This is a genomic window from Thermomicrobium sp. CFH 73360 (assembly GCF_023806465.1).
Classification (GTDB): domain Bacteria; phylum Chloroflexota; class Chloroflexia; order Thermomicrobiales; family Thermomicrobiaceae; genus Thermomicrobium.
Genome location: NZ_JAMSLS010000002.1, coordinates 1 through 115,343 on the forward strand (window position 1 = coordinate 1; position 115,343 = coordinate 115,343).

The window sequence follows — 115,343 nt, forward strand, 5'->3', positions numbered from 1 at the left end:
GCTTCAGCTCCAACGAGGAGCGGGTGCTTTCCCTCGGCACGGTCGCCCCGGAATACGCCAAGGAAGGGACACGGCTGCGGATTGTGTGGGGCGAGCCGAATGGCGGATCGCGCAAGCCGTCGGTGGAGCGGCATGTGCAGACCGAGGTCTGGGTGACAGTTGGACCGGCGCCGTACGCAGAACCCGCCCGCCGCTACCGCGAACAGTTGGCACGCTCGCGGCAGTAAACAGCCCTTCCGCGGACTCGTCCGAGCTCCCCAGGGTAACCTGGGGAGCTCGTTCGCTTCTGGGACAGCAGACCAAGACGATGTTCACCCTGGCAGAAGCACCGCGGTGTCCGTACACTTCCATGAGAGAGGAACGGACACAGCCGACCATGCCAACGATCCGCGAACAACTTGAAGAACATGAAGATGCTTGGCTCCACCCGGCTGCAACGCGTAGTCGTCAAGCCACACGGCAGCGATACGAGCCGGAGTGTCCGCTTCGCACTGCATTCCAGCGTGATCGCGATCGGATCATCCACTCGAAAGCATTCCGGCGGCTTAAGCACAAGACGCAGGTTTTTATCGCGCCGAGCGGTGACCACTTTCGGACACGTCTGACGCATACTCTGGAAGTGACGCAGATTGCCCGAACGATTGGTCGGGCGTTGCGGCTCAATGAAGATCTCATTGAGGCGATTGGCCTTGCCCACGACCTTGGTCATACGCCCTTCGGACACACGGGGGAACGAGCTCTCGCTGCCGTCTTCCCAGGTTTTCGCCACAATGAACAAAGCCTCCGCGTTGTTGATCGGCTGGAACGAGACGGTCACGGGCTGAATCTCACGAACCCAGTCCGTGACGGGATCCTGCGACACTCTAAAACGATGGAGAGTCTCTCCAGTTCCGTAGCCGGCTGGCCCACAACCCTTGAGGGTCAAGTCGTGAAGATCAGTGATGGCATTGCCTATATCAACCACGATCTCGATGACGCGCTCCGAGCGGGCCTTATCAACCTGGACGACGTTCCTCGCGAAATCCTGGACATCCTTGGTTGGACGCACAGCGAGCGTATCCACCGGCTCGTTGCAGATGTTATCGCGACGTCAGCACCACTCTTGGAGACGTTCACTCCTGGACAACCAGTGGTCCTTCTCTCTCCCGAGCTCGAGAATGTGGCAAACCGGCTCCGCTACTTCTTGTTCGAGCGTGTCTACGAGCCGCTCAACCAGCTTGAGTCAACGCGCAAGGCAGAACGACTCATCCAGTTCCTGTATGAACACTACGTTCGGCATCCAGAGGATATGCCTGAAGACTTCCGTCGGAACCTCACCGACGAGCCAGTGGAACGGATTGCTGCTGACTACGTCGCGAGCATGACTGACCGGTATGCCCTCGCCTGTTTTGAGGCGATCTCCATGCCTCGATTCTGGTCGTTCCTTGGGTGATGTCATGGGACGCGAAGACATCGAGCGCGTACGCGAAGCGATCGACATCGTGGACCTCATTGGGAACTACCTGCCGCTCCAAAAAGCGGGTAAGAATTTCAAGGCTCTCTGTCCATTCCATCAGGAGAAGACACCGTCCTTCTACGTGTTTCCGGAAACGCAATCCTTCTACTGCTTCGGCTGCGGCGCTAGTGGTGACGCTCTTACTTTTCTCATGCGCACCGAACACCTCAACTTCCGCGAGGCACTCGAACGCCTGGCCGAACGTGCTGGTATCACCCTCACTCCACTCCGGCCCGCCGACCGGGTGGAAGACGAGCGGCGCCAACGGTTACTCGAGCTGAACCGACTGGCAGCTGCATGGTTCTCACACGTGCTGTGGTCGACCGCCTTTGGTGAGCCGGCACGCGACTATCTCTCTCGACGTGGTGTCGACCACTCGACAGCGGAGCGCTTCGGGCTCGGTTTTGCTCCTGAGGCCTCAACGGCTCTGCTACGCTATCTCACGCGACACGGCGCGTCCCCAGAGGAACTCGTGGAAGCCGGCCTTGTCGTCCGGCGCGAGGATGGTTCGGTCAGCGATCGGTTCCGCAACCGGCTCATCTTCCCCATTCGCGACCAGCAGGGACACGTGCTCGGTTTTGGCGGCCGGACTCTGGGTGACGCCCACCCAAAGTACCTCAACTCGCCCCAAACCCTGCTTTTTGACAAAGGACGTGTCCTCTACGCGATCGACCTTGCAGAAGAGTCCATCCGTCAGCAGCGGACCGTCATCGTTGTCGAGGGGTATCTCGACGCCGTTACCGCTCACCAGTTTGGTTACACCAATACTGTTGCCTCGCTTGGCACCGCATTGACTGAACGACAAGCGCGACAACTTCGCAAGCTCGCCGATCGGATCTTGCTCGCACTTGATGCCGATACGGCTGGGCGACAAGCGACACTGCGCAGTCTCGAGCTGCTCCGCACCACGCTCGCCGACCAAGAACGGCCGGTCGCTGATCCGCGCCAGCTGATCCGCTTTGAGCGGACGCTCGGCATCGAACTCTCGGTCATCGTGTTGCCCGAGGGCTATGACCCCGACGACCTCATTCGTACTGACCGCGCGCGATGGGACCAAGCGCTCGGCCAACCTGTTCCCCTCATTGATTACTATCTTGATGTTCTAATCGGTGAGCAACGACCGGCTGACTCCCGAGCTGCGACCGAGTTCCTTCAGCGCGTTGCTCCCGTACTCACCGAACTCGGCGATCCCGTCCAGATTGACCTGTACACACGCTTGATTGCCCGCCGCCTTCACCTGCCGGAGGAAACCGTACGGCGTGCGCTCGCCACCTACCGGCGCCGCCCGCTGAGCGCGGTCAAAGCTCCGGTCAATCCGTCCGCAGGCACTCGTCCACTTACCCCAGAACAGCAATTAGTGGCGCTCCTGCTCCGCTATCCCGAAGTAGCCCGCGGACTCGCCGCTGAACTTGACGATGAGACACTCCTCGATGCACAACATCGAGAGCTTCTCGGGCTTGTGCGCGTTGGACGCACTCTCGAAGACGCAGATATTCCGGAAGAGCTGCGTCACTATGGGCAGAAACTGCGTGAGCGAATTGCAGCACAACCGGAACTTCCGCTCCCACTCGCCAGGCAGGCCATTCGCGACGCTTTTCGGCGGCTTCGCCGGGAACGCCATGACGAACGGTTGCGTTCACTCCTCAGCGAGGTGCGTGCGGCAGAAGAATCAGGCGATCGTGCTGCACTCCGAACAGCGCTCGAGCTCGTTGAGGCGCTGAAGCAACGCTTCCCGGAGTTCTACCCCGAGCCGAGCCCGTACTTCCGCGATACCCGGGATCCTGTCACATAGGACGCAGAACCCGTCGCAGTGCCTGAACAAGCGCATCGTCTTGCTCAGGAAGAACAGTGCGAACATCCAGTAGGAGGCGATCGTCGTCAACCCTCCCGACGACTGGCGGCTGACCAATCCGCAAGCGACGTGCCAACTCGTCAACCGAAAGACCGGGCACACTTCGCGCGATCGTTGCCGCCGGTATGGCGAGTGCCACGCTGGGCAACGTCTCTCCCGGCAGCGACCCGCCACCGACCGTCGCCTCAGTGCGGATGATTTCCCCTTCAATGATATCTGCTAACTGTTCGGCCCAGGCTCGGCAACGCTGAGCGAGCACCTCAATCGGAGCGGCGATCATGCGCCAGACCGGGACTTTCTCCACCGCCTCGCCACGCAGGTAGTGGCGCAGGGTCACAGCGGTCCCTGCAAGTGCCGTCTTATCGGCACGGACTGCACGGGCCAGCGGGTGCCGTTCGACGCGCTCGATTAACTCCTTTCGCCCTACGATGATGCCAGCCTGCGGGCCACCGAGTAACTTGTCCCCGGAAAAACAGACGAGGTCGGCACCGGCGGCGATTGCCTCCTGGACAGTCGGCTCGTGCGCCAGTCCAAAGGCAGCGGTATCGAGCATGGCGCCACTACCGAGATCTTCGATCAACAACAGCCCACGCGTCTGCGCGAGTTCCGCAAGTTCCCGGAGCTCGGGCTGCGCCGTGAAGCCAATAATACGGAAATTACTCCAGTGCACCGAGAGAATGGCTACTGTCTCGTCGGTGATCGCCTCGGCATAGTCGCGGACATACGTTCGGTTCGTTGTCCCGACCTCGACCAGACGGGCACCGCTCTGCCGGAGCACATCGGGGATGCGGAATCCTCCGCCGATCTCCACCGCCTGACTGCGCGAGACCAAAACCGAGCGTCCCGCACAGAACGTGCTGAGCACGAGGAGCACGGCAGCAGCATTGTTATTGACGACCAGCCCCGCCTCGGCTCCAGTGAGCAACGATAAGAGACGACTGAGTTCGGCCATGCGTCCGCCGCGGCGGCCAGATTCCAGCTCGATTTCCAGCGCAGTGTAGCGGCGGGCAGCTTCCAGCATTGCGAACGCTGCCTCCTCGCTCACCGGAGCTCGCCCGAGATTGGTGTGGATGATGACTCCGGTCGCATTGATGACCGGTTCGAGACGTGGCCGTATCAGGCGCTGGAGCTCATGCCGTAGCCACCCGACAACATCCGGCGGAGACTCACCCGCAAGGATGCGATGACGCGCTGCAGCGAGCACCTCTTGGGCTACTTGAACAACTGCACGCTCACCGAGCGCCTCGGCAAACGGGTGGATCTCCGGAAGCTGCAGGAGCGTTGAGACAGCGGGAAGCGAACGAAGGTGCCGCTGCGGTTGAAGGTCGCGCGTCGAGCGCTCGTTCATTCCTGGGCTCCGTGGTGATACGAAAAAGGCCGGCAAAGCCGGCCACCCGTCGGGGAGAGAGGATTCGAACCTCCGACCTCCGCGTCCCGAACGCGGCGCGCTAACCGGGCTGCGCCACTCCCCGCTTCTCCGGCGGCAGTATAGCATAGTGCACAGGAACTTGCCAAGGAAACCTAGCCTGACGTCCCGGCAGTCGGCTAGAATTGACTCTGTGCTGGGTGACGCGCCCGCGTAGCTCAGGGGAAAGAGCCGGGGCGTCCTAAGCCCTGTGGTCGGGGGTTCGAGTCCCTCCGCGGGCGCCGAGTGCGTGGAGCCCGCCGCCACCGGCCACTGGTGTCGGTGGTTTTGTTTCGGGCGCCTACCCTCGAGAGGAGGGATTTCAGGCGAGTGGAGACAGCGCTCGAGCACCGTGATTTCTTCCCTCCAGTCGGCATCCGGCGGGTGGCGATGATTAGCCTGCATACGTCCCCGCTCGCCCAACCAGGCATCGGGAGCGCCGGCGGAATGAACGTCTATATCCGCGAACTCAGCCGTCACCTAGCACAGCGTGGTGTTGAGGTCGATATTTTCACCCGACGCGACCATCCTGATCTCCCTCCCGTCGTCGAGCCAGTCCCAGGCGTCCGCGTCCTGACGCTTGACGCTGGCCCTGCAATGTCCCTTGCCAAGGAGCAGCTGTTCTGCTACGTACCGGAATTTGTCAGCGAGTTAGCGTACCGCGTTTACAGTCAGCAGCGTCCTTACGATGTGATCCATGCACATTACTGGCTATCCGGATGGGCCGCACACCTCCTCCAGCGATACTGGCCCATTCCGTTCGTTCAGATGTTTCATACGCTTGCGGTGCTGAAGAACGCGGTCCGGGCCAGTCCGCCAGAATCCGTGCTCCGCCTCCAAGTCGAGCAAGGACTCGCGCGCATCGCCGACGCAGTCATCGCCGCGAATCCAGATGAGCGTGAGACGATTGTCAGCGAACTTGGTGCCCCTCCAGGGCGCCTCTGCACTGTTCCGCCAGGAGTGGACGCAGAACATTTCCGCCCGTTGGACCGCGCTGCAGCCCGAGCACAAATGGGAATCGAACTGAATCGGCCGACCGCCCTTTTTGTCGGCCGAATTGACCCTGTCAAGGGCATCGACACGCTCCTGCGTGCGTGGCAACGCGTCCACGCAACACTTGCGAAAGAGCGGCCACTGCTCCTATTCCTTGGTGGAACCTTTCAGAATGGTCTGTCTGGGCCCGAGCCCGATCGGGTCTTAAACCGTGTCATTGCCGAAGCCGAGGCGCTCGGCCTTTCCGAGTCCATCCGTTTTCTTGGCTCGCGACCGCAAAGCGAACTCCCTCTCTTCTACAACGCTGCTGACGTCTGTCTTATTCCGTCACGGTACGAATCGTTTGGTCTCGTTGCCGTTGAAGCGATGGCCTGCGGCACGCCGGTTATCGCGAGTCGTGTGGGGGGACTCCGTTTCAGCGTGGAACATGAGGTCTCGGGGCTGCATGTACCCCCTGACGATCCAGATGCCCTAGCCGCGGCAACGATCCGCACGCTCACCGATCACAGACTCCGCTCCCACCTCCAAGTTGGTGCACGGCAAGCCGCACTCCGCTACTCTTGGCACCGGGTCACGACCGCCGTCATCAGGGTCTACGAACAGGTTGCACGCCGGGAAGCCGTACAGCCCTGTCCTGCGTGAGGGTGGAAAGGGTTGGCAATGGTCCAATTCTCGGTCGCCGAGGAAATCTTCACCACATTTCCGGACTATCTCGTGGTTGTGGTTGTGGCGCTTCATGTCGATAATCATTGCCATGTTGAAACTGCTCGTACTCTCTTGGCCGAGACAGTCCGCACAACGCAGGAACGGCTTGGAGGCACCGATCCGAAGGAATTGCGAGCGATTGCAGTCTGGCGACAGGCATTCCGGGTACTCGGCTGGTCAGCGAGCACCTATCAGAGCTCAGTAGAATCTCTCCTTCGGCGGACTCTCAAGGGAAATCCACCACCCAGCATCAATCCCGCCGTTGATCTTGCCAATGCGGCCTCGCTGCGCTTTCTGGTCCCGATCGGCGCTCATGATCTGGAGAGTGCCCCACACGGCCTCACTGTTCGACCAAGCCGGGCTGTGGATCGGTTTCTGCCGCTCAATGAGGGTGAGGCAGAGATCCCCGAGCCAGGTGAGTTCATCTATGCACACGCCGACGAAGTCCGCACCCGCCGCTGGGTGTGGCGACAGAGTCGACTTGGCCTTGTGACACCAGACTCGCGCAGGATTTTCTTCCCCATCGACGCCTTCCGTCACGTGACCGAGCAGGCGGCACAAGAGGCGGCCGACTGGCTTGCCGAGCAACTCCGGACACTGCTCGGTGCGTCGATTTTGCGCGGAGTCGTCGATCGGGAGCACCCGGAGATCCACCTCAACAACATCGAGCAACCTTCGTGATGAGGGAGACTGATGACACGGCACCTTCCAGATCACACGGTAGATTCCGACGGTGTCAGCGCTGCTGATGTGCCGCTCGATGCCGCACCAAACTCGGCTTAGATACGGGTTTCTCCTCGACCAAATGGGGAGTTGAGACGTTGGGCTGACCACCGGAGGAGCGTCCGGGCGATTTGCCGGGCCGTGCTCCGTTGTCAACACCCCGCAACCCATCACCGCGTTCCTCTTGACAGTCAGACAGAAGACTGTTACGATGCAAGCTGGGCAGGCTCAGTCAGTGAGCTGGAGACCGTGACGACGCCAAGGCAAGCCGACGAACTTCGAGAAGATTCCCCGACCAGGCGCTTCTTGCCTGTTGCTCCCCGCCGTGTCTATCCCCTGAAACGCCGTTCCCGCGTTCACTAGCTCTGCTGGACAAGACGCTTGTCCACGTCCAGTTTGCCGAAAGAAGTGAGGCGTGCCTTTCCGGTGCGACATCGGATGGTCACGCGGTCATCATGCAACGTGTTCGGAAAGACGGAGGGAACGGCATGCTCGAGGGAACGTTTGTTGCAGTCATAACCCCGTTTGTAGGTGAGAGGCTCGATGAGCAAGCGCTCGGTCACCTCGTTGATTGGCTTATTACCGAGGGAGTTGACGGTCTTGTCCCATGCGGGACGACTGGTGAGACCCCGAGTTTGAGCGATAATGAATGGCGACGCGTGGCCGAATTGGTGATCGAGCGCACAGCAGGCCGGGTTCCGGTCATCGTCGGCACTGGAACGAATTCGACTGCCGTGAGCATTGCCCGCACGCGAATCGCACGCGAGCTTGGTGCCACCGCAGCAATGGTTGTCACACCCTATTACAACAAGCCGCAGCAGGAAGGTCTCCTGCGGCACGTCGTCGCGATCGCTGACGCCGTCGATCTGCCATTGGTGGTCTACAACGTCCCCGGGCGGACCGGAGTCAACCTTACCCCCGAGACGGCGCGCCGGATGGTGGAGCAGGCACCGATCGTCGCCATCAAGGAGTCAAGCGGTTCGCTCGATCAAGTCAGTGAACTCGTCCTTGCCGTGGGGGATCGCTGCGCGATTCTCAGTGGCGACGACTCGCTCACACTTCCAATTCTCGCCGTGGGTGGTCGCGGTGTCGTCTCCGTCCTCGCCAACGTCGCCCCAGCAGCCACCGCCGCAATGGTCCGTGCTGCACTGCGTGGAGAACTCGAACGCGCGCGACGCCTCCATCACGAGCTTTTCTTCCTGGCTCGCGCGTTGTTCATCGAGACGAACCCCGTTCCCGTCAAGGCCGCTGCGGAGCTGCTTGGCCTGTGCCGTGCCGACGTTCGTCTTCCACTTGCACCACTGACCCCTGCGAATCGAGAGCGCCTCCGTGCGGTCCTCGCCTCCTGCCCGCACACAGCTGAGCGCCTTCCTCACGCCGTAGGGGAGGTTGCCTGATGCTGCGCCTTGCGCTTATCGGGATCACTGGACGTATGGGGCGGGTCGTTGCTGAATGCGCTGCCGCCGCACCAGACATCGAGCTTGTCGCTGGCCTGGTGAGTCCCAGTCGCGACCTGGCGGAGACCTCCCGCGTGCTTCCGCGCACCGTCCGACTCACGCATGACCTCTCCGAGCTCGTCTCAGGTGTGGACGTCGTCATCGATTTCAGCCGTCCAGAGGTGACGGCTGATGCGGCACTCGCTGCAGCTGACTCGGGCGTGGCCTTTGTGAGTGGCACGACCGGACTTCGGGAATCGGAGTTCGCTGCCATACGTCAGGCTGCAACATCGATTCCAGTTGTCCACGCAACGAATTTCAGCATCGGGATAGCGGTGCTCTTGCGGATCGTCCCGGAGCTCGCACGGGTACTCGCGAGCTGGGACTGTGAACTCATGGAGAGACACCACCGGCAGAAGCGTGATGCACCATCCGGCACGGCGCTGACGCTGGCACGGGTCGTGGCCGCAGCACGAGCGGCCAACACCTCATTCGTGTACGGGCGCGGGCCCGGGATCGCCACGCGCCAGCCGGGAGAACTCGGGATCCACGCAATTCGTGCCGGGGGCGAAATCGGCCGACATGCGCTGCTTTTCGCCTCCGACGAGGAAGGAATCGAGATCACCCATTGGGCACAGAGTCGGCGCGCTTATGCAGCTGGGGCGCTCGAGGCAGCCCGCCGCCTCGTCGGCCGCTCCCCTGGCCTGTACCAGTTCACTGACCTCCTTTATGAGATGTAATGTGCAACGTGATCCCGCCGACCCAAGGGTCGGCGGGGTATTCTCGTCCCAGACCACATGCTGTAGGATCGGGTGACAGCTTGGCAGTTAACCTCATCACACGAGGGGGCGAAATGACCACGATGCGATTCGGTATCCACGTTGGGCCACAGAACACAACGGTGGATGAACTGCGCCGACTCTGGCGCTTTGCTGATGCACATGACTTCCACTGGTTCTCGGTCTGGGATCACTTCTACGCCCGCACCTCCGACCAGATTCCACACTTCGAAAGCGTCGCTCTCCTTTCGGCGATCGCCTGTGAGACGCAGCGCATCCGCTTCGGGTGTATGGTCTTCGCGGTCCAATTCCGAAATATTGGGCTGCTTGCCAAGTCCATTGTCACCATCGACCACCTCAGCGGTGGACGACTCGAAGTTGGACTCGGCGCGGGATGGCACGAGCCGGAGTATCGGGCCTTCGGTTACCCGTTCCTCTCGGATCGTGAACGACTTGACCAGCTTGAGGAAGGTATACAGTCCCTGCGTGCCTTGCTCGAACAGGATGCTGTGACTGTTGAGGGACGGTGGATCCAGCTTCGCGAGGCCCGCGTGCTCCCCAAGCCACTCCAGACTCGACTCCCACTGTGGGTTGGTGGCGCCGGGGAACGTCGCACGGCCCACATAGCGGCACGGTACGCCGACGGCTGGAACATTCCGTACGTGAGTCCTGAGGGTTTTCGTCAGAAGCGGACTGCACTCGAGCACTGGTGCGAGGTGGAGGGACGCGACCCGGCTACAGTTCGCCTCGCAGTGCAGGTCGGGTTGTACATGGCCCCTGAAGACGACGACCAGGCGGTGGCACGTCTCCGTGCCCGTCTCGCAGAGCAAGTAGGGCCACAGGCCCTTGAACAGCCCGGATGGCTTGTTGGCGGCCCAAGCAAGATCATCGAAGAGCTCCAGGCCTATCGGGACTCGGGGGCGGACTGGATCAACGTCACTGTACGCCCCCCGGTCGATTTTGAAGCTCTCCAAGCCTTTGTCGACCGGGTTATGCCCCACTTCACAGGCCGCAGCTAACTCACTCGCGCGCCCAGCCAAAAGAGTGCCGCTGTCGCCTTTGGCGACGGCCCAGTTTGTGATGGTGGCTTCGGATCGTGGACTGTTTCCGGGGGAAGACGATCTCGCAAAGCGCTCGGCTTCCCGACCATTCTCATCAGGTGGCCGAGGTCACCTCATCCGGCTTTGTGGCAAGCGTCGTCCAGTGCGCGTGAACGGTCTTCACACACCACAATCGGGCCCGACGAGCGGCGCCGGGCCCCCGAAAGCTCCGTCAAAGACAGGCTGCATGGCTCGCCGACGAGCGGGAGGCGGGACTCCGACCAGACGAGCGACGCAGTGGAGCACTGCCTAGCCGGCTCCACGCCCGCCCCATCAGCCGTCTCATGATGGAACACGCGTTTGCGCCGCGCACTCACCAAGCCGTAGCATTGTAGAGGGAGAGACGTGGTGGAGCGAGGAGCAAGGGCTGATGTGGCAGAGACTGAGTTCATTCGTATCGCTCCTCGTCCTCCTAAGTGCGGGTTGGCTCACATTCGCGCAGCCCACGTCATGCTTATGCGGCGCTGACCTGCCCCACCCACACCTCTGGTTCGAACTTCCCGGACACCACCATGGCCATTCGTCTTCCGCGACCGCGGGCGCATCAGCAAGTCGAGATCTCCCCACGGGACCAAGCGTCAACGCACCACCCCCGCTCGTACCGTTCGGCAGTACTATGCCAATCATCCTCTTTGGCGTGTTCCTCCTCAACCTCGCGCTCCTGCGCCAGTCATGTCGCGAGATTCGCCACGCGCGGCCTACAGGCAGAACAGTGAAACCGCCGGTGCCCCCACCGCGGCTGGCTACCAGGGAAAGTCGGGTCGCTCGCCACGTATCCGGTGTCTGACTTGACGTCATTGCTGAGGTGTCCGTGTGATGGTTCGCCGCTTCGCGTTGGTCACGGTTCTCTTGGCGGCCACGCTCTCAATCGTGTGGAGTGCGATAGCCGCCCCACAAGTCCTCCCTCGACTGCGACTCGCTCCGGGCTTCGGTCTACAAGACCCTACCGGGGAGACCGTCTCGAGCGATTCCTTGCGAGGGAGCACGCTTGTTGTCACTTTTGGACCAGCGCAGTGTGATGAGCGCTGTCGCGCATGGGGTCGAACAGTCGCGACCGCACTCCCGCGAGATCTGTCTCCGGAGCAGTTCCAGCTGGTCTGGATTGTCACCTCACCTGCCACACCTGCGGACCTTGCAGCGCTCGAGGGGCAGCTGCCCGCTGCGCCACTTCCGTGGCGTGTCCTTGGCACCGATGACGCGCGACAGCTGGAACTGGTTCTCGCCGGTTTCCGTGTGCCGCGTGTCGTCAGCGCTGCCGGTTCGCTGCCCGACCCGATTCTCATCATCGTGGACCCTGCCGGGATCGTGCGGGCTGAATATCGGGTTTCCCCGCAGCCGCAGGTAATTGCACAAGATCTGGCAGCGCTGAAGAAGGAAATCCGAGAGAGTCGTGGACTCCGGCGTTATCTCTACGAAGCGGCGCACCTCTTCACCTGCAACGTTGGAGGACTCTGATGCGACCAACACGTCCCTGGATCCGCCGAATCGTCATCGCCGAGCTCGCCCTGATCGCGCTCGTCCTCATCGTCACCGGCTGGTTCTACTGGCAGTCACGCGCAGCCACTACCGCGTTCAATGGGATGCTGCTTGATCCCCCGCAAGACGTTCCTGTAGTCCGCCTTCAGGGAAGCGACGGGCAAGCGCACGCCTTGACCGACTTCCGCGGCAAGGTGACCGTTGTCTTCTTCGGCTACACGCACTGCCCGGACGTCTGCCCGATGACCGCATCCACTGTCACGCGGGCACGCGAGCTACTCGGGAATCAGGCAGATCGCATCCAGTTCGTCTTCGTCTCCGTCGACCCGGAACGCGATACTCCGGAGCGACTTGCCAGCTACTTGGCAAAGTACGACTCCTCCTATATCGGATTGACTGGTGATGAGCAGGCGATCCAGGAACTCGCCACGGCCTTTGGAGTCCACTACGCGAAGGTCCAATCGACCTCCGCTCTCGGGTATCTCGTCGAACATACAGCCTCGACCTTCGTGCTCGACCGAGAGGGTCGATTACGCGCTGTCCTCCCGTTCGGGTTGACACCGGAGCAAATGGCGAGCGACCTCCGCACGCTGTTGCGGTCTTGAAGGTTCTGGTAGTACCGAACAGTCGTGGGAGGAGCACCATGGTACGACGAGTGATTCGCTCGTATCGCACGATTGCGCTGTGGATCGTAGCGACGAGTCTACTTTTTAGTGTGGCCTGTGCCGGAGGAACTACCCCAACGCCAACAGCCGCATCGTCACCCACCCCGGCAGCCGCGGTTCAGCCCTCACCGACCACTGTACCGAGCCCTACACCGACCACCCCTCCGACACCCACCCCGGTCCCAACTCCGACACCAAGCGCCATGCACGGGACGCCAACGATGGGTCACGGCATGGGGATGGGCATGGCGACACCACCGGTGCAGAACGAGTTCCGTGAAGGCCCGTTCATTCTTCGCAACGTCTGGGCTCGTGCTGCAACACAGGCTGACGGCCTCAGCGCAGTGTACATGGTGATTGAGAACACCGGTGACCAACCCGACCGTCTCCTCCACGCCCACTGTGACGCTGCCCAGACGGTTGAACTCCATGAGACCAGAATGGAAGGCGGTGTCATGAAGATGCAACCGGTCGACGGCATTGATGTGCCAGCGAAGGGAACCGTCGAACTCAAACCGGGTGGTCTGCACGTCATGCTCATCGGTTTGACACGCGACCTCAATCCGGGTGACACCATCGAAGTGGAACTCCACTTTGAACAAGCTGGGCACGTCCACGTGGAAGCGACGGTCGTCAAACCTTGACGCAGGAGTTCCAACCGGCGGCGCCAGGGGACAACCCCTGGCGCCTTTTGTCTTCCAATCTTCTCTCCACCCCTGAGGATGACGTCTCACCAACACGTGTCGGTCCCTGCTCGCCACTCTTCACAGGGACCTCATTCAGGTGATCTTCCACGCTCAGCGTCATACCCAGCGTCTCGGTCTCGCGCAGTCGACGCCGGTAGGCCATGTGATCTTCGGCGCTCAGCGTCATACCCAGAAACAACTCCTGCTTCTTCTGCCTCGAATGTTGACCTGTGGTAGTTCTCATGACGACTCGAGGACCGCGGTGTACCTCCAGGGCTCTCCTGTTCCCTGGAAGTGCGCAGTACTACAATTGCTTCAACACTTCCTCGGTCTTTGCACCGTTCTTTGTGCCATGGGATACCTTTTGCGATACCTGCCCTTGTGAGGCGCGTTTGAAGCGGTTCTCTGAGTAGTACGGCTCACGAGCCAATCTATTGTGGAATAGCTTGCGTTTCCGTCATCGCTGGGCAAAATAAACCCATACTTCGGTCTGTGAGGCAGCGAGGACAACCGTGATGAAGCCCCAAGGGACCACCGACGCAGCGATCCACCACCCCCACCGTGCCCTCACCTTCTTCGCTCTTTACGCCACGCTCTTTCTGGTCGCTTGTCTCCGGACAGCACCAGAGCCGACACCCCTGCCTACCACCGATCGATGGTCACTCACCATTCAGACGCTCCGCCTTGAGCCAGGCACCACCCCCACGCTCCGTATTCGGCTCGCACCCCCGAGCACTGCCAGTTCGACCATTGTTCAGCTCGAATTGGCTCCCCCAAACGGCGCGTTTACCGTCGTTCTCCTCAAGGAAGTGCGTCAGGCAACTTTCGAACTCGCTGTGGACCTCGGAGAGCATTTCGGTCCCAACATCCCAAGTGGTACCTGGCGTGCCCGTCTCGTTGACCAGCATGATCAGAGCCGTGTCTTAGCCGAAGCGAGCTTTGTGATTCTTCCCAACCCGTAGAGCGTCACCCTCTGGGAACTTGTCTTGCCAACGATGCCGACCCTCGCTGATCATTGTGCCAGCAGCAGTGTGCCTGTGGAGATCGGGATCCGCCACCGCACAGGAGCGGGCCAGGAGACAGTCGTCCTTTATGCCGTCGTGGTCTCACCGTCCGGCCAGCAGTTCGTGACTCCTAGTCTTACTCTCCGTGGTTCAGAGGCCACGACGCTCCAGCTCTCCCTCTGCACGGTGACAGGAGGAAACGTGGTTCCCCCGGGTGCCTGGACCGTCCGTTGGCACCGGAAGGACGCTCCAGAACAACCGATCGCCGTGGGTCAGTTCACTGTCACTCAGCCCCCCACCCCACTCCAGCCCCCAACGTGACTCTGGTGTGGCAACTACCACAGCAACCCGTTCAGCTTGGGTCCTGCGATGACGTCGTCACGGTCCGGCTGAGGAACGCAACAGATTCGGTTGGTCAAGCACTCTCGGTCATCGTCCAGGTTGCCGCTCCCGGCCGCGAGCCAGTCAACCTGACTCTCCTCACTTTGGTCCAGGCTGATTGGCAAGTGCTTGAACTTCGTCCATGTCAAGTCGTAGGCAACCAAGACATTGCCGGAACGTGGCAACTCCGTGCGTTACACGCAGGAACCAGAGAGCCAATTACTCCATGGGTCTCGCTCGATATCGGTCCGCTCCCTTCCCCGTCACCGACTCCCTCCATGCCGCCACCGCAGCAGCCCCAGCCCCCGCCTGCTACTCGACCGCCGGAGTCAGCACCGCCTCCTCCACCCGCCGCCGTCGTCGATACTGACCGCGACGGGCTCAGTGACGACGAGGAACGCCGCCTTGGTACCGACCCGGTGAACTCCGATACCGACGGAGATGGCCTCAGCGATGGCGAGGAGGTCCGCCGATACGGGACAGATCCACGATCGCACGCTACCGATGTGGACGGAACGTGGGACGGCCAAGAAATCCTGCAAGGGAGTGATCCATTCGACCCGTGCAGTCCATGGCAGTTCGCCTACAACTGCCAACAGCACTAGCTTTCACGCGAGGATGCCAGGCTAATTTTTCTGTTTCCTATGAGTCTGCTCCCAAGTACTGCTCCAGCCGCGCCTGGAAATCGATCCAGATGCGCTGCTCCATAGCACTTTCCCGCGTCGCGGTCCAACTGGGCACAACGGATGCCCTCGTCGGCCATCACCCACCCTACGGCCACGCTCGCACATGCGACAATCGCTCGCTCGAATCACACTACCCTGCCAAAGAGTAAGATGAACGTCCTGAACAAATCGAACTCCAGGGTGACTCCGCAGCCGACCACCCGTTTCAATCCATCCGTTGTATCCCCACAGGCGAGCTCTTACTGACACCGGCCTGCCTGTGGGCCAGGAGACGCTGTTGGTGATCCGTCCTCACCAAGTGTTCGACAGAGCCAAAAGAGATTCAGACGGCGGCCAATGAGCTCTGCGCGCCAAGTATGCTGTGGAGGTCGGACCAGAAGCAGCGCACCGACTGTCGATCCCTCCTTGGTGCAACGTGCGTCTGCCCCCGAGCTCCCACGTACTGGGCAGGCCGTTCGTCTTGGTGCTCTCTTCCCACTTTGAATGGCGGCGCAACAGGATGACGATATGGAGACAGACAACTCCCACTATAATTGGGCGGAGCGACCCGGTAGTGGCTCATCACGTAACAGAAGCCGGCTGCTGCCACACCTTCGCATTGATCGCGCAGCCATAAGGACGGTAACGGCGATGCCAGAGGCAGTGGTCGTGGAAGCGAGCCAGCTCGCAAACCTCCTGGCCGCGCTCCAAGCACGCAAGTATCGAGTGATCGGACCGACTGTCCGTGACGGGGCCATAATCTATGACGACCTGACTACGGTCTCTGATCTCCCCGTTGGCTGGACAGATGAGCAAGAGGCGGGAGAATACCGACTGCGGCGCCGAGACGACGGAGCGTACTTCGGTTACGCCGTTGGGCCGTACGCTTGGAAGCGCTTCCTTCACCCTTCACCGTTCACCCTGTGGCGCGCGCGACGAACGCCCGACGGTGTCATTGTGGAGCTGACCGATGCCGAACCGTCGCGCTTTGCCTTCCTCGGCGTCCGTCCCTGTGATCTCGCGGCCATAGGCATTCTCGACCGCGTCTTGCGTGACGGACCGTATGTCGACCCCTCGTATCGCGATCGGCGCGACCATGTCTTCATTGTCACTGTGCAGTGTGCCAACTTTAGTCCCAGCACCTGTTTCTGCGTTTCGATGGGCACTGGACCACGTGCTGAAAATGGCTTTGACCTGGCCCTCACTGAGCTTCTGGATCCTGGATCACACCGCTTCTTAGTTGAGATCGGCAGTGAGCGCGGGGCCGAGATCTTGCGCGAGCTTGCGCACCGTCCTGCTTCGGCAAGCGATTGGGAAACGGCTACTCGACTCGTTCATAAGACTGCGGCACGGATGGGACGCCAGCTCGAAGTCCGTGGACTCCCAGAAGCGCTCCTTGCCAATCTCGAGCACCATCGCTGGGACCACGTTGCAGCCCGCTGCCTCACCTGCGGGAACTGCACGATGGTTTGTCCGACCTGCTTCTGTTTCTCTGTCGAAGACCGCAGCGATCTGACTGGATCAGTGATCGAGCGGGTCCGCACTGCGGATGTCTGCTTCACCACCGCTTTCACTTACACAGCAGGGAAGTCGTTACGGCAGAGCGCACGCTCGCGTTACCGACAGTGGCTTACCCACAAATTGGCAACGTGGGTCACACAATTTGGCACCTTTGGATGTGTCGGCTGCGGGCGCTGCATCACCTGGTGCCCTGTCGGGATCGATATTACGGAAGAGGCTGCTGCGATCAGCGGGCTGACGCGCAAGGATGAGAGGCCATGAGCGACCGGGAGTTGGAAGAGTTTCTCGCCGTGCACCCGTTCACGGCCGACCTCGACGAGAGTCAGCGAGCCCGTCTTGCGAAACAGGCGCGTCTGGCCCACTACCAGCCGGACGAGTATCTCATCCAAGAGGGTCGTCCAGCCGATGCCTTCTACCTTATCGTCCAGGGTCTGGTCTCAATCGAGCTCTTCGTCCCCGGCCACGGGCCACGCCCGCTCCAGACTGTTGAAGGCGGAAGTGCCGTTGGTTGGTCGTGGATGCTTGCTCCCAGCCGTTGGGAGTTTGACGCTCGAGCCCTCGAACGAACGACCGCAGTGGTCTTCGATGCCGAGCGTCTTCGGGCGCTGTTGCTCGAGGACTGCTGTTTGGGCCTGCGCCTTGTTCAGCGTCTCTTGTTTCTTGTCACCGAACGTCTGAGAGCCGCTCGTCTGCAGTTGCTGGATCTCTACGGACCACCAAGGGAGCGCTGATGGTCAAAGCAGCAATCACAACTCCAGCAGCGACGAATCCCTTCATCCCGTTCCCTTTCGTTGTCATGAGCAGACGCCGCGAAACACGGGACACAGTGACGCTGCGTCTACGCCCTCTGAGGAATGTACGCCTCCTCGCGCAGCCCGGACAATTCATGATGCTCTCAGTCATCGGTGTCGGTGAAGTGCCCATCTCGGTGAGCGGTTTGCCACGCCGCCCTGGGGAACTCGAGCACACGATCCGCGCAGTCGGCTCGGTGACCCGTCACCTTGTCGCCCTGCGACCCGGAGACTACATCGGGGTACGAGGGCCATTTGGCACGTCCTGGCCGCTCCAACTGGCCCACGGACAAGACGTTCTCTTGATTGCCGGCGGACTTGGCTTTGCTCCTCTCCGTTCCGCATTACTTTCCATTCTCCGCGAACGCTGGCGCTACCGTCAGGTGATCGCTTTGTACGGTGCGCGAAGCCCTACCGATCTGCTGTACCGCCGTGACCTAAGCCGCTGGCAGCAACGGCCAGATCTCGTCCTCCGTATGACCGTTGATCACCCCGACCAATACTGGCGCGGACAGGTTGGGGTCGTTCCGAATCTGATTCGGCAGGTAGCAGCCTTCTTTGAGCCCGCCAACACCATTGCGATGATCTGTGGACCAGAGATTATGATGCGCTTTACGATACGTGAACTCCAAAAGCACGGCGTTCCGGATGAACACATCTTCCTCTCATTGGAACGGAACATGCAATGCGCGATTGGGCTGTGTGGGCACTGCCAGTTGGGCCCGTTCTTCCTCTGCAAAGACGGCCCAGTGCTGCCGTATAGTCGTCTCGCACCCTTCAGCGATATTCGCGAGTTCTGATTGGTGGGGAGGAAGCCGTGCCTCGGCAACGCCATAGACCGAAATTGGCGGTCTGGAAATTCGCCAGCTGCGACGGTTGCCAACTGACCCTGCTTGACTGTGAGGACGAGCTTCTCCTCATGAGTGAACTCTTTGAGATCGCGTACTTTCTTGAGGCGTCAAGTGCCGTCGTTCGCGGGCCGTACGATCTTTCCCTCGTTGAGGGAAGCATCACGACCCCGGAAGAGGTCGAGCGGATCCATGCGATCCGGCGACAAAGCCGCATTCTGGTTGCCATGGGTGCTTGCGCGACTGCAGGGGGCATCCAAGCAGTGCGCAACTTCGCGGATGTTGAGGACATGAAGCGAGTGGTGTACGCGTCTCCGGAGTATGTGCGGACCCTCGAACACTCCCTCCCAGCCTCAGCGTACGTCCCCGTCGATTTTGAACTCCCCGGTTGTCCACCGAGCAAAGCGCAGGTCCTGGAGTTCCTCACTGCCTTCCTCCAAGGACGCCGACCCTCGATCCCAACACACAGTGTCTGCATTGACTGCAAGCGACAAGGCGTCGTCTGTGTGATGGTCGCCGAGGGCATTCCCTGCCTCGGTCCGGTCACGCGGACCGGTTGCGATGCACTCTGCCCTCGTTACCGGCGTGGCTGCTACGGTTGCTTTGGTCCCATGGAGTCACCGAATACAGAAAGCCTGAGCGCCTGGTTCCTGGTCCGATCAGGACTCGCACCGCAACAGCTCGTTCCGCTCTATCGCTCCTTCAACGCAGCAGCACCAGCGTTCGTGGAGGCAAGCCAACGTTCCGCGGATCCTATCGGAGTTCAACAGGCCACCGAGTCACCGTGGACCCAGGCAGTCAACGAGCGGGAGTCTGCTAATGGTGAGCCATGAACGGCAGCGCACGATCCGCATCAGCGCACTCGCGCGCGTCGAAGGGGAAGGCGCACTGTTCATTCGGGTGCGCGACGGGAAGCCGATGGACGTTCGTCTCCAGATCTACGAGCCACCTCGCTTCTTCGAAGCCTTGCTCCGCGGCCGCCCCCACACTGACGCACCCGATATCACAGCCCGCATATGCGGTATCTGTCCGGTGGCTTATCAGATGAGTGCTTGTAATGCTCTGGAGAGCCTGTTTGGGATCACCATTCCTCCGGAAATACGTCAGCTCCGGCTCCTCCTGTACTACGCCGAGTGGATCCAGAGCCATACGTTACACGTGGTCATGTTGCATGCCCCTGACTTCTTGGGTGTTGACAGCGTCGTTCAAATGGCCCAGACCAATCGTGATCTTGTCCAGCGGGCATTGCAGCTCAAGAATGTGGGCAACCAGCTCCTCGCCCTGATCGGCGGCCGAAACATTCACCCGGTGAATGTCCGCGTCGGCGGATTCTACACTGTGCCCCGGCCTGATCACCTGCGTGCGCTCCGCGACCCACTCCAGCGGGGGTTGGAGACCGCTCTCACACTGGCACGGTGGGTCGCCCGCTTTCCCTTCCCTGATTTTGAGCCAAAGTACGAGTTTGTTGCTCTACGTCATCCGACGGAATACGCCATTCTGGATGGTCACGTCGTCTCAAGCTATGGAGTTGATCTCCCGGTGAGTCGTTTCGAGGAACTTGTTGTGGAGCACCAGGTACCGCACTCGACGGCCCTTCGCTACGAAATTGCTGGACGTGGCAGTTACCTCACTGGGCCGCTCGCTCGCTTCAATCTGAATTTCTCCCAACTCTCCCCTCTTGCCCAGGAAGTAGCTCATGAGACGGGGCATGTTCCACCGTTACAGAATCCCTTTCGGAGCATCGTTGTTCGCTGCCTAGAGATTATTCATGCGCTTGAACAGTCCCTGGCACTGATCGAGCGCTATGAGCCACCTGCTCGCTCCTGGGTCGAATACGAGGTACGACCCGGCATAGGCTTTGGAGCGAGTGAAGCGCCGCGTGGCCTCCTGTATCATCGCTATGAGGTTGGAGCAGACGGAAACATTAGGGAGGCACGGATTGTGCCACCTACCGCGCAGAACCAGAAACGCATCGAGGACGATCTTCGAGTCCTTGCGCCACGCGTGATCCAACTCCCCAAAGATCGTGCAACAAAATTCTGCGAACACGCGATTCGAAACTACGACCCTTGTATTTCTTGCGCTACACACTTTCTCCACCTTAACATTGTCGAGGAAGACGAGTGAGTAACCAGAAGATGCTCGTTATCGGTCTGGGAAACCCTCTGCGCGGTGATGACGGTGTGGGCATCTGGGTGGCCGAACACATCGCCGCAGCCAACTGGCCAGGAGTCATGGCTGTCGCACTCGAATCGAGCGACCCGACGCTCTTCTTCTCTCTCTGGCACGGTTTCACTTTGGTCTATCTTGTTGACGCAGTTATCGCACCATATCCAGTCGGTACCATTCTCCGGCTAAACCTTGCCCGGCGACGCCGAACCACTCGCGTGCCAACGGCAACGACGCATATCATCGATCTCTGGGAAATCCTCGAGCTCGCAAGGACATTCGGAGAGCTTCCCCCACGCCTCATGCTGTACGGGATCGTTAGTGACTCGTTTCAGTTCGGCAAGGGCCTGTCGCCGGAGGTTGAGCTAGCCGCACAAAAACTGTTGACTCGCCTCTGGCGGCTTGCGCAGCACATTGGTCGGCCACTGCCGCCCGGTACTGGCAGCGAACAGACATGGTGCGACACAGGGTAACAACCACAGCAAAGGCAATTCGTTTGCTTATCCCACGCGACAAGTCGTGGTGACCGGCTACCAGTGTCCTGACATTGCTCGCGGATGCCAGCCGAGTAATCCGTCCTCCTCACAGGATCTGCTCTTTGCCCGACCAGCTCTTCCTGTCAAAACCGGCCTTCGAGCATCAAGAGGGCTCACCGACGCAACAGATCGTTCCACGCCCAGGATGGTTGACATTGGACGGCGAGCATGCCGACGGACACGAGTACCCATCTCTCTATTCCGCACAGTAGCCATCTCAGCAGGGCAGATTTCTTCTGTGAACTTCAGGAATAAGGATATGGGAAATACTTACACGAATGCTCCTATCTTTTCTCAGAATCTGCTATCCCCGGACAGAACTACTCGGTGTGATCACCCCTGTTTCTTTCAGCAAACAGCAGTGCTTATATTTCTTCCCCGAACCGCAGGGGCACGGATCGTTTCGGCCGACCTTCTGCTTCTTCCGCGCTGGTCCCGCACCATCGCCACCCCGATTTGGCGTGCCAACCTGCATGACCGGCCGTGTCAAGGCCGGAGCCAGCTGCACACGGTAGATCAGGCGTGCCACGTCGTACTCGATGTTCTCCAGCAACTGCTGGAACATCCGGTAGCCTTCACGCTTATAGACCACCAGCGGATCGAGCTGGCCGTACGCTTGCAGACCAACTTCATGTCGCATGTGCTCCATTTCAGTCAAATGCTCGATCCACAGCCGATCCATCACTTGGAGTAGAACGAGACGCTCAATGGTCCGCATCGTAGCAGCGCCAAACTCGGCCTCGCGGCGCTCATACCGAGCAAGCGCCCGCTGCCAAAGCATCTCAACAAGCTCGTCCTCGTCGCGCTTCTCCAACTCGCGCGGCGTGAGACCGTCCGCATCGCCAACGATGCCCACAAACGTGCGCAGGATATCCTCCGGGTCCGGTTCATCAGTGGCCTCAAACGCCTGCTTCACCGCCTTTTCGATCTGCCGCCGCACCATACCAAGGACATGCTCGCGCATGTCCTCGCCCATGACAATCTTCCGACGATCGGCGTAAATCACCTCACGATGCTTATTGATGACACTGTCATACTCGACGAGGTGCTTGCGCAAATCAAAGTTGTAGCCTTCAATCTTCTTCTGTGCCTCCTCAATCATCCGGCTAACCAAGGGATGTTCAATGGGATGGTCATCGTCCATCCCCAGTTTCTCGAGCAATCCCTCAATCCGATCGGTCCCAACACGGCGTAGCAACTCATCTTCCAGTGAGACGTAGAACCGGCTTGAACCGGGATCGCCCTGCCGCCCGGCACGCCCTCGCAGCTGGTTGTCGATTCGTCGTGCTTCATGGCGCTCGGTACCAATAACATGCAGCCCCCCCAGGTCAGCCACACCGGGGCCAAGGACGATGTCAGTTCCTCGACCGGCCATGTTGGTCGCAATCGTCACCGCACCACGTTGACCGGCTTTCGCCACAATCAGGGCCTCACGCTCATGGTGCTTCGCGTTCAGTACCTCGTGCGGAATCCCCTCACGCTTCAGCAACTGGCTCAGGTACTCGCTCTTCTCAATCGACGTTGTACCGACGAGCACCGGACGCCCAATTGCGTGCAGCTCCTTAATCTCACGAACAACCGCCCGAAACTTCCCTTCCTCCGTGCGATAAACGATGTCCGGGTGATCCACACGAATCATCGGCTTATGAGTTGGAATAACGACCACCTCGAGGTTGTAAATTGTCTGGAACTCCTCGGCTTCTGTTGCCGCAGTTCCAGTCATTCCGGCCAACTTCTCATACATGCGGAAGTAGTTCTGATAGGTGATCGTCGCCTGGGTCACCGTCTCCTGACGGACACGCAGTCCCTCTTTCGCCTCAATCGCCTGGTGGAGCCCCTCGCTGTACCGTCGACCCGGCATCATGCGCCCCGTGAATTCGTCGACGATGATCACCTCACCATCGCGCACGATGTAGTCGCGGTCACGCAGGTAGAGCTCCTTGGCCTTGAGCGCTGTTTCCAAGAAGTGGACAGCGTCAGAATAGCGATCGTCATAGAGGCTATGTCCCTCGGGGATGCCGAGCAGACGCTCGACCCGATCAATCCCTGCCTCCGTTAACGTCACCGTCCGGTGCTTCAAATCCACCGCGTAATGCACGTCACGCCGCAGCTGCCGCGCAATTTGCGCGAACTGGTAGTAGCGGTCGACCGTGTCGCGCGCCGGTCCAGAGATGATCAGCGGCGTACGAGCCTCGTCAATCAAGATATTGTCAACCTCGTCGACAATGGCAAAGTACAGCTCGTGCTGCACGATATCCTCGGGACGATAGACCAGGTTGTCCCGCAGATAGTCGAAACCAAACTCGTGGTTTGTCCCGTAGGTGATATCGGCAAGATACGCTTCCCGGCGGCTGACCGGTCGCCAGTGATTGAGACGATCGTCCGGGCTCGGATCGGGCGCCATATAGGTCGGATCGTAGATGCCGGCAAATTCGTGCGTGATCACACCGACCGAAAGGCCGAGGGAATGATAGATCGGCCCCATCCAGCCACCACCGACCCGAGACAAATAGTCGTTCGGCGTGACCAGATGGCAGCCTCGACCAAGCAAGGCGTTTAAGTAGAGCGGCAAGGTTGCAACGAGGGTTTTCCCTTCGCCTGTCTTCATCTCGGCGATCTTGCCTTCGTGGAGGACAATGCCGGCCATAAGCTGCACGTCAAAGTGCCGCATGTTCAATGTGCGTCGTGCAGCCTCCCGCACAACTGCAAATGCCTCCACCAGGATGTCATCAAGCGTCTCACCATCTTCCAAACGTGCCTTAAACTCCTCCGTCTTCGCCCGGAGTTCGGCGTCACTCAGTTGCTGGATTTCAGGCTCGAGCGCGTTGATTTCGTCAACGATCCGACGCAAACGCTTCAGTTCGCGCTCGTTCGGGTCGCCCAAGATCTTCTTTAGTACGTTCCGCATGGACTCGTCTCCCAAAGTCAGTCTGGCGCGGATGCATTCCTGGCACCCGTACCGGTCAAGTCTACCGCTCGCCCCGGCAGCCTGACGACCAGAATGGGTAGGATGAGGACGAGCGGAAAGGGGGAGAGGAAGATGCCGGGAAACGGTTCAGTCCTTGATCGGTGGCTGCCCTTCGCATATCGGAGTGAACTCATCGTGATAGGCATCGCTACGCATCTCGGATTCAACATCGTCGCGGCTGCCGCATTTCGGCTCGCTGCGCTGAGCAGCAGCTGGATTACCTTTCTTGTGTGGCAGGTCGTCGGCAATCTCGCCGGTTTCGTCACCGTCCTTGCGCTCACCGTCCTCTTGCGCTATCTCCCGCTTTCGATCGCCTACCCGATCACGACCGGACTCTCTGTCATCGGAGTGCAGGTCATCGCGGCAAGCGTGCTTTTGCACGAATCACTCCCCCTTCGGGTGTGGTTGGGGACAGCGCTCATTGTGAGTGGCATCCTTCTCGTCGGAGGCCGCATCTGAAACGATGGCCAGACGTCACCATCGGACGACCGAACGTGACTCTTCTTTCGCGGAACGGGTTTACGCGATCGTCCGCCGCATTCCTCCAGGCCGAGTAACGACCTACGGTCGTATCGCACGTGCGGCTGGCACAACTCGATCCGCACGGATGGTCGGCTGGCTCCTGCACCACGCGCCACCAGATGTCGCCGCGGTCGCCCACCGGGTCGTCAACCGCAATGGGGAGCTGACGGGCGGGTGGGCTTGGGGCCATCCAGCCGTCATGCGCGCGCTGCTTGAAGAGGAGGGGGTCACTTTTATTGAGGAATTTCGCGTTGATCTCGAACGCCACCTGTGGGAGCCAGATGATGACCCCATCGACACCGAGGAAATGGCGTCGTAAATTCCACGACTGCGCGGCGAAACCGTCGCCTTTGCCGCAATGGCTGTCGAACGTGACACGCCGTTTCCCTCAGCCGCCACCGACGAAATGCACCACTTCCAGTGTGTCCCCGTCACGGAGCTCCCGCTGCTCGTACTCGTCACGCGTGACAATTTCACCGTTGTGCTCGACTGCGACCAGCCGAGGGTCAACCCCACGCGCCCGCAGGAACTCAGCGATGGTCCGCACTCCGTCCAGCTCGACCGGTTTCCCGTTTAAGATCACACGAATTGCCATCGCCACGCACCTCGTCCATCGCCCGTCGGTACGCACGCACCGCTGCGACCGGATCGTCTGCTGCGAGGATTCCACGGATGACAGCAACGCCGTGCGCGCCCATCCTAACAACGGCCGGGACACGGTCAGGTGTGATGCCACCGATGGCGACGATCGGGACGTGGGTGGCATGCACCACCGCACGCAAGGCATCAAGCCCACGGGCAGCTGCGCCGGGCTTGCTCGCCGTCTCGTACACATTTCCGTAGAGAAGGTAATCACACCCCTCCGCGGCTGCTGCCCGCGCAGCCTCAACACTGTGCACCGAACGGCCAACGACTCGTCCCCGACCAAGCAACTCCCGCGCTGCCCACACCGGTAATCCCTGCTCCGGTAGATGCACCCCGTCAGCTTGACACAGAAGAGCGAGATCAAGACGGTCGTTCACGAGCAAGACGGCCGGCGGCACAATGAGACGACGGAGCTCTGCAGCCACCTTCAGAAGCTCACCAGCCGCAACGCCCGGCGCCCGGAGGTGGACAGCATCCACACCAGCCTGGAGCAGTCGGGGTAACCACTCACAGAGCTGCTCGAAGGGGCAAACCACCGGATCGGTGATGAGATGAAGGCGGGGTACTGTCCAGGGATTCATGGTCGCTCCGCCAGCGCTTCGTCGACCACCCTGCGCAACTGCGCGGCAGCGAGACGGACATCATCAGCACTCACGACTGCAGAAATCACTGCCACACCGACCGCACCGGCTCGAATCACCGTACCCGCGTTCTCGGCCGTGATGCCTCCGATTCCAACGACCGGTATACGGACCGCCGCGACGATCTGCTGGACATGCGCAAGGCCAACTGCTGGACCTGCGTCCGGTTTCGTCACCGTCGGATAGACCGGCCCTACACCCAGGTAGTCAGCACCAGCCGCCTCAGCCTCTAGCGCCTGCTCCAAGGTCTCGGGTGAGAAGCCGACGACGAGTTGATCACCGACTAAGCGACGCGTCTCGGCGACTGGTAGATCAGTGACACCGACGTGCACGCCATCTGCCTCAAGGGCGAGCGCGAGGTCGACTCGGTCGTTGACTACGAAGAGCGCTCCCTCACGGCTACAGAGTTCGCGCAGTTCCCGCCCCACGCGCAAGGCCTCGCTCAGCGGGCCGGATTTCCAGCGGAGCTGAATCGCTGTTGCACCGCCAGCAATCGCTTGGCGCGCAATCTCGCTTTCCGGTCGCCCACGCGCAAGTGCTCGGTCGGTAATCACGTAGAGTCGTAAAGCATCACGCAGTCGTGTGCCACGCCATGACACCATGACCTACTCCTTGCGCACCACACCCTCGAGCGGCGAACTCGCCGAGGCGTATGGCTTCTTGGGGATCCGGCCGGCGAGATAGCAGAGTCGTCCCGCCTCGATTGCCAAACGCATTGCCCGCGCCATCTTGACGGGATCACCGGCCTGGGCAATTGCCGTGTTGATGAGACAGGCATCAGCCCCGAGCTCCATTGCCAATGCCGCATCAGACGGTGCCCCAATCCCCGCATCAACGATTACCGGAACGTTCGCTTGCTCCACGATGATCTGCAACCAACGAAAGTCTGGTAATCCCTGCCCCGAGCCGATGGGGGAAGCCAACGGCATCACGGTCGCACAGCCGACTTCCTCCAGCTGCTTGGCGAGGACCGGATCCTGGTTGATATAGGGCAAAACGACAAACCCTTCCTGTACAAGGACCTTCGCTGCCTCCAGCGTGCCAATCGGGTCGGGCAAAAGATACTTTGGGTCCGGGATCACCTCGAGTTTGACCCAATTGGATAGTCCCATGGCGCGAGCCAGCCGCGCCACACGAATCGCCTCCTCCGGCGTCCGGCAGCCTGCGGTATTGGGGAGAATCTGGTATTTGGTCCAATCGATGACCTCCAAAATACTCCGGCTCTTTGGATCGTCGAAGTCGATGCGCCGCAGCGCAACAGTGACCATCTCACAGCCAGAGGCCTCGAGCGCGGCCAGCATCTCCTCGTTCGAGCGCCATTTCCCCGTTCCGAGGATGAGTCGCGAGCGAAACTCACGATCGGCGATCTTGAGGGGCTTGTCCTCAACCGTCATCCGCGCCGGTCCCATCATCTCCGCCATCATGGCACCTCCTGCTCCTGCACCACGGGAGACCACCAGGCATGGAAGTGGTGTACCGGTGACCGCCCCTGCCCAATGGCAAAGGCTGTCTCCAGTGCACGGTGCAGGTAGCGTTTGGCCTCCCACACGGCTGTCGCCACATCGAATCCCCGTGCCAGAAAGGCTGCGATAGCCGCTGAGAAGGTACACCCAGTACCATGCGTATGCGGCGTCAACACCCGTGGCAGCGCAAATCGTTCAAAGGTCCGCCCATCGAAGAGGAGATCGACTACCTCGTCGCCATCGACGTGGCCACCCTTGAGTACCACGTAACGGGGGCCAAAGGCATGAATGATCCTGGCTGCCTCATGCATCTCGGCTTCGCTCCGCACCGATCGCCCGCTCAGGACTTCGGCTTCCGGCGCGTTCGGCGTCACAATGTAGGCCAGTGGCAGGAGTGTTTGGCGCAGCGCAGCCACTGCATCTTCCCGGAGCAGGCGATCACCACTCTTGGCCACCATCACCGGGTCGACGACGAGCCGCTCGATGCGATGCCGCTGAACGCCTGCTGCAACTGTCTCGATGATCGCCGCCGAACTCAGCATCCCTGTCTTGGCGGCGTCCGCACCGATGTCTTCCATGACGGCATCGAGCTGCGCTGCAATGATCTCGGTTGGGATCTCATGGACGGCCGTGACTCCGACCGTATTCTGTGCGGTGATCGCCGTGATGACGGTAGACCCATAGACCCCAAGTGCGCTAAACGTCTTGAGGTCGGCTTGGATCCCTGCACCGGCCCCAGAGTCAGAACCGGCGATCGTGAGCGCCTTGGGAACATGAACACCCTTCGGCATCGCCACCTCCCGCCAACTGGAGAAACATCATGACGAGGGGGCGGAAACAGAATCCGCCGTCCCAACGGGGCGGCGGGTGGAGGAAGAGCTGAGGATTGGTGCCGTCCCTGCGCTGGCATTACCCAGATCAGGTTCGGAGGGTTGGCCGACTGTCTGTCGACCTCTCAGCGCTTCCGCGCACCCCTGGCACCCGTCAGGCCAAGCCTAGCATGAGGCACCCGCACCTGCAACTGCCCGAGCCTCAACCCGAGAGCACCTTCCATCGTTCTTGCATCACGCTTGACTTGGACCAGCAAACACGAGAGCATCTCACCGACGCTCTCAGCCGATGGTGACCGAGTGACTCCAGAGGCAACTAGACTGGTTCTGAACGCGCTTGACCTTGGCCCTTGAGCTGACGGAGCAGGAGCAAAAGGCACGAGCCCCAAGGTGACTCAACCACCTGGTCTTTGCACCGTTCGAGACTGATCCGGCCAAGTCAGCCGGGAGGCACCCCTGCCACCCTGGCCGACTCAATTCAGGACAGGCTCTCTTAGCGCTCCGCCTGCCGCGGATCGAACGCGTCCCGAAGGCCATCACCAACAAACGTGAAGGCTAGGGTGATCGATGCAACAGCCAAAGTGGGAGCGATCAGCATCCAAGGCTGCGACTCCCAGGCCTTCGATCCTTCCAAGATCATGCTTCCCCAGCTCGTTGGAAACGGTGCATCGAGCTGAACGGTCGGTCGGATGCCAATACCGAGATAACTCAGGATTGCCTCAGAGATGATGGCCCCGGGCACGATATAGGCAGCGACAACGATGATCGGCCCCAGGGTATTCGGAACGATGTGCCGGGCGACAATACTCGCTCCACTGGCCCCGATTGCCCGCGCTGCCTCCACGAACTCCTTTTGCTTTAACGCGAGGACCTCGCCACGGACCAGCCGGGCGACGGTTACCCAACTGACGAGCGAAAGCGTGATGAAGAGGAGAACAAGACCATTCAGGAGTTTCCCGATCCAGGCATCTTGAAACGCCACCTGCATGATGATGAAGAGCAGAAGATCAGGGAATGCATAGACGACATCGGTAAAGCGCATGAGCAGGTTATCCACACGCCCACCCGCGTAGCCAGCCAGTAAGCCGACGAGCATACCGATCGAGACGGTAAAGACCATTGGTACGAAACCAACAACGAGGGACACGCGCGTCCCGTACACTAGGCGGCTAAAAACATCGCGTCCTACCGAGTCCGTGCCCAGCGGATACTCCCAGGTGCCGGTCCGCATCGGATTTGGGTCATGGATCCAAGCGGCTTGGCGAAAGACCCCAGCGTGCTGGACATCGCTCTGAACAGGATTATGCGGGGCAATAACTGGTGCTGCGATAGCGACGATGGCCAGGAACAGAATATAGGCCAGCCCAGCGATGGCGAGACGATTCTTGCGGAAGCGTCGCCAGGCGTCGCTCCACAGGCTCCGGGGCGGTCGCCGAAGTTCTAGGTCACGATCCAGCGCTCGCATGGTCGTTGTCGGCGCTGCCATACCTCGTCGCCCCTTAGACACGGATCCGCGGATCAAGGACGCCATACATGACGTCCACCCAGAGATTTGCCAGCGCGACGAACAGTGCATACATCAGGGTCGTCCCCATGATCATCGAATAGTCACGGGCGGCAATCGCCACCACGTACTCCCGACCCATTCCCGGCACATTAAAGATCGTCTCGATGATGAACGAGCCCGTCACCAGTCCCGCCACCGCCGGACCGAGGACAGTCACCACAGCGATGAGCGCATTCCGCACCATGTGCCGGGTGACGACGCGGAACTCGCTCAGTCCCTTCGCCCGCGCCGTACGCACATAATCCTGCCGGATGACTTCGAGCATTGATGAGCGAGTCAAGCGCGTCAGATACGACATCGTCCCAAGCCCGAGGACAATGCCAGGTGCAAGGTAGGCGGTCGAAAATCCTTGCCACTCCTCCGGTTGGCGGATTGGCTTGATACCGAACGCTTGACTCAAGAAGATGATCACCAGCACGCCAATGATGAAACTTGGCACCGAGACGCCAAGGGTTGCGACGGTGAGGCTGATGTAGTCGATCCAGCTGTTCTGCTTGAGTGCGCCGAAAATCCCCAGCGGAATGCCCACGACCACGGCAAACGCCGTCGCTACAAGGCCCACTTTTGCGGTCGTGGGAAACTTGCGCCAGAGGATACTCTGCACCGACTCCGTTCCCTTCGAGCGGTAGGAGGGTCCCAGATCGAGCCGAGCCAGTCCCCAGAGATAGCGGAAGTACTGGCTATCGAGGAACGCCCCAAGGAGCCGTACCGGATTCCGTTCCCCGGCCTGCCAGCGGGCGCGAACCTGCTCGATATTCACCCACACCGGTTTGTCCAGGCCGAATTTCTGATTGAGCGCCTTCAGGGTGGCCGAAGCGACTGGCTTCTCACGATCCCACGGTCCACCCGGTGCCTGGTGCATGAGAAAGAAGGTAATCGTCGTGACCGCAAGGATCACCGGGATCAGCCACAACAGGCGGCGGAGAATGAAGGCAAGGAGCATTGGCAAATCCCCCATGACAGTATGCGCCGGGCCGGGGTGTGGGCCCCGGCCCGGCTCGAGCATGCTACCGCGTCACGTCAAGCGTCATGAGCGAAGCGAATTCGCCGGGGAAGGCATCGTCGCTCGGCGTCGGGTTATACCCTGTAACGTATGGCTTGACAAGCCAAATATTCAACGGGTTGTACAAGAAGGGTCCTGGCACGTCGTTGACCAGCATCTGCTCAGCCTGCTTGTAGAGCTCGATCCGCTTTTGCTGGTCAAGCTCCTGGTCCGCCTGTGTCACGATCTTATCGAATTCCTGGTTGCAGTACCCGAAACGCTGGGCGAACGTCGCGTCGCACTTCCAGTAGACGCTCAACCAGTTCTGCGGATCCGGGTAGTCCTGGATCCATCCCGCGAGGGTCATCTGTGGATAGGTAGCGGGATCCTTGCGCATCGCAACGAGCGTCTTCCCGTCCACCGGCTCGAGGGTGATGTTCACCCCAAGAATGTCACGGTACTGCCCCGCGATCCACTCGACGCGCGGTCGCGCCGCCGGATCATCGCTGTTGTATGTCAGCTTGATCTCTGGCAACTTCTCCGGACCGCCGTAACTCGACTCAGCCAGTGCCTGCTTCGCCTTCTGTGGATCGAAAGCGTACGCGTCGGTGCCGATGTACCCGGGAATCCCAGGCGGGATCCACTCGAGCGTCGGTGTGCAATCACCGTTCCGAATCTGCTCACAGTAGGTCTTGCGGTCAAATGCGTAGGCGAAAGCCTCACGCACCTTCTTGTCGGTAAATGGCTCCTTGGTCAGGTTAAAAGAAAGCATAATCGTCGTGGCAGCCGGATAGGTTACCAACTGCTTGGAGAGCTCCGGGTCGCTCTTAATCGCCGGTAGTTGTGACGGATCCGGCGAGAACATGTCGATCTGTCCTGCCTTATACGCCTCCAGTGCGACCGAACTCGCCTTTTGGTAGATAATCTCCACCGCATCGAGCTTCGGATTGCCCTCCCAGTAGTTGGGATTCGCCACAAAACGGATCCGTTGATCCTCTACTACCTCAACCATCTGGAAGGGACCGTTCCCGATCTGCAGCTTGGGATCCTTCCACCAGTTTTCCCCACCTTGTTCAATGAGCTCCTTCCGGGCCGGATAGAAAACTCAGAGTGAAGCGATGGTCGGGAAATACGGTGCCGGATGCGTCAACCGAACAATCAGTGTCCGGTCATCCGGCGCCTCGACGCCGAGCTTCTTCCGAGCCTCCTCATACTTTGCCTGATCATTTGGATCGGTCTCGGCGAATTCCTGACAACCGACAATGTCAAAGAGGATCGACTGGTACTCCCCAGCCGTCTTTGTGTCACAGGTTCGCTCCACCGCGTAGCGGAATCATTCGGCTGTCAGAGGGGTACCATCGGTGTATTTCAGACCCGGGCGCAGGTGGAACGTCACTACAGTTCCGTCCTGATTGAACTCCCAGGATTCTGCTGCCGCTGGGACGGTGTTCAAGTTCTGGTCCAGCCGCGTGAGCCCCTCGTAGTTCATATGGAGGACGGCAATCTCCTTGGAGAAGGAACTCTTCTGCGGATCAAAGACATCCGGATAGGTATACTCGTGAATACGTAGCACCTTCTGCCCGGTCGGGGGTCTTCACCATAGCAGCGGTCAGCGTCGCGGCGGCCGCTGGCGTCTCCGCCGCCGTGGGAGTCGCACCACTCGGTGCTGGGGTTGGCGTTGCTTGCGTCCGTGCGCAGGCAGTAAGAATTGGGACCGCCAACGCCAACACCGAGGCCAGGTGCCACAGCCGTTTGAGTTGTTTGGACCTCACCTCACACCTCACGTTTCCGCAAACAGTCTCCGCAAGACAACACGGCCAATTCGTTCTGCGGCTCCGTGATGGTGTGCGGTGGACCTCGCTCGCGTTGATCGGGCACCCTGCACCTCAGCCGTCAACCGGCTGCGGGTACTCTACACCACGTCACCTGACAAGTCAACAACCTCAGCCGAATCGGCATCCCATGAGAACGCGTTCAACCTCGAGGACTGCAACGGAACATCGACCGAAGATCAAACGGGACAACCCGGATACCGGCACGACACTTCTCCTCCCGATGACGGCAATGCACGCCTTTCGCGTACTTTCCCTCTATACTTCGCGCCAGGCGGCCCACAGTGGCCAGGGGTGAGGAGGAAGCGATGATACCCGAGGACCTCCGGCGCCTACACTTGCGGTTTGCTTCCCGTGCGGTGCATGCCGGGGAGCGACCAGCCCCCCGCGAAGTGATCCCCACCGCCACTCCCATCTACTCGACTTCGACCTTTCTCTATCGGGATATCGACCGGATGGACGCAGCCCTCGGTGGCGCTGAAGGCGTCTTCGTCTACGGTCGCTATGGCAACCCCACAACCGAGGCTCTCGAAATTGCGATCGCTGCGCTCGAAGAACAGGAGGCTGCCGCTGCCTTCAGCTCGGGGATGGCAGCTTTGCACGCGACCGTCCTCTCCTGTGTCGAGACAGGCGATCGCATTGTCGCCTCGCGTGACCTCTACGGTCAAACAATCACCTTGCTCCGAGCCGTGTTCGGTCCACTCGGTGTGGAAACGGCGTTTGTCGATATCCGAGATCTTGATCAGGTTGAGAAGGAGCTCCAGCGCGGCCGCGTCCGTCTCGTCCTCTGCGAGACCATTTCGAACCCCCTGCTCCGCGTCACCGATCTCCCCGCCCTCGCTGAGCTCGCTCATCGCTATGGGGCACGGCTGGCCGTCGACAACACCTTCGCGACTCCCTATCTCGTCCGCCCCGGCACTTTCGGCGCGGACTATGTCATCCATAGCGCCACCAAGTATCTCAGCGGCCATGGGGACGTTACCGCCGGTGTTGTCGCCACCACGGCGGACCGTCGGTGGGAGTTGAACGAGATCAACAAGACTGTCGGGGGCATAGTTGGTCCTTTTGAGGCCTATCTCGTTCTCCGTGGACTCAAGACACTCCCCCTGCGAATGCGTCGGCAGTGTGAGAACGCTATTCGCGTCGCCAATTGGCTCGCCGAACACCCCGCAATCGAACGGGTTTACTTCCCGGGATTGCCAACCCATCCGAGCCATGAAACGGCAGTACGTCTCTTCCCGCCGGGTGAGTTCGGCGCGATGGTCGCCTTCGATATTCGTAGCGGCACACGAGACCGTATCTTCCGTTTCCTCCAGAGTCTCCAGCTCGTCATTCCAGCGACGACACTTGGCGATGTGTATTCCGAAGTCCTGTACCCTGTCATGGCCTCTCACCGTGGTCTCTCTCCTGAAGAACGCCAGGTCATGGGTATCGGCGAAGGACTGGTTCGTCTTTCCGTCGGGATCGAAGACCCCGAGGACATCATCGCTGACCTTGCGCACGCACTGGCGCAGATCAGGTAACCAGCAAGCTCAGCCACTCATCGCAGCGTCGCTCGCGCCGCAGGACAGTCGACCTGCCTGCCTCCCGTTCAGGAACTTGTAAAGCCCCCTGGGGCACTGTCGAAGTGTCTGCCTCAACGTCCCTCTTGGGCAACAGCAGCCCACACGCTGCGAACGGCAGGCGACCACGAAGACCACACACCCATTTTCAAGATCGAGGCACCGAATGAGAAAAGGTGAAGCCGCACCATTTTAGAACCCACGGGCACGTCCGAATTCGTGGACATCGCGCCGGACAGCTGAACCACCGTATCCCTCGACCTCCCACCGTGGCCGGCCTTGACCGGATGAACTCGAGACACAGAGGGCAAAAGTCCCCACTCGTTCCTCTTGTCTCCTAAGGGATCTGACTTGACGGGTTGAAGCTCCCGCGGTACACAGCCCCCGACGGCATGGGACGAGGAGGCGATCGGAGCAGTGCGATGCACCTGGAACGCAAAGTCGAAGCTATCCGTGCAGCGATGCCGGCTGTGCACGAGCATGTCTACCTGAATACAGGCACCTATGGACCACTACCCCAAGTCGTGGTTGAGGCGATGCGGTCGGTTTCGGAACGCGAGTTCATCGACGGAAGGATCACCCGCGAGAACTATGAACGCACCACTGAGCTGAAGGCCGCTGCGAGGCAGGAGGTTGCACACCTCCTCGGTTGTCATCCTGACCAGATCGCGCTGACGAGGCATACCACCGACGGCATCAATTTGGCAGTGATGGGCATCAATTGGCAGCCAGGGGACGAGATCGTCACCACTGATATGGAACATCCGGGGGCCCAAGGGCCGATCTTTAACGTCATCCGGCGGTATGGCGTCAGTGTTCGGACGGTACGCCTCGGGACCGGCGCCGGTGATGTCGTTAGCGCCATCGCACGCCTGATCGGTCCGCGGACCCGGATGGTGGTTCTCTCGCACCTCACGTGGAACACTGGTGCCGTGCTCCCCGTCAAGGAGATCGCCGAGCTCGCACACCGCGTCGGAGCACTCGTCGTCATTGACGGTGCCCAGTCCGCGGGATCTCTCCCCGTGAACGTCAAGGAGCTCAGCGTCGACGTGTACGCCATTCCTGGGCAGAAGTGGTTGTGCGGCCCGGAAGGCACCGGGGCGGTGTATTTTTCCGACGATGCACTCGATCAACTGCAGCTGACCATCGTCGGCTACGCCTCCCTGGTCCAAGGAGCACTAGAACCGATTGGCGGCTACTTCGTACCCAAACCCACCGCTGAACGCTTCGAGGTGGGCGGTGTGCACATGCCCGCGATCGCCGGGCAGGTCGCTGCGCTCCGCTGGTTACGGGAAGACGTCGGTTACGACTGGATCTTTGGGCGCATCGCCGCACTGGGTCACTATGCCTGGCAACGCCTCGCCGGACTGGAGGGCGTGGAGGTGCTGACGCCCCCCGATCGGATGGCCGGGCTCGTGACTTTTACCGTGCGCGACTGCGACCCACAGCAACTTGTGGAGAAGCTGCTCGAACGGAACGTCATCGTCCGCTGGATCACTCATCCCTACAGCGTGCGTCTTTCGGCTGGGTTTTACAATACCGAAGACGATATTGAGCGCCTGATCGAGGCGCTCCTCGCAGTGCGTTCTGAACTTCTGGGAGCCAGGAGAACGACCGGATGAATCAGGATCAGCGCACAATATCAGTGTGGCCTGCTGGCCATCGCGCCGCACTCGTCGTCTCAATTGATGTCGACGGCGAATATGGCGTTATCACTCAGCACGGGGAGTCGGACTGGTACTGGCGTGCCCAAGCAAAGTACGATCTCGATGCCGGTCTCGCACGTCTCTTAGAGCTCCTCGCCGACTACGAGGTCAAAGCGACTTTTTGTTGGGTCGGTCTCGCCGCGGAAGAGCGCCCCGATGCCGTCCGTGCTGTGGCTGGGGCAGGACACGAGATCGCCACGCATGGGTGGGATCACCGTCTGTACAGCCAGATGACGCGCGAGCAGCAACGAGAAGACTTGATCCGGACGCGCGACGTCCTGACCGAACTCTCGGGGGCGACACCGGTGGGCCACAAATCCCCCTTCTGGCAGTCCACACCAGAAACAATTGCGCTGCTTCAAGAACTCGGCTTCCAGTGGAACATGGATCTGGCTCTCGGCGACCTTCCTGTACCAATGCGCCCCAATCCTGCACGCCTTCCGGTCATCCAGTTGCCTCCGTCTCGCTGGTGGGACGACTATACCTTCTTCATCGAGCAGTCCCTTCCGCCCAGACTCGTCGCCGAATTCTGGCGTGAGGACTTCGAAGTTTTGCGCGCCGAGGGCAAGCTCATGTGTCTGACACTCCATCCCTGGATCTGTGGACGCCCAGGCCCCTCGCGCACACTCGGGCAGTTCCTCGACTATGTGATCGCGCTTGGTGACGTGTGGATCGCCCGTGCCGACCATGTGGCTCTTTGGTGGCGAGAGCGGGAGCGTGATCTCGAGATGGGTTCTCCTGAGCTCTCGTGACACCCATCTCTGTCCCCCGTGATCGATTTCGATCCAGGACTCACCGAGCCAGCACAGTCCAGGGAGACCACGCGGCAACGATGCACGCAGGCTGACGCTGCAGGCATGGAAGATGGGTCCCGGCAGTTTCCGCGACGTGCTCGTTGCAACGCTCCTCCGCAGGGGTGAGACAGCGCGACCGAAGACCAATGGCGCTGCACACCCGTGCACCCCACTTTCGGTACACTCGGATCCGTCGCAGCTCGACGGAAGTAATGAGGGGATACGATGACGCAGTCGACCGTGACAGGACGAGGTCATTCGCCACTGGTCATACTACTTCTGCTCGCGCTCTCGCTCGTCTTAACCGCGTGTTCTGCTGTCGGCGCAGGGCGTCCGACTCCGACGGCTACACTGACACTTCTCAATGATCCAGCACCGAGGGACCTTGTACTCGTGACTCCTGCTCCTGAACCGTCCCCGACACCGGTACCTCCGGCCACTCCCACAGCAACACCTGAACCGACTCTCACACCGATACCCACTCCAACACCGCAGCCGACGCCCGTTCCAGACAACGTCTTTCTCGAGCCGATGTCGCACGAGTTCCAGACCTGGAACAACTGCGCAGCCGTGTCGGCGGCAATGGTTCTCTCCTACTTCGGCATCCAGCGCACCCAGGCACAGCTCGGCCCAGTGCTCCGGCCAAACTCGGGTGACAAGCATGTCGAACCGTATCAACTCGTCGGGTTGCTCGAGCAGTTCGGTCTCCGGGCGCGTGTCCTGGAGGGAGGCTCTCTTGAACGCATTGAGGAACTTGTGGCAGCAGGCTTTCCCGTCATTACTCCCCAGTGGCTTGACCACAAACCAGACGCGATCGGGCACTACCGAGTGGTCCGCGGCTTTGACCGCCGCCAAGGGGTTGTTTTCGTGAACGATTCCATGATTGGTGCTGGTGTTGCCATGCCGTATACGGAGTTTGAGGAACTCTGGCGCGCCTTCGCTTTCCGGTACATTCCCGTCTACCGGCCAGAAGACGAGCCGCGGGTGCTTGCAATCCTCGGTGAGGACGCTGACCCACGCCGCAATGTTGAGCGCGCCAACCAGTGGATGCGTGAACTTGTTGCCCAGCATCCTGACGACGCCTACCTGTGGTTCTCGCTGGGGACGACCGAGTATCTTCTCGGCAACATCGACGCCGCGCTTGCCGCCTACGAGCGTGCGGCTGCCATTGGTCTCCCACCCAAGATGCTCTGGTACCAGTTCTGGCCGGTTTCGGCTTACGTCGATGCCGGGCAGTATCAACGTGCCCTGGAGCTCGCTGCTGCGCAGATCGCGAGCGCTGGTGTTTTCGGTGAGATGCATTACGAGCGAGGACGCGCCTTCGAGGCACTTGGCCAAACAAACGCAGCGATCGCCGAGTATCGCAGGGCACTCGACGACGACGCGAATCTTCAGGCCGCGCGTGATGCACTCGCTCGCCTCGGCGTGCAACCCTAGCGCTCGCTTGGCTCTCGTGTTACGCTGCCGCGCGGAAGAGAATGGAGCACTCGGATGTCGGCCGATCTGATCCTTTATGGTGGACAAGTCCTAACCGCGGTTCCTGGAGCGCCACCAGCGAGTGCCGTCGCCATCCTGCAGAACCGGATCCTCGCCGTCGGTACCGACGATGCGGTGCAAACTCTTGCTGGCCCTGCCACGGACCTTATCCCGCTTCGCGGACGTACGGTCGTCCCCGGTTTCAACGATGCTCATTGTCACCCGATCGCGCTCGGCCTCAGCTTGCGCGAGGTCGACGCACGCACACCACCGAACCACAGCATTGTTGACATCGTGCGGCGAATTGCCGAACGCGCAGCCACCCAGCCGGCAGGAACGTGGATTATCGCGCGGGGATACGACCAGGCACACCTCACTGAACAACGCCACCCGACGCGCGACGACCTCGACCAAGCAACGCGGGAGCATCCTGTCCTCCTTCTTCGCGCCTGTGGTCATATTGGTGTCGCGAACAGCCAGGCACTCGAGCTCGCCGGTATCGGGTCGGGAACCGCCGACCCGCCTGGAGGCACGATCGACCGTGCGGCCGACGGTACACCAACTGGCGTGCTCCGTGAGGCAGCACTCCAACTGGTGCGAGCGAAGCTCCCACCGCCGACGGTCGAAGAACTCGCGGCGGCAATTCGCCAAGCCGGTCGCACCTTTCTCGAGTACGGCGTGACCAGTGTCCAGGAGGCTGGGATTAGACGGGCAGAGGAGTTCCTGGCGTACCAGACGCTGGCAGCACGTGGTGAACTTCCTGTGCGTACCACGCTCATGATCCTCATTGATGCGCTTCTCGAGCCATGCCGCGAACTTGGCATCCGTACCGGCTTGGGCGATGCCTGGTTGCGCATCGGCCCCGCCAAACTGTTCCTGGACGGGAGCATCGGGGGACGAACTGCCCGCATGTCCGAGCCATACCTCGATCGCCCCGAAACATGCGGCCTCTGGATGGATGATCCGGAGGTCATGAAAGGCAAGATTGTCGAGGCCCATCGTGCGGGCTTCCAGTGCTGCGCCCATGCGATCGGCGACGCAGCAATTGAACTGCTTCTGGACGCCTTTGAAGAGGCGCTTCGGCTCGAACCACGGCCGGACCACCGGCACCGCATCGAGCACTGCAGCATCCTCCGTCCGGGCCTTATCGACCGGATTGCACGCCTCGGTGCCATTCCGATCCCCGGCACGACCTTCCTCCACGATTTCCAAGAGGTCTACCTCAGCGGTCTTGGTCGCGAGCGACTTCGCTACGCATATGCCCTCCGCACCTTCCTCGACCGGGGTATCGTTGCCGCTGCAAGTACTGACACACCTGTCTGCTCCCCCAGTGCAATGCTCGGCATTCAGACCATGGTGACCCGGCGCAACGCTGCTGGACAGGTGTTGTGGCCAGAGGAATGCGTAACACTTGACGAGGCGATCCGCGTCTACACCGCGAACGGTGCCTACGCCAGCTTCGAGGAACGCGCCAAGGGAACGCTCGAACCTGGGAAGCTTGCCGATCTGACAGTGCTGGAAACTGACCTGCGCAGCGTTGCACCGGAGGAGCTCGGCACCGTCCGCGTCGACTACACCATTGTTGACGGTCGTGTGGCCTACGTGCGGCCCGGTGCAGCTTGAGAGAGGGGATCGGTCATGACAGCCGAGCTCGTTCTGCGTAACGGCAACGTCATAACGTTGGACCCGGCGAGACCGCGGGCGACGGCTGTGAGTATCTGGCGTGGACGCCTTCTCTCCGTTGGGGAGAACGATGAAGTCGCACGTGATATTGGACCGAACAGTACGGTTGTCGATCTCGAAGGAGCGACGCTCCTGCCGGGATTCATTGATGCCCACTGCCACCCCATCGGTCTCGGGCTCTCTCTGGAGTGGATTGACGCCTCACCGGAGGCAGCCCCCACACTCGGGCATCTGCTCGAACGTTTGCGAGTTGCCGCACGGGAACTTCCACCTGGTCAGTGGCTCTTGGCACGAGGGTACGACGATACCCGCCTTGATGTGCGCCGCCATCCCACCCGCTGGGAATTGGACACAGTAACGGGTGACCGGCCAGCGCTACTCATCCGCACGTGCGGACATATGGCCGTCGCGAATAGCGCAGCGCTCGCTCTCGCCGGCATCACTCGCGACACACCCGATCCAGAAGGTGGACGGATCGTCCGCGATGAGACCGGCGAGCCAACCGGCCTCCTCCAGGAGCGAGCCCAGGAACTCGTCCGTCGACGAGTTCCTGAGCCGACGATCACGGATCTCGAGCGCGCGTTGCACCGCGCGGGACAACGGTTCCTGTCTCTTGGGATCACTTCTGTGACCGAGGCTGGGATCAGTCGACCGGAAGAACTGCAAGCCTATCAGAATCTCTGGCAACGAGGTGAGTTACCTGTGCGCTCACAGGTGATGCTGCTCATTGATCAGATGCTGGAGCCTGCTGAACAGCTGGGACTCCGCTCTGGTCTGGGGGACGACTGGTTGCGGATTGGTGCATTCAAGCTGTTGCAAGACGGAGCCGGCGGTGCACGTACTGCGGCGATGAGTATTCCCTACCCCAACGAGCCGAACAATTACGGGATTGCTGTCTACACGCAGGAACAACTGGACGATGCATTCACCCGCGTGGCGAGACTGAGCTGCCAGGCCGCAGCCCACGCAATTGGCGATCGTGCCATTGAAATGGTGTTGACCGCCTTCGAGCGAGCGCTCCAGCGCTACCCGATCCGAGATCACCGCTGGCGCATCGAACACTGCGGTATGTTGCGCCCTGACCTCCTGGACTGGATGGCCAGGCTCGGCGTCATGGCCGTACCGCAGCCAGCCTTTGGGTACTACCTTGGCGATTCCTACCGCCGCAACTTCAGCGATGATTGGCTTGCCCTCGCCTATCCAACTCGTAGCTGGCTGGAACGCCGTATCCCGGTTGCTTTCAGTTCGGACGCACCAGTGATTCCACCCGATCCTTGGGTCGGTATCCGGGCTGCCGTGTTGCGCAAGACGCGAACCGGACTGCCATTCGGCCCCGAGCAGTCGGTCAGCCTGCTTGATGCACTCCGGCTCTATACAATCGGCGGGGCCTTCGCAAGCTTCGAGGAGCACCGCAAAGGTTGCATTGCGCCAGGCTATCTGGCCGATCTTGTCGCGATCGACCGGAATCCCTTTGCGGTCGATCCTGAAGAACTCCCGCAGATTCGCACGCTCTTCACCATCGTCGATGGCCGAATCGCCTGGGAAGGCTGAAACGCGGTATCCTGAGGGGGAACGGGACGAGAGTGCCACGAAGGGAGGGAAGGCAGCAATGGCTGTCACAGTTCGCTATCTTGGGCACGCGGCATTTGCACTCGAAGCCGACGGAAAGCAGGTCATCGTCGATCCTTTCCTGACTGGAAACCCGAAGGCTGCTGCCCGACCTGATGAGCTGCATCCAACCGCGATCCTGCTCACGCACGCGCACGCCGACCACGTTGGGGATGCGCTTGCCATCTCAAAGCGCACCAAAGCGCCAGTCATCGCCACGTTCGAGCTCGCCAGCTACCTGCAACAGCAGGGTGCAGAAGCAATTCCGGCCAACCACGGCGGGACGGTACGCTTTGACGGGGGATCGGTCAAACTGGTTCCGGCATGGCATACCTCAAGCTATGGGGAGCAGTTCCTCGCTCCGGGTGTCCCGGCTGGCCTCGTTGTACGGATGGGCGGGAAGACGCTCTACTTTGCTGGCGATACCTGCCTCTTCGGCGACATGGCGCTCATTGGCGAAGAAGGTCTTGACCTTGCTGCACTCCCAATTGGTGACCACTTCACGATGGGACCGGCTGACGCGGTAAAGGCCGTGAAACTCCTCAAGCCGCAGGTTGTTATCCCGTGTCACTACAACACTTTCCCCCTGATTGAACAGGATCCGCATGCCTTTGCTACGGCTGTCGAGGAACAGACGTCAGCCCGCTGCGTTGTGCTCCAACCGGGCGAACAGTTCGTTCTGGAGTAGCGTGAGGTCAGCGAAGCAGCCGCAACGACGTGCGCTCGAGTGGGCCCGATGGGTCCTCGCAAGGCACGGTGTTGTGTTCCTTGACACCGAGACAACCGGCGTCGGCCGGTTCGATGAGGTGATCGAGATCGCAGTACTCGACCCATCTGGGCGCGTGTTGCTGCACAGTCTCGTTCAGCCCACGCGCCCGGTGCATCCGGAGGCTGCCCGTATTCACGGCCTCACTGATGCCGACTTGGCCCGCGCGCCTACCTGGCCCATAGTGTACCGCGAACTCCTTGCGGTTCTCCGTTCATTTCCCCTCGTCATCGCGTACAACGCGGAGTTTGATCGGCGGTTGATTGCGCAGACGTCTGGAGCGCACGGACTTCCTCCCCCGGAACCAGATTGGCACTGCGCGATGCGACGTTTCGCCGAGTATGCAGGACCGCCACCGATTGATTCCTGGCGTCGCTATCACCGGCTCGCCGAGGCGCTAGAGCGCTTCGGCCTTTCCCATCCGGACTCTCATCGCGCTGCCGCTGATGCCGAAGGCTGCCGGGAGCTCGTTCACGCCATGGCACGTGGTCTGCCACTCCGCTTTTGACGCGCGTGTCGCCTGATCGACGTACGATTGAGAGGCGATCAGGCTTGGGCAGGAGTACCCAGATGGGTGAGAAACCGCTTGACTCCGGTATTCCACCGTCTCGCGAGACACTCACAGCAGAAATGACACAAACAGCGTTCCAGCGACGCGTTGTGACACATCTCAACCCGGACGAGGTGCTGGAGCGAGCGATCGCCTTTTTCAGCACACGCGGCTATCGGGCCGGTCGCACCGGTCGACCGAACCAGGTCTATGTGATTGGGAAGCGCGAGGGAGTTCTTCCCCGTGTGACCGCGGAGATCCTTGTCCAGCCGAACGTTGGACGCCGCAGAGCAACCTTGGTCACAGTCAGCGGATTTGGCCCACAACTCCGTGAGCATCTCGCAGCGTTCGTTCAGGAACTTCGCCGCGAGCGCCGACTGTCTTAACCGGAAATGTCGCGTGGCATCTCGACTTGGTCGCCCGTTACGATACCAAAACGTTCATTCTCCTTCTCGACGATGTCGAGCCCTGCCTCGCGCCGTAAGCGATCACGAAGGTACTTCGTGACCGCCGCCTTCAATGTCCCCAGGGCTAACGTCGCACAACGCGGACGAAGTTTGACCGCCTCCTCGCCGATCAACTCAGCCATGAGGTGGTAATCCGCTTCCAGCACCTGATCGAGCGTCCAGCGTTCCTCATTGACGACGTCGAGCAGAATGTCCGCAGCAGCTTGGCTGATCGTGCAGCCCTCGCCCTCGAACGACGCCGCAGCGACCAGGTGCCCCTCCGGGTCCACTTTAAGGTAGATGGTCACGATGTCACCACAACCTGGATTGCCACCGGGCATGACGACATCCGCGTCCGGGAGCTGATGCCGATGCCGTGGGTAGCGATAGTGCTCGACTAACTGCTCCATCAGTTCTTGCTTGTCCATGCCGACCCCTTCGATGGTTGACGAATCCCGAGTGACGAGGTAAGGTATAGCATAGGTGAGAACAAGAATCATTCTCACTTTGGAGTGAGTGGCGGACCATGCTCCCAGCCGGATTTCGAATGACACCACAGCGAATGGCGATCCTCGCCGAGGTGCAGAATGCGGAGCGGCATCTCACGGCGGCTGAGATCTATGAACGAGTGCGCCGCAAGTATCCGACGATCGCCTATGGAACCGTCTACCGCACCTTACACCTTTTGGCCAAGCACGGGTTGATCCAAGAGTTTCCATTCGGCGACAACGCGAGCCTCTTCGACCGGCGAACCGACCGGCACGACCACGTGCACTGCGTGGTCTGCGGCGAACTCGTTGACGTCGAAGTTCCGATCGCCTTGCTCGCTCGGCAAGTCGCAGCCGAGCAAACAGGCTTCGAGATCCTCGATCACCAGACCGTCTTTACGGGGATCTGCCCGGCCTGTCAAGAAAAGCGGGATCGTGACGCGCAGCAGCCCCGCAGCGCGGGACGCCGGTGAGACCGCGGCACGCGCTGGGGGTACACTGCGTGCACACTTTCGCAACGTTGTGGTAGAGTAAGTTGGTGTCGCGAGTCTTTTGGAACGTGGGCATGACGAAGGAGGGAACATCGAATATGGCCGAGCACACGCCGCTGTTCATGATCGAGAACCTGCACGCGGGGATCGAAGGGAAGGAGATCCTCCGCGGGGTGAATTTGGTGATCGAGCGTGGTGAGATCCACGCACTGATGGGGCCGAATGGTTCTGGCAAGAGCACCCTTGCCTATGTCATTGCGGGACACCCGAATTATGAGGTGTACGAGGGACGCATCCTCTACAAGGGTGAGAATGTGTTGGAGCTCCCACCGGACGAGCGAGCCCGGATGGGTATGTTCCTCGCCTTCCAGTATCCGACTGCCATTCCTGGGGTGACGATGGCGAATTTCCTGCGCCTCGCCGTCAATTCTGTTCGGAAGGCGCGGTACGGCGAGGACAAGGCGCTCACGCCTCGTGAGTTCCGTCGTCTCCTCCGTGAGAAACTGGAAATGCTGCGCATGGACGAAACGTTTGCCTCTCGGTACCTCAACGAGGGGTTCTCGGGTGGTGAGAAGAAGCGGGCAGAAATCTTGCAGATGGCCATGCTCGAGCCGGAATTCGCCGTGCTCGACGAGACCGACTCGGGGTTGGACATCGACGCCCTGCGCACTGTCGCTGATGGCGTCAATCAGCTCTTCAACTCGAACATGGCCCTCCTCGTCATCACCCACTACCAGCGCATCCTCAACTACATCCGGCCGCACTATGTCCATGTCATGTTGGATGGGAAGATCGCCGTCTCGGGTGGGCCCGAACTGGCGGAAGAGCTTGAAGAGAAGGGCTACGACTGGGTTAAGACTCAGTACGCCGAGGCCGCGTCCTGAAGGCGCCTCACAGAAGGAGGACACACCGTGGCCACACCAGAAGTCGAACTGAAGCGACTGGGAAGCGAATACGCCGAGAAGTACGGGTTCCGCGACCCGGAACAGTACGTGTTCAAGGCACGGAAGGGACTTGACCGCGAGGTCGTCGAACAGATCTCGTGGATCAAGAACGAACCGGACTGGATGCGCGAGTTCCGCCTCAAGGCGCTCGAGTATTTCCTGCGCCGCCCCATGCCAACCTGGGGTGCCGACCTCTCGGAGCTCAACTTCGACGAGATCGTTTACTACATTAAGCCGACTGAGCGACAGGGCTCGAGCTGGGATGAGCTCCCCGAGCACATCCGCCGGACGTTTGATCGCCTGGGAATCCCCGAGGCTGAGCGGAAGTTCCTGGCCGGCGTCGGGGCCCAGTACGAGTCAGAAGTCGTCTACCACTCGCTGCGCGAGGAGCTCAAGCGTCTCGGCGTGATCTTCGTCGATATGGATACAGCGGTTCGCGAGTATCCCGACCTTGTGAAGCAGTACTTCGGCACGATTGTGCCCCCGAACGATAACAAGTTCGCTGCGCTGAACTCGGCCGTCTGGTCGGGCGGCTCGTTCGTCTACGTGCCAGAGGGGGTCCGCGTCGAGGTCCCGCTCCAGGCATACTTCCGCATCAACGCCGAGAATGTCGGCCAGTTCGAACGGACACTCATCATTGTCGAGCCGGGCGCCTACGTCCACTACGTCGAAGGATGCACGGCGCCGATCTACAGTGCAGCCTCACTGCACAGCGCCGTCGTCGAAATTATCGTCAAGGAAGGTGCCCGCTGCCGCTACACGACAATCCAGAACTGGTCGAAGAACGTGTACAACCTCGTGACCAAGCGTGCTGCGGCCTACCGCGATGCGACGATGGAATGGGTTGACGGGAACCTCGGCTCGAAGGTGACAATGAAGTACCCCGCAGTCTGGCTCATGGAGCCGGGGGCACGCGGCGAGGTGCTCTCGGTTGCCTTCGCCGGTGACGGGCAGCACCAAGATGCTGGCGGCAAGATGGTGCATGTGGCACCATACACGTCGTCACAGATTATCTCGAAGTCGATCTCCAAGGGGACTGGACGGGCGAGCTACCGCGGCCTGGTCAAGGTACATCGCGGTGCGCATCACGTCCGAGCCAACGTGGTCTGCGACGCGCTTCTGCTCGACGAGCAGAGCCGTACGGATACCTACCCGTACATGGAGATCGAGGAAGAACAGGTGTCCATCGGTCATGAGGCGACGGTGAGCAAGGTCGCTGAGGAGCAGCTCTTCTACCTGCAGAGCCGTGGTCTCACCGAGGCCGAGGCCATGAGCATGATCGTTAATGGATTCATCGAACCGATCACAAAGGAACTCCCGCTCGAGTACGCCGTCGAGCTGAACCGCTTGATCGCACTCGAGATGGAGGGTTCGGTCGGATGACACACCGGTGGCCCGGACCGGATCCGGGCCACCATTCGCTATCGAGGGGAGTCTATGAGCACCAGGGTTATCGAACGGACACGTGGTTTCACGAGGGAAGCTGCGGTAGAGCTCTCGCATGTACTTGGGGAACCAGAATGGCTTCGTGAGCGCCGTCTCGCAGCGTGGGAGGTGTACGAGCGCACGCCGATGCCAAGCCGCACCGACGAGGAGTGGCGACGCACTGACATCCGCCGGTTGCCGATCGACGCGGTTTGGCCCTTCGCCGGACTGGGTCAGCGCGTCAGCAGCCCGGAAGCATTGCCGGCCGCGCTCTTCGAGACACTCGGTGACGCAGCACTCCGCTCTGGCCTCCTGGTACAGGTGGACGGATCAGTCGTCTACACGCAGCTGGAGGACGAACTCGCCCAGCGCGGGGTGATCTTCACCGACCTGCTCACTGCAGCCCGCGAGGTCCCCGAGCTCGTCCAACGCTTCTTCATGACCGAGGCGGTCACGGTACAGGACAACAAGTTTGCAGCGCTCCATGGAGCATTCTGGAGCGGTGGGACCTTCCTCTATGTGCCGGAGGGTATCGAGATCGCGTTGCCGCTCCGGAGCTTCGTTTGGGCTGAGACCCCCGGCGCGGCGATCTTTGCCCATACCCTGCTGATCGCTGAGCCCGGCGCAAGCGTGGTGCTTATCGATACGTGGGCCTCACCGACCGTCGATGAGCCAGTCATTGCCTCCAACGTCGTGGAGCTCATCGTGCAGGAAGGAGCCCAGGTACGGTATATCCAGCTCCAGGACTGGGGCCGTAGCGTCTGGAATTTCACGACCCAGCGTGGCCTACTCCATCAGGACGCAGTGCTCAACACGTTGAACGTGAGCCTTGGATCACGCCTCAGCAAGGCCTTCATCGCGAGTAACCTTGTGGGTCCTGGTGCCACCGCTGAGATGCTCGGCCTCTACTTCGCCGACGACGCGCAGCATCTTGACCACCAGACGCGCCAGTGGCACGTCGCGCCATACGCCACCAGTGACCTTTTGTACAAGGGAGCGCTCAAGGATCGTGCCCGTACCGTCTTCAGCGGCTTAATCAAAGTATTCCCCCAAGCTCAGCGCACCGATGCGTACCAAGCAAACCGTAACCTGATCCTCTCGTCGACGGCGCGTGCTGACACGATCCCAAATCTGGAGATTGGCGCCAACGATGTGCGCTGTACACACGGCGCGACGGTCGGCCAAGTCGAGGAGGAGTATATTTTCTACCTGATGAGTCGTGGCATCAGCCGACCGGAAGCGGTCAAGCTGATCGTCGATGGCTTCTTTGATGAGGTGATCGAGCGCGTGCCGGTCACTGAAGTGCAAGAGACGGTCCGCGCGGCGATCGCACGGAAGATTGGGCTATGAGCACCAAAGCGGGAACACAGCCACTCGATGTCCATCGCATCCGGACCGACTTTCCGATCTTGCAGCGAACAGTCCGTGATGGGAAGCCACTCGTCTACCTTGACAGTGCCGCGACGTCCCAGAAGCCAGCGAGCGTCATTGAGGCGCTCGCTGGCTTCTATCGAACGAGCAACGCGAATATTCACCGCGGAATCTATGAACTCAGCGAAGAAGCTTCGATCCTCTATGAAGAAGCACGAGCCAAAGTAGCTCGCTTCATCGGCGCCTCCCGTCCTGACGAGGTCGTCTTCGTCCGCAACACGACGGAGGCAATCAATCTCGTCGCGCGGACATGGGGCGTGGCCAACCTCCAGGCTGGTGACGTCGTCGTAACGACGATCCTGGAGCATCACTCCAATATTGTCCCCTGGCACCAACTGGCTGCCGAGCGGGGTATCGTGGTCCACTTCGTCGACATTGATGAGACGGGACGCCTCCGACTCGATCAACTCGAGACGCTGTTGCGTACCCAGCCGGTAAAGCTGGTCGCTGTGACCCACGTCTCGAATGCGCTCGGCACGATCAATCCGGTCAGCGACATCGCACGCCGAGCGCACGAAGCAGGAGCCCTCGTCCTCGTCGACGGGGCACAGAGTGTTCCGCATCTGCCAGTCGATGTGCGAGCACTCGGCGCAGACTTCTTGGCGTTCTCGGGCCATAAGATGCTTGGGCCCTTTGGAATTGGCGTCCTTTGGGCTCGATACGAACTCCTCGCTTCTCTCCCGCCGTTCCTTGGTGGCGGTGGAATGATCCGCACCGTGACCACTGAGGGCTTTACACCGGGGGACATTCCTGCCCGTTTCGAGGCGGGAACGCCGAGTGTGGCGGATGCGGTGGCACTTGGTGCGGCTGTTGACTATCTGGAAGCGATCGGCATGGCTGCCATCCGCCAGCATGAGGTCACGCTCCTCGCCTATGCGCTACCACGACTAGAAGAGATCCCAGGGATCCGTCTCTACGGACCGGTCGGTGAGGATCGCGCCGGAGTCATTAGCTTCACGTTCGGTGATGTCCATCCGCACGATGTCGCAGCAGTGCTTGATCTGCACGGGATCGCTGTCCGGGCTGGCCATCACTGTACCCAACCGCTCATGCGTCGCCTTGGCGTCGTCGCGACAACCCGTGCAAGCTTCTACCTCTACAATTGGGAAGCAGATATCGACCGCCTCGTCGAAGCACTTCAGGAAGCACGCCGCGTCCTCGACGTTGCCGGGTGAGTCGAGCGGAGGGCGTCACAGTGTCCGACCTCTATCGCGAGCATATCCTCGACCATTACCAGCATCCACGCAACTACGGCACGTTGGAGCAGCCGGACCGATCCTTTGAGGACTCGAACCCTTTGTGCGGTGATCGGATCCGCATCGACCTCAAGTTGTCTGGTGACCGCATCGAAGATATTCGCTTCACCGGTCGCGGCTGTGCGATCAGCCAGGCTGCGGCTTCCATCTTGACTGAGATGGTGAAAGGCAAGTCGCTCGAGGAGGTCAGAGCGCTCGGAGCTGAGGATCTCCTGGAGGAGCTTGGGGTTCCCATCAGCCCGGCACGCCGCAAGTGTGCACTCCTGAGTCTTAAAGTTCTGAAGGCGGCAGCCTACGGAATCAATGAGTGGCCTCGTTGACGCCGCAACGGTTGCCAAAGATCAACCGGATATTCGATGTCATACGACAACACTCCATCGACGGAGAATCCAAGGAGGAGGCAATGGCCAAATTCACGGAAGACGATGTCCGAGAGCGATTGAAGCAAGTGATCGACCCGGAACTGGGGATTGACGTCGTCAACCTGGGCCTTATCTACGGCATCGACGTAGTTGACCGGGAGGACGGCAAGACCGACGTCATTGTGACAATGACGTTGACGACGTTCGGCTGCCCGCTGGGGCCAATTCTGACGGAAGAGGTGAACTTCGCGCTGCGCGATCTTCCAGATCTTGGCAACGTGGAGATTAACCTTGTCTGGAGTCCTCCCTGGACGCCAGACATGATGAGCGAAGAGGCCAAGGACGCGCTGGGGATCTGGTGAGCGAGCGCCAGCACTTCCCAAGGCCGCTGGTTATCACTGGGCTACTCAGTTGGCTCCTGCTTGCGCTCGCCTGCCGCGGACCAGCCATCTACCCGACACCCACCGTAGTCCAGGTTTCCCCATCACTGACAGTACCAGCACTGCCGACGGCAACGGCGGTGGTTCCTTCACCAACGCTCACAACGCTCCCCAGCCCTACTCTAACGCCCTTACCACTTGCCACGGCAACTCCCACGCTCGCACCCACTCCTCCTGTCACCTCAACGCCAGTGCCACCGTCCCCGACGCCAGCGCCGAGTGGACCACGAGCCGTGATCATCACGCGGCTCCCGACTAGCGAGCCGGTTGTTGCACTCACCTTTGACTGTGGTGCTGATCGTGGCTATGCCGAAGAGATTCTCGATGAACTCGCACGTCGCGGTATCCGCGTCACCTTCGGGATGACCGGAGCGTGGGCCCGCACAAATCCTGATCTCGTCGCCCGTATGCTGGAGGAGGGTCACGACCTGATCAACCACAGCGACACGCACCCTTCCTTCACCGGTCACTCGACTGGTAGCGCTCCGCTCGCACCAGCGGAGAGGCTCGCCGAACTCCGCGGCGCAGAACAGGCGGTTGCTGCAGTGTCTGGCAGCCTCGAGACCATGCGACCGTTCTTCCGCCCACCCTACGGTGACTACGACGACGACCTCCTGCAGCAACTCCCGCAAGCCGGCTACACCATCGTCGTTATGTGGACAGTGGACTCGCTCGGCTGGCGTGGAATTCCCCCGGAAGACGTGGTCGAGCGTGTCGAGCGCGCCGTCGCACCTGGAGCGATCGTCTTGCTCCACGTCGGCGCACAATCGACCGATGCCGCTGCATTACCGGCCTTGATCGAGTCCCTGCAACAGGTTGGGTACCGGTTCGTCACCATTCGTGACATCCTCGGCTGAACGATGCGGCCCCGTGTCGGGGAAAGTTTGACTTCTGCGGTCGACAAAGCGCGTGCGAGCGGACTGTTTGGCATACTTTGCGCGGGAGCTGAGCATGCCTCAGCTCTCCCAGGGAACAGGCGGAGTGTTGGTGCAGGGAACGAGAGGTCCTTGCCGAGTGAGGAGGCTAAGTTCATGGCGACACAGCAGAACGAGCGCTTGACACGACGCAGTCTTCTTCGTCGGGCTGGAGCGCTGGCCGTCGCCGTGCCGGCCGTCAGTGCCCTACTCGCTGCCTGCGGTGGCGGTGGCGGTGGGACGAGCGGTGGTGGCGGTGGGAAGATTACGATCGAGATGAGCGAATACAAGTATAACCCCGCGACCATTACCGTTTCGCCCGGCGCGAGCGTGACCGTCACGCTGAAGAATGTGGGAACCCTGCAGCACGACTACCATATCGACGTGATCAATCAGACGTCACCGATGGTCGACCCGGGGAAGTCGGTCGACTGGACCTTCACTGCTCCCAGCCAGGCCGGCACTTACGACACCTGGTGCACAGTTCCCGGCCATAAGGAGCTGGGGATGGTTGGAAAGCTCGAGGTTAAGTAGCTTTCACAAAGGCAATTACGAGGACGTGATCGCAGCGGCTGGGGAAATCCCCAGCCGTCTTTGTTTCCCTCAAGTGCAATCGCGGCGTGCGATGTGCTACGATGTCGCTAGCCACGCACGGGAGCGCGTCTGCCTCGACACCGGTCGGCACCAGGACCGGATCGGGGATGCTCACCTCCAATTTCGGACAGGTCTGGCGAGACAAATCGACGAGAGAGGAGGGCCGCGATGGTACCCCACCAGGCCTGGACTCACCAGGACGGACAGCTTCTCGCACAACTACCAAACGCAATCCGCGAACTCCTCGATTGCACAACTCTCGTGATCGTTTCCAACCGCGGTCCCGTCGAGTTTCACCAGACGTCCGATGGCGACTTCGTCACCAAGCGTGGCACCGGCGGCGTGATCACCGCCATGAGCGCCGCAGCACGCTATGCTGAGGCAATCTGGGTCGCCTGCGCGATGACCAGTGCAGACCGGTTGAAAGCCGAAGAGATGCGTCGTCGGGGCGAACCGTTCCTCGACCTTCCTGATCTCCCAGGGTTCCGTCTTCGCTTCGTCGTGCCGGATCCCAGTGCGTACCAAGGCTATTACAACCGGATCGCAAACCCGCTCCTTTGGTTCCTTCAGCACTACCTGTGGGACACGCCACGCGCACCGGATATCGACTACCGCACCTGGCAAGCCTGGCACGAGGGATACGTGGTGGTAAACCGCCTGTTTGCGGAAGAGGTGGTCGCCGCCGCCGCTGCCGTCCCGCGCGAGCCGATCATCTTGCTTCAGGATTACCACCTGTATCTTGTGCCCGCCTTTATCCGTGAACTCAGACCCGATCTTCTTCTCCATCATTTTGTGCACATCCCCTGGCCCGACCAGGATTACTGGCGCCTGCTGCCCTTGGTGATGCGGCGCGCGATCTGCGAAGGACTGCTTGCCAACGACATCGTTGGTTTTCAGACGCCACGACATGCCCGGAGCTTCCTGAACACCGTCGACGCGAACCTTCCCGACGCTGAAGTCGACTATCGCCGTCGTGAGGTGGCCTACCGTGGGCGCATCACGCGGGTACGCGTCTATCCCATCTCGATCGATCCTGAACTTGTGCGCGCTGTCGCGAACAGCGAAGACGCACGGCGTCATGAGGAGCATCTCCAGGCCTACCGCAACGAATTCACGATTGTCCGCGTGGATCGGGCCGAACCGAGTAAGAATGTTGTGCGCGGCTTCCTCGCCTATGATCGCCTCCTCGAGGCACATCCGGAACTGATCGGTCGTGTGAATTTCCTTGCCTTTCTCGTGCCAACCCGGATGGAAGTTGCCGAGTATATCAACTATCTGGACGAGATTAACGCGGTGGTTGGGCGGATCAATGCCAAGTACGCCAACGCGGCCGAAGTGGAAGGCATCCACTGGCAACCGGTCCATCTCTTTGTCGGTGACGACTACCCGCGCGCTCTGGCTGCGATGCGGTTCTACGACGTCCTCCTCGTCAATGCGATCTTCGACGGGATGAACTTGGTCGCCAAGGAAGGAGCACTCCTCAACGAGCGCAACGGCGTGCTTATCCTCTCTGAAGGGGCTGGAGCTTACCAGCAACTAGGCCAGTGGGCATTGACCGTCTCGCCGACTGACATCGAGGGAACAGCGCAAGCTCTGTGGCGTGGGCTGACGATGCCCGAAGCCGAGCGAGCGTGGCGCGCAGAGCAACTGCGGAGACACGTCCTCGAACACGACCTCCGTCGCTGGCTCATCGATCAGCTTCAGGACATCGCCGATCTCCGAGCCGAGCGCGCACCGCACCGTGTGGCCGCACCCTCCTGACAGTTTCCACGCGCCCTGCCATCTGTTCTGGTACAACTCTCGGCGGTGGCAGAGTGGAGCGCGGGAGGGAGACCATGTTCGAGCGGATCGGTCACTTTTCTTATCGCTATCGGTGGGCTGTCCTCACCCTCTGGCTTCTCGCTGTGGTAGCCGCCTTGCCATTCCTTCCGCGGGTGAGCGGCGCACTTGAGGTAGGGGGGTTTTCGAGCCCACACACTGAGGCGGCTCGCACCCGTGAACTCCTGCGTGAGCGGATCCCCAGGTATAGTCCGAGTTCGCTCATTGTTCTTTTCTCCCACCCGTCGCTCCATCCTTCCGACCCTTCCTTCGTCGAACAAGCACAGCAGGCGCTCCGCAATGTGACTTCGGTGCCTCACGTGACCGGTATCCGCTGGTTCACGGAAAATCCGAGTCAGGTCGCTCCCGATGGCTCGCTTGCCTACGCGGTCATCGATCTCGATCTCCAACCTGAAGAAGCGCAGCGCGTCCTTGACGAGATCCAAGCCGCGATTGTCCCCACCGAGCTCCGTGTCCAGCTGGCTGGTGCCCCTGCCTTTTATGCTGACCTGGAACGCGTGACTGAGCGTGACCTTCGCCGCGCCGAGTTGATTGCTTTCCCATTCGCGCTCGCTGCACTTCTGTTCGTGTTCGGCAGCGTCATCGCTGCGGCCGTGCCGCTCTTCATCGGCGGCGTGACGGTTGCGCTTGTCCTTGGTCTCGTCTACGCACTGACACGCGTGACCGAACTCTCGATCTTTACCTTGAATGTCGCAACCTTGCTGGGCCTGGGCCTGTCCATTGATTACTCACTCTTCCTCGTCAGCCGGTTCCGCGAGGAACTCGCTGCCAATGAACTCGAACAGGCTGTCGCACGCACGACAGCCACTGCGGGTCGGGCGGTCTTCTTTTCGGGTCTGACCGTGTTGATCGGCCTTTCCGGGCTTGGTTTCTTCGAGTTCCTCTTCATGCGCTCTGTCGGTATTGCGGGCATTCTTGTCGTCCTCGTCGCGGTCAGCGCCAGCCTCACGCTGCTGCCGGCGCTACTCGGGATCCTCGGCCGGTGGGTTGACGCACTCCAGGTGATCCGCCGCGGACCAGAAACCGGTCGCTTTTGGCATGGAATAACCGAGTTCGTCATGCAGCGTCCTCTGCAGGTCGCAATCCCTGTTATCGTTGTGCTTGTGCTCTTGGGGCTCCCGTTCCGACACGTCAAGCTCAGCTCTCCCGACGCGACCATCTTGCCCACTTCAACACCCTCGCGGCAGGCACTTGACGAATTCCGACGCGCTTTCGGTGACGGTGCGCTTTCACCTATCATCATCGCTATTGAAACGGAGCGTCCGGTCAACGACCCGCAGACCCTTGCCGCTCTCTACGAGTTCACACGCCGGCTTGCCGCCGATCCGCGAGTGACCAGCATCACAAGCCTGGTCACGATCGACCCACGGATTACCTTGGCACAGTACCAGATGCTCTATGTTGATCCTACACAGATCCCCGACCCGGTTCTTCGCCGAGCATACGAGCAGCTAGCAGGCGATCACCTCGCTGCCGTCTACGTCTATACCGACAGCCTTCCGGCAAGCGATCGCGCCAAGCAGCTGCTCCACGACATCCGACGGATGGACCCCGGTCCTGGACTTCGCCTCTGGGTCGATGGTGGCACGGCAGAGATCGTTGACGTCGTCGACCGGATGTATAGCGAGTTTCCCTATGCTGCCTTAACGGTCGTTCTTGCGACATACGTGGTGCTCTTTCTGCTCCTCCGATCCGTCTTCCTGCCGCTCAAAGCAATCATCCTCAACGTCCTTAGTCTCACCGCGAGTTACGGCGCCCTGGTCTTCGTGTTCCAAGATGGGCACTTCAGCTCACTACTCCGCTTCTCGCCACTCGGCTTCACCGAAGCTTCGCTCCCCATTGTGATGTTCTGTATCCTGTTTGGGGTTTCGATGGACTACGAAGTCTTTCTTCTCAGCCGGATGCGTGAAGCTTGGGATCAGACTCGCGACAACCGTATCGCAGTCGCAACCGGGCTCGCCCGCAGCGGTCGGATCATCACCGGTGCCGCGCTCATCCTGGTTGTCGTCGCTACTGCATTCGTGACCGCTGACGTTGTGCTTATCAAGGCGCTGGGACTTGGCATTGCCTTGGCAATCGCCCTGGATGCGAGCATTGTGCGCACGTTGCTGGTACCCGCCACGATGCGGCTTTTGGGACAGTGGAACTGGTGGGTACCACGCCGAATGGCCCGAACCCTTGAGATAGTCCGAATGGAGCACTAAATGCGCAGGCGCATGTTCCTCGGCTGGTTTGCTCTCGTACTCTCTGCCTGCGCTCGCGGGCAGGAGCAGCCGGCAGCGCCACAGCCCACCACCGAGCCCAGTCCACGCCCCGCGAGCCTCTTCCTCACGCCACCACCAGTTGTAGCGCCGGTGGAGTTTCCACGAGACTTCGGTTCACATGATGTCTTGACGGAGTGGTGGTACTACACCGGTCACCTCACCAGCGCTCACGATCGGCGCTTTGGCTTCGAGTTCGTTGTTTTTCAGGTCCAGCGCTTCGGTTATCCCGTTGTCTACGCCGCTCATGCCGCAGTCACCGTCGTCGATCGGCAGACATTCCACTGGGACGAGCGAGTCGTGGCGTTACCACAGCGTCAAGCGCGATGGCCGCTGGAGCTCGTTATCGCCGATTGGAGACTCTTTAGCGATGGCCAACAGGACCGGCTTGAGGCACAAGCACGCGACTTTGCCTTCAGCCTCAAGCTCCAATCGCAGCGTTCGCCAATCCTCCATGACGGTGACGGCTACTTCTCCTGGGCACCAGAGACCGGATCGTACTACTACTCGCGGACGCGTCTTACGGTACGCGGTACGCTGGAGGTCGAAGGCGAAGGGCATGCCGTTTCTGGACTCGCCTGGAACGATCACCAGTGGGGAAACTTCATTCTCGGTCCTGGCGGATGGGATTGGTTCGCCCTTCAACTTGATGACAGTACGGACCTGATGCTCTGGCAGTCCCGTGATGCGACCCAACGCATCCTCACCAAGAGTGGCACACTGGTGCGTCCTGATGGCTCGATCCTGACACTCAAAGCCGAGCAAATCGGAATCTCCGTAACTAACCGGTGGAGGAGTCCATCCAGCGGCGCCGTTTACCCGAGCGGTTGGCATCTTGAGATTGCCTCGCCCAATCTCGTACTCACAGTGACTCCGCTCGTGCTCGAGCAGGAGCTCCGGACCCTTCGTTCCACCGGCGTTATCTACTGGGAGGGTGCGGTCGACGTAAGCGGAACGCACGAGGGATATCCGGTGCGCGGACAGGGGTATGTCGAACTCACTGGATATGCCTTCCAAGCCCCCTAAATGATCTCCACATTCCGAAACCGATCATTCTGCACTTGACAAGAGAACCGTCCTGTTTCAGGATAGGAACAGTTTTGGCCGAAGACATCGGATGAGCGCACGACCGTGTGCTTCATCGGTTAATTTGTTCTTCTGCTAGGAGGGAGGAAAGGAGGGAGGACGAGCCTCGAGTGGTTGTTGCACTCGGGGGAGGGAGAGCAATGCAATCCCAGTGGATCCGCAGGCTCGCAACCGTCTCGCTATCGCTCGCACTCGTCCTCAGTTCGCTTTTCCTCACCGCCGCGGTCTCGCGCTTCGACGACAATTCGAGTATCGATGCGCGTCTCCTTCCGTACCAATTGCTTCCCTCACCGCTCCAGTTCGACACCGAGTTACGTCCCGGCCAATCAAATGGCCAGTTCAGCAAGGAGCAGATTACCCGCTTTCGCTGCACCGCGTCCGGTGATCCAGCAGAATGGGTCGATATCAGCTGTAACACACCCGAGTTTGGACAAGAGTTCGCACCAGACAACGAGATTGCGATCGCAGTTGACCCCGACAACCCACAGCACCTCGTCGCCGGATCGAACGATTACTACTACCGCTTGAACAATGCTACCGGTGCGCGGCCAGCGATTGTCCCAACCGGTTTCTTCACCTCATTTGACGGTGGTACAACGTGGATCGACGGACAGATTCCACTTCGGACCGGCAAGGGTGGCGGTGATCCCGTGCCCGCGTTTAATCGAAAGCACGGTGTTGTTCTCATGGCCCAGCTGGAGAACGTACGCGGGCTCGGAGGGCCATTTGTCGCGCAAGGAGACGTTTCTGCTAGCCGCTCGACCGATGGTGGCATCACGTGGAGTGAACAAATCACTGTCATGAAAGGGCAGGGGACCGGCATTGGGCCGGCACGCAGCGCACTCTTCTTCGATAAAGAGTGGCTTACTGTGGATAACAACCCCACGTCGCCATAGTATGGACGGGCCTACCTGACGGCAACGCTCTTTGTGAACCGCCCACAGGGCAGCTACACACGCTCCCCGATCGTTCTCAGTTACTCCGACGACGGGGACTGACCTGGAGTCCGCCACAGGAGATTCCTGGCCATCACTCTAGCTGCTCCTACCAGACAACCGGTCCGGCGGGTGAATGCGATGAAGGCCAGTTCTCGATTCCTGTCGTGGCATCCGACGGCACGGTATACGTCCATTTTCACAACTATCAGAACCAGAGCGCTTGGGAAGTCTCCTTCGACTTCGACGCACAGATCATGGTTGTGAAGTCGACCGACGGCGGGCAAACCTGGAGCGATCCAGTTCCAGCCGTTCAACTGGAGGACGGGCTCAGCGATATGCCGTGGTCCGGTCATTGCACGTCAGACAATCTGGGGGCATCAGATCCGTTGGAACGCGGCAGGAAATATTGTCGTTGATCCAACAGATCCTACTCACCTCATCATTGTCTTTGCAGATCGCGGAACGCCAAATCTCGCAGCAGAGGAGGGGTGCTTCCTCACGGATGGCACTCTCAACATCGGTCATCCCCCCGACTACGACCCGTGTCAAGCGAAAACTTCCTTCGATACTGATGTGTTCCGGGTCGTTTCCTTTGACGGCGGAGTCAGCTGATCAGCACGTGAGCTCATCGACAGCGCGTCAGGAGCACCAAAGTGGTTCCCTTGGGCTGGAGTCCTCTCAGATGGCCGGTTAGTCGTGGCCTGGGACGAAGACACCACACCCGCCCCAGCAGACAGTTTTGTCCACGTTCTCTGGGTCGAGGATACAGGGAAGGAGACCCTTGGTCCAAGCGAACAGGTCGACATCTCCGTCACGCACTGGGCTGGGCAAAACGTGCCACAGGCACGCTGGCCAGCAGCCTGTGGCCCGGCAGGGTATAGCGATTCCCCGATCACTGACGCTGCGGGCAAGGACTGCAATGTCTTCCACGGAGACTACACCGGCCTGGCTGTCGGATCCGATGACAGTATCAACGTTGTCTGGACCGGCTTAAATGCGCAAGCACTTCTCCGCAACTCGATCCGTACACTGGCACACCACACGATGGCTACCGGCAGGATGCGATGTTCGCACGACGTTCTCCCTAGCGCAGATAGGGGGCAGCGCTCATCGGGTTGCTGCCCCCGTGACTTTGCAGCATCCCATGCTCGCTGGTACTTCCGCAGAGACGGTGATGAAGGCCAACACGGCTCTGCAGCAACTCTTGGCATCTCCAACAGATCGATCGGCGCTTTCAGCACGCCAGAACGGCACCTGCCTGAGGGTTCGCCAGAGAGCAAGTGGCTGTCTTGACAACGTTAGCGGACAAGGATAGAATATCGGCCAACAATTGAGAGGCCGGCGCTCATCCAGAGCGGTGGAGGGAACGGCCCGAGGAAGCCCGGCAACCAGCGCAGGCCACTGCGCCAGGTGCCAATGCCGGCGGAGCGAAAACGCTCCGCACGATGAGCGCGGTCCTTGCAGTGATGCAAGCCCCTCCACCATGTTGTGGAGGGTTTTTCGTCATCCCTCCACGCGAAATGATGAGCCAGCGACGGGAGGCGCACGTTTCCCGGTGAGGACGTGTGCCAAGAGCGGAGGGAGAACTGTGACGACGACCGTGCCGTGTACGTATCGCCTCGCACGCATCGCCACGCCTGAGCAGCCGTTCGTCACCGAGCATGGGGATGTCTTGCCGGTCGTCGACATCGCCTATGAAACCTGGGGTGAACTCAGTCCGAACCGCGATAATGTCGTCCTGATCTGTCATGCCCTGACCGGGAGCAGTCACGTTGCCCCGCACGGTCCGGATGACCTCCCCGGCTGGTGGGATCCGATGGTGGGTCCTGGCCGGCCTATCGACACCGACCGATTTTTCGTGATTTGTGCAAATGTCCTCGGCAGCTGTTATGGCTCAACCGGCCCACGCTCGATCGATCCTCGGACTGGACGACGCTACAATCTTCGTTTCCCACTGATCACTGTCCGGGATATCGTACGCACCCAAGCGATGCTCCTCGACCAACTCGGAATCGATCGAGTCTATGCGGTGATCGGTGGCTCACTGGGTGGTATGCAGGTGCTCGAGTGGGCTGCCATGTATCCTGAGCGAGTCGAGCGGATCGTGCCCATCGCCGTTGGGGGACGCTTCTCCGATCAGGGGATTGCCTACAACGAAGTGCAGCGCCGCACCATCATGCTGGATCCCGATTGGCAAAACGGTGAATATGAGGACGGCCAGGGACCTCGCCGTGGCCTGGCCATTGCCCGGATGCTTGGCATGATCACTTACCAGTCCGACGAGCTCATGTCAGCACGCTTCCAGCGACGGACAGAAGCGCGGTACACTGCCTGGCCCGAGTTCCTGGGTCGCTACGACATCGAGGGCTACCTCCACTACCAGGGCGACAAGCTTGTTCGGCGATTCGATGCCAATAGTTATCTCTATCTCACGCGGGCAATGGACTCGCACGATCTCGGACGCGGGCGGGGTGGGTACCATGCTGGACTTGCCTTGATCCGCGCCCGAGCCCTGTGCGTTGGGATCTGCTCCGATATTCTGTTCTGGCCAAGTCAAGTGCGGGGTCTCGCCGACGATCTCCGCGCACTTGGCGTTGATGCTCGATATTGGGAGCTTGATTCCCCGAACGGTCATGACGCGTTTCTCAAAGACTTTGATCAGATTGGCCCCGTGATCGCTGACTTTCTGAGCGAACCGTGAGGACACGGACTGGCTGCCCTGATCGGGGCAGCCGATCGAGACCCGCCCCGAGAGGCCGGACCAGAGCGCCCGGCCTCTCGGTCACCTTCATCCTGATCCGGTCTCTTCCTCAGGCAGGCAGTTCGAGAGTCGGCAGCAAAGCCGCACCAAACCGCACTGCGTCAATAGTGTCCGCGATCAGCGCGCTGGCCGTCGGTGCTGGGCCGGCCCCAGGACCGTAGAGGACGACCGTCCCGACCCGGTCACCAGTTAACTCGATCGCATTGAGGTTCAAGCGGACATGCGCCAGAAGGTCACTCCCCGGCACGAAGACGGGCTGCACGCTCAGGTGCCAACTCCCATCGAAGAGTTCTGCCTGGGCAATCAGCTTCATCGCCCCGCCTCGTGCCCGCGCATCGAGAATTTGGTCTGGAGTGACCGTGGTGATGCCTCGCCGTTCGACGTAATCAGGTCGAATATGGCGCCCGGCAGCAAGTGACGCGAGAATACTCAATTTGTAGGCCGCGTCGTACCCCTCGACGTCCGCCGTAGGATCCGGCTCGGCGTAGCCGAGCCGCTGCGCCTCCCGCAACGCTTCTTGATAGGGCATTCCTTCTTCCGCCATCACTGTGAGGATGTAATTGGTCGTTCCATTCACAATGCCACGGATGCGGTAGATCCGGTTCACCATGAGCAACTGCCGTAAGCTCGCCATCAAGGGAATTCCTGCACCCACACTCGCCTCAAAGAGCAGCGCCCGCTGATGTCGCCGTGCCGTGTCGACGAGCTCGGCAAAGTGCTTGCTTAACGCCTCCTTGTTCGCCGTCACGACGTGTTTCCCCGCCGTCAAGGCGCGTTTCAGATAGGTCGCTGCCGGCTCTTCCCCACCCATCGCTTCCACGACGACTGCTACGGTGGGGTCTTCCAGAATCGGATCGATCGACGTTGTCGCTGCCCACTCTGGCAATCCTGCCTGCACCACACGCTCCGGATGCCGAGCCAACCCCCACCGAACCTCAAGCGCGAATCCGGTTCGCTGTGCCAGGGCTTCACGTTCTGCGGCAATTGTGCGAAGAACAGCACTCCCAATTGTGCCTACCCCAAGTAAAGCTATCCCGACTGTCTGCATCATTGCGCTTCCTCTCGTTCCTCCTTGACCTTCGTCCGGTTGCCTGGTACAGTCACCCCAGGCGCTGACAGGGTAGGCGAGCCCGAGCGCCTCGCGCAACGGGAAGGACCGCGAGAGATGAACGCCGTGCGCTCAGCCACGCGGACAACGACAGGGACTACCGCGACGCGCTGCGCCGGCGTGCGCTCGGGTAGCCCGTAATCGCGCGGTCAAACTCGAGCGAACGCCGGCAGGGGTCTCATCCTCTGCCGGTTTTGTCGTTTAGAGGACGTGAGAAGGGAGGACGCAGTGGCCGAACGGATCGATGTGGCGATCTTGGCAGCAACGGGGAGTGTCGGGCAACGCTTCGTCCAGCTCCTCGCCGGGCACCCCTGGTTCCGGATCGCGGAACTTGTAGCGAGTGATCGCTCCGCCGGCAAACGCTATACCGAAGCAGTCAACTGGCGGATCAGTGCGGCGCCCCCCGAAGGGGTTCGTAACCTCGTGGTGAAGCACATCGAGGGACCGATCGAGAGCCCCATTGTCTTCTCAGCCCTCCCCGGCGGTGTGGCGGGAGAGATCGAGGAAGCTCTTGCTGCCGAGGGCAAGAAGGTCTTCACCAACGCACGCGACCACCGGATGGATCCTGATGTCCCCTTGCTTATTCCAGAGGTGAATCCCGATCACGCACGCGCCATCGAGCGGCAACGGCAAGTGCGCGGTTGGCGTGACGGCTTCATTGTGGCGAACCCGAACTGTTCAACAATTCATCTCGTCCTTGCGCTCAAACCCATCTATGACGCCTTTGGGATCGAGAAAGGGATCGTCACGACACTCCAGGCTGCTTCTGGTGCTGGTTACCCCGGTGTTCCCTCACTCGACCTCATCGATAATGTGGTGCCGTTCATCAGTGGTGAGGAAGAGAAGATCGAAGCGGAGTCTCGCAAGATTTTAGGAACGTGGGCTGATGGAACCTTCCAAGACGCACCACTCACCCTGAGCGCCCATTGCAACCGTGTCCCGGTTCGCGACGGGCACATGGAGACGGTCAGCTTGAAGCTCAGTCGTCCGGCAACGCCAAGCGAGATTGCTGAGGTCCTCCGCTCGTTCCGTGCCCGGCCGCAGGAACTCGAGCTTCCGAGCGCACCACGGCAGCCAATTGTCGTGTTGGATCAGCCCGACCGGCCTCAACCGGTCCTTGACCGCGATGCCGAGCGCGGTATGGCGTCGGTCGTCGGTCGTATCCGCCCCTGCTCCGTGTTCGACATCCGGTTCGTCGTGCTGGGGCACAATACCATTCGCGGTGCGGCAGGCGCGTCAGTGCTCAATGCGGAACTGTTCTATCGAGAGGGCTGGCTCTGAGAACATCAGGGCAGCAGGCCACTCGACATCGGGGGCCTGCTGCCCCTCTCTTACACGCGAACCGGCTCCGATTCAGGAATCCGCGCCGCAATTTCTTCCCGCGTCACGAGCGGATAGGACAGGCTATCAGCGAGGGCAAGCCATGACGCCTCGATGATGTTTGTGGATGAGCCGACAGTGTTCCAACTGCCGTGCGCGTCCCCTGAGCGAATCCAGACGCGCACCTTCGCCCCTGTACCATGGTGGTCATCAAGCACGCGTACCTTGTAGTCCTCAAGTTCCACTGCGGCGATTTCAGGATAGAACTCCTGCAAAGCCTTCCGCGTTGCTTGATCCAGCGCGTTCACTGGGCCGTTCCCCTCAGCGGCCGTGTGGAACACCTGATTCCCGATGCGCAACTTCACCATCGCCTCAGCCAGCATGCCACGGCCATTGCGGTACTCGGTCAGAACTGTATAGTCAAGCACCTCGAACGGTGGCCGATAGTCCGGTAAGTTGCGCCGGATAAGAAGCTCAAGCGAGGCATCGGCATCCTCGAACCAGTACCCTTGGAACTCCAGCTCTTTAATCTGTTCCAGCACCCGCCGCACGACATCCGGCTTGTCTCCGAGCTCAATCCCAAAGCTGCGTGCCTTCACCACAATATTGCTGCGCCCGCTGAGCTCGCTGACCAGGACGTGCCGTGTGTTCCCAACGACTTCCGGAGGGATGTGCTCATACGCCGAGGGATGTTTGGCGATCGCGTTGACATGCAGTCCTGCCTTGTGCGTAAAGGCAAAAGCGCCCACGAACGGTAGCCGCGGATCGTGGGTGAGATTCGCCACCTCAGCGACGTAGCGCGACGTCTCGGTCAGCTTCCCCAGGTGCCCCGGTGGCAAGCACCGATAGCCCAACTTGTACTCGAGGATCGGAATCACCGAGCAGAGATTCGCGTTGCCAATCCGCTCGCCCAATCCGTTCATTGTCCCCTGGACGTGTGTTACACCCTCAAGGACCGCTGCGATCGTATTCGCCACTGCCAACTCGCAATCGTTGTGCGTGTGGATCCCGACTGTACAAGAAACCGTCTTGAGCGCATGACGCACTGCCCGCACAAGGGGATCAGTCAACGTCCCGCCATTCGTATCGCAGAGCACCACTGCATCGGCTCCAGCGTCGCAAGCAGCACGGAGCACGGCGAGGGCGTAATCCGGATCCTCAGCATAGCCGTCGAAGAAGTGCTCGGCGTCAAAGATGACCTCGCGTCCTGCCTGTTTGAGGAAGGCCACCGATTCTGCCACCATACGGAGATTCTCTTCGAGCGTGGTGCCAAGGATGTGAAGGACTTGGAATCGTGACGCCTTCCCAACAATCGTCACAGTCGGCGTATCGGCTTCAACCAAGAGACGCAAGTTCGCATCGTCTTCAACCGCGATGCCGGCACGCCGGGTGCTCCCAAAGGCCGCGATACGCGCGTTCCGCCACACCTCATGGCGTGCGCGCTCGAAGAACGCCATGTCCTTCGGATTCGAGCCCGGCCAGCCACCCTCGATATACGCGACTCCGAGCTCGTCTAGCGCGCGAGCGATCTTCAACTTGTCCTCAGTCGTCAGCGAGACACCGGAGCCCTGCGTTCCGTCTCGCAAGGTCGTGTCGTAGATCACCACCCGCCGTGCACCATTGTTACCCATAGGACCTCCTTCTCCTGAAACGTTCGGCGGCCTCCCCGCGCTGGGGAGGCCGCCTTCTCGTTCTCTTTGACTCGTCGTGTTACACGCTTGCGGGCTCAATCCTCCCCAACGCCGCTTGCCCCGCCACGCGGGGCCGAATAATCGCAATAATCGCGATCGCAGCGTTCAGGTGCTGAGCCACTGTCTGCCCGCTCCTCACCGTACTGCCTGACAGCCTACTTCGAAAAGCACCCACTGTCAAGACCATCGTTCGCATATGCGGTCTGCGTCGCCGGCCTCCGCGAAAGAAGATCCGAACGGAGCAAGCTGAAAAACGCCCTATCCGAGAGGAAATTCGATCGGCACATCAATAAGAGTCGGAACATCCCGTCCCAGTGCAGCGACAATTTCCTCACTTAAGTGCTCAGGCGTCATGACTCGTACCCCAGGAACGCCGTACGCCTCGGCCAGTTGAAGGAAACTCGGATTCACGAGATCGACGGCGATGAAACGCCCACCATACGAGCGCGCCTGTTCGTCCTTCACTGCGGTGTAGCTCGAATCGTTGAAGATGACGATGGGAATCCCCACTCGGAATTGCACGGCCGTCGCAAGCTCCTGCATCGTGAACTGATACCCCCCATCGCCGACCAAAGCGACCACCGATGCATCTGGGCGAGCGATCTTTGCACCAATAGCAGCGGGCAGTGCGAAGCCAAGCGTCCCGTAGCCAGTCGGAAACAGGTATGTGCGGGGACGATAGACTGGGTAGTGTCGGTTACCAACGTAGGCCATCATGGTCATGTCGTTCACCAGAACCCCATCGCGTGGCAGCGCAACACGGATCGCCTGCAGCCATGCCGCGTGCGAGGAGCCCCACGCGTGGGTGAGCGCTTCCTGTTTCCGTACTTGGAGCTCCTCGACCGACCAGCCCGCCCGATAGATCCCATGCGACTGGAGTGCTGTCAAGAGCGCTCGCGCCGTCGCCCGAGCGTCGGCAACAATCGGTAGGGTGGGGGAATACTGGCGAAGGATCTCTTGCTGATCGATATCGATACGGATTCGCCGCTCCGGCAACGGCAACCGTCCGTTGCCGGTGTCTTGCGCTCCCAGTTTTGAGCCGAAGATCAACACGAGATCCGCTTCGCGCAATAATCGGTCGACCGCATTACCCGGCTCCCAGAGATTCCCCAAGCACCTCGGGTGATCCTCGGGAACCGCTCCTTTCCCTTGGAGAGAAGTAATCACTGCAGCGCCCAGTCGCTCAGCAAGCTCCACAAGCTCCTTTTCGGCTTCACTGGCAACCGCTCCACCGCCGCAATACAAAACGATGCGTTCGGACTGCTCAAGAGCTGCGACGGCCAACTCGATCGCGGCGGAATCCGGTTCGGGTCGAGCAGGTAGCGGTGGCTGCAGCGAATCGAGTTCGATCTCGCCACTCCCATGCAAAACATCGAGCGGTACCTCGACATGTGTCGGACGAGGTCGCCCGCCCAGTGCCCGGGCAAACGCCTCCCGCAGGAGCTCGGGCACTTCCTGCACCGTCCGAGCCCGATCGGCCCACGCAGTCAGCGCCCGCATAATGCCCAGCTGATCTTTGCAATCGTGCAAGTGGCCGAGCATCTTTCCTTGCCATGGCTGCTCGACGTTCGAAGCAATGACAACCATTGGTGAAGAGTCCGCATAGGCTTCTCCGACAGCGGTGGCGATGTTCGTTATCCCTGGACCAGTGATGACAATCGCCACGCCTGGTTTCCCAGAGACTCGGGCATACCCATCAGCCATAAAGCCGGCACCCTGCTCGTGACGAGCAAGCACATGCCGGATTGATGAAGAGAACAATGCATCGTAGATCTGGAGCGTGTGCACGCCGGGAATACCAAAAACAACCTCAACGCCGAGCCGTTCTAGCGTCCGCACGACGGCCTCACCACCGCCAATCCGCATCACTGCTTCCCCTCGTATCATCCCCGCCCACTACACAGCGCGGCGATTATACCGATCTCGACACGAGGCCGTGCCTTCCCATCCTGTCTCATACGTGTCCACCGCATCAAAGGGAAAGAAAGGCGTCGTTAAGGGCTTATCTTACTCCACCTGTGATATGAAGTCAGATCAGCCGGTCCGGAAGCAGATCCACGATTGGTTGGGAGCCGCAACCACATATCAGGGAATTTCGCACCAGCACCCTTCGGCTCCTGACTACTCTTCTCGACAACCTTTCACGCGAGTGAGACTCCCCACCCGCCCCATCCAAGGCTCACCGTGATCTTGACCAGTTCAGCCTAGCGACTCGTGGCACCAGCACCCAACAGCTCCTCATGATGTGACTGAACCAATGATGCTGTCCACATACTACGTGTGATCCGCGTTCAAGTGCAACGGTTTTCCTCAGTCCAATCACACTATGGCAAATGTTTATCGATGTCTCAATAGACTAGTATGGGACTCTGAATTCTTGGTTGGAAAGTTTCAGCTCCGAGAAGCTCTACGGATGTCGCCTTGCAAACGAGAGTGGGAACGAGTAGCCTTCGACAGCCGAAGACGGCGGGGGAGCATGCGTTTTTGCCACCACGGGTGCTTCTACACACGATTGTGTTTCTCTTCCTCATTGGAGCATTACTCGCTCGGCCAGTTGTGACACTGTTGGCTCGCTCCGGAGCGGCATACGGCGCTCTTTCCCGACGGAATCGCGCCTCGGTCACCATCGTTTCACGACGTGCCATCGTCATACGGCAGCGACGCCGAGCAACTCCAGTGGGAACGCTGCTTCCAACTCCCAAGGCAGTAGACCAGGCTCCCACCGTCACAACCACAATCCTCCCTCCTCTCCCTTCTGAACCGACGCCACCCACCTCAACCTCCACTCCATCCCGCTCAGCCTTTCGGGACCCGGTGCCGATCCTTACGTATCACTACATCCGTCCGCACCCTGGGAGCGATGATCCACTTGGGCAACGACTCTCGGTTGATCCGGCCACATTCCAAGCCCAGATGGATTGGCTGGCTCAACACGGCTTTACCCCGATCACCCTGTCCGAACTCGCCGCGCTGCGTGCCGGACTCATTCCAGCCCCACCTCATCCAATCGTTCTCACCTTCGACGATGGATATCGCGACTTCTACCAGAACGCTTTCCCAATCCTGCGCGCACACGGCTTTCATGCCACGGTCTTCGTCATTACTGGCTTCGTTGGGCAGGAACGCTACCTCACCTGGGACATGATCCGGGAGCTGGACCGCTCTGGACTGGTCGAAATCGGTGCCCACACCGTCCATCACCTGGATCTCACAACGCTCGCCCACCCAGAAAGCGAGATCCGGGATTGCAAAGACGCACTCGAACGCGCACTAGGACACCCGGTCACTGCTTTTGCTTACCCTGCTGGGAAGTTTGATGCTCGTGTCGAAACAGCTGTCCGTGAAGCCGGCTTCAGGCAGGCCGTCACGACTCAGCCTCGTTGGGCAACGTCAGGAGATGATCCGCTCGCCTTGCCACGCCTCCGCGTTACGGGTGATCTCACACTGGCTCAATTCGCGGCATTGCTCACCGAGTGAGTCCTACCCGCTCAAGCGTTCCGACCACGAGGCTCAAGGATGCGTACCTCGGCGAGATTCCCGACCAGCTGGGCCAGCCGCTGGGCATCTTCCACCGAGCCAACCACTACTCCGTAGTGCATCGGTATCACGACTCGCGGTCGTAGCATGCGCACCGCCTCGGCCGCTTCCTCAGCCGTCATCACATACGTGCCACTTACTGGTAAAAAGGCATACTCGACTGGGCCGAATTCCACCATCTCGGGAATGGCATCCGTATCGCCAGCAAAGTACCAAGTTACCCCACCTGCTTGACAGAGATAGCCGACATGCTCGAGTTCGCGCGGATGATACGGAACCCCAGGACTTCGGAACTTGTTGAGGTTATATGCTGGAACCGCTCGAATATGAAGTTTCTCATAAGTCACTTCGCCTCCAGGCCTGATTACCTGCACCGGTGGAGCCACTTCGTTCTTGCTCGCTGCGGTCGGATTGGCCACCACGAAGGTTCTGCGAGGATCACGAATCTTCGCAATGTCTGACGGCGAACAATGGTCAAAGTGATCGTGACTGATCAGAATCACATCCGCTATTGGCTCGCCATCCGGTATGCGGAACGGATCATGATAGATCCGCAGGCCGTCCACCTCGATGCGAAACGCAGACTGTGCATACCAGGTCACTTCGAACGCCATCTCCGTTCCCTCCCAACCCAACTCCTCGCGCAGTTTGGCACGAGTATGCTTCGGCGACGGCACCCCACGTCGAGCAGCGCTCGAGCAGATGAGACGACTGCGGTGCTTGGCCCCGCACGAGCCCAAGAAGCGCGTCCCGCGCCTCCGTCGCGCGAATTCGATGTTGCAACGGTCCCTCAGACAGGCTGCTCGATCTGCCCTGCGGGATGTGGAGTCAGAGGCCCGAGCAAGCGCTCAAGCGCCATAATGTGACTGCAGGTCCCAAGGCCTAGTGCCTCAAACGAGTGACAGGAGCAGGTCCACGTGCCACCTTCGAAGCGGACATCGTACACATCGTGATCACCACGGAACCGCACGTGAAGCGAGCGAATCTCGGCACGCTCCGGCTCTGCTGCATACCTTCGGGCCTTTTCAATCTTCCCAATGAGACTCGAGTTCATCGCCGTGACTCCTTTCACTTCCTCTTCGCACAGAGACCGATTCGCTGTTCTACAAACGCTCAGGGCACCAGGACGCATGATCCTGGTGCCCTCTTCACGTCCCTCAGTTGTCGGACCTCCGTGCATAGCGGGGTCCTCTCTGCCTCATGGGAGTCGCTGGTCAGAGTATAGCGGAACCGTAACCAGTCAGCAACAGAATCTCGACGAGCGCCGCCTCTACCCGCCGCAAGTCCTGCTCACCCGTGCTGCTTTCGGGCTTGTGGGCACTGTGATGGGACAGGCGCTGATTACCCGTCTCGTCCGCTGGTTCGTTACCTAGCGCTGGAGATAATGTGGGCTCCACCCGCTAGCCCGTCGACACGCTACACTCGCTTCTGGGGGGATTATGACTGCAAGTATCGCCATCCTGGCTGGTGGGCAAAGTCGGCGCATGGGCCAAGACAAAGCCCTCCTGGACTTTCATGGCGAGCCGTTGCTCGTCCGGGTCCTCCGCCGAGTTCGACCGTTGACTGACGATGTCTTCATTGTGGCAAGCGACCGCCCCGAATACTCACGGTTCAACGTGCCAGTGGTTTCCGACCGACTACCGGGAAGCGGTCCACTTGGCGGCATCTACACTGCTCTTTTGACCGCCCGGCACGACTATTGCCTGGTACTGTCCTGTGATCTCCCGTTCGTCAACCCACAACTCTTAGAAGCCCTGCTTGCACTACCCCGCGACTATGACGTGCTCGTTCCCACACGTGCAGAGCAGACAGGACAGGGAGGAGAAGAAACATTCGAGACCCTTCATGCGATTTACGCGAAGTCCTGCATTCCAGCGATCGAACAAAGGTTGCTGCGAGGCGAGTTCAAGATCATCGGCTTCTTCCCGGAAGTGCGTGTTCGTCGCGTACCGGAGACTGAGCTCCGCCGGTACGACCCTGAACTGTTGTCCTTCCTCAACGCCAACACACCAGATGCGTACCGCTGGGCCCTCGCGCGTGCAGCAGTGACTGAGTATCCAAGTCAAACGAATGAGGGTGAACAGTGACGTCAGTAACAATCTCGTCTTTCGCGGAGCAGGCTGGCCGCCCGATTCTCATGGGACGCCGCTGGGCCGTCTCCAGCGGCCATCCACTCGCCTCTTGGGTTGGGGCTCAGATACTCGAGCAAGGAGGGACTGCCGCCGATGCCGCTGTCGCTATCGCGGCCGCACTCAACGTCGTGGAACCACAGATGTCCGGGCTCGGTGGCGACCTCTTCGCGCTCTTTTTCCACGCAGAGACCAAGACCGTCTGGGCGGTCAACGGTACAGGCCCAGCACCGCTTCAGGCAATACCTGAGCGTTTCCGAGGTGGCATACCGGAGCGCGGGCCGCTCAGCGTCTCAGTCCCAGCAGCAGCACGAGCGTGGGAATTGCTCGTCCAGCGCTGGGGACGTCTCTCATTCGCCCAGTCGCTGGCTCCAGCCATTGAACTGGCCCATGAAGGTTTCCCGGTCAGTCATAACCTGGCGGCTTCTCTCCGAGCACATGCCGACCTACTCGCCAGTTACTCGCATTCAGCCCGGATCTTTCTGCCGAGCGGGAACGTCCCGCGACCGGGACAACTGCTACGACAGACAGAACTCGCCCGAACGCTCGAAACGATTGCGAGAGAGGGGGCTGCTACCCTCTACGAAGGTGAGCTGGCCGATCGTCTCTCGCGCGCCGTCGTAGAAGCAGGCGGGTTACTGACTCGCGAGAGTTTGGCACTCGCGGAAGCGGACGTTGTGGCCCCACTCTCACTGTCATACCGCGGCTGGCTTGTCTGGGCACCTCCACCCAATTCCAGCGCCCATACGCTCCTCGAGATGCTTGGTATTCTTCAGCATCTCCCGCTCGAATCCTGGCGGCCACTCTCGGCTGAGTTGCTCCATGCCATGATCGAAGCGAAGAAAATCGCGTTTTCAGATCGGGAGCGATTCACAGGAGATCCCCGCTTCGGCAGTACACTGCCGGAGAACCTTCTCGATTCCGATCGGTTGCAGGCCCTGGCACGCGCAATTGATCCGCACCGTGCACGCCCTGTTCCACAGCGTCGCCCGCAGGAGGGATCACAGACAACGTCGTTCTCGGTGGTGGATCCAGACGGGAACATCATTGTTGTTACGGCCAGCATCAATATGGCATTCGGATCCGGCTTCGTGGCTGGCGACACTGGAATCTTGCTCAATAACCGCATGACGTATTGGCACCTTGAGGCTGGACATCCAAATCAGCTGCAACCGGGTAAGCGCGTGCGACAGACACTCAGCCCCATCCTGCTGACGCGAGACGGGTCAGCACTCGGCATCGGCACTCCAGGCAGCGATGCGCAGGTCCAAATCTTGCTTCATGTGCTCGTTCACATCATCGATTACGGCTTCGAGCTGCAACCAGCTGTCGAACTCCCACGTTGGCGGCACCGTGGTCTAGCACAGGAGTCAAACTGGCCCCACGGAACGATGGACCTCGTCCAGGTCGAAGGTCGACTCCCCAATGTGACAATTGAAGGGTTACAAGCACGCGGGCATCGGGTCGAGCGATTGTCGCGGTGGGGCCCTATCGGGTCATGTCAAGTGGTCCACCGCATCGACGACCCGCTAGTACTCCAAGCAGCGGCAGACCCTCGGAGCGATGCATACGCGATCGTGTGGTGATGAGCGGGAGCAACAACTATGCTGCGGACTTGGCAGGAGTCCGGCATCGTAACGTTCCTGAGCGATTACGGGCTCCAGGACAGTTACGTGGCTCAAGTGAAAGGGGTCATTCTCGATCGCGCTCGACAGGCAACGATCGTCGACATCACGCATCTTATTCCACCACAGGACATTCTTGAGGGAGCCTTCCAACTCAGCACTGCCTGGCGAGTCTTCCCCGCTGGCACTATTCACCTCGCGATCGTCGATCCAGGGGTTGGCACAGCGCGCCGCGCTGTCCTCCTCGTTGCGGATCAGCACGCATTCGTCTTACCAGACAACGGACTTGCAAGCTTCGTTCTTGCGGAAGCATCGTCGATTGCGGCGTGGGAACTCGACCGACCACAGTTCTTCCGGCATCCTGTATCGGCAACATTTCATGGACGTGACCTCTTCGCGCCCATCGCCGCAGCACTCGTCACAGGAGTTCCACCAGACGACCTTGGTTCTCCGCTCGATCCCGCGACATTGGTTCGGCTGCCAGTCCCTGCGGTACAAATCGCAGCAGATCGCGTCATTGGACCTGTCGTATCCATCGATCGATTCGGCAACTGCCGAACCCTCATCCGACCTGAGCAGTTACCTGGAGCAGCTGATCGACTTCTCGTGCGCTGCAACACACTTGTTCTTCGTGGTCTCTCCCGTACCTTCGCGGACGTTGCTCCTGGCCAGCCACTTGCACTTTTTGGCAGTCACGGTGGGCTGGAATTGGCGGTGCGGGACGGGAATGCTGCGGCACAATGGGGTCTTGTTCGCGGCAGTCTCGTCGAGGTACACGTCGTCGCCGAGTGAGCAAGTGCTATACTGCCCACGTGGACATTCGAGCAGGAGTCCGTCACCGATGGGACGCGTGCAGACAGCGAAATCACGGCGGAAGGCGACAAGGCGAACCAGCCGAGCCACGACACCGACGCAAACCTCTGTGCCCAAAGCTTCGCCACCGGATACTCAGGCAGGAAGTGCAGTGGCGGGCATCATTAGCCCATGGGGACGTGTCGACGAAGAGTATGCGCTGATCAAGGCTGACTTGAAGCGGCTTGCCTGGGTCACAACTTTTCTCCTCGTGCTCCTCGCAGTCCTTACCGTTCTCTTACGTTGAAAGACGGGAGAAACTTGAGCGCCCGCCTCGAACGAGGCGGGCGCTCAAGGACTCTGCGGTCGCTCAGCCTTCGATTGTCTCGTCCAGGTCGAGGTCGACGACCAGCGCATCCTCGTCGACAGTACTGAGCAGTTCCTCAGCAACTTCTGTCTCTTCTTCCTCGATCTCAATTGCCTCTTCCTCCACGCCCAGAGTCTCGACTTCCTCCTCTGGGAAGAGCTCCTCTTCCTCGAGCTCCTCGGGTCTGAACTTCTCGGGAACATACGGACGTGGCGGCGCAATCTTCGGCTGCGGCGGGAAGGACGGCACGTTCAGAAGGTGTGGCGCACGAAAGACCTCACGCAAGATGATGCGGAGCGTATCGCCAGTCAATTGCAGGACAAACGCACGGTACTGATTCCCTTCCCGCCAAAGCCGCATCAACCGCCGAGCGAGTCGCCCTTCGAGTTGCCCGAGCCGTGTACCGTCCGCATCGACGACGAAGACCGCGCTCTCTGCGTACTGTAGGAAGACCTCCTGCCCAGGGAAGAGGCGCGCCAGGATCACAGATGCGGCAGGTCGGAGCAGATCGGTAACATAGGTTCGCCCCATCTCTTCCATGAAGACGTCTGGCCGTGGTGCGGGACGCCCAGCAGGCATCGGGATCACCCCGTCCGTGGTCTGCCCAGCCAGCCACTCAAGTCGGGTGACATTGCGCTGCGCAATTGCATTGGTCGGTTCGATCTCCAGCGCCCGCTGGTACGCCGCTCGCGCATCAGCCACCCGACCAAGCTCAGCATACGCATGTCCAAGGCGGTTCCAGGCCATGACGTCACGCGGCACCAACTCAATAATCCGCCGGTTCAGCTCCACCGCCCGCTGCCATTCACCCTGGAAGGCGGCTTGCTTTGCCGCCTGTGTCAGTCGACGAAACAGGCGACGTTCTTGGCTACCATGATTGGAAAGTGCTGACATTGCTGTACTCTGCCTCCATCCAGTTCAACTTGCAACACCGACCGCTCGGGGGGATTCGACGGCCACAGGTTCGCCGAGCAAATACCAAGGGCTGACATGGGTGATGCGAACCTGCACAAGACGTCCCCGCCACTCGCCCGGCGCCTCGAAGAACACCAGCGTGTTGCCACGCGTGCGCCCACGCCAGCGACCCCGGGCGACGCCGTCAACGAGGATCTCAACCGTCCGACCAAGATAGCGCTGGTTCCGCTCCCGGGCGATCCGCTCCTGGAGCTCCTCGATTGCCCGATGACGCCGCCGCTTCTCCTCACGCGGCACGTCGTCCGGCCAGCGTGCCGAAAGCGTTCCAGGCCGCGGCGAGTACATCGCCACATGTACCTTATCGAACTGAATCTCTTCTACAAGCCGGTAGGTGTTCAGGAACTGGTCTTCAGTCTCTCCAGGAAATCCGACAATGATATCGGTGGAGAGCGTCACCTCGGGAATCCACTCCCGGATCCGCGCAATCCGCTCCCGGTATTCTTCCACCGTGTAGTTGCGCCGCATGCGGCGCAGCACCTCGTTGTCACCGGCTTGCACTGGCAAGTTGACGTGCTCGCAGACTTTCGGCAACTCCGCGATCGCACGGACAAGCTTGTCGCTGAAGTACTTTGGATGGGACGTCAGGAAGCGGATACGCTCGATTCCAGGCACCTCATGCACACGTGCCAAGAGATCTGCAAGATCTGGCTGCCCTGGAAGATCGTGGCCATAGGCGTTCACCGTTTGGCCAAGCAGCGTGACCTCACGAACATTACGCGCTGCGAGCTTCTCGACCTCAGCGACCACCTGCTCGATAGGCCGACTACGCTCGCGACCACGCCGATACGGCACGATGCAGTAGGAGCAGACGAAGTTGCATCCATAGATCACTGGGACAAAGGCGGTCACCTCGGGATCCGCCTGACCTTCGTCGTAATAATGGGGAAGCTCGACAAGATCGACGTCAACTTCGGCGAGCTCGGGCACTAACTGGACAAGACGCTCGAACTCAGACGGTCCGTACCAGAGATCAACCCACGGGAAGCGCTCAGCCAGCCGCCGTTCTTGACCGGTCACAAGACAACCCGTCACCGCAATCCGCACATGCGGTTTGCGTCGCTTCAGCCGCGCTAAGGCCCCGATGTACCCGAGTGCCTTGTCCTCGGCCTGCTGCCGCACCACACAGGTGTTGACAATGACGACATCCGCATCCCACTCACGTGCCGCTGGAAGGTATCCCGCCTGTCGCAACAAGGCGGCCGCTTTCGCCGACTCGGCCTCGTTCATCTGACAGCCGATCGTCCAAATATGGAAGCGCTTGACAACTGGTTCTTCAGCGACGATCGCCGTCGTTCGTGGTTGAAGCTGGACGAGCTGCATGGAGTCTCCCTCCACAGGCGCAACGCGCCCGTGTCGTCGTACAGTCTATCAGTATACCCGATAGCGAGCCTCGGAACTGCCTGGCCGCGCCTCTCGCTTCCTGTGCTAGGATACACGCGAGGAGGTGGCCGACGAGCCGAATGACTTACCCAGGACGCGGAACGTCCGCGTTCGTTCGGCTCTGCAAGGAGGGTCTATGACACACCGACGCTGCGGCACCTGCCGCTATTTCGAAGAAGGTGGACTGGCTGGATCCGGATGGTGCCGACACCCGCAACGACGGGATCTGCAGCACATGGTATTCGTCCGTCGTGGCGAACTGGCATGCCGCACTGGATGGGATCAAGATCTGTGGGAGCCACGCGATACCGAGGAACGGCCACCCCTGTCAGTGATCACCGGCTCGTGGCACCACCACACTGAAGTGCCAGAACCGCTGTTTTCCTCTGCAGAACCACCGCCATCCGTGCGTGAACGGCCCTCACCTTCTGAAGGCGTTGGTGACTTGCCACGTATCACTTTACCGCTCACTCAAGGGGCCCAAGTCGGCTTGCGCAACGGCCAGAGCGGTGAGACACAACCACTGCCGCTGGTCCCGGATCCTGCCGAGCCCACCGAATCCATCGACGCCATAGAGGGATCATCGGCCGCAGACGTCCCACCTGATGCTCAAGCGGTACTCGCTGCCTTACCCCGTATTTGTCGAACCTGCCGGGATTTCCGCCCGACCGGCGATGGACGAACCGGCTGGTGTGGTAACTCGTACGCCTTTCCCGAGCGGACACTCGTCGATGCCAACAAGCTGACATGTGCGGGCACGCTTGGTTCCTGGTGGCTACCGAGCGATGAGTGGTGGCTGCAGCAAGCTGATATTTCCCATCACGGCCAACCAACACCTCATGTTGACGAGTTCTTGCGTCAACTGCTCACCGAACGGCTGCAGGAGCGACGACGTCGTGCGAGTTCCTGAGGTAAAGACCGATGGGTGAGTTTGGCGAACTTCTGCGAAATGCACGAGCCTATCGCGGCGTCTCCTTGGTCGACGCAGAACGCGCGACCCGCATCAATCGCCGGTATCTCGCCGCGCTGGAGCAGGAAGCCTTCGATCAGCTTCCCCCGCTCACATACGCGCGGGGCATCGTGCGTATCTACGCACAGTACCTTGGTCTTGATCCGGTGACAGTGCTCGCCAAGTTCGAAGAGGCGCACGGCCAGCGGAGTATGGGTTTCCGCGTCGTACCGGCGGTTCGTCCTGTGCAGGAACCGCTTATGCACTGGGCACCAAACTTCGCGGTTATTGCCTTTATGCTAGCAATCTCCGCGATCGTCTTTGCCCTTGTCTACACGACGTATCTCGCCCCACGCCAGCAGCCGACACCCACGCTGCTCGCCTCCACCGAAAATACGACTCCCGTCCCGACTGTTCCTCCTCCTCTGAACGTTGACACGCCCGAACCGATTAATTCGCCCGCTGTTTCGCCCTCACCATCACCTGCAGCTTCGGCCACGCCGACCGCACCGTTAGCGACAACCACACCCACTGCGGCGCCAGAGGAGACTCCTCCCCCCAGCGTCGAGTCCAATCCTCCACCGACCCCAGGGGCACGGAGCGGTGAGCATCTCTTTGAGATTGTCACAACCGGCCGCGTCTGGGTCCAAGCGACGGTGGACGGGCACCTTGTTCTGGCCGAGACACTCGATGCGGGAGCGCGGCGAACATTTCGTGGGCAGACACTGACCGTATCGTCCGGCAATGCGCCACTCGTACGGGTGATCGTGGACGGCGAGGATCAAGGCCCGCTTGGTCAACGTTGGGACCAGACAGCAACCTACCCGTGACCGCTGCTGATTGCGGTACCCCGACTTACGCTTCATCGATACCGCGGGAGAACGCAGGCACAACAGCGGTCAGGGCCTTCGGCTCCACGACCACCGTCAATTCCTCAGCGTTGGCACAACGATCGCCATCAACCTCAACCGGGGCCGGGACACGTGAACGGATCGAAACGCGGCGTCCGCGCCAATGTTCCACAAAGCGCGAGCGCCACAACCGGCCCAACGCCGCCCAGCTGAACAATTCTGCCCAGCCGGCCATGTTCGGTGGTCGCAAACAAAGCACATCAAGATAACCATCGCTCGGATCGCTATCTGGTGCCAACTGAAAGTGGGGATGAACGAGGAACGAGCCATTGGCTACAAGCACAGTCCGGGCAACAATTTCCCGTGACTCTCCATCGATCTCCACGACAAACGGCCACGGTCCATCGCCAAGATGGCGGAGTCCAGGGAGGAGATAGCTCCGCCAAGCGAAGAATCGCTTCACATGTGGTGAGGCATCAGCCACAATCTGGGCGTCGATCCCCATCCCACCGAGAAACAAGAGAATTCGATCGGGGGTCACTCGCCCCACGTCGAGACGCCGATAACGAACGGGGCCTGCCAACGCCTGTGCGGCTCGGACTGGTTCACCTGGAAGTCCAAGGAGGCGCGCGACGTGGTTCGTGGATCCGCCCGGCAAGACACTGAAAAACGCTGGCGATCCGATGACACTGGCAGCGACGCGGCTTGCGGTTCCGTCGCCACCGAACGCCACAACGATCTCCGCCACCTGCGCGGCCGCACGGGCGAGCAGTCCGATTTCTTCGGGTTCCGAGCCGACGTGAACTTCGACCCGAAACCGTTGCTCCAGCCTGCGGGTCACTCGCTCGATAATTGCCGGGCGGACACGTCCCGCACCGGCATTCACCACGAGCGCCAAAGTCGGATGTGCTTTCATGCGGTCGTCGGTGCTCCTATCCGATACCGCAGAATCGCGCCGATCCCACCGTATGGCTGTAGCCGCGCGCGGAGATCCGGCTCCGTGAGGAACACCAGGTTCGCGTTCTGCCGGTAGGCTTCGGCATAGACCTCCGGAACGATATTCTGGCGCGCGCGGACCGGACCCCCACAGAACTGGCACTCGGTAACGTCGCTTCCGATCGCTTGCAGCGCTCCGCAGCGCAAGCAGTATTTCCCTGGCACACTGAGCGAATCATCGATCACCATCGCATTGACGTTGCGCATTTGCACGACCTCGACGACCCGATCAAGTCCCACGACCGCCATGTCCTGGCTCAGCGCTTCTTCCAGGACTAAGTCGAGGTAGCGCTCACGCTCCTGCCGCTGCCACGCCGAGATGATCCGCTTTGTTTCCTCCTGGACCTGCTTCGCTGTCGATTCCATCAGAGAGTTGAACGAGCCGACATACCGCTCACGCAGATATGGGTGTAAACCATCCACAAAGTCCCTCACTACCTCGTCTGGTCCAGCGACAACCAGGAAGCGGAATGGCTCCTGCTCGAACAACTGAAAAAGGACTTGTCCCACCCGCTGGAAGTGCTGTCGCACGTGTTCTTCGATGTGCCGCGCAAAGCGTGCCTGCGACCAGCCGCCTTGCCCATGCTGGCCAGGCACTTCCTCGTCCAGTCGCACGGCAACCTCGCGGAAAACGGCCAAGTGTCCAGAAAAAATCCTCGCTCGATCACGTGAAATCAGGCAGGTGCACACTGGCTCGAAGAACTCGACTACCCGCACCAGGCGTCCGATCACCGGACGGAAGTCCAGATCAGCCTCATTCCCAACTTCGCGCGGAACGTGGTATACGCGCCAAAGACTAGCCCGACTGCTCGCGAAGAGTGCCACACCCTGACCGAACTCGTCTCCGTGATCACGGAAGAACTCGCGAATTCGCTCGATATCTTCATCAACCGCAACCACTTGCGCCCTGGTAAGCCCAATTTGCTCCTTGGCTTGCTCAAGTTCGCGCAGCAAGTTCTTGAGACGAATGGAGTAATGGTCGTCTGTCACATGCTCCTTATCAACTCGAAGATAGAGACTCACAATGGGCCACTGATCGCTCCGCAGCGCACCCAATCCTTCGACTTCGCGTCGCGTTATCTCCACACCAAACCCTCCCCATACCCGCTCCTGGATTGACCTGCAGACGTCAAACTCAGCGCCCGCTGGTTCTTTCTTCCGGTCCGAAGAGACGTTCAACCAAATAATTCGCCAGCCAGGTCGCCAGAGCCGCCAAGACGAGGTTCAGGACACCGCGGACAAGATTCCGTACCATCGGATTCGCTCCCCTTCCCCGCACGACGGCCCTCCAGCCGCGAATCACCTTGTCCCAAAGCAGTCTACCATGTCACACGCTTCGGCTTGTTCTCCCATATACCGAACAAAATGATCTGCCAACTCCCTCGCTTCAGCGACGATGCCGTGCGCCAGCCTCCCGCCACCACCCCGCGAGGATACCGAGCAGTCCCAGGGTAACTGTCCCAGTTACGGTCATTGCCACAAGGTCGGCAAGGAGCGGAAATCGGGCGGTCCCCGGGATGAGCACGAATGGCCAGGCAAGCCACCAGTGCAACGCAGCCAAGATCCCGTTTGGATCCCCAACGACGTGTGCGAGCACCCATGCGCACCACCGGGCGAAGAGGAGTGTCCAATACAGCGATATCACCATCATGATCCAGTTCGCGAATCGCGGCGCAAACTGACCTCGGCGGCGTGGGCGTCGAACACGAACCGGAGTCGCAGCGCTCATTGTTCATCCCGAGCAGAACGCCGCACCAAGAGGGCCTCAATGGCGTCCCAGATGTACTCAGCCACCTCCTCTTTCGGAAGTTCTGGCAACACCTCCGGCTGATGGCCAGGGCGCAGCAAAGTTACTTGCGCTGTTTCAGCTCCCATTGTCTTCCGCGCATCATTAACGACTAAAAGATTGAGGCGCTTGCGTTCCAGCTTCTCCGTCGCGTGCTCCAGCAGCCGCTCTGTCTCCGCAGCAAAGCCAACTTTTACCAGTCCCGGCCGGTTGATGGCCGCCAAGATGTCCTCAGCCGGCTCCAGCTCCAGCGCAAAGAGTTCCTGCCGCTTCTTCAGTTTTTCTGTTGCCACGACTCGAGGACGATAATCTGCGACCGCTGCACACATCACGAGCACATCTGCTGAGGCGGTCGCCGCCTCGACTGCACGCAGCATCTCCGCTGCCGTTTCCACATCGATACGCGTGACACCGTATGGCGCAGGAAGACATGTTGGGCCACTGATGAGGATCGTGCGCGCGCCACGATCCCGAGCGACTTCAGCGAGCGCGTAGCCCATCTTGCCGCTCGAGTGATTGCTGAGGAAGCGCACCGGATCAAGCGGCTCCCGTGTCGGTCCGGCAGTCACCACGACGGTCCGGTCGACGAGCGAGCCAGATCGCCCGAGGACCGTGCGAATGGCACCCACAAGCTCCTCAGGCTCTGCCATCCTCCCTTCACCAATCATCCCCGACGCGAGCGGCCCGTAATGGGGTCCCACAACGATGACCCCACGCGAGCGCAAGAGTTCGAGATTCGCTTGGGTGGCAGGATGCCGGTACATGTGGTGATCCATCGCCGGAGCAACCAGCAGCGGTGCCGGACAGGCGAGCGCGGTCAACGTGACTGCGTCATCAGCGATGCCATGGGCGAGCTTGGCAAGGGTGTCTGCCGTCGCGGGCGCAACCACCATCAGGTCTGCTGCAGCGCCGAGCGTGACATGACCAGCCTGCTCACCTTGCCAAACGCCGATTGTGGTGACCTGCACAGGTCGTTTCGTGAGGGCTTGAAACGTCAGCGGTCCCACAAAGTCAATTGCTGCCCGTGTCATGACGACATCAACTTGGGCACCACCTTGCACCAGCCGACGGACGAGCTCCACGGTCTTATACGCCGCGATCCCGCCCGAAACTCCGAGAATGATCCGTTTTCCCTTTAAGATCCGGGGCACGCTTCCTCCTTGGCTGAGATTCCTGAGCCAGTGCAGCCTTGTTCACGCCTTGCCAGAACCGCTCGGATTTCTGCAAACCCGAGCTCGAGGCGAGGATAGATGAACCACACAATGGCGAGCGCAAAGAACACTCCGGTCACAACCCGCAGCTGCCATGTGCTCTCACGCAGCCCAACGAGCTGCGTTGTTCCGTCGACTGCCATCGGTAGGGTCAAGAGAAAAGCACCTCGCCAGGAGAGCGGGTGTAAGGAGCGTCGCACGAGGGCATACACAAGACCAAGGACGAAGACGCCTGTATAAATCGCCAGATCGCGTTGGCAATATGCTATCTGGTGGCCGAAGATAAAGAAGCTCCGCTCTGGCTTCTGGTGACAGACGAAGCGGTAAGCGAGGTAAATGATTTCCGCCAGTCGGGGGTGGCCACTTGCCATCAGCCACGGAGCAAGCAGCGGAAGGGCCGCAAAGAGTCCCGTCAGCACGTTCAGACTTGCCAGCCAGTGACGAGCCCAAACCGCTACGACACCGTCGACCCCGCGTTCCAAGCGTGTCCGCTCTCCCGCCGAAATAACATTTCCGGCACTGATTCGACTTTCCATTTGGCTTGGCCTCGCTGCAGCTCTTTGACGGACACCCTCTGCGAAGTTTATACTGTGAGAGATTGCGTGGGCGCATGCCCCCATCGTCTAGAGGCCTAGGACACCACCCTTTCAAGGTGGAGATCGCGGGTTCGAATCCCGCTGGGGGCACTACCTCGTGATTCCAGTCGCACCGAAGCGAACAAGACTCGAGTAACGACAAACTCGCCAATGGTAGACCGCTGGTTCGCCATGGAGACGACAACTGGCAGGGCGACGTACCAGCATGCGACACTGTTGCCGTAATTTCGGACACGGGTGCTCACGGTACAGCATTCGCCACGCAGCCGGGCCGATCCACAGCATCGACCTCGCTCCCGAGGCGAGAATAGCAGTGCACCGGTTGGGCCTCCGGCTCGAGGAGTACGGCAGTTCACGCGCGTGTTTTCTACGTCCCTGCTTCTCTGCTCGCCTTCTGGAAGACTGGTGCCACGATCGCACTGGAACTGCCTCGTCGTGCGCGTTGCAACCCGGGTTTTCCCGACCGAGGAGGTGAGACGATGCACGTGGTGATCCCCGTAGCTGGTCTCGGCACGCGGCTCCGCCCACATACGTGGAGCAAGCCAAAACCGCTCGTCACTGTCGCGGGTAAACCGATCCTCGGTCATGTCCTCGATCGCCTCTTACGGCTTCCGCTCGAACGTGTTGTCTTCGTCACTGGCTACTTGGGCGAACAGATCGAAGAGTTTGTGCGTGAGCACTATCAGTTTGACGCGATCTTTGTCGAGCAGCCTGAGCCGCTCGGCCAGTCCCACGCACTTCTCCAGGCCAAAGGACTGATCGATGGGCCGACGCTTGTCGTCTTTCCCGACCTGATCTTCGACGCTGATCTGGAATCCCTGTTGGAGGGCCGCTGGGACGGCGTTATTTTCGTCAAGGAGGTCGATGACCCTCGGCGTTTCGGTGTCGTTATCGTCGAGGATGGGCGAATCGTTCGGCTCGTCGAAAAGCCTCGGACACCGGTCAGTCATCTTGCTGTCGTGGGTGTATACTATTTCCGCGATTTCGCAGCTCTGATCAAGGCGATCGATCAGCAGATCGCCGAGGACCGCCGACGCGGGAACGAATACTACCTCGCCGAGGCGATTCAGATCTTGATCGATCGCGGTGCAACCATCGTTGCCCAACCTGTTTCCGTTTGGGAAGACTGCGGAACAGTCGAGGCACTCTTACAAACAAACCGTTTCTTGCTCGATCGGCAAGCTGGCCCCCAACCATCCTTCCCGACGAGCGTTGTCGTTCCACCCGTCGTCATCGATCCAACGGCTACCATCGAGCACGCGGTCGTCGGCCCCTATGTGAGTATCGGACCACAGGCCGTGGTCTCACACGCCATCGTCACCGATTCGATCATTGACGAAGGTGCGACAATCGAGAGCGTTATGCTTCATCGCTCCATCGTTGGTCGACGCGCACGGGTCGTCGGCGACTTTCTCCGCGTCAACGTTGGTGATTCCTCAGAGATCACACTCGCGCAACGTGACGGAGAGTGATCGATGTCCTCTCGCTGGCTCGAAGTCTCGGTTGAAGCGGACCTTGAGTCTGCCGACGCTGTCGCCGAACTCTTTGCACGGTTTGGATACCAACAGGGAGTGGCGGTGTTTCACCCGGTCAAACAAGCCCCGGACGGTGAACACGCTGCTCTTGACCCTGCAACACCAGTGAGAGTAACGACGTATCTGCCACTGGACGAGCATGTCGACGCAACGGTCGAGTCCCTGCGACAGGCCCTCTGGCATCTGAGCTTCCTCGGCTCCATAGGAGAGCTTCAGCTCCGAACGCTGGCCGAGGAGGATTGGGCAGAAGCCTGGAAACAACATTTTCCGGTGACACGGATCGGGCACCGCTTGGTGATTCGTCCTTCTTGGCTCTCCTACACGCCGCAGGCTGATGATGTGGTGATCGACTTGGATCCCGGAATGGCCTTCGGCACCGGTCTCCACCCAACGACCCAGCACTGCCTCATATGGATCGAGCGGATCATTCGTCCAGGTGACGTCGTGCTCGATGCTGGGGCTGGTTCTGGGATCCTCTCCATCGCTGCGCTCAAGCTCGGGGCGGCTTCGGTCACCGCGATTGAACTCGACCCGGTTGCCAGCGACGTGCTGCGTGCCAATCTCACTCAGAACGGCGTATTGGAACGCGCTACGGTCCGCGTAGGTGATGTGACGCGTGATCTGCACGAGCGTGAGGCTTACGATCTTGTCCTCGCGAACATTGTGGCACGCGTTCTCATCCACGCCGCACCACGCCTCGTGCGCGCGGCTCGGCCTGGTGCCTCCATCGTCCTGAGCGGCATCATCGCATCAGCTGAAGACGAGGTACGCGCGCGGTACCGGAAGCTTGGCGCCGAGGTCGTCGAGCGACGCCAGGATGGCGACTGGGTCAGTCTTCTGCTCAGCAGGACACGGCCATGAGCCGATGCGGACATCGGTTCTATATTCCCGCCACGTTGGATGTCGGGCGCACAGTCGAACTCCCCGAGCGAATTTCTCGACAACTTGCACGCGTACTCCGGCTGCGTCCCGGCGACTCGATCGTCCTCTTTGACGGGCGCGGGGTCGACTTCGTTGCCGAGCTGCAGTCCGTGCAGCCGGACAGAGCGCTCGCCGTTATCCGAAGCGTCCAGCCGTCCCGACCGCTTCCGGCCCCAGCGATGACGCTACTGCAAGCGCTTCTACGTCACGATCACTTCGATCTTGTCATCGAGAAGGCGACGGAACTCGGCGTCGTCCGGATTGTACCGCTCCGTACACAGCGGGTCGTCGTGCACCTGGACGAACGCAGCACCGCGCACCGCCTCGCGCGCTGGCAACGGATTGCCAGCGAGGCGAGTGAACAGTGCGGCCGCGGTGTCTTGCCCGATATCCCTGCCCCTTGCTCGCTTCGTGATGCCCTCGGTCTTGTCGCCGCACACCGTCTCGTCGTGTTTTGGGAGGGGCCTGATGCTCCATCGATCGTGCGTGACGAGTTTGACCGCACCGTACCAGTTGCAGTTGCAATCGGCCCGGAGGGAGGCTGGGCCGCGGAGGAACTCGAATTCCTGCGGCACTATGGGGCGGAGTTCCGCTCGCTCGGCCCACTGATCCTCCGAGCGGAGACTGCTGCGATCGCTGGTATTGCAGCGATTCGGGCACGCACGGAGGACGAAGTGCCCGGCCTTACGACCCCACCCGTACTTGGCGAACCTCGAGTGTCCGCAAGCGATTGAGGGCTGCAGCGAGCTCGTAGCGGCGAGGGCGCGCGAAGTCGCCAGGATGACCACGGAACGGCGAGAGAACGTCCAGTCCCTCTCGATCGATCACCGCCTCTAGCAGATCGAGCACCTCGGCAAGCGTTCGGTACCCATCAATGAAGCCCTGTTCCAGGGCATAGACCAGCGCCAAGCCAATGGCGCGGGTTTGGCTTGGATCGACGAGCTGCTCCACGTGGCGGAGGTCGATCGACTCATACCCAAAGGCAACTTCCTCGGTTCCGTACGCTCGCACACGCGTCCGTTCGCGCCGTCTCGGGTCGATACTTTCTGGAAGCGGTCTACGCGGAACAACTCCTGGCCAGGGAGTGGGCGCCTCAAAGTGTCCCTCACCGTGACGCTGAGCCAGCTCTCGGGCTCGCAGCGTGACGTCCACTGGGCGGTACGAGCGCATCCAGATGACAGTGTCCGCTACGTGGAGATAGTCCCCCGCACCACCCATTACGAGAACCGTCGACACACCAGCTTCGCGATGCAGTTGCCGCACGCGATCGATGAAGGGCACGATCGGTTCGGCATCCGCTGGCACGAGTTCGCGCATGAGATGATCGCGGATCATAAAGTTGGTCGCACAGGTATCTTCATCCATAAGAAGGACACGTGCTCCAACTTCCAGTGCCTCGAGAATGTTGGCGGCTTGGGAGGTCGAGCCACTCGCATCATCACTGGTGAAGCAGGTGGTCGAGCGGCCGAGCGGAAGATCGCGGATGAAGGCGGAGAGGTCAACGCCTACGACACGGCGCCCGTCCTCCGCCCGGATGACGACCGCATCACTCCGCGTGACAACACGTTCTCGTCCGTCTCCCGGGATGTGGTTATATACCCCCCGTGCAAGCGCCTCAAGGAGCGTCGACTTTCCATGGAAGCCACCACCGACGATCAGCGTGACACCTTCCGGGATACCCATCCCCCGGACTGGACCGCTGTGCGGAGTGAGGAGCTCCACTTCGAGACTCGCGGGCGGTTCGAACGGAACAACCTCTTCCAACAACGGCTCTTGGCTCACGCCGCTCCGTCGGGGAAGGATTGCGCCGCGACCGACAAAGGCCACCAAACCATGTTGTGGGAGCTGCTCACGGATCGCCTCCGCGTCCTCGACGACTGCCAAAAAGCGCTCGGCCTCCGCCAAAGCGGCACGGTCCAGCCAGAGCGTCATGCGCGCAAGTTCCGGCAGGAGATCGGCGAGCAGTTGCTCTGCGACATCGCCGAGAATCGTTCGCCCGGCTGCCGGTAAGCCAACCGACAGTCGGAGCTCCACACGATCATGCGCGATGCGGCAGGCTGTCCGCTCCAAAACCTCCTGCCCCCCAGCATCGATCGTGATGAGACCCGACCGACCACTGCCAGCGCGACGCCGCCCCAACTGCTCGATTGCCCGGCGCGCTCGGCGTGCCAGGAAATCCTCCAGTGCGATGCGGCGGACACGACTGGACACCGCCGGTAGAGGCAGGCGCTGGCGCTCGACAATCAACCGAACTCGCGAGGGTGGCGCGTAGGGATCACCTTGAACATAATCGACCGCGATGAGGACGTCTCCAGCGCGATAGAGACCACGGATCTCCTCATACGCTTTGTAGCCGCGCCGATCGATCCGCCGGAGAATCGACCGGAGTGCGCCGATGTCCCGCACGCTCTACCCTCCCCTCGAACCATGAGCCAGAGTATAGTGGCCGACCGGAGACACGGGCCGTCACTTTCTGGTCGGCCCACTCAGAAGAGAGTGGAGCGTGCGATGCCGTACTGCGAGCTGAGCCAGGTAACCATCTATTTCAACCGCGCTGGAAGCGGAGTACCGGTCGTTCTCCTGCACCAGTATTTCGGGACGAGTGAGAACTGGCTCGCTATCTTCGATATGCTCCGCCGCCACTTCGACGTCATCGCACCTGACCTCCGGGCACACGGCCGAAGCAGCGACCCAGGTGGTCGGCTGACGCTTGAAGGCTTCGCCGCTGACGTCGCCGAACTCCTCCATCGTCTCGACATCCGGGAGGCGCATTTGGTCGGGGCGAGCTTGGGCGCCATGGTCGCAGCACGACTGGCGCTCTCCGGTGCAGTGAACGCGCGCTCACTCGTCTTCATCGGACCGCCCAACTTCGCAGCACCATCGACAGCAGAGTACACACGTTCTGTGATTGAAGAGCTTTTCCCAGCTCATGAGGACGAGTATGCCCACGCCCACCGCGCTCTCGGCCAGGATCATGTGCGGAAACGATTACTCGCGAACTTTATCCAGGACGGGATTGAACGGCCGCGCGAAATGCGCGAATGGGCACAGGGGATCGAACTGCTCGATCGGCCCACCCTACTCATGGCTGGAGACAACGATCCTGTTGCGCCCGCAGATTGGCTCGTCGCGTTCACCGCTCAGCTGCCACGCGGGGAGGTTTGCATCCTACCCCGCGGTGGACACTTCCCACATCGCACCCTGCCACATCTGGCCGGCCAAGTGATACTGGATTTTCTCCTTCGCGTCGAGCGTGCTCGGTTGACGGATTAGGGCCGCCCCGGCTGAAGCTGCGAGCCCAGGAAGAACGCGAGTTGCGCCAGTGCGAGAACCAGGAGCGCTAACAGGAGCAAGCCCGCCAAAAGTCGCCTGGACAAGCCCGCGCGAACTCCCAGATAAAGGGCTGCCACGAGCGGTACTCCCATGAGTCCGCCGTAGTGCCCCAACTCGATGAGCCAGTTCATGCCGGCTGGCGTACTGAGTCCGAGGCCCCGCGCGCCGGCCGGCAACACAAGTAGCGAGAACATCAACCCGCCGATTGGCAGCAGCGTGGCGACCAGTTTGTCGGCAAGCTTCCAGCGCGGGTTCGCCCAGGCAAGCACGAGTCCCACCGGCCACAGGACAGCCGTGGCGCCAACGGCAACCATCGTGAGGACATCCTGATCACTCCACTCACGATCATGCCCCGGCGAATGAAGCAGCGAGTGCTGGCTCATCGCACACCCAACTCCTTACCTCGTTTCCCTCAGAGGTCCTTGTGTAGGGTTGCGAGGAACTCCGCGTTATTTTGCGTCCGTGCCAATCGGCCAAGGACGAGCTCCGTACCGTCGGTACCACCAAGCATCGAGACCATGCGGCGCATCGTCCAGACCTGACGCAGTGTTTGCTCGTCAAGCAGCAGTTCCTCACGCCGTGTCCCCGACCGCTGGATATCGATGGCCGGGAAGATTCGTCGCTCAGCGAGCTTGCGGTCGAGGTGGAGCTCCATATTCCCGGTTCCCTTGAACTCCTCGTAGATGACGTCGTCCATACGGGAACCGGTGTCGACCAAGCACGTTGCGATAATCGTGAGGCTTCCGCCACCCTCGATGTTCCGCGCCGCACCGAAAAAGCGCTTCGGCGGATAGAGCGCTACCGGGTCGATCCCACCGGAGAGCGTCCGTCCGCTCGGCGGGACGCTCAGGTTGTACGCGCGGGCCAGCCGCGTGATCGAGTCCAACAGGATCACAACATCCATCCCGCACTCGACCAGCCGCTTGGCTCGCTCAAGCGTCATCTCGGCGACCCGGATGTGGTCCTCCACGGGTTCGTCGAAGGTGGAGGAGATCACTTCACCATCGACCGAGCGCCGCATGTCGGTGACCTCCTCTGGGCGCTCACCGATGAGCAATACGATCAAATGAATGTCCTTGTAATTCGTCGTGATCCCGTTGGCGATGTGCTTAAGCAGGACTGTCTTACCGGCCTTGGGTGGAGAGACAATCAAGCCGCGCTGCCCACGACCAATCGGCGCGACGAGATTGACGAGGCGGGTCGAGAGAATGTGCGGCTCCGTCTCAAGATTGATGAGCTCCATCGGGAAGATGGGCGTCAGACTGTCAAAGCTCGGACGCCGCCGCGCGAACTCGGGATCCATGCCGTTGACAGCATCGACGCGGAGCAAGCTGTAGTATTTCTCATTCTCCTTCGGTGGTCGCACCTGCCCAGCGACCCAGTCCCCTTGCCGCAGCCCAAAGCGCCGGATCTGCGACTGCGAGACATACACATCGTTCGGCCCTGGCAAGTACCGCTCACCGCGCAGGAAGCCGAAGCCGTCCTCGGTGATCTCCAGGACGCCCTCTCCGAAGATGCCGCCCTCTCGCTCCGTCTGCGCCCGTAGGATCTTGTTGACCAATTCCATCTTGCGCAGACGCTGAGCATTCGGAATACCAAAGTCGCGGGCGATTGCCTGGAGCTCCTCCAGACTTTTCTCCTGCAGCTCAGCGGCGGTTAGCGCCGGAGACTCCTTGATCTCTTCAACAGTTGTGGTCGGCGTTACCGGATCCATCGTTGCAGTCCTCCTCGAGTTCGATCTTTTTGCCACGCGTTCAATCTCCTCAGTGCCATTCCGCAAGCGTGCGAGCGGCGAAGCCCTTCACCGAGACTCATCAAGTCGTGCACCGAAGCCGGGGACACGACTCCGAGTCCCAAGGAACGTTCGTGCAAGGCTGCGCCGGTCGCTGTGTGGACAACGAGAACCTCTTACGTCCTACGGTGTTTCGTGTGAGAATCTCCGGTCTCCAAGAGCGGACGACCGAACCAACCGAGACCGGGGTACCATGGAGAGGTACGTGACGCGGGGCACCCGCGCCACCTTACTCTACCACAGCCCGAGCATCCCCGTCAAACGCTACTACCTGGTACTCCTGCACCTTCGTCAGCCGATGCTCTGCCTCAATGCGCCGAATCGTCCCTGTCCGCGATCGCATCACAATCGAGTGTGTGCGCGCACCGTGCCGTGTGAAGCGCACGCCATCCACAAGGTCTCCCGTCGTGATTCCCGTCATAGCGAAGAAGACGTTGTCGGAGCGTACCAGATCATCGGTAGTAAATACCCAGTCGAGCTCCAACCCCTGCTCAAGGGCTCGCTGGCGCTCCTCTTCGTCACGCGGGTAGAGCGTACACTGGATTGCGCCGCCCACGCACTTCAAGGCTGCCGCCGCAACCACCGCTTCTGGTGATCCCCCAATCCCCATTAAGACATCGACACCGGACTCCGGAAATGCGGTCATGACCGCTCCAGCGACGTCACCATCGGTGATCAGGCGGATACGCGCTCCAGCACGGCGAATCTCTTCAATCAAAGCCTGATGGCGCGGACGATCCAACACAACAACCGTGAGAAGCCGAACACTCATCCGCTTCGCCTCGGCGATCCGGTGCAAGTTCTCCGTTGGCGAGAGACGGATGTCAATCGCATGGGCGGCCTCCGGCCCGACCGCGATCTTGTTCATGTAGACGATTCCTGGCGGGTAGTACATCGAACCACGCTCTGCCAACGCGACCACCGAGACCGCGCCTGGCATCCCGTTGGCACACAACCGTGTCCCATCGATCGGATCGACGGCAAGATCTCCCTCGGGCGGCTCGCCAGTTCCAACTTCCTCACCGATGTACAGCATCGGAGCTTGGTCCTTTTCCCCTTCTCCAATGACAACCACCCCCTTCATGTGCACGGTCGAGAGCATGCGCCGCATGGCGCGCACGGCAGCAGCATCCGCCGCGTTCTTGTCCCCACGTCCGACCCATTGGGCTGCCGCCAGCGCTGCTGCTTCCGTGGTGCGGACAAGTTCCATTGCCAGGTTACGATCCAGCTGATCCATTGCTTTGACCCCCTTTCCCACCGGCCGTACTCGCCGCAAGTCGGTCCTGTTGCCGAACTAACCACTCTTGCGCGAGTCGCGGAATCTGTGCTGTCGTCGTCCGTCGAATCGTGCACGGTGGCAGCGATTGGACAAACGACTGCCCGTAGCGACGTGTCACCATCCGTCGATCCAGTACGACACAGACACCATAATCCCGAGTGCTGCGGATCAGGCGGCCGAATCCCTGCTTAAAGCGCAACACGGCTTGCGGCACGGCGTACTCGTGGAACGGATCGGCGTACGCTTCACAGCGCGCCGCAAAGACTGGATCACTGGGCACCGCAAACGGCAGCTTGGCAATCACAAGGACACTCAGAGCTTCGCCGGGAACGTCTACTCCCTCCCACACCGCATTCGTCCCCAGGACCACTGTCTCGGGTCGGGCTTTGAGCCGTTCAACTAGCTGCCGTGGGCTCCCATCGATCCGCTGACCCAGCACCAGGATCCCCTCCTGTTCAAGCGGCCGCTTGATCGCCCGATAGGCCGCTTGGAGTGCGCTGTGTGAGGTGAAGAGCACCAACGCACGCCCACGTGTCGCCCGCAGGAGTCCGAGCAGGGTCTCGTTCACCTGCCGCTGATACCCTGGTTCCCCCGGCTCAGCAATATCCTCCGCCAAGCACAGCAATGTTGAACTCGCATAGTCAAATGGCGAATCGACAACGAGCTCGTCCGCATCAGTAAGTCCCAGTTGCTCACGGATATACGCAAATGAGCGATCCACGGTCAACGTCGCCGAGGTGAGAACACACGTCTCCAGACGAGAGAACAACAGCTCGTTGAGGAGCGAAGCGACCTGGAGTGGCGCCATGTTCAGACTGAGATGCGGTGGTTGCGCTCGCCACGTCAGCCAGTAAACACGTTCCGCTCGCGGAGCAAACAGCACCTCCTGGAGCCGATCATGCAGTTCCCGTGCTCGTCGCTCCAGCACATCGAGCTCCGTCACCAATTCGCTTACCTCGTCCCGTACGGTCTCGGGAAGCTCGTCCACCCGTACACCGGCCCAGTGCAGCGCCGAACACACCGAGCGAAGATGCGTTGTTAGCGTCTGCCCGACCTCCTCGACCGCGCTCCACGTTGCCTCATGCCGTACACTTTGTGTGATCCGGACTTGCCGGTCATAGCTCCCATTCTCCGCCGGGTGATGCTGCACGATATTCCCAAGCAGTAAGAACAAGCCTTCCGCCTGGTGGTGAAGTGCCTCCACACGCGGCCACCACTCCGTCAGTTTCTCACCCAATTCGCGAGCGAAGCCGCGCGCGGTTGCATCGGGGAGCGCTGCAAGGGCCGACCACAACTCGCCCAGTACGCCAGTAAATCGCCCGAGATGGTCTAACCCGAGCACGCGCCGCACCAGTTCGCGCACATCCTCCTGTGCCACTTGAAAGCCAAACTGCTGGGTCGCCTCGTCAACCAAGTGATGCGCCTCGTCGATGATGAGGTGATGGTAGGGAGGGAGAACGCGACTTTCAGCAAGGAGATCCGAGAGCAAGAGCGCATGGTTGACAATCACGATGTGCGCACTCTCCGCCGTGGCTCGTGCCCGATACAGGAAACATTGATTCCGGCGATTGAACAAACAACGATGGGGTAGGCATGCCCCTTCCGACTCGGCGACTTGGGCCCACGCTGCCTGCTCCTCGCTCGTGAGATGGAGCTCGGCACGGTCACCGGTCTCAGTCTGCGGCAACCAGGCAGTAATTTTGGCAGCCAGAAGCGCCTCCGCACGGCTCTGAAACGGCTCGCGCTGTCGCAGAAACCAACGACGCAGACACAAGTAGTTCGAACGCCCCTTGAGAACAGTCGCTCGGAACTGCGCAGCCCGCGCCAATCGCGGATCCTCTTCGGCTGCCGTCTCGAGCGCACGTCGGAGGAGCGGCAAGTCCTTCGCGAAGAGCTGATCCTGGAGTGCCAGGGTGTCGGTCGAAACGACGACGGTCTCACCCCGTTCCACCGCGTGGAACACTGCGGGCAGAAGATACGCCAGCGACTTGCCAGTACCCGTACCTGCCTCCACCAGGAGCTGGCCGCCTTCGTTCAATGTCCGAGCAACCGCCTGCGCCATCAGGATTTGCCCCGGACGGTGCTCGTACCCGGGCAGAGTCTGGGCGAATATCCCTGCCTGACCGTAAAGGTGACCAATCCACTCCGTATCCAGCTGAGGTATTCGCCCTGTGGGCTCCAAACGCGACGGACGCTCACGCGGCAACAGAAACACGAGTTCGGCCGCATGATGTACGCCAGGTACTGCCGTGCGCAGCCGCTCAGCCAACACTCCACCAAGCTGACCGATTCCCTGCTCTGCCAGTTCGCGATACACCGCCTCAAAGACATCCGATTCGGGCAAGCCAGCTTGGGTTGTGTAATCGGCAAGCCGGCGCAGTGTCTCAAGATCGTACTCCCGGAGCAGATCACACAGACCCAGAAAAACCGCCATCGTCGTCTCGACATCAGCCATCGCCCGATGTTGCTGTGCGACCGAAATGCCGAGGCGTGCGGCGATACTCGCGAGCGAATAGGCAGGTAGATCCGGTAATAGGATGGTCGCCAAGCGGAACGTATCGTAGACCGGATTCCGGAGCTCCAAGCCGTGGGCAGCAAGCATCTGGAGATCATATTCCGGTGACTGTCCGACGATCGGATAATTCCGCACGAACTGGCGCAGGCGCGGCGCAACGTGCGTAAAGATGGGTGCTCGTCGCAGATCACGCATCGTTAATCCGGTGAGGCTGGAGACCGAAAGCGGAACCGGACGCCGCGGCTGGACGAGCGTTTCGAACCGCTCGAGCACCTGCTCGTCGCGGAACTTGATCGCCGCCACCTCGATGATCTCGTCTCGCTCCGGATCCATCCCCGTCGCCTCGATGTCGAGCGCGACGTAGATCCGCGCCATGTCTTTCGACACCTCTCGCTCGATTCCGTTCAGGAAACAGGGAAACGTTCGACGAGCCAAACCAATTGCATGAGGCCGAGCTCAAGCGGAGCGACGTCAATCGTTTCCTCAACAGTGTGGCTTCCTCGCCCGCGCGTCAGCCCGAGACACACCGCCGGAATGCCGACGGCGATCGCCGCATTCGCGTCGGTACTTGATGCGTCGAGAACTGGCTCGATCCCCAACTCACGAAGGATTTTCATCGTCTCACGCACCAGCGGGACATCGACCGGCGTCTCGCCCGACGGCCGCTCACCCAAGAGCTCGAGTTCCACCGTGATGCTGGAAGAACGGTGACGTTCGCAGATCTCTTCAACCGTCCGACGGAGTCTCTCAAGTTCCCGTCCATCGATCGAGCGGAGATCGACGACTGCCTGCGCTAGCGGTGCGATGGTGTTGACGGAGACTCCTCCCTCGATCGTACCAACATTGTACGTTGTCTTGGGCGAACGCGGCACCGGCATCTCTGTCAAGGCGCAGAGAATTCGCACGAGCTCGTGGATTGCGCTTGGAGTACCAAAGTTCCCCCAACTGTGCCCGCCTGGCCCGCGAACGATGATACGCAATCGGACCGATCCTACTGCCACGTTGGTGACTCGTCCGAGATTGTGCCCTTCAACCGCGACCACCGCACCAAGTTCCGGTCCGAACCGCTCGATCAGCGCACGCATGCCTCTGAGGTTCCCGAGGCCTTCCTCACCCACATCGGCCGCCAAGAGCAGATCCCCGGACGTCCGCACCGCCAGTGCATCCAGGAGCTCCCAAAGAATGACGAGTGCTGCCACCCCCAGGGCGTTATCGCCGATGCCTGGCCCGCGGACCCAGGTATCTCCACGCTCAATTGTGAGTGGTGTCTCACGCGGGAAGACGGTATCCAAGTGTGCTGCGAGGAGCAGACTGCGCCCACGCCCCTCTCCCTGGCGACGCACAATCACGTTCCCAACCGCATCCAACTCTGGCTGGGCACCCCGTTGCTCGAAGAGTTCGGCCACGAAGCGCGCTCGGTCCCACTCCTCGAAAGTTGGCGCCGGCACTGTGGCAATCTGGCAGGCAAGGTGAATTGTGCGGTCTACTGCGCTTCTCACCAGCGCTCGCGCGTCGCGGCGTGTTTCCATACTCCCCGTCCAGGTTCACACGGGCATCCATTAGCGGCAGTGTACCAAGCGAGACGCGTTTCGTCCCCTCCGTTCCAGAAGGACGAAGCCCTCATCTTGTGAGAGATCCGTCTTCCAGCGTACACTTTCGGGTGGTATCCGCGCTTACGTCCTCGCCCCGTGGTACCCGCGTTGCAGGTGAGGAGGCAAACGGGTGACGACCGAGACGATGCGCGACGTTCACCGGGCAACGACTCGCGGGATCACTGCTTATCGCGGATATCGTCCCCCACCTGGAATGATCTCGTGGGCATTGCATCGGATTACTGGTCTTGGTGTGCTGCTGTTCTTGCTGCTGCATATCGTCGATATCTTCCTTGTCAACTACGGTCCGGACACGTTTAACGAACTCCTCTTTTTATATCGCCACCCTGTGTTCCGCATTGGCGAGATCATTCTCGTTGCCGGACTGTACTATCATGCGGCCAATGGAGTACGCATCATCTTGATCGATTTCTGGCCAGCAGCCTATCGCTATGAGCGGCAGCTCTTCTATGGCGTGATTGCAGTGTTCCTTGCTGGATTTCTTCCAACGGCTTTCTTGATGATTCGCGCAATGCTTCAAGCGGGAGGTGCCTAAGATGGCAGCCGTACGACCCCACATTGGTCGCGAACGACCATCGGGTGGATTTGAGCTGTACTCTTGGTACTTCTTCCGCGTGAGTGGTCTACTCCTCATTTTCCTCGCCATTGGCCACGTTGTCATTATGCACGTCATCAATACTGTTGATGAGATCGATTGGCAATTTGTGGCCGACCGCTGGAATTCACCATTCTGGCGCGCCTATGACTGGCTGATGCTCTTCCTTGCACTCCTGCATGGGCTCAATGGAGCACGCTTGGCAGTCGACGACTACATTCGGCCCCAGGGGTGGCGTGTGCTGGCGCACTCGATCCTTTGGACACTGGCAATCGTCTTCCTCATCATCGGCTCGATTGCCGTTCTGACCTTCGATCCCAGTCGCTTCGAGACACTCGCACAGGCAGGGGGTTGAACGATGTACCACCGCTTCGATGCCGTCATCGTCGGTGCCGGTGGCGCAGGCTTGATGGCCGCAGCCCAGCTAGCCGGACAGTGTAACGTTGCGGTCATCAGCAAGTTGTATCCTGTCCGCTCACACACCGGGGCCGCGCAAGGGGGGATCGCCGCCGCTCTTGGGAATGTCGAAGAGGATCACTGGATCTGGCACATGTTCGATACCGTGAAGGGCGGCGATTATCTCGTCGACCAGGATGCGGCGGAGGTGCTTGCTCGTGAGGCGATCGACGCCATCATCGAGCTCGAGCACTGGGGTTTCCCCTTCAACCGGACCCCGGACGGCCGAATTGACCAACGCCGTTTCGGTGGGCATACCCGCAATTTCGGCGAAGGACCGGTTCGGCGCGCCTGTTACGCTGCCGATCGAACCGGACACATGATTCTGCAGACGCTGTACCAGACTGCTCTCAAGAAGCAGGTTACCTTTTTCGACGAGTTCATGATGCTCGATCTCTTGCTGACCGACGGCGTCTGTACCGGCGTCGTTGCCATGGACATTGAAACAGGTGAGTTACATATCTTTCACGCGAAAGCTGTCCTCTTGGCCACGGGTGGGTTTGGACGTGTCTATAAGGTCACGAGTAACGCGCTCGCGGCCACAGGCGATGGAGTCGCTATCGCGTTCCGGCGCGGTATCCCGCTTGAGGACATGGAGTTCTACCAGTTCCATCCCACCGGGATCTACAAGATGGGCATCCTCCTCTCCGAAGCCTGCCGCGGCGAAGGGGGAATCCTGCGGAACGGGCTTGGCGAGCGCTTCATGGAACGCTACGCGCCGACACTCCTCGATCTTGCCCCGCGAGACATGGTCTCGCGAGCCATTTATCAGGAGATCCGCGCTGGGCGCGGGGTCGATGGCAAAGACTATGTTTGGCTCGATCTAACACATCTCCCACCCGAAGTGATTGAGACCAAGCTTCCAGATATCACTGACTTCGTCCGGACGTATCTCGGACTCGACCCGGTCAAAGATCTGATCCCTATTCAGCCGACCGCCCACTATGCCATGGGCGGCATTCCTACCGACGTCGATGGTCGTGTGACCATCGACGAGCAGAACACCCCGATTCCAGGACTCTATGCCGCAGGCGAGTGTGCCTGCGTGAGCGTCCATGGCGCAAACCGCCTTGGCACGAACTCGCTTGTTGACCTCGTTGTGTTTGGCCGCCGTGCCGGCCGACATATGCTCACCTTCGTGCAGGAGAACGACTTCCATCCGCTGTCTAAGGAACCTGACTACCGCGCCCGGGCGGAGGTGGAATGGATTCTTGAGAACGAGGGAACCGAGCGCGTGGCAACGCTTCGAGCGGAACTGCAGGAGGCAATGATGACCGATGCCGGCGTCTTCCGTACCGGTGACGGGCTCAAGCGCCTCCAGCAGAAGCTTGGCGAGCTGCGAACGCGATACAGTCAGATCCGCATCGACGACAAGTGTCGCACCTTCAACATGGAGTTGGTCGAGGCCATCGAACTCGGTTTCCTCCTCGACTGTGCCGAAGCGATCGCGGCCTCCGCACTCGCGCGCGAGGAGAGCCGCGGCGCGCACTACCGCGAGGACTTCCCAGCACGCGACGACGCGAACTGGCTCAAGCACACGCTGATTGCACGGACGTCGGGAGGGCTGCAGCTCTCCTATAAGCCGGTTGTAATCACCCGGTTCGAGCCGAAGGAGCGGGTGTACTGACATGCAGGTGACATTGCGTATCCAGCGGTTCAATCCCGAGACCGACTCGAAGCCGTACTATCGTGAGTACACCGTCGAGGTCGAGCCGACCGATCGCGTCCTCGATGCGCTCAATTACATCAAGTGGTACCAAGACGGAACGCTCACTTTTCGTCGGAGTTGCGCGCACGGCGTCTGCGGTTCCGATGCGATGCGTATTAATGGTCGGAACCGGCTCGCCTGTAAGGTGCTCATTAAGGATCTCGGCCCAAAGATCACTATCGAGCCCCTCTTGGGCTTCCGAATCATCCGTGATCTCGTCGTCGACATGGAGCCATTTTTTGCACAGTATCGCGGTGTCATGCCGTATCTTATCAATGATGAACCACCACCGGTTCGTGAGCGCCTGCAGTCTCCGGAAGAGCGGGCAATCTACGACGACACGACGAAGTGTATTCTTTGTGCCTGTTGCACCGCCGCCTGTCCTATTTTCTGGACGACCGAGTGGCTTGGGCCAGCCGCCATTGTCAATGCACACCGGTTCCTCTTCGATTCCCGTGACCGGGCAGCAGAGGAGCGCCTCGCCATTCTTAACCAAAAGTTCGGCGTGTGGCGGTGCAGGACGATCTTCAACTGCACCGAGGCATGCCCACGAGGCATCCAAGTCACCAACGCAATTGAGCAAGTCAAGCGACGCATCCTCTTCGAACAGAGCTAACGGGGGTTCCGCATGCAAAACCCGTTTGACTGGGAGTACCTCACGGCACCACTGTGGCAAACGCCAACATGGGGACCACTTTCTATCGCGTACGTCGCTCTCTTTAGCCTCGGTTTCCTTGTTTGCTTGTGGCTCTACAACGATCCGCGGCGGCTGATCCGCAAACGCGATCCGCTGCTCGCCCAGTTCCTGCAGCGAATCGCTGGCTGGGGACTTGTCGTGTTTGGGATTGGCCTTTTCTTCTTCCTCTTCCGGCTCGGGCGCATAAGCGCTTTCAACCTCTCTATGCGTATCTGGCTCTATCTGAGTACGCTGCTCGCTGTTGTGTGGGCAGCTTATGCCGGGCACGTCCTGGTTCGCGTGTATCCGCCTCTCGCTCGGCAACGCGCTCAAGAACTCCGCCGGAAGCAATACGCGACGATCCCCAAACACACACCGCGACGGCGAGTTTCAACGGCCAAGTCCGCAACTCGCAAGTCACGCTGAATTGAGCAAAACAGGCGGGCCGTCGCGAAGGGATCCCGCGACGGCCCGATGAATCGGACCGTGCACCCTCCGTCGATCGCGCTCCTCCAGCTTGCACTGGGCTCGCCGACTCCGGCCAGGCACTCCCACGTCGCCCGAGGGAAACCGCTTATGGCTGCTGCCTTCCGGCCCTGACCAGGTTCACGGCTCCTCGCCGCGTGGGACCCAACCATCCACGCCACGTGGCCCAGGCAGTCCCACAGGACCGGACCTCGGGAGGGAATTCAGCCCCGCTAGAGCGGATTGCGGGTCCAGGGCACCGCTAGCTCCCCGCCTAGCACGGTCCGCATTCAGTATAGCGTTCCCCCTCTCGTACAGGCAATGCACGCATACCCCCTGCCTCCTCGGGGAGCAATGCGATTCACGCGTACTCCCCCAGAGCGCCCAACTCTTGAAAACACATCCAGCCAATCCGCAACAAGCTGCTTGCTGAAAGCTCGGAGTCACTCTTTGGGCTAGCCCCCGCCCGCTTTCGTCGCCTCAAACCGCCGGGCTCAATTGACTCAGTTCCGGGTATCGGGATTGACAGCGATGAATCTTCGAGTTATCATTCCCATGGAAATCCGTACGTACAGCGTCCGAACGACCACAGACGACCGGCGCATCCGTTGTTATTTCGCTCCGTTCGACCACTTCTCCCTCCCTCCCTGTACCCGGGGCCGTCATACGACGGCCCCGTTCTCTGCCGGCCCGCAAGCGGAGGGCGTCAGAACTCCCCATTTGTATGGAAGGTCCCAGACCTTTCGCCTTCTCCTGAGGAGATCAGCCGGTCTACCGGGAGAGTTGCGGATATCGGCTTCATGTCGACACACAGCTCTGATGCGCACAGGCGGAGCTCCTCCCTCGCATCGACCAACCGATAGACGGGGCCAGTGAGACTGCGCCTTGCCTGCCCAGTGTGCTGTTGTTGTCAGAGCCGTTTCACCCGGGAGCCGGTTGAGGTCAAACGCTGTACTGGTCAGCGGATGACTCGTGGCCACCTACGCCATAGGGGATCTGCTCCAGAAAATCCGGAGAAGCTCCACGTGATTCTCAGCTCGAGCGAAAGCGATCCACACAGACCGCCAACGGACCGGAATGTGGCAGGAGGACGCTAAAAACGCAGGGGGCAGTGGTAGATCCCACTGCCCCCACAGAAAAGACGAAGGGGACTAGAGTCCCCGTCGTCGCGCGAGCCGATCGCCGAAGGAGGGCGATCACAGTTCGACCGGGGCCGAGACCGACCGAACTGGGTGCGGGTCGTTCTGAGGGACGCGATCCCGGTGCGGGATCGCGGAAGAGGGCAGTTAGAGGAGGTGCCTGGCCTCACCCGACGGCGGGGTGAGGTGGCTTGTCCTCGGCCAGCAGCGACCGACCCGCGGCGTGCGGTATTATCACCGCACGCGAACCGTTTGAATTGTCTCGCTCGGTCGCACGAACGTCGACCGAACCGATCCGCTCCAGCTCCTCAGCGATCTGCCGAAGACGCTGGGAGTTGATCGCGTAGTATTTCATCCCGTTGGCAGGCCGCACGGTGACAATTCCCGCGGCCTCGAGCATCGCCAGGTGGCGTGAGACGGCTGACTGGCTGATGCCCAACATGCCAACGATCTCTTGAGCGTACCGTTCGCCGTTCCGTAGAAGTTCAATGATTCGCAGGCGCGTTCCATCACCGAGTGCCCGGAGACCGGGCAGAAGATCCGGTGAGATCACCGAGCCTTCCGCTGGCTGCGTCGCCGCACTGGTGCGCTGGCAGTTGAAGTACAGGATCAGTTCTGGCGGGTAAAGGATGAATTGCACAAAGTTTCCCAAGTAATAGGACGGACTGAACGTGACCCGCTCAACGCGCGGGAGCGCCAGCTGCACTTCGTCCGGCAAGCGATGGCCACTCAGTTCCTCAAAGGCGTTCGCCACACTTGAGAAGGTGGTCGCCCGCGCTTGCCGTACTGCCCGGCGCATGACGGGCAAGGCACGCTCGAATTCCGCCGCGTAGAGCTCCCGCCAGAACCGCTCCAGCAAGCGAACGGTCCGCTCCTTGAGCTGTTCAGGTGCAAGCACGAGCCGGACCACTTCGTCGACATCCGCCCGCGTGATACCGGGCTCAAAGAACGCCCGCCACACAGCGGGATCATCCGACTCGGGGGGCACCTCGAGTACCCCGCGATCGAGGTAGACCCGCAACATGGCTTGAATTGCCATGCTCCGGTAGGCCCAGGCCGGGAGGCGCTTGAGGTGAGCCACGTATTCCTCGAACCCTGCCTCACGGTGTTCGGGCCGAAACGGATCAAACGACATCAGCAACTCTTCAACGTAGTACAGAAGCCGGCCCGAAAAACCGAGCAGCGTGTCGAGATCGTGTTCCCATTCGGCTCCGAGCGCTTTTCGCGCATCGACCAGCCAACGCTCGAATCGGCGCGTGTCCGTCGCCCGAAAGACCAGTGAGATCACAGAGGTCAAATCGAGCGGGACCGAAATCGCAATTTCGAGTTTGAGCGCCGGCCGGCCTACCAGCAGCTCACCCATACCTTGCTGGCCCGGCCTCCTCGATATCGCGATATCACAATACCATGGAATCGCCCCTCTGTCAACCCGCCGTTGTTTCGTACCTGAACTCTTCCGTCGTCATCTCTCTGCCCGCGTCGCGTCGATCAGGTGCAGCAACATCCGACTCCCTACGAACACGTTTCGGCATTCGCCGCTTTGTTGTCTAGCATTGGTGATAGCGTAGAAGCTGTCCCGCCCAAGACCGACAGGGTAGGACGGCCTGTTCTACTCCGCAAGCCTTCTTGCACCTCTCATGACTTCCCTCCTACACTCTCCGGCGCCGGTCCGCAGGGACACTGGACCGACGGGTTAGACGACTATTCTCGGAGTGGGGAGGAGGTACGCACGCGACGCCACTGGTTTCGTCTTCTAGCTACCACGTTCGCCCTTCCAACCAGCATACTGCTGGCAAGTTGAGGTGGCGCCCACACCACACCACCCCAGACAGCTGCTCCACCTACCCCGACACCAGCTCTGACAACATCACCATCACCGACCACCCCGCTCACACCGACTCCGGCCAGCACCCCGACGCCCATTCCGACCCCTACCACCACGAGCATGGTCAAGGCGCAGATCGCGCTTACCGCCAGCGACGCCGCCTTTCTCATTGCATTGCATCACGGGATGCTCCGCGATGCTGGGATCACGGTTGAACTCATCACTGCAACCTCGATCCGGGGCAAGCACTGTCACTTCTCGGTGCTGGTCAACTCGACCTGGTTGGTGGCGGCATCAGCGCAGCTCTCGCCAACGGGCTCAAACAAGGGATCCCGCTCAAGATCGTTGTCGCAGAGACCGCAATCACCAAGAACTTCGGGAATTATCACGTCATCGGTGTGTCCAAGGTCGTTGCTGATGAGATCCGTACGGTGCCCGACCTGCGCGGAAAGACGATTGCGCTTGTGACCAGTTCTGGTGGTGACGTGCTGGAGACAAAGAAAGTTCTTGTTTCCCAAGGACTTACCACGTGCAAGTGCAAACGCTCCGTGCACCAGATGTTCCCACCGCCCTGCAAAACGGGGCGGTCGCCGCTGGATTTCTCATCGAGCCTTATGTGACGATCGCACTCGAGCAACTCGGCGCGGCAGTACCGCTGGTCACGGGTGAGGCGATCGTGAACGCAGCCGGCATCGGTCTGCCACTCAATGTGTTGACATTCGGCCCCCGTCGACTCAACGATCGACCGCTCGCAGTGGCCTTCCTTACCGCTTATCTCCGCGGTGTCGCCTGCTACTCCGAGCGCATCGATGATCCCGCCAAGCGGCAAGAGATTGCCGCAGTGCTCAAAGAGTACACCCCCCTCAGGGACGATCCGCTGTATGCCCGGATGACTTGGCCCCCGATTTCCCGTGATGGTCGTTTCGATCCCAAGTTCCTGGACGAGTATCAAGCGCTCTGGAACGAACTTGGGCAAACGCAGGGGACAGTCCCTTCGAGCGAACTTGTCGATTTCAGCTATCTCGAGAAGGCAGCAAAGCAGACAGGAGACCCACAGGCTGGAACGCGCGAGGAGGATACCGCCGGTGATTGCAACACACATCGTTCGTCGACGCGGAGCGGAGCAGGAGATGCTCCGAGCCGATCTCTGCATCGTTGGCCATGTGCCGTCACCGCGGCTCGTCTGGGTCGACAGGTCATCCTGATCGACAGCGGCCCGTGGGTGGGCGAACAAGCCGGCGGCATCCCAATTGGGATAATCGCAGGACTCTACAGTGCTGCGCCTCCAGGAGGCACGGTGATCCTCTCTCCACTGTTCGCCGAAGAAATCCTCGCGCGACTCCAAGAGCGCACTGCCGCGTGGCAGATGTACTCTCGCCGAGCACGGACCGTGATCGTTGTCTATGACGAGGGAGAACTGGAACGAATCCTTGAGCACCTCCTCCAGGACTCCGGGCTGACAACAATCCTTGGGGCTACAGCATTCCACGCAAGCCGCGAGGGAGATCGCCTCACGACGGTCTCCCTCGCCACGCGTTTCGGGACGCTCCGAGTGGAGGCACCGTACTTCGTCGACGCGAGTGGAGATGCCGCCCTCACGTGGCTCGCTGGTGCAGCCTGCCGGGTCGCGCAACGTCCGATCTATGGCACGCAAATCGCTGTGCTGCAGGGAGTTCGTCTCTTCCCCAACGATGACATCACCGCCATCGCGCGACGAGCCGAAGACCTTCTCCGGACTCAGGCAGACCGATACGGGCTGACACGGCGCGATTCCCGAGTCTTTCTCCTCCCACAGCGACAGCTTGCGGTACTCAATGCCACGCATCACCCGACCCCACTGGACCTCATCGCGTTCTGGCGCGCCGTCTGGCCTGCTCGTCAAGAAGCTGAGCAGGCTGCTCGACTCTTACAGTCCGAGTATCCCGACGTCTTTGGAGAGGCGCGCCTGCGTCGACTCGGTCACCCCGGCATCCGCCAGACACGCACGATTGTCGGTCGGTATTCACTCACCGCCGAAGATATCCGGCACGGTAAGCGCTTTCCTGTTGCCATCGCTCATGTCGCCTGGCCAATCGAACTCCACGATACGGCCGCGGATTATCTCTGGAAACCATTTTCCGACGGCCACTCGTACACGATCCCCTTTCGGGCACTCCAGCCGGCAGAACTCGACAATGTCCTCGCCATCGGTCGTTGCATCGACGCCGATCCCGTCGCGCTCTCAAGTGCCCGTGTCATGGGGCCGTGCATCGCGATGGGCGTGGCTGCAGCGCATGCCGTCGATCTCGTCCTTCAGTCACAAGCATCCCTGGATCGTCTCGACATGCGGAAGCTACAGGAGCGGCTCCGCCGAAATCTCTTCGACCCCCACAGGATGAACAAAAACCCAGCGAGAACGTCCCTCTCAAGCTCGAGACCTGACAACATAGCTCCGCGATCCTGATACGTCATCCACCAACTCGTGTCGAGAGCGCACACCTCGCGGTGCTCACCTCACTCACGGTGCAGCGTCTCTTCGCCCACTGCGAGTTACCCCCACGACCTCCGGCGGCAACCTTGGGCGAGGCATCACGCCGAAATGTTCACCAATGAAAGATGACACTGGCGGTTTCAGTAACGTGGTTCCCTTTCCGTTCAACATAGCGGAACTTATCAGTTGAAGTAGTCATCCGACACCTCGTACACTTTCATTGGGACCCGCAGAGGAAGCGAGCTTCGACCAAGGGCAGCGAGCCACGGAGGTTTACGATGGCACAGATGGTGGCGACGCAACCATTCACTGGTGAAGAATATTTAGAGAGTCTACGTGATGGTCGGGAAGTCTACGTCTACGGTGAGCGGGTCAAGGATGTCACGACGCACCCGGCATTTCGTAATGCCGCACGGATGGTTGCCCGGCTCTACGATGCGCTGCATGATCCGGCGAAAAAGGACATCCTGACCGTTGAGACCGATACCGGCAACGGCAGCTTTACTCATGCGTTCTTTCGCGCTCCACGCTCCGCCGAAGATCTCGTGAGGGCACGTGACGCCATCGCCGAGTGGGCCCGGATGACCTACGGCTGGCTGGGCCGCAGCCCAGACTACAAGGCGAGCTTCCTTGGTACTCTGGGTGCCAATGCCCCCTTCTATGAACCGTTCAGCGAAAATGCCCGCCGCTGGTATCGCCTCGGGCAAGAGCGAGTTCTCTATTGGAATCATGCAATTGTGAACCCACCAGTTGATCGCAACCGGCCACCTGACGAAGTGGGCGATGTCTATATGCACGTTGAGCGAGAGACTGATGGCGGAATCTACGTCTCTGGTGCCAAGGTTGTGGCGACCGGATCGGTTCTCACTCACTACAACTTCATCGCTCACTATGGTCCACTGCCGATCAAAGACAAGAAGTTTGCACTCATCTTCACCGTCCCGATGGACGCCCCGGGTGTGAAGCTAATTAGCCGTCCCAGCTATGAGTACACTGCCGCAGTCATGGGGAGCCCTTGGGACTATCCGCTCTCCAGCCGCCTAGATGAGAACGATGCAGTGTTCATCTTTGACAATGTCTTCGTCCCCTGGGAGAATGTCTTTGTCTACGGTGATGTTGACAAGGTGAATAACTTCTTCCCGGCCTCCGGCTTCATCCCACGCTTCACCTTGCATGGCTGTACCCGCTTTGCCGTCAAGCTCGATTTTATCTCCGGTGTCTTGCTCAAGGCGATTGCAGCCACCGGGGTCAAGGAATACCGTGGGGTGCAAGCTCAGGTCGGTGAGGTCATTGCATGGCGTAACATCTTCTGGGCCATTACTGACGCTATGTGCCGGAATCCGATTCCTTGGACCGATGGCTATGTCCATCCCAACCTCGAGTACGGGATGGCCTACCGCGTCCTTGCTCCCACTGCATGGTCTCGTGTCCGCCAGATCATCTTGGACAACATCGCAAGCGGGCTGGTCTATCTCCCCAGCCACGCCCTCGACTTTAAGAATCCTGCGGAGCGCCCCTACCTGGAGAAGTATGTCCGCGGGACAGGAATGGACGCCCATGATCGCGTCAAGCTCATGAAGCTTCTCTACGACTCCACGATCAGCGAGTTCGCTGGTCGCCACGAGCTCTACGAACGCAACTATGCGGGTAACCACGAGAACATCCGCCTGGAGACGCTGATTGTGGCCGAAGCCGTTGGAACTGCCGAGCGAATGCGCGGGTTCGCGGAGCAGTGCATGGCCGAATATGACCTCGACGGCTGGCTGGTGTCAGATCTTTTCAATAACGATGACGTGAGCTGGGTCCTGAAGCGCTTTACCGAACAACAAGGGTAATGAACGGGGACATCGGATCGGGCAGGCGGTCTTCGCGGGTCTCCCGCTTGTCCGGTCTGGTTCCGAAGGAGGCTCGATGCCGAAGCAGCGGGATCGGCACCCTAAGGGCGGGATGGCCCTGATCAGAGTGTCGTCAGCATGAAGACGACATCAACTGACAACACAGATCAGGCGGGCAGTCTCGGCGGGTCTCCTGCACGCCTGATCACGGGAGGTGAGAAAACGGGGAGCGGGCTCGGTACCCATGGTCGAGAGCCTCGGTTCGCATGGAAGAGGATGCGGTGGCAAAACGGGAGGGAATCCGATGAGCACGAACGGTTATCCTGAACCCATCTTCGACGTCGCTCAGCTGGCTCATGTCGAGATCTATACACCCGACATGGACGGCACACTCTGGTTCTTCAAGGAACTCATTGGGCTCGAGGAGACCGAGCGACACGGTGATTCAGTCTATCTCCGAGCCTACGAAGACTGGTACCACCACACGCTCAAAGTGACCAAGCGGGAAAAGCCTGGGCTGGGACATGTCGCCTGGCGTACCACTTCACCGCAGGCCCTTGAGCGGCGCGTGAGGGCACTCGAGGAAGCAGGTCTTGGTGATGGATGGATCGAGGGAGAACGTGGCCACGGTCGGGCCTATCGTTTCCACACGCCTGACGGCCATCCGATGGAGCTCCTCTGGGACGTCGAGTACTACAAGACGCCCGCTGAGGCAAAGACGAAGCTGGTTAACCGACCCCAACGTCGGCCACTGCGCGGCGTTCCCGTGCGCCGTATTGACCACGTGAATCTCCTGGCCAGTGACGTCACGCAGAATAAGCAGTTCCTGATGGATGTGCTCGGTTTCCGTCTCCGCGAGCACATCTTGCTCAACAATGGACGTGAGGCAGGCGCGTGGCTCTCCGTGAGTCCGCTGGTCCATGAGATCGCCTTTATGATGGACCAGGCTGGTGGCAAGGGTCGCCTCCATCACGTCTGCTACTGGTACGGTTATGTCCAGCACCTCTCCGATATCGCTGACATCTTTAGTGAGGTTGGGATCAAGATTGAGGCTGGCCCCGGCAAGCATGGTATTTCCCAGGCATATTTCATGTATGTCATTGAACCGGGTGGCAACCGTGTCGAACTCTTCGGTGACGCTGGATACTTGATCTTCGATCCCGCCTGGCAACCGATCACGTGGCGCGAGGAAGAGCTCGACAAGGGCATCATCTGGTTCGGTTCGCCCTTGCCCGCCGAGTTCTTCCTCTACGGGACCCCGCCGATCGAGGTCGCCGAACCCGCCCGCGCCGACGACTAAGTGCTCCAGTGTGAACGCTGTCCCGCTCACCCGCCCAAAACGGGTGAGCGGGCGGCTTTCCTTCTGCGCCCAGTTGCGCTACAGTGAGATCTGCCACCCTAGTGAGGTGGCGCTTCGCCATCACGCACTGGAGGGTCTGTCAGATGCCGATGTTGGAGATTATCGTCGCGCGTGCGGAGCCACTCAAGCTCGAACAAAAGCGGGCATTTGCTCGAGAGGCAGTCGAAATCTTCCGGACAGTCCTCGGTACGCCACCAGGCCGCTTGCGCCTGGCGTTTTACGAACTCCGGCCCGAAGACAGCCTCGGCCTTCTGGAAGAACCTGACCCGGCGCCTCAGTCCGACTCGGCCGGCTAGGCCATGAGCCCAGTTCTACAAACCTTTGTCGCTGCTCTCTTCACGCTTATTCTCCCTACTGAACTCTCGAGCAGGTGCCAGGAAGAATCTTGGTCAGCCCTATCGGAACGACTACCGCTCTTGGCGTCGCAGTGCATTATCTGACTTCGACCGCCTTCGTCGACCAAGCCTCTGGACCGCGGCAGGACTACCCCGCAACGCGCCGCCAGCGGCTGCAACGAAGGCCAAGCATCGGATAGGCGGTCAGATCGCCCACAAGGCTGCTTTAACACGTTCAACCCCGTTCAACAACCGGCACAACAAGAGACGAATCGTATGGGCCACCACTGAGCACAAGATGCCGCCCTCGATTAACCGTGGCTTCGTGCCGCGCATAAACCCGTCCCGGTGGGTACTCCTGGATATCGCGTCCTTGAACAATGAGGCGCAAAGTCTCACCCGCCTCGAACCGCGTTCCCGAGGGCCAGATTTCGATATCGACCGCGACTGGCTCACCAGGCCGCAGCTTCTCTTCCTGTTCGTGTCGGTGAAACGGCTGCAGCTCCGTTGAGCGCACCGGGTCGAGCGCGCGGTGTGAGGCACGTAGCCAGCCGAGCGCCACAGGGCCATCATCGAACTGGGCATAGTGCGGGAAGGTGACGAGCTGGCCATCGCGGTCCAGCTTCTGGATTCCGACAAAGAGATCGGCATCGTCACTATCGAGTGCAGCCACCCAGAGGTGCAGTCGCATCGGCCCAACCAGCTCGACCGGCTCACTGAAACGGTAGTCGCAAACAAGGCGCCCAAGCGGCTGCCGTCGCCGGTCGACACCCCCACTTGTCGCGAGATACCAGCGTGTCAAGACTTCACTTGGTTGCCGCTCTGTGAGGAGCCCGCGTTCGACGTCGAGAAACAGGACGTACGCTCTTGTCTCGGGAATTGGCCAAGCCTCGAACGCACGCCATTCACCTGCGGTTCCTTTTGCCCGGATGAACACCCGGACAGCCGGCCATTCATCCACTTCGGTCGCGCGTCCTTTCAAGAATTTCTCGAAGAAGGCAAGCTGGCGCAGGCGACTTTCCAGGCGATAGTAGTATGCCCATTTCTTCTCGCCGTGTACTTCAAGCCATTTCTGTTGAGAACCAATTCGCTTGAATCCCTCCAGCGTTCCACGCGTGTGCAGTCCATGATCCGTCCAGCTGGCAACAACGTACGCGGGAATACGGATGTGTTCGAGTGCGGCCGCTTTGGATGCCCAAAAGGCATCGAACAGGGGATGCTCCTGCGTCTCGGTGAAGAGATCCTCCACCAGGCGTGAGCCGACCGGAAGACGTTGCAATGTCCAATACGGCCAAAACCACGTCTCTGGAATGCCACCATGAAAGGCAAACTCGCGATACGTATCGGACCACCCCTCCCAAGGATTGATCGCCGCCAGATGCGGGGGTTCCAGTGCTGCGACACGCCACTGAAAATTGGCAAGATACGAGACACCCGTCATACCGACGCGGCCTGTGCACCACGGTCGCCGCGCGATCCACTCGATTGTGTCGTAACAGTCCTGCGCCTCCTGTTCTGAGATGAACGTGGCCACCCCTTCTGAATACCAGACCCCGCGAGGATTCACGTTCACGACCGCATACCCTTGCGGTACCCAGAAGTTCGGATCCGGTCCCTCGAACATCGCATAGGGTCCGACGTCCTCCTCGCGCACACCAGCTGCGGGAAAGGCCCGGACCAAGTACTGGAGTGTTCCCTCATGTTTCCCGTACGGTCCCCACGCCAACAGGGCAGGCACTGGATCACCCGAAACCGGCCGGAAAACATCCGCGTAGATGCGTGTACCATCCCGCAATGGGATTGCCACGTCTCGTTCGATCAGCATATCGCCCTCGACCGTGCGACTCGGTGCAGGGCCGTGGATGCCTACGGTTTCCGGACGGTAGAAGGGTTCCATGAAACGGTATGGACCCATTACTGTCCCCTTCCGTTGGGAACGCATACGGGCTTGGATGAACCACCCAATGCGACCGCCCCGCCGCTACCTGGGAAGACGCAGGCGCAGGAGGCGCTGTGCATTGCCGAAGAAGATCCGCTCTTTGTCCTCGCGCGACGCCGTGATGTTCTCGACAACACGGATCGTCTCGCCGATGAACAAGCCACCCCCACGCGGATCGAAGGGAAAGTCAGTGGCGAAGAGGACACGCTCGGCCCCGAAGAACGCGAGCCCGCACTCGGTCGCCGGAAGTGCACCGAAAAGCGCCGTATCAGCATAGAAACGCCGGAAGTACTCATACGGTCGCTCGCGGAGTCGCTCCCGCGCTGCGAGATCCTCAGGGTCGTCTGTTCGCTTGCCGAGCGAGTCGAGTCCCCAGCCGACACGACCCTCGAAGTACGGCACCATTCCACCCATGTGATGGGTGACAATCTTGATGTTCGGATAGCGATCGAAGAGTCCCCAGAAGACCATGCGCGCCATGAAGACACTTGTCTCGTACGGCCACCCGAAGCACCACCAAATGTCGTACTTCGAGCGGTCCTCGGTGCGGTAGTCAGCGACCTCTGGTTCACGGGAGGGATGCACCCAGATCGGCAAGTCCCGCTCAGCCATGAAAGCGAAGAGCGGCTCGTAGATCGGCTGATCCAAAGGTGCGCCGTTCACGTTCGTATAGATCTGCACGCCTGTCGCGCCGAGTTCGTCGATGGCATAGCGTGCCTCTTCGACCGCCGCATCAGGGTCGTTCATCGGAAGCGAGGCCACGAAGCCGACAAAACGATCGGGATAGGCTTGACAAAGGTCAGCCATCCCCTCGTTCGCTAGACGAGCGAGCTCACGCGCAACTGTCGGCTCCCCCAAGGCCTCGAGGGGTGGAGCAGCGAGCGAGAGCACTTGCACGTATCCCTCATATGGCTCCATCAGTCGAAACCGATGATCCAGATCGTGCAGGGCCTGGATACCCCGCACACGCTTCTGCATATAGGCTGATCCCGCAATTTGCTTCGTCATCGCTTGCCAGTAGCGTGGTGGAAAGATGTGACAAAACACGTCGATCTTGAACATGCGTGGCGTGTCTCCTTGCGACCAACCATGCCGTAGGTTCACCGCTTCAGTGGACCGTCTAACCGTATAACTTTGAGCCCGCCATCATCGCGGGTATCACCGACGTCCCGCCGTCCGCTGCCACGGCACGAGCACGCGGCGGAGGAAGTCAACAAGTTGCACACTGACAAAACCGAGAATTGCCGTCACAAACAGCGTGGCCCAGAGCGACGATACCGAGAACGTCTGCCAGGCGCTCCACAGGAGGTACCCCAGCCCATCCCGAGCACCCAGCATTTCCGCCAATACACCAAGGATCAGTCCAGTTCCAACACCGAGCCGCAGTCCAGCGAGTACCAACGGCATCGCTCCTGGCAGTGCCACCGTGCGGATCACGTCCCAGCGTCGCGCTCCGAACGTCTTGGCCACGTCGAAATACACCGGGTTGATGGCGAGGACTCCCTCCATCGCGTTGGTCACCGCAAGGTAGAAGACTCCAATAGCGACCATAGAAACCTTTGAGCCTTCGCCGAGTCCGAAGATCAAAAGCAACAGCGGGAAGAGGGCGCTCTTCGGCAAGGGATAGGTAGCCGCGATGATCGGGTCAAGTGTCAGGCGCAGCCAGCGCCATAGCCCCATCGCTAACCCGATCAGAACTGCCGGCACACCACCAATGAGCGTCCCGAGCAGCACGCGCCACAAGGTGATCTTCAAGTGGTGGAGCAGCACCCCAGTAGTGATTGCATCCCAGAACGCCCGCACAATCGCGCTTGGTGCCGGGAAGAATCGCTGGTCGACCCAGCCGGCACGCGCAGCAACTTCCCAGATCAAGAGCAGCGCAATCGGCGACAGTACTTGCACCGCCGCCTCAGTCTTGGCTCCTGCCTGCGGGAGCCAGCGGGGCCGCTGCATCCCCGTTCGCTCCAGCGTCGCTCCCTGCTCAGCCATCGTCACGCCTCCCGTGGTCCGCGTCGAACCTCTTCGGCGATCAGTCCCCAAATTTCCTCGTAGAGCTCGCCATAGCGCGGGTCAGCGCGCACCTCGACGACGTCACGAGGCCGCGGGAACGGTATAGGAATCAGCCGTTTCACCTGGCCCGGTCGGTGCGTCATCACGAGCACTTCGTCTCCAAGCGTGATCGCCTCGTCGATCGAGTGCGTCACAAAAATCACCGTCTTCTGCTGTTCCTCACAGAGGGTCGAGACTTCCTGTTGCAGAATCGTCCGCATCTGCTCATCGAGTGCAGAAAACGGCTCATCCATCAGGAGAACATCGGGGTCCACTGCGAAAGCCCTGGCAATCGAGACTCGTTGCTTCATTCCACCGGAAAGTTGGTGCGGATAGGCGCGCTCGAATCCCGCAAGTCCCACCTTGCGGATCCAGTGTGCTGCCCGCTCCTCGATGTCACGGCCACGGACACGGCGCAACCGCAGGCCATAAGCAACATTTTCGCGCACCGTCATCCACGGGAAGACTGACTGCTCCTGGAAGACCATCGCAAAGGGTGGATGTCCGTCACGGCTTGGCCGCATCCACACCTCGCCACTGTCCTGCTGCTCAAGCCCAGCAAGGATCCGCAGCAACGTCGTCTTGCCGCAGCCACTGGGGCCGACAATCACGAGGAAACGCCCCTCACGGAGCTCGAAGCCCACCCGATCCAATGCACACAGCTGCCGTCGCCCGTGCATGAAGTGCTTGACGACATCCCTCACCCGTACGACGACATCTCGCTGGGCTACTGGTGCCGTTCTCGGCTCACTGAACGCCTCGTGCATCCCATCCTCCGACAACCTTTGCTGCTGCGAAGAACGGAACCCGTACGGTACCTCAGAACTTGTTCCGATCGTAAGAGGCTTCGATGAAGATTTTCAACCACGACGTTCTTCATACGTGAACGTGAAGGAAGATCCCTCGCGGATCGCCGCATCAGCTCCACCGCGAACATGCCCGGGTCGAGGCCATGGCATCCGCCTGCCCCCCTCACCGGAAGCAGAGCAGCGAATTGTCATCAACGCACCTCAGGCGTCGCGGAAGCGCCCACCCGCGTCCCAGCGGAGCTCCTCTCGCAGGAGGAAACACCCCCGCAAACGAATGTCACGGGCATGCGCGCCAATCATGACCTCATACTCGCCGGGCGGTGCGACCCACGCACGAGCTGCCTCGTCGAAATAGGCGAGATCGCGTGGCAACACGCTGAACGAGACGCTCGCCGATGCTTGCGGCAGGAGATGCACCCGGCGGAATCCACGGAGCTCCTTGAGTGGTCGGCGCACCGCGCCGGGCGGAAATGCGAGATACAGCTGCACCACTTCGCTTCCCGCGCGCTCGCCAACGTTCTCGACGGTACATGTGACGGTGAGCTTTTCCTCTCCGCCGAGTGATTCCCGATCAAGCACGAGATCACGATAAGCGAAACACGTGTAGCCAAGTCCAAAGCTGAAAGGAAAGAGCGGCTCAATTTGCTGCGCGTCATACCAGCGGTAGCCAAGAAACAGCCCCTCGCAGTACCGGAGCCGCCCGAACTCGCCCGGACAATTCAGGAAGGCTGGTGTGTCCTCAAGACGCCGCGGATAGGTAAACGGTAAGCGACCAGCCGGCTCCCTGACTCCCGTCAAAACGTCCACTACCGCATGACCCACTTCTTCACCGGCATACCAGGCCAACAGCAACGCCCGGACACGCTCCAGCCAAGGCAGGTTCACCGGGGATCCTACCGTCAGCACCACCATAGTGTTCGGGTTGGCATCCGCGACCGCTGTGACGAGCGCGTTCTGTGCTCCTGGTAAGTCGAACGATTCCCGATCAAAGCCCTCGCTCTCCCACTCCGGACTCAGTCCGACAAAGACGAGCGCAAGATCCGCCTGCTGCGCCGCCCGTACCGACCGAGCAATCCGTTCCTCATCGCTGAACTCCTGCACCACTCCGAAGCGAAAGCCAGCGAGTGGGAGACCAGGCTGGAACTTGCGGTATTCGACGACGATTTCGTATGCCCTTTCCGCCTCGAGGTCGACCGCAGCACGCACTTCAGCACTCCCGAACCCGAAGTAGGTCCTCCCGGGTTGCGGCGCTGTCCAGTTATCGAGCACCAACGTGCCATCGAGGTGGACCCGTACCTGCCCAACCGCCGTCGCACCGAGCACGTAGCGACCAGTGTCCTCGGGACGCAGCGTGATGCGCAGGCGTGCGGAAAACGCGTTAGCATTCACACCAGGGGCAGCCTCGCCGAGCCAAATCAGATCAGTTGTCCATACGCGAGTCGTAGCGACCGGTGCCCCTGCAAGCTCAGGATTTGCGAAGAATGCGAGTTCCGCCCCCTCGGAGCCGAGCGTTTCTCCCTCCAGCGGTGGTAGGAGTTTGAAGATTGCAGCCCCCTCCTCAACGAGAAACTCACACTGTGGCGCGCGCTCTCGCAAGACTTCAAGCGGAGTCACAACAGGATGGGAACGGACAAACGCACTACCGCCTCCGCCAACGGCCGGTCTTCTGGCATGCGGGCCAATCACCGCCAAGCGCCTCATGGTCGAGAGATCAAGCGGTAAGATCCCGTCGTTGCGCAGTAGCACCATCCCAGAAGATCCTATTTCCCAAATCAATGCTCGGCGTTCTGGGCGATCAACTGCACGCTCTTCGTTCGTCTCAGGCCCTGGAGCGAACCGCCCAGCACGTTGGTAGAGCGTTAAAACTCGGCGGGCGCTTCGCTCGATGACCTCAACCGCCACCTCGCCACGTTCCACCGCCTCACGAAGCTTGTCTCCCCGCCACTGCGGTGGCCCTGGCATCTCCAGGTCCAATCCGGCCTGTAGCGCCTTAACGGTGCTGTGTGTCGCGAACCAGTCCGACATCACAACGCCTTGATATCCAAGTTCCTCGCGAAGGATCGTGGTCAAGAGCCAGGGATGCTCGCTGCAGTAAACACCACCGACCCGGTTGTAGGCCGCCATGACACACCACGGATCAGCCTCGGCAACCGCCACCGCGAAGGGGAACAAATAGACCTCCCGTAATGTTCGCTCATCCACCTCGACTGAAACTGACTGTCGTTCGAACTCTTGATCGTTGGCAACATAGTGTTTGATGCAAGCCCCGATCCCTCGTGACTGCAGGCCCCGCACGTAAGCAACAGCCAAACGGGCAGTCAGGTACGGATCTTCGGAGAAACACTCAAAGTTTCGCCCACCGAGCGCTGTCCGCTGGAGGTTGATTGTTGGGGCAAGGACGACCTGGACGCCCTTGGTCTCTGCTTCCTCGGCCAACACCTGCCCAATCCGCTCCACGAGCTCCGGGTCCCACGTCGCGCCAAGAAGCACCGGCGCCGGAAATGCCGCAGCTGGTACGATCCGGCTACCGCGGACGCCAGCAGGACCGTCACTCACTTTGAGCGGTCGAATGCCCAACCGTGGGACGCCTGGAACGGTCCAAAGACCGTCACCAGCCAGCAGAGCGATTTTCTCCTCCGTCGTCAAGAGCGAGAGGAGCTCTCGAGATCGGGCTGCACGTCTATCACCCCCATCTTCAGGACGCGACCGAGCAGCTCATCCTCACCGAGATTGTCATCAGGGCCAATTAGCCGAGCGCGACATCCAGGACCATCATGACGGTAAAGCCAAGGATCGTCCCTCCCGTCGCGAGATCTCCGTGTTCACCACGCTGCGACTCAGGGATAAGCTCTTCAACAACCACGAAGAGCATGGCCCCAG

Annotated in this window: 102 protein-coding genes, 3 tRNA genes, 1 other RNA gene, 1 pseudogene and 2 riboswitches (1 of these 109 running past the window's edge); of the genes and pseudogenes, 67 read left to right on the forward strand and 40 right to left on the reverse strand. The window is 60.4% G+C overall.

What is annotated here, in order from left to right:
- From NET03_RS03360 to dnaG, 3 genes and pseudogenes are all read left to right on the forward strand, one after another.
- Positions 1-227 (forward strand): annotated as a pseudogene (locus NET03_RS03360) (aminomethyl transferase family protein); the annotation flags it as partial.
- 149 nt (positions 228-376) lie between these two features.
- Complete coding sequence (locus NET03_RS03365; protein ID WP_252127487.1) at positions 377-1,432, forward strand: deoxyguanosinetriphosphate triphosphohydrolase; 1,056 nt, start codon at positions 377-379, stop codon at positions 1,430-1,432.
- A 4-nt stretch (positions 1,433-1,436) separates the two neighbouring features.
- Complete coding sequence (dnaG, locus tag NET03_RS03370; RefSeq protein ID WP_252127488.1) at positions 1,437-3,287, forward strand: DNA primase; 1,851 nt, start codon at positions 1,437-1,439, stop codon at positions 3,285-3,287.
- Here dnaG and selA read toward each other — a convergent pair.
- Positions 3,280-4,695: an L-seryl-tRNA(Sec) selenium transferase gene (gene selA, locus NET03_RS03375; protein ID WP_252127489.1), complete on the reverse strand. Its 1,416-nt coding sequence runs from the start codon at positions 4,693-4,695 to the stop codon at positions 3,280-3,282. The two genes, dnaG and selA, sit on opposite strands and share 8 nt — an antisense overlap.
- 49 nt (positions 4,696-4,744) lie before the next feature.
- Positions 4,745-4,819: transfer RNA gene (locus NET03_RS03380), tRNA-Pro, on the reverse strand.
- A 101-nt stretch (positions 4,820-4,920) separates the two neighbouring features.
- On the opposite strand from NET03_RS03380, the gene NET03_RS03385 reads away from it, so the two are divergent.
- The 17 genes from NET03_RS03385 to NET03_RS03465 all read left to right on the forward strand — a co-directional run bounded on the left by NET03_RS03385 (position 4,921) and on the right by NET03_RS03465 (position 21,167).
- A tRNA-Arg gene (locus NET03_RS03385) sits at positions 4,921-4,994 on the forward strand.
- Between the two features lie 88 nt (positions 4,995-5,082).
- On the forward strand, positions 5,083-6,387 hold the full coding sequence (locus tag NET03_RS03390) for a glycosyltransferase (protein WP_252127490.1): 1,305 nt from the start codon (positions 5,083-5,085) through the stop codon (positions 6,385-6,387).
- 18 nt (positions 6,388-6,405) lie between these two features.
- A complete protein-coding gene (locus NET03_RS03395) occupies positions 6,406-7,131 on the forward strand; it encodes a B3/B4 domain-containing protein (RefSeq protein WP_252127491.1) in 726 nt (241 codons plus the stop codon).
- A gap of 530 nt (positions 7,132-7,661) precedes the next feature.
- Positions 7,662-8,570, forward strand: coding sequence for a 4-hydroxy-tetrahydrodipicolinate synthase (gene dapA / locus NET03_RS03400; protein ID WP_252127492.1), 909 nt, complete (start codon positions 7,662-7,664; stop codon positions 8,568-8,570).
- Positions 8,570-9,349 carry a 4-hydroxy-tetrahydrodipicolinate reductase gene (gene dapB, locus NET03_RS03405; RefSeq protein WP_252127493.1) on the forward strand — a complete coding sequence of 260 codons (780 nt, stop codon included), beginning with the start codon at positions 8,570-8,572 and terminating at the stop codon, positions 9,347-9,349. The genes dapA and dapB overlap by 1 nt, the downstream gene beginning before the upstream one ends.
- Positions 9,350-9,462: 113 nt before the next feature.
- Complete coding sequence (locus NET03_RS03410) at positions 9,463-10,407, forward strand: LLM class flavin-dependent oxidoreductase (protein WP_252127494.1); 945 nt, start codon at positions 9,463-9,465, stop codon at positions 10,405-10,407.
- Between the two features lie 897 nt (positions 10,408-11,304).
- Positions 11,305-11,943 (forward strand): SCO family protein, encoded by a 639-nt coding sequence (locus NET03_RS03415; RefSeq protein WP_252127495.1) that lies wholly within the window; start codon positions 11,305-11,307, stop codon positions 11,941-11,943.
- Positions 11,943-12,569, forward strand: coding sequence for an SCO family protein (locus NET03_RS03420; RefSeq protein ID WP_252127496.1), 627 nt, complete (start codon positions 11,943-11,945; stop codon positions 12,567-12,569). The genes NET03_RS03415 and NET03_RS03420 overlap by 1 nt, the downstream gene beginning before the upstream one ends.
- Before the next feature lie 38 nt (positions 12,570-12,607).
- Complete coding sequence (locus NET03_RS03425; protein ID WP_252127497.1) at positions 12,608-13,273, forward strand: copper chaperone PCu(A)C; 666 nt, start codon at positions 12,608-12,610, stop codon at positions 13,271-13,273.
- A 557-nt stretch (positions 13,274-13,830) separates the two neighbouring features.
- The gene (locus NET03_RS03430; RefSeq protein WP_252127498.1) at positions 13,831-14,277 is read left to right on the forward strand and encodes a hypothetical protein; all 447 of its coding nucleotides are present in this window, start codon (positions 13,831-13,833) and stop codon (positions 14,275-14,277) included.
- 368 nt (positions 14,278-14,645) lie between these two features.
- Positions 14,646-15,305 (forward strand): thrombospondin type 3 repeat-containing protein, encoded by a 660-nt coding sequence (locus NET03_RS13745; RefSeq protein WP_252127499.1) that lies wholly within the window; start codon positions 14,646-14,648, stop codon positions 15,303-15,305.
- Positions 15,306-16,016: 711 nt separating this feature from the next.
- Complete coding sequence (locus tag NET03_RS03440; RefSeq protein WP_252127500.1) at positions 16,017-17,147, forward strand: 4Fe-4S dicluster domain-containing protein; 1,131 nt, start codon at positions 16,017-16,019, stop codon at positions 17,145-17,147.
- Positions 17,144-17,617 (forward strand): cyclic nucleotide-binding domain-containing protein, encoded by a 474-nt coding sequence (locus tag NET03_RS03445; RefSeq protein WP_252127501.1) that lies wholly within the window; start codon positions 17,144-17,146, stop codon positions 17,615-17,617. The genes NET03_RS03440 and NET03_RS03445 overlap by 4 nt, the downstream gene beginning before the upstream one ends.
- Positions 17,617-18,477 carry an FAD/NAD(P)-binding protein gene (locus NET03_RS03450; protein WP_252127502.1) on the forward strand — a complete coding sequence of 287 codons (861 nt, stop codon included), beginning with the start codon at positions 17,617-17,619 and terminating at the stop codon, positions 18,475-18,477. Before NET03_RS03445 ends, NET03_RS03450 begins: the two co-directional genes overlap by 1 nt.
- Positions 18,478-18,494: 17 nt before the next feature.
- On the forward strand, positions 18,495-19,358 hold the full coding sequence (locus NET03_RS03455) for an NADH-quinone oxidoreductase subunit B family protein (protein WP_353655771.1): 864 nt from the start codon (positions 18,495-18,497) through the stop codon (positions 19,356-19,358).
- Positions 19,345-20,652, forward strand: coding sequence for a Ni/Fe hydrogenase subunit alpha (locus NET03_RS03460; RefSeq protein WP_252127504.1), 1,308 nt, complete (start codon positions 19,345-19,347; stop codon positions 20,650-20,652). Before NET03_RS03455 ends, NET03_RS03460 begins: the two co-directional genes overlap by 14 nt.
- Entirely contained in the window at positions 20,649-21,167 is a 519-nt protein-coding gene (locus NET03_RS03465; protein ID WP_252127505.1) for a hydrogenase maturation protease, read from the forward strand. Before NET03_RS03460 ends, NET03_RS03465 begins: the two co-directional genes overlap by 4 nt.
- Before the next feature lie 367 nt (positions 21,168-21,534).
- On the opposite strand, the gene secA is transcribed toward NET03_RS03465, so the two are convergent.
- Positions 21,535-24,138 carry a preprotein translocase subunit SecA gene (gene secA / locus NET03_RS03470; protein WP_252127506.1) on the reverse strand — a complete coding sequence of 868 codons (2,604 nt, stop codon included), beginning with the start codon at positions 24,136-24,138 and terminating at the stop codon, positions 21,535-21,537.
- 132 nt (positions 24,139-24,270) lie between these two features.
- On the opposite strand from secA, the gene NET03_RS03475 reads away from it, so the two are divergent.
- Positions 24,271-24,657 (forward strand): DMT family transporter, encoded by a 387-nt coding sequence (locus tag NET03_RS03475; protein WP_252127507.1) that lies wholly within the window; start codon positions 24,271-24,273, stop codon positions 24,655-24,657.
- Positions 24,658-24,661: 4 nt separating this feature from the next.
- The gene (locus tag NET03_RS03480; RefSeq protein WP_252127508.1) at positions 24,662-25,039 is read left to right on the forward strand and encodes an MGMT family protein; all 378 of its coding nucleotides are present in this window, start codon (positions 24,662-24,664) and stop codon (positions 25,037-25,039) included.
- A gap of 69 nt (positions 25,040-25,108) precedes the next feature.
- Here NET03_RS03480 and thiS read toward each other — a convergent pair whose 3' ends face one another.
- From thiS to NET03_RS03530, 10 genes are all read right to left on the reverse strand, one after another.
- Positions 25,109-25,315 carry a sulfur carrier protein ThiS gene (thiS, locus tag NET03_RS03485; RefSeq protein WP_252127509.1) on the reverse strand — a complete coding sequence of 69 codons (207 nt, stop codon included), beginning with the start codon at positions 25,313-25,315 and terminating at the stop codon, positions 25,109-25,111.
- The gene (gene thiE / locus NET03_RS03490; protein ID WP_252127510.1) at positions 25,251-25,946 is read right to left on the reverse strand and encodes a thiamine phosphate synthase; all 696 of its coding nucleotides are present in this window, start codon (positions 25,944-25,946) and stop codon (positions 25,251-25,253) included. Before thiE (NET03_RS03490) ends, thiS begins: the two co-directional genes overlap by 65 nt.
- Positions 25,943-26,608: a thiamine phosphate synthase gene (gene thiE / locus NET03_RS03495; RefSeq protein WP_252127511.1), complete on the reverse strand. Its 666-nt coding sequence runs from the start codon at positions 26,606-26,608 to the stop codon at positions 25,943-25,945. The genes thiE (NET03_RS03490) and thiE (NET03_RS03495) overlap by 4 nt, the downstream gene beginning before the upstream one ends.
- 3 nt (positions 26,609-26,611) lie before the next feature.
- A complete protein-coding gene (locus NET03_RS03500) occupies positions 26,612-27,427 on the reverse strand; it encodes a thiazole synthase (protein WP_353655781.1) in 816 nt (271 codons plus the stop codon).
- Positions 27,427-28,260 (reverse strand): bifunctional hydroxymethylpyrimidine kinase/phosphomethylpyrimidine kinase, encoded by an 834-nt coding sequence (gene thiD / locus NET03_RS03505; RefSeq protein ID WP_252127512.1) that lies wholly within the window; start codon positions 28,258-28,260, stop codon positions 27,427-27,429. The genes NET03_RS03500 and thiD overlap by 1 nt, the downstream gene beginning before the upstream one ends.
- Before the next feature lie 86 nt (positions 28,261-28,346).
- Positions 28,347-28,455, reverse strand: a riboswitch (TPP riboswitch).
- Positions 28,456-28,792: 337 nt separating this feature from the next.
- A complete protein-coding gene (locus tag NET03_RS03510; protein ID WP_252127513.1) occupies positions 28,793-29,785 on the reverse strand; it encodes an ABC transporter permease in 993 nt (330 codons plus the stop codon).
- Between the two features lie 13 nt (positions 29,786-29,798).
- Positions 29,799-30,809, reverse strand: coding sequence for an ABC transporter permease (locus NET03_RS03515; RefSeq protein WP_252127514.1), 1,011 nt, complete (start codon positions 30,807-30,809; stop codon positions 29,799-29,801).
- Between the two features lie 64 nt (positions 30,810-30,873).
- On the reverse strand, positions 30,874-31,926 hold the full coding sequence (locus tag NET03_RS03520; RefSeq protein WP_353655782.1) for a peptide ABC transporter substrate-binding protein: 1,053 nt from the start codon (positions 31,924-31,926) through the stop codon (positions 30,874-30,876).
- 27 nt (positions 31,927-31,953) lie between these two features.
- A complete protein-coding gene (locus NET03_RS03525) occupies positions 31,954-32,169 on the reverse strand; it encodes a hypothetical protein (protein ID WP_252127516.1) in 216 nt (71 codons plus the stop codon).
- A gap of 12 nt (positions 32,170-32,181) precedes the next feature.
- Positions 32,182-32,421, reverse strand: coding sequence for an ABC transporter substrate-binding protein (locus tag NET03_RS03530; protein WP_252127517.1), 240 nt, complete (start codon positions 32,419-32,421; stop codon positions 32,182-32,184).
- Between the two features lie 567 nt (positions 32,422-32,988).
- Here NET03_RS03530 and NET03_RS03535 point away from each other — a divergent pair.
- The 9 genes from NET03_RS03535 (at position 32,989) to NET03_RS03575 (ending at position 43,211) form a co-directional block, all read left to right on the forward strand.
- Positions 32,989-34,203 carry a trans-sulfuration enzyme family protein gene (locus tag NET03_RS03535; RefSeq protein ID WP_252127518.1) on the forward strand — a complete coding sequence of 405 codons (1,215 nt, stop codon included), beginning with the start codon at positions 32,989-32,991 and terminating at the stop codon, positions 34,201-34,203.
- A gap of 461 nt (positions 34,204-34,664) precedes the next feature.
- Complete coding sequence (locus tag NET03_RS03540) at positions 34,665-35,864, forward strand: aminotransferase class V-fold PLP-dependent enzyme (protein WP_252127519.1); 1,200 nt, start codon at positions 34,665-34,667, stop codon at positions 35,862-35,864.
- Positions 35,861-36,700, forward strand: a complete 840-nt coding sequence (locus NET03_RS03545; RefSeq protein ID WP_252127520.1) for a polysaccharide deacetylase family protein — start codon at positions 35,861-35,863, stop codon at positions 36,698-36,700. Before NET03_RS03540 ends, NET03_RS03545 begins: the two co-directional genes overlap by 4 nt.
- Positions 36,701-36,967: 267 nt before the next feature.
- Positions 36,968-38,179 (forward strand): C39 family peptidase, encoded by a 1,212-nt coding sequence (locus tag NET03_RS03550; RefSeq protein ID WP_252127521.1) that lies wholly within the window; start codon positions 36,968-36,970, stop codon positions 38,177-38,179.
- A gap of 54 nt (positions 38,180-38,233) precedes the next feature.
- Positions 38,234-39,841, forward strand: a complete 1,608-nt coding sequence (locus NET03_RS03555; RefSeq protein WP_252127522.1) for an amidohydrolase — start codon at positions 38,234-38,236, stop codon at positions 39,839-39,841.
- A 15-nt stretch (positions 39,842-39,856) separates the two neighbouring features.
- Complete coding sequence (locus NET03_RS03560; RefSeq protein WP_252127523.1) at positions 39,857-41,452, forward strand: amidohydrolase; 1,596 nt, start codon at positions 39,857-39,859, stop codon at positions 41,450-41,452.
- A 58-nt stretch (positions 41,453-41,510) separates the two neighbouring features.
- Positions 41,511-42,197: a metal-dependent hydrolase gene (locus NET03_RS03565; protein ID WP_252127524.1), complete on the forward strand. Its 687-nt coding sequence runs from the start codon at positions 41,511-41,513 to the stop codon at positions 42,195-42,197.
- A gap of 1 nt (position 42,198) precedes the next feature.
- Positions 42,199-42,783 carry a 3'-5' exonuclease gene (locus NET03_RS03570; protein ID WP_252127525.1) on the forward strand — a complete coding sequence of 195 codons (585 nt, stop codon included), beginning with the start codon at positions 42,199-42,201 and terminating at the stop codon, positions 42,781-42,783.
- Positions 42,784-42,845: 62 nt separating this feature from the next.
- A complete protein-coding gene (locus NET03_RS03575; protein WP_252127526.1) occupies positions 42,846-43,211 on the forward strand; it encodes a hypothetical protein in 366 nt (121 codons plus the stop codon).
- Here NET03_RS03575 and NET03_RS03580 read toward each other — a convergent pair.
- Positions 43,208-43,699 carry an iron-sulfur cluster assembly scaffold protein gene (locus tag NET03_RS03580; RefSeq protein ID WP_252127527.1) on the reverse strand — a complete coding sequence of 164 codons (492 nt, stop codon included), beginning with the start codon at positions 43,697-43,699 and terminating at the stop codon, positions 43,208-43,210. The genes NET03_RS03575 and NET03_RS03580 overlap by 4 nt on opposite strands.
- A gap of 119 nt (positions 43,700-43,818) precedes the next feature.
- On the opposite strand from NET03_RS03580, the gene NET03_RS03585 reads away from it, so the two are divergent.
- From NET03_RS03585 to metX, 14 genes are all read left to right on the forward strand, one after another.
- Complete coding sequence (locus NET03_RS03585) at positions 43,819-44,232, forward strand: Fur family transcriptional regulator (protein ID WP_252127528.1); 414 nt, start codon at positions 43,819-43,821, stop codon at positions 44,230-44,232.
- 116 nt (positions 44,233-44,348) lie between these two features.
- A complete protein-coding gene (gene sufC, locus NET03_RS03590; protein ID WP_252127529.1) occupies positions 44,349-45,134 on the forward strand; it encodes a Fe-S cluster assembly ATPase SufC in 786 nt (261 codons plus the stop codon).
- 27 nt (positions 45,135-45,161) lie between these two features.
- On the forward strand, positions 45,162-46,577 hold the full coding sequence (sufB, locus tag NET03_RS03595; protein WP_503007983.1) for a Fe-S cluster assembly protein SufB: 1,416 nt from the start codon (positions 45,162-45,164) through the stop codon (positions 46,575-46,577).
- A gap of 54 nt (positions 46,578-46,631) precedes the next feature.
- Positions 46,632-47,969 carry a Fe-S cluster assembly protein SufD gene (gene sufD / locus NET03_RS03600; protein WP_252127530.1) on the forward strand — a complete coding sequence of 446 codons (1,338 nt, stop codon included), beginning with the start codon at positions 46,632-46,634 and terminating at the stop codon, positions 47,967-47,969.
- A complete protein-coding gene (locus tag NET03_RS03605) occupies positions 47,966-49,225 on the forward strand; it encodes an aminotransferase class V-fold PLP-dependent enzyme (RefSeq protein ID WP_252127531.1) in 1,260 nt (419 codons plus the stop codon). The genes sufD and NET03_RS03605 overlap by 4 nt, the downstream gene beginning before the upstream one ends.
- A gap of 20 nt (positions 49,226-49,245) precedes the next feature.
- Positions 49,246-49,626 carry a Fe-S cluster assembly sulfur transfer protein SufU gene (gene sufU, locus NET03_RS03610; protein ID WP_252127532.1) on the forward strand — a complete coding sequence of 127 codons (381 nt, stop codon included), beginning with the start codon at positions 49,246-49,248 and terminating at the stop codon, positions 49,624-49,626.
- Between the two features lie 83 nt (positions 49,627-49,709).
- Positions 49,710-50,030 (forward strand): metal-sulfur cluster assembly factor, encoded by a 321-nt coding sequence (locus NET03_RS03615; protein WP_252127533.1) that lies wholly within the window; start codon positions 49,710-49,712, stop codon positions 50,028-50,030.
- Positions 50,027-50,965, forward strand: a complete 939-nt coding sequence (locus NET03_RS03620) for a polysaccharide deacetylase family protein (protein ID WP_252127534.1) — start codon at positions 50,027-50,029, stop codon at positions 50,963-50,965. Before NET03_RS03615 ends, NET03_RS03620 begins: the two co-directional genes overlap by 4 nt.
- 174 nt (positions 50,966-51,139) lie before the next feature.
- Positions 51,140-51,556 carry a plastocyanin/azurin family copper-binding protein gene (locus NET03_RS03625; RefSeq protein ID WP_252127535.1) on the forward strand — a complete coding sequence of 139 codons (417 nt, stop codon included), beginning with the start codon at positions 51,140-51,142 and terminating at the stop codon, positions 51,554-51,556.
- A 228-nt stretch (positions 51,557-51,784) separates the two neighbouring features.
- On the forward strand, positions 51,785-53,377 hold the full coding sequence (locus NET03_RS03630) for an alpha,alpha-trehalose-phosphate synthase (UDP-forming) (RefSeq protein WP_252127536.1): 1,593 nt from the start codon (positions 51,785-51,787) through the stop codon (positions 53,375-53,377).
- Positions 53,378-53,451: 74 nt separating this feature from the next.
- Positions 53,452-55,659, forward strand: coding sequence for an MMPL family transporter (locus NET03_RS03635; RefSeq protein ID WP_252127537.1), 2,208 nt, complete (start codon positions 53,452-53,454; stop codon positions 55,657-55,659).
- Positions 55,660-56,742 (forward strand): lipocalin-like domain-containing protein, encoded by a 1,083-nt coding sequence (locus NET03_RS03640; protein ID WP_252127538.1) that lies wholly within the window; start codon positions 55,660-55,662, stop codon positions 56,740-56,742.
- A 200-nt stretch (positions 56,743-56,942) separates the two neighbouring features.
- Positions 56,943-57,698 carry a sialidase family protein gene (locus NET03_RS03645; protein ID WP_252127539.1) on the forward strand — a complete coding sequence of 252 codons (756 nt, stop codon included), beginning with the start codon at positions 56,943-56,945 and terminating at the stop codon, positions 57,696-57,698.
- Between the two features lie 1,384 nt (positions 57,699-59,082).
- Positions 59,083-59,192: riboswitch (SAM riboswitch) on the forward strand.
- A gap of 136 nt (positions 59,193-59,328) precedes the next feature.
- A complete protein-coding gene (gene metX, locus NET03_RS03650; protein ID WP_252127540.1) occupies positions 59,329-60,441 on the forward strand; it encodes a homoserine O-acetyltransferase MetX in 1,113 nt (370 codons plus the stop codon).
- A gap of 109 nt (positions 60,442-60,550) precedes the next feature.
- Here metX and NET03_RS03655 read toward each other — a convergent pair whose 3' ends face one another.
- On the reverse strand, positions 60,551-61,552 hold the full coding sequence (locus tag NET03_RS03655) for a homoserine dehydrogenase (protein ID WP_252127541.1): 1,002 nt from the start codon (positions 61,550-61,552) through the stop codon (positions 60,551-60,553).
- A 285-nt stretch (positions 61,553-61,837) separates the two neighbouring features.
- On the opposite strand from NET03_RS03655, the gene asd reads away from it, so the two are divergent.
- Positions 61,838-62,890 (forward strand): aspartate-semialdehyde dehydrogenase, encoded by a 1,053-nt coding sequence (gene asd / locus NET03_RS03660; protein WP_252127542.1) that lies wholly within the window; start codon positions 61,838-61,840, stop codon positions 62,888-62,890.
- Positions 62,891-62,940: 50 nt separating this feature from the next.
- Here the strand turns inward: asd and cimA are convergent, their stop codons facing one another.
- Together cimA and NET03_RS03670 are read right to left on the reverse strand one after the other, a co-directional pair.
- Positions 62,941-64,560 carry a citramalate synthase gene (gene cimA, locus NET03_RS03665; RefSeq protein WP_252127543.1) on the reverse strand — a complete coding sequence of 540 codons (1,620 nt, stop codon included), beginning with the start codon at positions 64,558-64,560 and terminating at the stop codon, positions 62,941-62,943.
- Between the two features lie 318 nt (positions 64,561-64,878).
- Positions 64,879-66,486: a thiamine pyrophosphate-binding protein gene (locus NET03_RS03670; RefSeq protein WP_252127544.1), complete on the reverse strand. Its 1,608-nt coding sequence runs from the start codon at positions 66,484-66,486 to the stop codon at positions 64,879-64,881.
- A gap of 555 nt (positions 66,487-67,041) precedes the next feature.
- Between NET03_RS03670 and NET03_RS03675 the strand changes: the two genes are divergently transcribed.
- On the forward strand, positions 67,042-68,097 hold the full coding sequence (locus tag NET03_RS03675; RefSeq protein WP_252127545.1) for a polysaccharide deacetylase family protein: 1,056 nt from the start codon (positions 67,042-67,044) through the stop codon (positions 68,095-68,097).
- Positions 68,098-68,108: 11 nt separating this feature from the next.
- On the opposite strand, the gene NET03_RS03680 is transcribed toward NET03_RS03675, so the two are convergent.
- Both NET03_RS03680 and NET03_RS03685 read right to left on the reverse strand, forming a co-directional pair.
- On the reverse strand, positions 68,109-68,771 hold the full coding sequence (locus NET03_RS03680) for an MBL fold metallo-hydrolase (protein ID WP_252127546.1): 663 nt from the start codon (positions 68,769-68,771) through the stop codon (positions 68,109-68,111).
- Positions 68,772-68,947: 176 nt separating this feature from the next.
- Positions 68,948-69,211: an SWIM zinc finger family protein gene (locus NET03_RS03685; RefSeq protein ID WP_252127547.1), complete on the reverse strand. Its 264-nt coding sequence runs from the start codon at positions 69,209-69,211 to the stop codon at positions 68,948-68,950.
- Between the two features lie 385 nt (positions 69,212-69,596).
- On the opposite strand from NET03_RS03685, the gene mobA reads away from it, so the two are divergent.
- Genes mobA through NET03_RS03705 form a run of 4 tightly spaced genes read left to right on the forward strand, consistent with a single transcriptional unit; the run spans position 69,597 to position 73,010 of the window.
- Entirely contained in the window at positions 69,597-70,244 is a 648-nt protein-coding gene (gene mobA, locus NET03_RS03690) for a molybdenum cofactor guanylyltransferase (protein WP_252127548.1), read from the forward strand.
- A complete protein-coding gene (gene ggt / locus NET03_RS03695) occupies positions 70,241-71,872 on the forward strand; it encodes a gamma-glutamyltransferase (RefSeq protein ID WP_252127549.1) in 1,632 nt (543 codons plus the stop codon). Before mobA ends, ggt begins: the two co-directional genes overlap by 4 nt.
- A gap of 18 nt (positions 71,873-71,890) precedes the next feature.
- On the forward strand, positions 71,891-72,703 hold the full coding sequence (locus NET03_RS03700) for an SAM hydrolase/SAM-dependent halogenase family protein (protein ID WP_252127550.1): 813 nt from the start codon (positions 71,891-71,893) through the stop codon (positions 72,701-72,703).
- Positions 72,704-72,752: 49 nt separating this feature from the next.
- On the forward strand, positions 72,753-73,010 hold the full coding sequence (locus NET03_RS03705; protein ID WP_252127551.1) for a hypothetical protein: 258 nt from the start codon (positions 72,753-72,755) through the stop codon (positions 73,008-73,010).
- A gap of 63 nt (positions 73,011-73,073) precedes the next feature.
- On the opposite strand, the gene NET03_RS03710 is transcribed toward NET03_RS03705, so the two are convergent.
- Entirely contained in the window at positions 73,074-73,964 is an 891-nt protein-coding gene (locus NET03_RS03710) for a tetratricopeptide repeat protein (protein ID WP_252127552.1), read from the reverse strand.
- 24 nt (positions 73,965-73,988) lie between these two features.
- Positions 73,989-75,365 (reverse strand): tRNA (N6-isopentenyl adenosine(37)-C2)-methylthiotransferase MiaB, encoded by a 1,377-nt coding sequence (gene miaB, locus NET03_RS03715; RefSeq protein ID WP_252127553.1) that lies wholly within the window; start codon positions 75,363-75,365, stop codon positions 73,989-73,991.
- Positions 75,366-75,561: 196 nt separating this feature from the next.
- On the opposite strand from miaB, the gene NET03_RS03720 reads away from it, so the two are divergent.
- Both NET03_RS03720 and NET03_RS03725 read left to right on the forward strand, forming a co-directional pair.
- Positions 75,562-76,335 (forward strand): hypothetical protein, encoded by a 774-nt coding sequence (locus NET03_RS03720; RefSeq protein ID WP_252127554.1) that lies wholly within the window; start codon positions 75,562-75,564, stop codon positions 76,333-76,335.
- Positions 76,336-76,346: 11 nt separating this feature from the next.
- Entirely contained in the window at positions 76,347-77,204 is an 858-nt protein-coding gene (locus NET03_RS03725) for a helix-turn-helix domain-containing protein (RefSeq protein WP_252127555.1), read from the forward strand.
- A 25-nt stretch (positions 77,205-77,229) separates the two neighbouring features.
- Here NET03_RS03725 and NET03_RS03730 read toward each other — a convergent pair whose 3' ends face one another.
- The 5 genes from NET03_RS03730 to NET03_RS03750 form a co-directional block, all read right to left on the reverse strand.
- The gene (locus tag NET03_RS03730) at positions 77,230-78,141 is read right to left on the reverse strand and encodes a diacylglycerol/lipid kinase family protein (protein ID WP_252127556.1); all 912 of its coding nucleotides are present in this window, start codon (positions 78,139-78,141) and stop codon (positions 77,230-77,232) included.
- Entirely contained in the window at positions 78,138-79,307 is a 1,170-nt protein-coding gene (locus tag NET03_RS03735) for a baeRF10 domain-containing protein (RefSeq protein WP_252127557.1), read from the reverse strand. The genes NET03_RS03730 and NET03_RS03735 overlap by 4 nt, the downstream gene beginning before the upstream one ends.
- 301 nt (positions 79,308-79,608) lie before the next feature.
- Positions 79,609-79,950: a hypothetical protein gene (locus NET03_RS03740; protein ID WP_252127558.1), complete on the reverse strand. Its 342-nt coding sequence runs from the start codon at positions 79,948-79,950 to the stop codon at positions 79,609-79,611.
- Positions 79,947-81,158, reverse strand: coding sequence for a bifunctional phosphopantothenoylcysteine decarboxylase/phosphopantothenate--cysteine ligase CoaBC (gene coaBC, locus NET03_RS03745; RefSeq protein WP_252127559.1), 1,212 nt, complete (start codon positions 81,156-81,158; stop codon positions 79,947-79,949). The genes NET03_RS03740 and coaBC overlap by 4 nt, the downstream gene beginning before the upstream one ends.
- The gene (locus tag NET03_RS03750; protein WP_252127560.1) at positions 81,143-81,754 is read right to left on the reverse strand and encodes a DUF2085 domain-containing protein; all 612 of its coding nucleotides are present in this window, start codon (positions 81,752-81,754) and stop codon (positions 81,143-81,145) included. Before NET03_RS03750 ends, coaBC begins: the two co-directional genes overlap by 16 nt.
- A gap of 76 nt (positions 81,755-81,830) precedes the next feature.
- On the opposite strand from NET03_RS03750, the gene NET03_RS03755 reads away from it, so the two are divergent.
- The 4 genes from NET03_RS03755 to NET03_RS03770 all read left to right on the forward strand — a co-directional run bounded on the left by NET03_RS03755 (position 81,831) and on the right by NET03_RS03770 (position 85,004).
- Positions 81,831-81,904 (forward strand) — tRNA-Glu (locus NET03_RS03755).
- A 389-nt stretch (positions 81,905-82,293) separates the two neighbouring features.
- Positions 82,294-83,286: a sugar phosphate nucleotidyltransferase gene (locus tag NET03_RS03760; protein WP_252127561.1), complete on the forward strand. Its 993-nt coding sequence runs from the start codon at positions 82,294-82,296 to the stop codon at positions 83,284-83,286.
- A 3-nt stretch (positions 83,287-83,289) separates the two neighbouring features.
- Positions 83,290-84,210 carry a 50S ribosomal protein L11 methyltransferase gene (gene prmA, locus NET03_RS03765; RefSeq protein ID WP_252127562.1) on the forward strand — a complete coding sequence of 307 codons (921 nt, stop codon included), beginning with the start codon at positions 83,290-83,292 and terminating at the stop codon, positions 84,208-84,210.
- Complete coding sequence (locus tag NET03_RS03770; protein WP_252127563.1) at positions 84,207-85,004, forward strand: 16S rRNA (uracil(1498)-N(3))-methyltransferase; 798 nt, start codon at positions 84,207-84,209, stop codon at positions 85,002-85,004. Before prmA ends, NET03_RS03770 begins: the two co-directional genes overlap by 4 nt.
- On the opposite strand, the gene NET03_RS03775 is transcribed toward NET03_RS03770, so the two are convergent.
- Positions 84,955-86,676, reverse strand: coding sequence for an ABC-ATPase domain-containing protein (locus NET03_RS03775; protein ID WP_252127564.1), 1,722 nt, complete (start codon positions 86,674-86,676; stop codon positions 84,955-84,957). The two genes, NET03_RS03770 and NET03_RS03775, sit on opposite strands and share 50 nt — an antisense overlap.
- 102 nt (positions 86,677-86,778) lie before the next feature.
- Between NET03_RS03775 and NET03_RS03780 the strand changes: the two genes are divergently transcribed.
- Complete coding sequence (locus NET03_RS03780) at positions 86,779-87,543, forward strand: alpha/beta fold hydrolase (protein ID WP_286207138.1); 765 nt, start codon at positions 86,779-86,781, stop codon at positions 87,541-87,543.
- On the opposite strand, the gene NET03_RS03785 is transcribed toward NET03_RS03780, so the two are convergent.
- The 5 genes from NET03_RS03785 to NET03_RS03805 form a co-directional block, all read right to left on the reverse strand.
- Positions 87,540-87,986 (reverse strand): hypothetical protein, encoded by a 447-nt coding sequence (locus NET03_RS03785; RefSeq protein WP_252127565.1) that lies wholly within the window; start codon positions 87,984-87,986, stop codon positions 87,540-87,542. The genes NET03_RS03780 and NET03_RS03785 overlap by 4 nt on opposite strands.
- A 29-nt stretch (positions 87,987-88,015) precedes the next feature.
- Complete coding sequence (rho, locus tag NET03_RS03790; RefSeq protein WP_252127566.1) at positions 88,016-89,317, reverse strand: transcription termination factor Rho; 1,302 nt, start codon at positions 89,315-89,317, stop codon at positions 88,016-88,018.
- Positions 89,318-89,624: 307 nt separating this feature from the next.
- Positions 89,625-90,632 carry a class II fructose-bisphosphatase gene (gene glpX / locus NET03_RS03795; protein ID WP_252127567.1) on the reverse strand — a complete coding sequence of 336 codons (1,008 nt, stop codon included), beginning with the start codon at positions 90,630-90,632 and terminating at the stop codon, positions 89,625-89,627.
- On the reverse strand, positions 90,613-93,564 hold the full coding sequence (locus NET03_RS03800) for a helicase C-terminal domain-containing protein (protein WP_252127568.1): 2,952 nt from the start codon (positions 93,562-93,564) through the stop codon (positions 90,613-90,615). Before NET03_RS03800 ends, glpX begins: the two co-directional genes overlap by 20 nt.
- Before the next feature lie 29 nt (positions 93,565-93,593).
- Positions 93,594-94,718, reverse strand: a complete 1,125-nt coding sequence (locus NET03_RS03805; RefSeq protein ID WP_252127569.1) for a M20/M25/M40 family metallo-hydrolase — start codon at positions 94,716-94,718, stop codon at positions 93,594-93,596.
- 193 nt (positions 94,719-94,911) lie between these two features.
- Between NET03_RS03805 and sdhC the strand changes: the two genes are divergently transcribed.
- The 5 genes from sdhC to NET03_RS03830 are packed head-to-tail and all read left to right on the forward strand — an operon-like array spanning position 94,912 to position 98,663.
- The gene (sdhC, locus tag NET03_RS03810; protein ID WP_252127570.1) at positions 94,912-95,337 is read left to right on the forward strand and encodes a succinate dehydrogenase, cytochrome b556 subunit; all 426 of its coding nucleotides are present in this window, start codon (positions 94,912-94,914) and stop codon (positions 95,335-95,337) included.
- 1 nt (position 95,338) lies between these two features.
- Positions 95,339-95,752 carry a succinate dehydrogenase hydrophobic membrane anchor subunit gene (locus tag NET03_RS03815; protein WP_252127571.1) on the forward strand — a complete coding sequence of 138 codons (414 nt, stop codon included), beginning with the start codon at positions 95,339-95,341 and terminating at the stop codon, positions 95,750-95,752.
- Between the two features lie 3 nt (positions 95,753-95,755).
- A complete protein-coding gene (gene sdhA, locus NET03_RS03820; protein WP_252127572.1) occupies positions 95,756-97,480 on the forward strand; it encodes a succinate dehydrogenase flavoprotein subunit in 1,725 nt (574 codons plus the stop codon).
- 1 nt (position 97,481) lies between these two features.
- The gene (locus tag NET03_RS03825) at positions 97,482-98,177 is read left to right on the forward strand and encodes a succinate dehydrogenase iron-sulfur subunit (protein WP_252127573.1); all 696 of its coding nucleotides are present in this window, start codon (positions 97,482-97,484) and stop codon (positions 98,175-98,177) included.
- Positions 98,178-98,189: 12 nt separating this feature from the next.
- The gene (locus NET03_RS03830; RefSeq protein WP_252127574.1) at positions 98,190-98,663 is read left to right on the forward strand and encodes a hypothetical protein; all 474 of its coding nucleotides are present in this window, start codon (positions 98,190-98,192) and stop codon (positions 98,661-98,663) included.
- 58 nt (positions 98,664-98,721) lie between these two features.
- On the opposite strand, the gene ffs is transcribed toward NET03_RS03830, so the two are convergent.
- Positions 98,722-98,985: signal recognition particle sRNA large type (ffs, locus tag NET03_RS03835), an RNA gene on the reverse strand.
- Between the two features lie 1,022 nt (positions 98,986-100,007).
- A complete protein-coding gene (locus NET03_RS03840) occupies positions 100,008-101,204 on the reverse strand; it encodes an ArsR/SmtB family transcription factor (protein ID WP_252127575.1) in 1,197 nt (398 codons plus the stop codon).
- A gap of 991 nt (positions 101,205-102,195) precedes the next feature.
- On the opposite strand from NET03_RS03840, the gene NET03_RS03845 reads away from it, so the two are divergent.
- The 4 genes from NET03_RS03845 (at position 102,196) to NET03_RS03860 (ending at position 107,627) form a co-directional block, all read left to right on the forward strand.
- Positions 102,196-104,109 carry an FAD-dependent oxidoreductase gene (locus tag NET03_RS03845; RefSeq protein ID WP_252127576.1) on the forward strand — a complete coding sequence of 638 codons (1,914 nt, stop codon included), beginning with the start codon at positions 102,196-102,198 and terminating at the stop codon, positions 104,107-104,109.
- Positions 104,110-104,414: 305 nt separating this feature from the next.
- Positions 104,415-105,971: a 4-hydroxyphenylacetate 3-hydroxylase N-terminal domain-containing protein gene (locus tag NET03_RS03850; protein WP_252127577.1), complete on the forward strand. Its 1,557-nt coding sequence runs from the start codon at positions 104,415-104,417 to the stop codon at positions 105,969-105,971.
- Positions 105,972-106,275: 304 nt separating this feature from the next.
- Positions 106,276-107,271: a catechol 2,3-dioxygenase gene (locus NET03_RS03855; protein ID WP_252127578.1), complete on the forward strand. Its 996-nt coding sequence runs from the start codon at positions 106,276-106,278 to the stop codon at positions 107,269-107,271.
- A 143-nt stretch (positions 107,272-107,414) separates the two neighbouring features.
- A complete protein-coding gene (locus NET03_RS03860) occupies positions 107,415-107,627 on the forward strand; it encodes a tautomerase family protein (RefSeq protein WP_252127579.1) in 213 nt (70 codons plus the stop codon).
- Positions 107,628-107,901: 274 nt separating this feature from the next.
- On the opposite strand, the gene NET03_RS03865 is transcribed toward NET03_RS03860, so the two are convergent.
- The 6 genes from NET03_RS03865 to NET03_RS03890 form a co-directional block, all read right to left on the reverse strand.
- A complete protein-coding gene (locus NET03_RS03865) occupies positions 107,902-109,581 on the reverse strand; it encodes a CocE/NonD family hydrolase (RefSeq protein WP_252127580.1) in 1,680 nt (559 codons plus the stop codon).
- A 66-nt stretch (positions 109,582-109,647) separates the two neighbouring features.
- Positions 109,648-110,667, reverse strand: coding sequence for an amidohydrolase family protein (locus NET03_RS03870; RefSeq protein ID WP_252127581.1), 1,020 nt, complete (start codon positions 110,665-110,667; stop codon positions 109,648-109,650).
- Between the two features lie 96 nt (positions 110,668-110,763).
- On the reverse strand, positions 110,764-111,594 hold the full coding sequence (locus NET03_RS03875) for an ABC transporter permease (RefSeq protein ID WP_252127582.1): 831 nt from the start codon (positions 111,592-111,594) through the stop codon (positions 110,764-110,766).
- 2 nt (positions 111,595-111,596) lie between these two features.
- Entirely contained in the window at positions 111,597-112,421 is an 825-nt protein-coding gene (locus NET03_RS03880) for an ABC transporter ATP-binding protein (protein WP_252127583.1), read from the reverse strand.
- Positions 112,422-112,664: 243 nt separating this feature from the next.
- Positions 112,665-115,109, reverse strand: coding sequence for a beta-glucosidase (locus NET03_RS03885; RefSeq protein WP_252127584.1), 2,445 nt, complete (start codon positions 115,107-115,109; stop codon positions 112,665-112,667).
- Between the two features lie 100 nt (positions 115,110-115,209).
- Positions 115,210-115,343 carry the 3' portion of a ZIP family metal transporter gene (locus NET03_RS03890; protein WP_252127585.1) on the reverse strand. 691 nt of this gene lie beyond the right edge of the window, so 134 of the gene's 825 nt are visible here — the last part of the coding sequence; its start codon lies off the right edge, out of view; the stop codon is at positions 115,210-115,212.

Excerpts from the sequence above, each read along its gene's own strand:
- NET03_RS03365 (WP_252127487.1), top strand. The coding sequence starts at position 377 with ATGCCAACGATCCGCGAACAACTTGAAGAACATGAAGATGCTTGGCTC.
- dnaG (WP_252127488.1), top strand. The coding sequence starts at position 1,437 with ATGGGACGCGAAGACATCGAGCGCGTACGCGAAGCGATCGACATCGTG.
- selA (WP_252127489.1), bottom strand. The coding sequence starts at position 4,695 with ATGAACGAGCGCTCGACGCGCGACCTTCAACCGCAGCGGCACCTTCGT.
- NET03_RS03395 (WP_252127491.1), top strand. The coding sequence starts at position 6,406 with ATGGTCCAATTCTCGGTCGCCGAGGAAATCTTCACCACATTTCCGGAC.
- dapA (WP_252127492.1), top strand. The coding sequence starts at position 7,662 with ATGCTCGAGGGAACGTTTGTTGCAGTCATAACCCCGTTTGTAGGTGAG.
- dapB (WP_252127493.1), top strand. The coding sequence starts at position 8,570 with ATGCTGCGCCTTGCGCTTATCGGGATCACTGGACGTATGGGGCGGGTC.
- NET03_RS03410 (WP_252127494.1), top strand. The coding sequence starts at position 9,463 with ATGACCACGATGCGATTCGGTATCCACGTTGGGCCACAGAACACAACG.
- NET03_RS03415 (WP_252127495.1), top strand. The coding sequence starts at position 11,305 with ATGGTTCGCCGCTTCGCGTTGGTCACGGTTCTCTTGGCGGCCACGCTC.
- NET03_RS03420 (WP_252127496.1), top strand. The coding sequence starts at position 11,943 with ATGCGACCAACACGTCCCTGGATCCGCCGAATCGTCATCGCCGAGCTC.
- NET03_RS03425 (WP_252127497.1), top strand. The coding sequence starts at position 12,608 with ATGGTACGACGAGTGATTCGCTCGTATCGCACGATTGCGCTGTGGATC.
- NET03_RS03430 (WP_252127498.1), top strand. The coding sequence starts at position 13,831 with ATGAAGCCCCAAGGGACCACCGACGCAGCGATCCACCACCCCCACCGT.
- NET03_RS03440 (WP_252127500.1), top strand. The coding sequence starts at position 16,017 with ATGCCAGAGGCAGTGGTCGTGGAAGCGAGCCAGCTCGCAAACCTCCTG.
- NET03_RS03445 (WP_252127501.1), top strand. The coding sequence starts at position 17,144 with ATGAGCGACCGGGAGTTGGAAGAGTTTCTCGCCGTGCACCCGTTCACG.
- NET03_RS03450 (WP_252127502.1), top strand. The coding sequence starts at position 17,617 with ATGGTCAAAGCAGCAATCACAACTCCAGCAGCGACGAATCCCTTCATC.
- NET03_RS03460 (WP_252127504.1), top strand. The coding sequence starts at position 19,345 with ATGGTGAGCCATGAACGGCAGCGCACGATCCGCATCAGCGCACTCGCG.
- secA (WP_252127506.1), bottom strand. The coding sequence starts at position 24,138 with ATGCGGAACGTACTAAAGAAGATCTTGGGCGACCCGAACGAGCGCGAA.
- NET03_RS03475 (WP_252127507.1), top strand. The coding sequence starts at position 24,271 with ATGCCGGGAAACGGTTCAGTCCTTGATCGGTGGCTGCCCTTCGCATAT.
- NET03_RS03480 (WP_252127508.1), top strand. The coding sequence starts at position 24,662 with ATGGCCAGACGTCACCATCGGACGACCGAACGTGACTCTTCTTTCGCG.
- thiS (WP_252127509.1), bottom strand. The coding sequence starts at position 25,315 with ATGGCAATTCGTGTGATCTTAAACGGGAAACCGGTCGAGCTGGACGGA.
- thiE (WP_252127510.1), bottom strand. The coding sequence starts at position 25,946 with ATGAATCCCTGGACAGTACCCCGCCTTCATCTCATCACCGATCCGGTG.
- thiE (WP_252127511.1), bottom strand. The coding sequence starts at position 26,608 with ATGGTGTCATGGCGTGGCACACGACTGCGTGATGCTTTACGACTCTAC.
- NET03_RS03500 (WP_353655781.1), bottom strand. The coding sequence starts at position 27,427 with ATGGCGGAGATGATGGGACCGGCGCGGATGACGGTTGAGGACAAGCCC.
- thiD (WP_252127512.1), bottom strand. The coding sequence starts at position 28,260 with ATGCCGAAGGGTGTTCATGTTCCCAAGGCGCTCACGATCGCCGGTTCT.
- NET03_RS03510 (WP_252127513.1), bottom strand. The coding sequence starts at position 29,785 with ATGGCAGCGCCGACAACGACCATGCGAGCGCTGGATCGTGACCTAGAA.
- NET03_RS03515 (WP_252127514.1), bottom strand. The coding sequence starts at position 30,809 with ATGCTCCTTGCCTTCATTCTCCGCCGCCTGTTGTGGCTGATCCCGGTG.
- NET03_RS03535 (WP_252127518.1), top strand. The coding sequence starts at position 32,989 with ATGATACCCGAGGACCTCCGGCGCCTACACTTGCGGTTTGCTTCCCGT.
- NET03_RS03540 (WP_252127519.1), top strand. The coding sequence starts at position 34,665 with ATGCACCTGGAACGCAAAGTCGAAGCTATCCGTGCAGCGATGCCGGCT.
- NET03_RS03545 (WP_252127520.1), top strand. The coding sequence starts at position 35,861 with ATGAATCAGGATCAGCGCACAATATCAGTGTGGCCTGCTGGCCATCGC.
- NET03_RS03550 (WP_252127521.1), top strand. The coding sequence starts at position 36,968 with ATGACGCAGTCGACCGTGACAGGACGAGGTCATTCGCCACTGGTCATA.
- NET03_RS03555 (WP_252127522.1), top strand. The coding sequence starts at position 38,234 with ATGTCGGCCGATCTGATCCTTTATGGTGGACAAGTCCTAACCGCGGTT.
- NET03_RS03560 (WP_252127523.1), top strand. The coding sequence starts at position 39,857 with ATGACAGCCGAGCTCGTTCTGCGTAACGGCAACGTCATAACGTTGGAC.
- NET03_RS03565 (WP_252127524.1), top strand. The coding sequence starts at position 41,511 with ATGGCTGTCACAGTTCGCTATCTTGGGCACGCGGCATTTGCACTCGAA.
- NET03_RS03575 (WP_252127526.1), top strand. The coding sequence starts at position 42,846 with ATGGGTGAGAAACCGCTTGACTCCGGTATTCCACCGTCTCGCGAGACA.
- NET03_RS03580 (WP_252127527.1), bottom strand. The coding sequence starts at position 43,699 with ATGGACAAGCAAGAACTGATGGAGCAGTTAGTCGAGCACTATCGCTAC.
- NET03_RS03585 (WP_252127528.1), top strand. The coding sequence starts at position 43,819 with ATGACACCACAGCGAATGGCGATCCTCGCCGAGGTGCAGAATGCGGAG.
- sufC (WP_252127529.1), top strand. The coding sequence starts at position 44,349 with ATGGCCGAGCACACGCCGCTGTTCATGATCGAGAACCTGCACGCGGGG.
- sufD (WP_252127530.1), top strand. The coding sequence starts at position 46,632 with ATGAGCACCAGGGTTATCGAACGGACACGTGGTTTCACGAGGGAAGCT.
- NET03_RS03605 (WP_252127531.1), top strand. The coding sequence starts at position 47,966 with ATGAGCACCAAAGCGGGAACACAGCCACTCGATGTCCATCGCATCCGG.
- NET03_RS03615 (WP_252127533.1), top strand. The coding sequence starts at position 49,710 with ATGGCCAAATTCACGGAAGACGATGTCCGAGAGCGATTGAAGCAAGTG.
- NET03_RS03625 (WP_252127535.1), top strand. The coding sequence starts at position 51,140 with ATGGCGACACAGCAGAACGAGCGCTTGACACGACGCAGTCTTCTTCGT.
- NET03_RS03630 (WP_252127536.1), top strand. The coding sequence starts at position 51,785 with ATGGTACCCCACCAGGCCTGGACTCACCAGGACGGACAGCTTCTCGCA.
- NET03_RS03635 (WP_252127537.1), top strand. The coding sequence starts at position 53,452 with ATGTTCGAGCGGATCGGTCACTTTTCTTATCGCTATCGGTGGGCTGTC.
- NET03_RS03640 (WP_252127538.1), top strand. The coding sequence starts at position 55,660 with ATGCGCAGGCGCATGTTCCTCGGCTGGTTTGCTCTCGTACTCTCTGCC.
- NET03_RS03645 (WP_252127539.1), top strand. The coding sequence starts at position 56,943 with ATGCAATCCCAGTGGATCCGCAGGCTCGCAACCGTCTCGCTATCGCTC.
- NET03_RS03655 (WP_252127541.1), bottom strand. The coding sequence starts at position 61,552 with ATGATGCAGACAGTCGGGATAGCTTTACTTGGGGTAGGCACAATTGGG.
- cimA (WP_252127543.1), bottom strand. The coding sequence starts at position 64,560 with ATGGGTAACAATGGTGCACGGCGGGTGGTGATCTACGACACGACCTTG.
- NET03_RS03670 (WP_252127544.1), bottom strand. The coding sequence starts at position 66,486 with ATGCGGATTGGCGGTGGTGAGGCCGTCGTGCGGACGCTAGAACGGCTC.
- NET03_RS03680 (WP_252127546.1), bottom strand. The coding sequence starts at position 68,771 with ATGGCGTTCGAAGTGACCTGGTATGCACAGTCTGCGTTTCGCATCGAG.
- NET03_RS03685 (WP_252127547.1), bottom strand. The coding sequence starts at position 69,211 with ATGAACTCGAGTCTCATTGGGAAGATTGAAAAGGCCCGAAGGTATGCA.
- mobA (WP_252127548.1), top strand. The coding sequence starts at position 69,597 with ATGACTGCAAGTATCGCCATCCTGGCTGGTGGGCAAAGTCGGCGCATG.
- NET03_RS03700 (WP_252127550.1), top strand. The coding sequence starts at position 71,891 with ATGCTGCGGACTTGGCAGGAGTCCGGCATCGTAACGTTCCTGAGCGAT.
- NET03_RS03705 (WP_252127551.1), top strand. The coding sequence starts at position 72,753 with ATGGGACGCGTGCAGACAGCGAAATCACGGCGGAAGGCGACAAGGCGA.
- NET03_RS03710 (WP_252127552.1), bottom strand. The coding sequence starts at position 73,964 with ATGTCAGCACTTTCCAATCATGGTAGCCAAGAACGTCGCCTGTTTCGT.
- miaB (WP_252127553.1), bottom strand. The coding sequence starts at position 75,365 with ATGCAGCTCGTCCAGCTTCAACCACGAACGACGGCGATCGTCGCTGAA.
- NET03_RS03720 (WP_252127554.1), top strand. The coding sequence starts at position 75,562 with ATGACACACCGACGCTGCGGCACCTGCCGCTATTTCGAAGAAGGTGGA.
- NET03_RS03725 (WP_252127555.1), top strand. The coding sequence starts at position 76,347 with ATGGGTGAGTTTGGCGAACTTCTGCGAAATGCACGAGCCTATCGCGGC.
- NET03_RS03730 (WP_252127556.1), bottom strand. The coding sequence starts at position 78,141 with ATGAAAGCACATCCGACTTTGGCGCTCGTGGTGAATGCCGGTGCGGGA.
- NET03_RS03740 (WP_252127558.1), bottom strand. The coding sequence starts at position 79,950 with ATGAGCGCTGCGACTCCGGTTCGTGTTCGACGCCCACGCCGCCGAGGT.
- NET03_RS03750 (WP_252127560.1), bottom strand. The coding sequence starts at position 81,754 with ATGGAAAGTCGAATCAGTGCCGGAAATGTTATTTCGGCGGGAGAGCGG.
- NET03_RS03760 (WP_252127561.1), top strand. The coding sequence starts at position 82,294 with ATGCACGTGGTGATCCCCGTAGCTGGTCTCGGCACGCGGCTCCGCCCA.
- prmA (WP_252127562.1), top strand. The coding sequence starts at position 83,290 with ATGTCCTCTCGCTGGCTCGAAGTCTCGGTTGAAGCGGACCTTGAGTCT.
- NET03_RS03770 (WP_252127563.1), top strand. The coding sequence starts at position 84,207 with ATGAGCCGATGCGGACATCGGTTCTATATTCCCGCCACGTTGGATGTC.
- NET03_RS03780 (WP_286207138.1), top strand. The coding sequence starts at position 86,779 with ATGCCGTACTGCGAGCTGAGCCAGGTAACCATCTATTTCAACCGCGCT.
- NET03_RS03785 (WP_252127565.1), bottom strand. The coding sequence starts at position 87,986 with ATGAGCCAGCACTCGCTGCTTCATTCGCCGGGGCATGATCGTGAGTGG.
- rho (WP_252127566.1), bottom strand. The coding sequence starts at position 89,317 with ATGGATCCGGTAACGCCGACCACAACTGTTGAAGAGATCAAGGAGTCT.
- glpX (WP_252127567.1), bottom strand. The coding sequence starts at position 90,632 with ATGGATCAGCTGGATCGTAACCTGGCAATGGAACTTGTCCGCACCACG.
- NET03_RS03800 (WP_252127568.1), bottom strand. The coding sequence starts at position 93,564 with ATGGCGCGGATCTACGTCGCGCTCGACATCGAGGCGACGGGGATGGAT.
- NET03_RS03805 (WP_252127569.1), bottom strand. The coding sequence starts at position 94,718 with ATGGAAACACGCCGCGACGCGCGAGCGCTGGTGAGAAGCGCAGTAGAC.
- NET03_RS03815 (WP_252127571.1), top strand. The coding sequence starts at position 95,339 with ATGGCAGCCGTACGACCCCACATTGGTCGCGAACGACCATCGGGTGGA.
- sdhA (WP_252127572.1), top strand. The coding sequence starts at position 95,756 with ATGTACCACCGCTTCGATGCCGTCATCGTCGGTGCCGGTGGCGCAGGC.
- NET03_RS03825 (WP_252127573.1), top strand. The coding sequence starts at position 97,482 with ATGCAGGTGACATTGCGTATCCAGCGGTTCAATCCCGAGACCGACTCG.
- NET03_RS03830 (WP_252127574.1), top strand. The coding sequence starts at position 98,190 with ATGCAAAACCCGTTTGACTGGGAGTACCTCACGGCACCACTGTGGCAA.
- NET03_RS03840 (WP_252127575.1), bottom strand. The coding sequence starts at position 101,204 with ATGGGTGAGCTGCTGGTAGGCCGGCCGGCGCTCAAACTCGAAATTGCG.
- NET03_RS03850 (WP_252127577.1), top strand. The coding sequence starts at position 104,415 with ATGGCACAGATGGTGGCGACGCAACCATTCACTGGTGAAGAATATTTA.
- NET03_RS03855 (WP_252127578.1), top strand. The coding sequence starts at position 106,276 with ATGAGCACGAACGGTTATCCTGAACCCATCTTCGACGTCGCTCAGCTG.
- NET03_RS03860 (WP_252127579.1), top strand. The coding sequence starts at position 107,415 with ATGCCGATGTTGGAGATTATCGTCGCGCGTGCGGAGCCACTCAAGCTC.
- NET03_RS03865 (WP_252127580.1), bottom strand. The coding sequence starts at position 109,581 with ATGGGTCCATACCGTTTCATGGAACCCTTCTACCGTCCGGAAACCGTA.
- NET03_RS03870 (WP_252127581.1), bottom strand. The coding sequence starts at position 110,667 with ATGTTCAAGATCGACGTGTTTTGTCACATCTTTCCACCACGCTACTGG.
- NET03_RS03875 (WP_252127582.1), bottom strand. The coding sequence starts at position 111,594 with ATGGCTGAGCAGGGAGCGACGCTGGAGCGAACGGGGATGCAGCGGCCC.
- NET03_RS03880 (WP_252127583.1), bottom strand. The coding sequence starts at position 112,421 with ATGCACGAGGCGTTCAGTGAGCCGAGAACGGCACCAGTAGCCCAGCGA.